General features: G+C 41.8%; 107 protein-coding genes, 1 rRNA gene, 2 pseudogenes and 1 riboswitch. Of the genes and pseudogenes, 55 read left to right on the top strand and 55 right to left on the bottom strand.

Translation table 11 applies throughout. The features are described 5' to 3' along the window. Window positions 1–44 precede the first annotated feature (44 nt). The 4 genes from AC5YCI_RS10735 to ftsY all read right to left on the bottom strand — a co-directional run bounded on the left by AC5YCI_RS10735 (window position 45) and on the right by ftsY (window position 4,539). Window positions 45–1,581, bottom strand: a 16S ribosomal RNA gene (locus tag AC5YCI_RS10735). Window positions 1,582–1,902: 321 nt separating this feature from the next. After that, window positions 1,903–2,526: a DUF2057 family protein gene (locus tag AC5YCI_RS10730; RefSeq protein ID WP_496175512.1), complete on the bottom strand. Its 624-nt coding sequence runs from the start codon at window positions 2,524–2,526 to the stop codon at window positions 1,903–1,905. 64 nt (window positions 2,527–2,590) lie between these two features. Beyond that, a complete protein-coding gene (locus AC5YCI_RS10725; RefSeq protein WP_496129638.1) occupies window positions 2,591–3,184 on the bottom strand; it encodes a nitroreductase family protein in 594 nt (197 codons plus the stop codon). A gap of 260 nt (window positions 3,185–3,444) precedes the next feature. Further along, window positions 3,445–4,539: a signal recognition particle-docking protein FtsY gene (ftsY, locus tag AC5YCI_RS10720; RefSeq protein WP_496129639.1), complete on the bottom strand. Its 1,095-nt coding sequence runs from the start codon at window positions 4,537–4,539 to the stop codon at window positions 3,445–3,447. Between the two features lie 194 nt (window positions 4,540–4,733). Here ftsY and AC5YCI_RS10715 point away from each other — a divergent pair, with 194 nt between their 5' ends. Both AC5YCI_RS10715 and AC5YCI_RS10710 read left to right on the top strand, forming a co-directional pair. After that, window positions 4,734–6,053 carry a M16 family metallopeptidase gene (locus AC5YCI_RS10715; RefSeq protein WP_496129743.1) on the top strand — a complete coding sequence of 440 codons (1,320 nt, stop codon included), beginning with the start codon at window positions 4,734–4,736 and terminating at the stop codon, window positions 6,051–6,053. Window position 6,054: 1 nt separating this feature from the next. Next, complete coding sequence (locus tag AC5YCI_RS10710; RefSeq protein ID WP_496129640.1) at window positions 6,055–7,509, top strand: M16 family metallopeptidase; 1,455 nt, start codon at window positions 6,055–6,057, stop codon at window positions 7,507–7,509. Here AC5YCI_RS10710 and AC5YCI_RS10705 read toward each other — a convergent pair. Both AC5YCI_RS10705 and AC5YCI_RS10700 read right to left on the bottom strand, forming a co-directional pair. Then, on the bottom strand, window positions 7,506–7,817 hold the full coding sequence (locus AC5YCI_RS10705; RefSeq protein WP_496129641.1) for a hypothetical protein: 312 nt from the start codon (window positions 7,815–7,817) through the stop codon (window positions 7,506–7,508). The genes AC5YCI_RS10710 and AC5YCI_RS10705 overlap by 4 nt on opposite strands. Before the next feature lie 55 nt (window positions 7,818–7,872). Continuing rightward, window positions 7,873–8,235, bottom strand: coding sequence for a hypothetical protein (locus AC5YCI_RS10700; RefSeq protein ID WP_496129642.1), 363 nt, complete (start codon window positions 8,233–8,235; stop codon window positions 7,873–7,875). Between the two features lie 225 nt (window positions 8,236–8,460). Here AC5YCI_RS10700 and AC5YCI_RS10695 point away from each other — a divergent pair, with 225 nt between their 5' ends. The 3 genes from AC5YCI_RS10695 to AC5YCI_RS10685 all read left to right on the top strand — a co-directional run bounded on the left by AC5YCI_RS10695 (window position 8,461) and on the right by AC5YCI_RS10685 (window position 9,741). After that, window positions 8,461–8,694 (top strand): hypothetical protein, encoded by a 234-nt coding sequence (locus tag AC5YCI_RS10695; RefSeq protein ID WP_496129643.1) that lies wholly within the window; start codon window positions 8,461–8,463, stop codon window positions 8,692–8,694. A gap of 142 nt (window positions 8,695–8,836) precedes the next feature. Continuing rightward, window positions 8,837–9,202, top strand: a complete 366-nt coding sequence (locus tag AC5YCI_RS10690) for a DUF2750 domain-containing protein (protein ID WP_496129644.1) — start codon at window positions 8,837–8,839, stop codon at window positions 9,200–9,202. 107 nt (window positions 9,203–9,309) lie between these two features. Next, entirely contained in the window at window positions 9,310–9,741 is a 432-nt protein-coding gene (locus AC5YCI_RS10685; protein ID WP_496129645.1) for a CBS domain-containing protein, read from the top strand. 37 nt (window positions 9,742–9,778) lie between these two features. Here the strand turns inward: AC5YCI_RS10685 and trpB are convergent, their stop codons facing one another. The 9 genes from trpB to AC5YCI_RS10640 all read right to left on the bottom strand — a co-directional run bounded on the left by trpB (window position 9,779) and on the right by AC5YCI_RS10640 (window position 17,512). Then, window positions 9,779–10,984: a tryptophan synthase subunit beta gene (gene trpB / locus AC5YCI_RS10680; RefSeq protein WP_496129646.1), complete on the bottom strand. Its 1,206-nt coding sequence runs from the start codon at window positions 10,982–10,984 to the stop codon at window positions 9,779–9,781. Window positions 10,985–11,007: 23 nt separating this feature from the next. Next, entirely contained in the window at window positions 11,008–12,195 is a 1,188-nt protein-coding gene (locus tag AC5YCI_RS10675; protein ID WP_496129647.1) for a vWA domain-containing protein, read from the bottom strand. A 169-nt stretch (window positions 12,196–12,364) separates the two neighbouring features. Next, complete coding sequence (locus tag AC5YCI_RS10670) at window positions 12,365–13,216, bottom strand: AAA family ATPase (protein ID WP_496129648.1); 852 nt, start codon at window positions 13,214–13,216, stop codon at window positions 12,365–12,367. A gap of 20 nt (window positions 13,217–13,236) precedes the next feature. Further along, a complete protein-coding gene (locus tag AC5YCI_RS10665; RefSeq protein ID WP_496129649.1) occupies window positions 13,237–13,605 on the bottom strand; it encodes a hypothetical protein in 369 nt (122 codons plus the stop codon). Window positions 13,606–13,626: 21 nt separating this feature from the next. Beyond that, window positions 13,627–13,929, bottom strand: a complete 303-nt coding sequence (locus tag AC5YCI_RS10660) for a YcgL domain-containing protein (protein ID WP_496129650.1) — start codon at window positions 13,927–13,929, stop codon at window positions 13,627–13,629. A 125-nt stretch (window positions 13,930–14,054) separates the two neighbouring features. Next, window positions 14,055–15,185, bottom strand: coding sequence for a ribonuclease D (locus tag AC5YCI_RS10655; protein WP_496129651.1), 1,131 nt, complete (start codon window positions 15,183–15,185; stop codon window positions 14,055–14,057). A 175-nt stretch (window positions 15,186–15,360) separates the two neighbouring features. After that, window positions 15,361–15,957: a recombination mediator RecR gene (gene recR, locus AC5YCI_RS10650; protein ID WP_496129652.1), complete on the bottom strand. Its 597-nt coding sequence runs from the start codon at window positions 15,955–15,957 to the stop codon at window positions 15,361–15,363. Window positions 15,958–15,969: 12 nt separating this feature from the next. Beyond that, window positions 15,970–16,299 carry a YbaB/EbfC family nucleoid-associated protein gene (locus AC5YCI_RS10645; RefSeq protein WP_496129653.1) on the bottom strand — a complete coding sequence of 110 codons (330 nt, stop codon included), beginning with the start codon at window positions 16,297–16,299 and terminating at the stop codon, window positions 15,970–15,972. A 25-nt stretch (window positions 16,300–16,324) separates the two neighbouring features. Further along, a complete protein-coding gene (locus tag AC5YCI_RS10640; protein WP_496129654.1) occupies window positions 16,325–17,512 on the bottom strand; it encodes an O-succinylhomoserine sulfhydrylase in 1,188 nt (395 codons plus the stop codon). A 133-nt stretch (window positions 17,513–17,645) separates the two neighbouring features. Between AC5YCI_RS10640 and AC5YCI_RS10635 the strand changes: the two genes are divergently transcribed. The 5 genes from AC5YCI_RS10635 (at window position 17,646) to AC5YCI_RS10615 (ending at window position 21,665) form a co-directional block, all read left to right on the top strand. Then, window positions 17,646–18,740 carry an alpha/beta fold hydrolase gene (locus tag AC5YCI_RS10635; RefSeq protein WP_496129655.1) on the top strand — a complete coding sequence of 365 codons (1,095 nt, stop codon included), beginning with the start codon at window positions 17,646–17,648 and terminating at the stop codon, window positions 18,738–18,740. A 14-nt stretch (window positions 18,741–18,754) separates the two neighbouring features. Beyond that, on the top strand, window positions 18,755–19,627 hold the full coding sequence (locus tag AC5YCI_RS10630; protein ID WP_496129656.1) for an NAD(P)-dependent oxidoreductase: 873 nt from the start codon (window positions 18,755–18,757) through the stop codon (window positions 19,625–19,627). Between the two features lie 77 nt (window positions 19,628–19,704). After that, a complete protein-coding gene (locus AC5YCI_RS10625) occupies window positions 19,705–19,974 on the top strand; it encodes a YARHG domain-containing protein (protein WP_496129657.1) in 270 nt (89 codons plus the stop codon). Between the two features lie 25 nt (window positions 19,975–19,999). Next, window positions 20,000–20,413 carry an HIT family protein gene (locus AC5YCI_RS10620; protein ID WP_496129658.1) on the top strand — a complete coding sequence of 138 codons (414 nt, stop codon included), beginning with the start codon at window positions 20,000–20,002 and terminating at the stop codon, window positions 20,411–20,413. A 172-nt stretch (window positions 20,414–20,585) separates the two neighbouring features. Then, window positions 20,586–21,665 (top strand): porin, encoded by a 1,080-nt coding sequence (locus AC5YCI_RS10615; protein WP_496129659.1) that lies wholly within the window; start codon window positions 20,586–20,588, stop codon window positions 21,663–21,665. 60 nt (window positions 21,666–21,725) lie between these two features. Here AC5YCI_RS10615 and AC5YCI_RS10610 read toward each other — a convergent pair whose 3' ends face one another. Both AC5YCI_RS10610 and AC5YCI_RS10605 read right to left on the bottom strand, forming a co-directional pair. After that, window positions 21,726–22,346 (bottom strand): YidB family protein, encoded by a 621-nt coding sequence (locus AC5YCI_RS10610; RefSeq protein ID WP_496129660.1) that lies wholly within the window; start codon window positions 22,344–22,346, stop codon window positions 21,726–21,728. Between the two features lie 90 nt (window positions 22,347–22,436). After that, entirely contained in the window at window positions 22,437–22,901 is a 465-nt protein-coding gene (locus AC5YCI_RS10605; RefSeq protein ID WP_496129661.1) for a DUF6231 family protein, read from the bottom strand. Window positions 22,902–22,936: 35 nt separating this feature from the next. Here AC5YCI_RS10605 and AC5YCI_RS10600 point away from each other — a divergent pair, with 35 nt between their 5' ends. Then, on the top strand, window positions 22,937–23,809 hold the full coding sequence (locus tag AC5YCI_RS10600; RefSeq protein WP_496129662.1) for a DUF2797 domain-containing protein: 873 nt from the start codon (window positions 22,937–22,939) through the stop codon (window positions 23,807–23,809). Between the two features lie 34 nt (window positions 23,810–23,843). Here AC5YCI_RS10600 and AC5YCI_RS10595 read toward each other — a convergent pair whose 3' ends face one another. The 3 genes and pseudogenes from AC5YCI_RS10595 to AC5YCI_RS10585 all read right to left on the bottom strand — a co-directional run. Next, window positions 23,844–25,709 (bottom strand): SurA N-terminal domain-containing protein, encoded by a 1,866-nt coding sequence (locus AC5YCI_RS10595; protein WP_496129663.1) that lies wholly within the window; start codon window positions 25,707–25,709, stop codon window positions 23,844–23,846. Window positions 25,710–25,837: 128 nt separating this feature from the next. Next, on the bottom strand, window positions 25,838–26,110 hold the full coding sequence (locus tag AC5YCI_RS10590) for an HU family DNA-binding protein (protein WP_496129664.1): 273 nt from the start codon (window positions 26,108–26,110) through the stop codon (window positions 25,838–25,840). Window positions 26,111–26,267: 157 nt separating this feature from the next. Then, a pseudogene (locus AC5YCI_RS10585) lies at window positions 26,268–26,645 on the bottom strand (phasin family protein); the annotation flags it as partial. A gap of 234 nt (window positions 26,646–26,879) precedes the next feature. Between AC5YCI_RS10585 and AC5YCI_RS10580 the strand changes: the two are divergent. The 8 genes from AC5YCI_RS10580 (at window position 26,880) to fdx (ending at window position 33,044) form a co-directional block, all read left to right on the top strand. Then, window positions 26,880–27,530, top strand: coding sequence for a hypothetical protein (locus tag AC5YCI_RS10580; protein WP_496129665.1), 651 nt, complete (start codon window positions 26,880–26,882; stop codon window positions 27,528–27,530). A gap of 112 nt (window positions 27,531–27,642) precedes the next feature. Beyond that, a complete protein-coding gene (locus AC5YCI_RS10575; RefSeq protein WP_122901505.1) occupies window positions 27,643–28,116 on the top strand; it encodes an Rrf2 family transcriptional regulator in 474 nt (157 codons plus the stop codon). 1 nt (window position 28,117) lies between these two features. Beyond that, window positions 28,118–29,335, top strand: a complete 1,218-nt coding sequence (locus AC5YCI_RS10570; RefSeq protein WP_496129666.1) for an IscS subfamily cysteine desulfurase — start codon at window positions 28,118–28,120, stop codon at window positions 29,333–29,335. 103 nt (window positions 29,336–29,438) lie between these two features. Continuing rightward, window positions 29,439–29,828, top strand: coding sequence for a Fe-S cluster assembly scaffold IscU (iscU, locus tag AC5YCI_RS10565; protein WP_496129667.1), 390 nt, complete (start codon window positions 29,439–29,441; stop codon window positions 29,826–29,828). 37 nt (window positions 29,829–29,865) lie between these two features. Then, entirely contained in the window at window positions 29,866–30,186 is a 321-nt protein-coding gene (iscA, locus tag AC5YCI_RS10560) for an iron-sulfur cluster assembly protein IscA (protein ID WP_496129668.1), read from the top strand. Window positions 30,187–30,277: 91 nt separating this feature from the next. After that, window positions 30,278–30,793: a Fe-S protein assembly co-chaperone HscB gene (gene hscB, locus AC5YCI_RS10555; RefSeq protein WP_496129669.1), complete on the top strand. Its 516-nt coding sequence runs from the start codon at window positions 30,278–30,280 to the stop codon at window positions 30,791–30,793. A gap of 36 nt (window positions 30,794–30,829) precedes the next feature. Next, window positions 30,830–32,689 (top strand): Fe-S protein assembly chaperone HscA, encoded by a 1,860-nt coding sequence (gene hscA, locus AC5YCI_RS10550; RefSeq protein ID WP_496129670.1) that lies wholly within the window; start codon window positions 30,830–30,832, stop codon window positions 32,687–32,689. A 16-nt stretch (window positions 32,690–32,705) separates the two neighbouring features. Then, window positions 32,706–33,044 (top strand): ISC system 2Fe-2S type ferredoxin, encoded by a 339-nt coding sequence (gene fdx, locus AC5YCI_RS10545; RefSeq protein ID WP_496129671.1) that lies wholly within the window; start codon window positions 32,706–32,708, stop codon window positions 33,042–33,044. Between the two features lie 44 nt (window positions 33,045–33,088). Here fdx and AC5YCI_RS10540 read toward each other — a convergent pair whose 3' ends face one another. Then, window positions 33,089–33,319 (bottom strand): hypothetical protein, encoded by a 231-nt coding sequence (locus AC5YCI_RS10540; RefSeq protein WP_496129672.1) that lies wholly within the window; start codon window positions 33,317–33,319, stop codon window positions 33,089–33,091. Window positions 33,320–33,546: 227 nt separating this feature from the next. On the opposite strand from AC5YCI_RS10540, the gene AC5YCI_RS10535 reads away from it, so the two are divergent. The 5 genes from AC5YCI_RS10535 (at window position 33,547) to AC5YCI_RS10515 (ending at window position 37,090) form a co-directional block, all read left to right on the top strand. Continuing rightward, window positions 33,547–34,044: a CinA family protein gene (locus tag AC5YCI_RS10535; RefSeq protein WP_496129673.1), complete on the top strand. Its 498-nt coding sequence runs from the start codon at window positions 33,547–33,549 to the stop codon at window positions 34,042–34,044. Window positions 34,045–34,078: 34 nt separating this feature from the next. Beyond that, window positions 34,079–34,687, top strand: coding sequence for an aminotransferase (locus AC5YCI_RS10530; RefSeq protein WP_496129674.1), 609 nt, complete (start codon window positions 34,079–34,081; stop codon window positions 34,685–34,687). Window positions 34,688–34,829: 142 nt separating this feature from the next. Next, the gene (locus AC5YCI_RS10525; protein WP_496129675.1) at window positions 34,830–35,489 is read left to right on the top strand and encodes a TetR/AcrR family transcriptional regulator; all 660 of its coding nucleotides are present in this window, start codon (window positions 34,830–34,832) and stop codon (window positions 35,487–35,489) included. 115 nt (window positions 35,490–35,604) lie between these two features. Further along, complete coding sequence (gene argF / locus AC5YCI_RS10520) at window positions 35,605–36,525, top strand: ornithine carbamoyltransferase (RefSeq protein WP_496129676.1); 921 nt, start codon at window positions 35,605–35,607, stop codon at window positions 36,523–36,525. A gap of 97 nt (window positions 36,526–36,622) precedes the next feature. Next, window positions 36,623–37,090 (top strand): hypothetical protein, encoded by a 468-nt coding sequence (locus tag AC5YCI_RS10515; RefSeq protein WP_496129677.1) that lies wholly within the window; start codon window positions 36,623–36,625, stop codon window positions 37,088–37,090. Here AC5YCI_RS10515 and AC5YCI_RS10510 read toward each other — a convergent pair. The 7 genes from AC5YCI_RS10510 to rpiA form a co-directional block, all read right to left on the bottom strand. Continuing rightward, window positions 37,087–37,440 (bottom strand): YnfA family protein, encoded by a 354-nt coding sequence (locus tag AC5YCI_RS10510; protein ID WP_496129678.1) that lies wholly within the window; start codon window positions 37,438–37,440, stop codon window positions 37,087–37,089. The genes AC5YCI_RS10515 and AC5YCI_RS10510 overlap by 4 nt on opposite strands. 66 nt (window positions 37,441–37,506) lie before the next feature. Then, window positions 37,507–39,783 (bottom strand): ATP-dependent Clp protease ATP-binding subunit ClpA, encoded by a 2,277-nt coding sequence (gene clpA, locus AC5YCI_RS10505; RefSeq protein WP_496129679.1) that lies wholly within the window; start codon window positions 39,781–39,783, stop codon window positions 37,507–37,509. A 9-nt stretch (window positions 39,784–39,792) separates the two neighbouring features. Continuing rightward, window positions 39,793–40,206: an ATP-dependent Clp protease adapter ClpS gene (gene clpS, locus AC5YCI_RS10500; RefSeq protein ID WP_496129680.1), complete on the bottom strand. Its 414-nt coding sequence runs from the start codon at window positions 40,204–40,206 to the stop codon at window positions 39,793–39,795. A 17-nt stretch (window positions 40,207–40,223) separates the two neighbouring features. Continuing rightward, window positions 40,224–40,958, bottom strand: coding sequence for a DUF6776 family protein (locus AC5YCI_RS10495; protein ID WP_496129681.1), 735 nt, complete (start codon window positions 40,956–40,958; stop codon window positions 40,224–40,226). A gap of 81 nt (window positions 40,959–41,039) precedes the next feature. Next, window positions 41,040–42,092 (bottom strand): N-acetyl-gamma-glutamyl-phosphate reductase, encoded by a 1,053-nt coding sequence (argC, locus tag AC5YCI_RS10490; RefSeq protein ID WP_496175511.1) that lies wholly within the window; start codon window positions 42,090–42,092, stop codon window positions 41,040–41,042. 202 nt (window positions 42,093–42,294) lie between these two features. Continuing rightward, entirely contained in the window at window positions 42,295–42,948 is a 654-nt protein-coding gene (locus tag AC5YCI_RS10485; protein WP_496129683.1) for a YgjP family zinc-dependent metalloprotease, read from the bottom strand. A 60-nt stretch (window positions 42,949–43,008) separates the two neighbouring features. After that, window positions 43,009–43,680 (bottom strand): ribose-5-phosphate isomerase RpiA, encoded by a 672-nt coding sequence (gene rpiA / locus AC5YCI_RS10480; protein WP_496129684.1) that lies wholly within the window; start codon window positions 43,678–43,680, stop codon window positions 43,009–43,011. A gap of 107 nt (window positions 43,681–43,787) precedes the next feature. Between rpiA and ilvA the strand changes: the two genes are divergently transcribed. Then, a complete protein-coding gene (ilvA, locus tag AC5YCI_RS10475; protein ID WP_496129685.1) occupies window positions 43,788–45,326 on the top strand; it encodes a threonine ammonia-lyase, biosynthetic in 1,539 nt (512 codons plus the stop codon). 34 nt (window positions 45,327–45,360) lie between these two features. On the opposite strand, the gene AC5YCI_RS10470 is transcribed toward ilvA, so the two are convergent. Beyond that, window positions 45,361–45,864 carry a hypothetical protein gene (locus tag AC5YCI_RS10470; protein ID WP_496129686.1) on the bottom strand — a complete coding sequence of 168 codons (504 nt, stop codon included), beginning with the start codon at window positions 45,862–45,864 and terminating at the stop codon, window positions 45,361–45,363. Between the two features lie 129 nt (window positions 45,865–45,993). Here AC5YCI_RS10470 and AC5YCI_RS10465 point away from each other — a divergent pair, with 129 nt between their 5' ends. Together AC5YCI_RS10465 and AC5YCI_RS10460 are read left to right on the top strand one after the other, a co-directional pair. Beyond that, on the top strand, window positions 45,994–46,653 hold the full coding sequence (locus tag AC5YCI_RS10465) for a potassium channel family protein (protein ID WP_496129687.1): 660 nt from the start codon (window positions 45,994–45,996) through the stop codon (window positions 46,651–46,653). Continuing rightward, entirely contained in the window at window positions 46,650–47,993 is a 1,344-nt protein-coding gene (locus AC5YCI_RS10460; protein WP_496129688.1) for a TrkH family potassium uptake protein, read from the top strand. The genes AC5YCI_RS10465 and AC5YCI_RS10460 overlap by 4 nt, the downstream gene beginning before the upstream one ends. Before the next feature lie 30 nt (window positions 47,994–48,023). On the opposite strand, the gene AC5YCI_RS10455 is transcribed toward AC5YCI_RS10460, so the two are convergent. Together AC5YCI_RS10455 and AC5YCI_RS10450 are read right to left on the bottom strand one after the other, a co-directional pair. Then, window positions 48,024–49,169 (bottom strand): phospholipase A, encoded by a 1,146-nt coding sequence (locus AC5YCI_RS10455; RefSeq protein ID WP_496129689.1) that lies wholly within the window; start codon window positions 49,167–49,169, stop codon window positions 48,024–48,026. A 20-nt stretch (window positions 49,170–49,189) separates the two neighbouring features. After that, window positions 49,190–52,129, bottom strand: a complete 2,940-nt coding sequence (locus AC5YCI_RS10450; protein WP_496129690.1) for an insulinase family protein — start codon at window positions 52,127–52,129, stop codon at window positions 49,190–49,192. Window positions 52,130–52,370: 241 nt separating this feature from the next. Here AC5YCI_RS10450 and AC5YCI_RS10445 point away from each other — a divergent pair, with 241 nt between their 5' ends. The 4 genes from AC5YCI_RS10445 (at window position 52,371) to AC5YCI_RS10430 (ending at window position 54,714) form a co-directional block, all read left to right on the top strand. Next, window positions 52,371–53,375 carry an adenosine kinase gene (locus tag AC5YCI_RS10445; protein WP_496129691.1) on the top strand — a complete coding sequence of 335 codons (1,005 nt, stop codon included), beginning with the start codon at window positions 52,371–52,373 and terminating at the stop codon, window positions 53,373–53,375. A gap of 14 nt (window positions 53,376–53,389) precedes the next feature. Then, entirely contained in the window at window positions 53,390–53,701 is a 312-nt protein-coding gene (locus AC5YCI_RS10440) for a Rieske (2Fe-2S) protein (RefSeq protein WP_496129744.1), read from the top strand. Between the two features lie 14 nt (window positions 53,702–53,715). Continuing rightward, a complete protein-coding gene (locus AC5YCI_RS10435) occupies window positions 53,716–54,348 on the top strand; it encodes an OB-fold-containig protein (protein ID WP_496129692.1) in 633 nt (210 codons plus the stop codon). Between the two features lie 84 nt (window positions 54,349–54,432). Next, window positions 54,433–54,714, top strand: a complete 282-nt coding sequence (locus tag AC5YCI_RS10430; protein WP_496129693.1) for a hypothetical protein — start codon at window positions 54,433–54,435, stop codon at window positions 54,712–54,714. Window positions 54,715–54,763: 49 nt separating this feature from the next. Here the strand turns inward: AC5YCI_RS10430 and aroC are convergent, their stop codons facing one another. Next, window positions 54,764–55,849: a chorismate synthase gene (aroC, locus tag AC5YCI_RS10425; RefSeq protein ID WP_496129694.1), complete on the bottom strand. Its 1,086-nt coding sequence runs from the start codon at window positions 55,847–55,849 to the stop codon at window positions 54,764–54,766. Between the two features lie 14 nt (window positions 55,850–55,863). After that, window positions 55,864–56,874: a 50S ribosomal protein L3 N(5)-glutamine methyltransferase gene (gene prmB, locus AC5YCI_RS10420; protein ID WP_496129695.1), complete on the bottom strand. Its 1,011-nt coding sequence runs from the start codon at window positions 56,872–56,874 to the stop codon at window positions 55,864–55,866. 481 nt (window positions 56,875–57,355) lie between these two features. Between prmB and AC5YCI_RS10415 the strand changes: the two genes are divergently transcribed. The 4 genes from AC5YCI_RS10415 to AC5YCI_RS10400 all read left to right on the top strand — a co-directional run bounded on the left by AC5YCI_RS10415 (window position 57,356) and on the right by AC5YCI_RS10400 (window position 60,849). Beyond that, window positions 57,356–58,336, top strand: coding sequence for an aliphatic sulfonate ABC transporter substrate-binding protein (locus AC5YCI_RS10415; RefSeq protein ID WP_496129696.1), 981 nt, complete (start codon window positions 57,356–57,358; stop codon window positions 58,334–58,336). 112 nt (window positions 58,337–58,448) lie between these two features. Beyond that, entirely contained in the window at window positions 58,449–58,751 is a 303-nt protein-coding gene (locus tag AC5YCI_RS10410) for a hypothetical protein (protein WP_496129697.1), read from the top strand. A 187-nt stretch (window positions 58,752–58,938) separates the two neighbouring features. Then, complete coding sequence (locus AC5YCI_RS10405; RefSeq protein WP_496129698.1) at window positions 58,939–60,312, top strand: ABC1 kinase family protein; 1,374 nt, start codon at window positions 58,939–58,941, stop codon at window positions 60,310–60,312. A 51-nt stretch (window positions 60,313–60,363) separates the two neighbouring features. Further along, entirely contained in the window at window positions 60,364–60,849 is a 486-nt protein-coding gene (locus tag AC5YCI_RS10400) for a GNAT family N-acetyltransferase (protein WP_496129699.1), read from the top strand. A 28-nt stretch (window positions 60,850–60,877) separates the two neighbouring features. Here AC5YCI_RS10400 and AC5YCI_RS10395 read toward each other — a convergent pair whose 3' ends face one another. Then, window positions 60,878–63,607: a TonB-dependent receptor plug domain-containing protein gene (locus AC5YCI_RS10395; RefSeq protein ID WP_496129700.1), complete on the bottom strand. Its 2,730-nt coding sequence runs from the start codon at window positions 63,605–63,607 to the stop codon at window positions 60,878–60,880. A gap of 505 nt (window positions 63,608–64,112) precedes the next feature. Next, the gene (gene lpxB, locus AC5YCI_RS10390; protein WP_496129701.1) at window positions 64,113–65,282 is read right to left on the bottom strand and encodes a lipid-A-disaccharide synthase; all 1,170 of its coding nucleotides are present in this window, start codon (window positions 65,280–65,282) and stop codon (window positions 64,113–64,115) included. 405 nt (window positions 65,283–65,687) lie between these two features. Here lpxB and AC5YCI_RS10385 point away from each other — a divergent pair, with 405 nt between their 5' ends. From AC5YCI_RS10385 to AC5YCI_RS10375, 3 genes are all read left to right on the top strand, one after another. Next, window positions 65,688–66,584 carry a sulfite exporter TauE/SafE family protein gene (locus AC5YCI_RS10385; protein WP_496129702.1) on the top strand — a complete coding sequence of 299 codons (897 nt, stop codon included), beginning with the start codon at window positions 65,688–65,690 and terminating at the stop codon, window positions 66,582–66,584. Between the two features lie 127 nt (window positions 66,585–66,711). Next, window positions 66,712–67,803 carry a 3-deoxy-7-phosphoheptulonate synthase gene (locus tag AC5YCI_RS10380; protein WP_496129703.1) on the top strand — a complete coding sequence of 364 codons (1,092 nt, stop codon included), beginning with the start codon at window positions 66,712–66,714 and terminating at the stop codon, window positions 67,801–67,803. A gap of 78 nt (window positions 67,804–67,881) precedes the next feature. Further along, entirely contained in the window at window positions 67,882–68,406 is a 525-nt protein-coding gene (locus AC5YCI_RS10375; protein WP_496129704.1) for a protein tyrosine phosphatase family protein, read from the top strand. Here AC5YCI_RS10375 and ispF read toward each other — a convergent pair. After that, window positions 68,394–68,885, bottom strand: a complete 492-nt coding sequence (gene ispF, locus AC5YCI_RS10370; protein ID WP_496129705.1) for a 2-C-methyl-D-erythritol 2,4-cyclodiphosphate synthase — start codon at window positions 68,883–68,885, stop codon at window positions 68,394–68,396. The genes AC5YCI_RS10375 and ispF overlap by 13 nt on opposite strands. Window positions 68,886–68,985: 100 nt before the next feature. Here ispF and AC5YCI_RS10365 point away from each other — a divergent pair, with 100 nt between their 5' ends. Then, window positions 68,986–69,621: an A1S_1983 family putative colistin resistance protein gene (locus tag AC5YCI_RS10365; protein WP_496129706.1), complete on the top strand. Its 636-nt coding sequence runs from the start codon at window positions 68,986–68,988 to the stop codon at window positions 69,619–69,621. A gap of 20 nt (window positions 69,622–69,641) precedes the next feature. Here the strand turns inward: AC5YCI_RS10365 and AC5YCI_RS10360 are convergent, their stop codons facing one another. Then, complete coding sequence (locus tag AC5YCI_RS10360) at window positions 69,642–70,889, bottom strand: D-amino acid dehydrogenase (RefSeq protein WP_496129707.1); 1,248 nt, start codon at window positions 70,887–70,889, stop codon at window positions 69,642–69,644. A gap of 122 nt (window positions 70,890–71,011) precedes the next feature. Next, window positions 71,012–71,095, bottom strand: a riboswitch (glycine riboswitch). Window positions 71,096–71,215: 120 nt separating this feature from the next. On the opposite strand from AC5YCI_RS10360, the gene AC5YCI_RS10355 reads away from it, so the two are divergent. Continuing rightward, window positions 71,216–71,980 carry a hypothetical protein gene (locus AC5YCI_RS10355; RefSeq protein ID WP_496129708.1) on the top strand — a complete coding sequence of 255 codons (765 nt, stop codon included), beginning with the start codon at window positions 71,216–71,218 and terminating at the stop codon, window positions 71,978–71,980. A gap of 35 nt (window positions 71,981–72,015) precedes the next feature. Here the strand turns inward: AC5YCI_RS10355 and rodA are convergent, their stop codons facing one another. The 6 genes from rodA to pyrG form a co-directional block, all read right to left on the bottom strand. Next, complete coding sequence (gene rodA, locus AC5YCI_RS10350) at window positions 72,016–73,149, bottom strand: rod shape-determining protein RodA (RefSeq protein ID WP_496129709.1); 1,134 nt, start codon at window positions 73,147–73,149, stop codon at window positions 72,016–72,018. 106 nt (window positions 73,150–73,255) lie between these two features. Further along, the gene (gene ispD, locus AC5YCI_RS10345) at window positions 73,256–73,981 is read right to left on the bottom strand and encodes a 2-C-methyl-D-erythritol 4-phosphate cytidylyltransferase (protein ID WP_496129710.1); all 726 of its coding nucleotides are present in this window, start codon (window positions 73,979–73,981) and stop codon (window positions 73,256–73,258) included. Next, window positions 73,938–74,336: a septum formation initiator family protein gene (locus AC5YCI_RS10340; RefSeq protein WP_496129711.1), complete on the bottom strand. Its 399-nt coding sequence runs from the start codon at window positions 74,334–74,336 to the stop codon at window positions 73,938–73,940. The genes ispD and AC5YCI_RS10340 overlap by 44 nt, the downstream gene beginning before the upstream one ends. 13 nt (window positions 74,337–74,349) lie before the next feature. Continuing rightward, the gene (gene eno, locus AC5YCI_RS10335) at window positions 74,350–75,639 is read right to left on the bottom strand and encodes a phosphopyruvate hydratase (protein ID WP_496175510.1); all 1,290 of its coding nucleotides are present in this window, start codon (window positions 75,637–75,639) and stop codon (window positions 74,350–74,352) included. A gap of 64 nt (window positions 75,640–75,703) precedes the next feature. Next, on the bottom strand, window positions 75,704–76,561 hold the full coding sequence (gene kdsA / locus AC5YCI_RS10330; protein ID WP_496129713.1) for a 3-deoxy-8-phosphooctulonate synthase: 858 nt from the start codon (window positions 76,559–76,561) through the stop codon (window positions 75,704–75,706). Between the two features lie 30 nt (window positions 76,562–76,591). Then, the gene (gene pyrG, locus AC5YCI_RS10325) at window positions 76,592–78,232 is read right to left on the bottom strand and encodes a CTP synthase (protein WP_496129714.1); all 1,641 of its coding nucleotides are present in this window, start codon (window positions 78,230–78,232) and stop codon (window positions 76,592–76,594) included. 226 nt (window positions 78,233–78,458) lie between these two features. Between pyrG and AC5YCI_RS10320 the strand changes: the two genes are divergently transcribed. Continuing rightward, on the top strand, window positions 78,459–78,953 hold the full coding sequence (locus tag AC5YCI_RS10320; RefSeq protein ID WP_496129715.1) for an internalin: 495 nt from the start codon (window positions 78,459–78,461) through the stop codon (window positions 78,951–78,953). Here AC5YCI_RS10320 and AC5YCI_RS10315 read toward each other — a convergent pair. Beyond that, complete coding sequence (locus tag AC5YCI_RS10315) at window positions 78,950–80,089, bottom strand: YheT family hydrolase (RefSeq protein WP_496129716.1); 1,140 nt, start codon at window positions 80,087–80,089, stop codon at window positions 78,950–78,952. The genes AC5YCI_RS10320 and AC5YCI_RS10315 overlap by 4 nt on opposite strands. Window positions 80,090–80,408: 319 nt before the next feature. After that, window positions 80,409–82,433 (bottom strand): 2,4-dienoyl-CoA reductase FMN-binding domain-containing protein, encoded by a 2,025-nt coding sequence (locus AC5YCI_RS10310; RefSeq protein ID WP_496129717.1) that lies wholly within the window; start codon window positions 82,431–82,433, stop codon window positions 80,409–80,411. A 122-nt stretch (window positions 82,434–82,555) separates the two neighbouring features. On the opposite strand from AC5YCI_RS10310, the gene AC5YCI_RS10305 reads away from it, so the two are divergent. Together AC5YCI_RS10305 and AC5YCI_RS10300 are read left to right on the top strand one after the other, a co-directional pair. Beyond that, the gene (locus AC5YCI_RS10305; RefSeq protein WP_496129718.1) at window positions 82,556–83,110 is read left to right on the top strand and encodes a PadR family transcriptional regulator; all 555 of its coding nucleotides are present in this window, start codon (window positions 82,556–82,558) and stop codon (window positions 83,108–83,110) included. After that, a complete protein-coding gene (locus tag AC5YCI_RS10300) occupies window positions 83,097–83,987 on the top strand; it encodes an alpha/beta fold hydrolase (RefSeq protein ID WP_496129719.1) in 891 nt (296 codons plus the stop codon). The genes AC5YCI_RS10305 and AC5YCI_RS10300 overlap by 14 nt, the downstream gene beginning before the upstream one ends. On the opposite strand, the gene AC5YCI_RS10295 is transcribed toward AC5YCI_RS10300, so the two are convergent. From AC5YCI_RS10295 to AC5YCI_RS10285, 3 genes are all read right to left on the bottom strand, one after another. Next, a complete protein-coding gene (locus AC5YCI_RS10295; protein ID WP_496175509.1) occupies window positions 83,984–85,231 on the bottom strand; it encodes a CaiB/BaiF CoA transferase family protein in 1,248 nt (415 codons plus the stop codon). The two genes, AC5YCI_RS10300 and AC5YCI_RS10295, sit on opposite strands and share 4 nt — an antisense overlap. A gap of 37 nt (window positions 85,232–85,268) precedes the next feature. Next, window positions 85,269–86,663 (bottom strand): MFS transporter, encoded by a 1,395-nt coding sequence (locus tag AC5YCI_RS10290; protein ID WP_496129721.1) that lies wholly within the window; start codon window positions 86,661–86,663, stop codon window positions 85,269–85,271. Window positions 86,664–86,808: 145 nt separating this feature from the next. After that, the gene (locus tag AC5YCI_RS10285; RefSeq protein ID WP_496129722.1) at window positions 86,809–88,029 is read right to left on the bottom strand and encodes an acyl-CoA dehydrogenase; all 1,221 of its coding nucleotides are present in this window, start codon (window positions 88,027–88,029) and stop codon (window positions 86,809–86,811) included. 182 nt (window positions 88,030–88,211) lie between these two features. Between AC5YCI_RS10285 and AC5YCI_RS10280 the strand changes: the two genes are divergently transcribed. Then, on the top strand, window positions 88,212–89,147 hold the full coding sequence (locus tag AC5YCI_RS10280; RefSeq protein WP_496129723.1) for a LysR substrate-binding domain-containing protein: 936 nt from the start codon (window positions 88,212–88,214) through the stop codon (window positions 89,145–89,147). Beyond that, window positions 89,144–89,854 carry an SIR2 family NAD-dependent protein deacylase gene (locus tag AC5YCI_RS10275; protein ID WP_496129724.1) on the top strand — a complete coding sequence of 237 codons (711 nt, stop codon included), beginning with the start codon at window positions 89,144–89,146 and terminating at the stop codon, window positions 89,852–89,854. Before AC5YCI_RS10280 ends, AC5YCI_RS10275 begins: the two co-directional genes overlap by 4 nt. On the opposite strand, the gene dnaX is transcribed toward AC5YCI_RS10275, so the two are convergent. The 4 genes from dnaX to AC5YCI_RS10255 all read right to left on the bottom strand — a co-directional run bounded on the left by dnaX (window position 89,847) and on the right by AC5YCI_RS10255 (window position 94,732). Beyond that, window positions 89,847–91,820, bottom strand: a complete 1,974-nt coding sequence (gene dnaX, locus AC5YCI_RS10270; RefSeq protein ID WP_496175508.1) for a DNA polymerase III subunit gamma/tau — start codon at window positions 91,818–91,820, stop codon at window positions 89,847–89,849. The two genes, AC5YCI_RS10275 and dnaX, sit on opposite strands and share 8 nt — an antisense overlap. Before the next feature lie 126 nt (window positions 91,821–91,946). Then, entirely contained in the window at window positions 91,947–92,408 is a 462-nt protein-coding gene (locus AC5YCI_RS10265; protein WP_496129726.1) for a copper resistance protein NlpE N-terminal domain-containing protein, read from the bottom strand. 69 nt (window positions 92,409–92,477) lie between these two features. Then, window positions 92,478–93,320, bottom strand: coding sequence for a MaoC family dehydratase (locus tag AC5YCI_RS10260; protein WP_496129727.1), 843 nt, complete (start codon window positions 93,318–93,320; stop codon window positions 92,478–92,480). A 20-nt stretch (window positions 93,321–93,340) separates the two neighbouring features. Then, complete coding sequence (locus AC5YCI_RS10255) at window positions 93,341–94,732, bottom strand: 3-oxoacyl-ACP reductase (RefSeq protein ID WP_496129728.1); 1,392 nt, start codon at window positions 94,730–94,732, stop codon at window positions 93,341–93,343. Window positions 94,733–95,003: 271 nt separating this feature from the next. On the opposite strand from AC5YCI_RS10255, the pseudogene AC5YCI_RS10250 reads away from it, so the two are divergent. After that, window positions 95,004–96,284: pseudogene (locus AC5YCI_RS10250) on the top strand (acetyl-CoA C-acetyltransferase); the annotation flags it as partial. Between the two features lie 29 nt (window positions 96,285–96,313). Here the strand turns inward: AC5YCI_RS10250 and aceI are convergent. After that, window positions 96,314–96,742, bottom strand: coding sequence for a chlorhexidine efflux PACE transporter AceI (gene aceI, locus AC5YCI_RS10245; protein ID WP_496129729.1), 429 nt, complete (start codon window positions 96,740–96,742; stop codon window positions 96,314–96,316). Between the two features lie 93 nt (window positions 96,743–96,835). On the opposite strand from aceI, the gene AC5YCI_RS10240 reads away from it, so the two are divergent. The 4 genes from AC5YCI_RS10240 (at window position 96,836) to AC5YCI_RS10225 (ending at window position 100,759) form a co-directional block, all read left to right on the top strand. Beyond that, a complete protein-coding gene (locus AC5YCI_RS10240; RefSeq protein ID WP_496129730.1) occupies window positions 96,836–97,729 on the top strand; it encodes a LysR family transcriptional regulator in 894 nt (297 codons plus the stop codon). A gap of 87 nt (window positions 97,730–97,816) precedes the next feature. Then, window positions 97,817–98,800, top strand: coding sequence for a transaldolase (gene tal / locus AC5YCI_RS10235; protein WP_496175507.1), 984 nt, complete (start codon window positions 97,817–97,819; stop codon window positions 98,798–98,800). A 74-nt stretch (window positions 98,801–98,874) separates the two neighbouring features. Further along, window positions 98,875–99,525, top strand: a complete 651-nt coding sequence (leuE, locus tag AC5YCI_RS10230) for a leucine efflux protein LeuE (RefSeq protein ID WP_496129732.1) — start codon at window positions 98,875–98,877, stop codon at window positions 99,523–99,525. Window positions 99,526–99,586: 61 nt separating this feature from the next. Then, window positions 99,587–100,759 (top strand): benzoate/H(+) symporter BenE family transporter, encoded by a 1,173-nt coding sequence (locus AC5YCI_RS10225; RefSeq protein ID WP_496175506.1) that lies wholly within the window; start codon window positions 99,587–99,589, stop codon window positions 100,757–100,759. Between the two features lie 9 nt (window positions 100,760–100,768). On the opposite strand, the gene AC5YCI_RS10220 is transcribed toward AC5YCI_RS10225, so the two are convergent. After that, window positions 100,769–101,755 (bottom strand): alpha/beta hydrolase, encoded by a 987-nt coding sequence (locus tag AC5YCI_RS10220; protein ID WP_496175513.1) that lies wholly within the window; start codon window positions 101,753–101,755, stop codon window positions 100,769–100,771. Window positions 101,756–101,980: 225 nt separating this feature from the next. Here AC5YCI_RS10220 and AC5YCI_RS10215 point away from each other — a divergent pair, with 225 nt between their 5' ends. After that, entirely contained in the window at window positions 101,981–102,424 is a 444-nt protein-coding gene (locus tag AC5YCI_RS10215) for a universal stress protein (RefSeq protein WP_496129734.1), read from the top strand. Window positions 102,425–102,433: 9 nt separating this feature from the next. After that, complete coding sequence (locus tag AC5YCI_RS10210; RefSeq protein WP_496129735.1) at window positions 102,434–102,883, top strand: universal stress protein; 450 nt, start codon at window positions 102,434–102,436, stop codon at window positions 102,881–102,883. 20 nt (window positions 102,884–102,903) lie between these two features. Here the strand turns inward: AC5YCI_RS10210 and AC5YCI_RS10205 are convergent, their stop codons facing one another. Continuing rightward, window positions 102,904–104,172, bottom strand: a complete 1,269-nt coding sequence (locus AC5YCI_RS10205; protein ID WP_496129736.1) for a DUF2254 domain-containing protein — start codon at window positions 104,170–104,172, stop codon at window positions 102,904–102,906. Between the two features lie 111 nt (window positions 104,173–104,283). Here AC5YCI_RS10205 and tnpA point away from each other — a divergent pair, with 111 nt between their 5' ends. The 3 genes from tnpA to AC5YCI_RS10190 all read left to right on the top strand — a co-directional run. Next, window positions 104,284–104,667 carry an IS66-like element accessory protein TnpA gene (tnpA, locus tag AC5YCI_RS10200; protein WP_218999213.1) on the top strand — a complete coding sequence of 128 codons (384 nt, stop codon included), beginning with the start codon at window positions 104,284–104,286 and terminating at the stop codon, window positions 104,665–104,667. Continuing rightward, window positions 104,610–104,999, top strand: a complete 390-nt coding sequence (tnpB, locus tag AC5YCI_RS10195) for an IS66 family insertion sequence element accessory protein TnpB (RefSeq protein ID WP_496175162.1) — start codon at window positions 104,610–104,612, stop codon at window positions 104,997–104,999. The genes tnpA and tnpB overlap by 58 nt, the downstream gene beginning before the upstream one ends. A gap of 74 nt (window positions 105,000–105,073) precedes the next feature. Next, a partial coding sequence (locus AC5YCI_RS10190; protein WP_496175161.1) for an IS66 family transposase occupies window positions 105,074–105,354 on the top strand: 281 nt, incomplete at its 3' end.

Genomic DNA, 105,354 nt, shown 5'->3' with positions numbered 1-105,354 from the left:
AAGAACAACTTGTTGTGGATTCTTACCGGTCGCCAATCTTTCGTTAAGGAGGTGATCCAGCCGCAGGTTCCCCTACGGCTACCTTGTTACGACTTCACCCCAGTCATCGGCCACACCGTGGTAAGCGTCCTCCTTACGGTTAGACTACCTACTTCTGGTGCAACAAACTCCCATGGTGTGACGGGCGGTGTGTACAAGGCCCGGGAACGTATTCACCGCGGCATTCTGATCCGCGATTACTAGCGATTCCGACTTCATGGAGTCGAGTTGCAGACTCCAATCCGGACTACGATCGGCTTTTTGAGATTAGCATCCTCTCGCGAGGTAGCAACCCTTTGTACCGACCATTGTAGCACGTGTGTAGCCCTGGTCGTAAGGGCCATGATGACTTGACGTCGTCCCCGCCTTCCTCCAGTTTGTCACTGGCAGTATCCTTAAAGTTCCCACCCGAAGTGCTGGCAAATAAGGAAAAGGGTTGCGCTCGTTGCGGGACTTAACCCAACATCTCACGACACGAGCTGACGACAGCCATGCAGCACCTGTATCAGAGTTCCCGAAGGCACCAATCCATCTCTGGAAAGTTCTCTGTATGTCAAGACCAGGTAAGGTTCTTCGCGTTGCATCGAATTAAACCACATGCTCCACCGCTTGTGCGGGCCCCCGTCAATTCATTTGAGTTTTAGTCTTGCGACCGTACTCCCCAGGCGGTCTACTTATCGCGTTAGCTGCGCCACTAAAGCCTCAAAGGCCCCAACGGCTAGTAGACATCGTTTACGGCATGGACTACCAGGGTATCTAATCCTGTTTGCTCCCCATGCTTTCGTACCTCAGCGTCAGTATTAGGCCAGATGGCTGCCTTCGCCATCGGTATTCCTCCAGATCTCTACGCATTTCACCGCTACACCTGGAATTCTACCATCCTCTCCCATACTCTAGCTTCCCAGTATCGAATGCAATTCCTAAGTTAAGCTCAGGGATTTCACATCCGACTTAAAAAGCCGCCTACGCACGCTTTACGCCCAGTAAATCCGATTAACGCTCGCACCCTCTGTATTACCGCGGCTGCTGGCACAGAGTTAGCCGGTGCTTATTCTGCGAGTAACGTCCACTATCCTAGAGTATTAATCTAAGTAGCCTCCTCCTCGCTTAAAGTGCTTTACAACCAAAAGGCCTTCTTCACACACGCGGCATGGCTGGATCAGGCTTTCGCCCATTGTCCAATATTCCCCACTGCTGCCTCCCGTAGGAGTCTGGGCCGTGTCTCAGTCCCAGTGTGGCGGATCATCCTCTCAGACCCGCTACAGATCGTCGCCTTGGTAGGCCTTTACCCCACCAACTAGCTAATCCGACTTAGGCTCATCCATTAACGCAAGGTCCGAAGATCCCCTGCTTTCCCCCGTAGGGCGTATGCGGTATTAGCAGTCGTTTCCAACTGTTGTCCCCCATTAATGGGCAGATTCCTAAGCATTACTCACCCGTCCGCCGCTGAATCCAGTAGCAAGCTACCTTCATCCGCTCGACTTGCATGTGTTAAGCCTGCCGCCAGCGTTCAATCTGAGCCATGATCAAACTCTTCAGTTTAAAATCAATAGTGCCTATAGGGCACCAATCTTGGCTCATCAATTACTGACAAAAAATTTGCTCAAATAAACTTCGAGAAATTCTTACCAATTATCAATGAAAATATATTCGATTGATCAACCAGTAAAAATCCACACAAGTTGTTCTTCATAATCTCTTAATGATTTTCTTGATTCTTCGTCAGAAGCAAGATCAAAGCAGAAACAATATTATCATTTCGTGTTTAGGCTGACCATTCTATATAAAATATTTTAAATAGCAAGCCCACTTATCAAAAAAATTAAAATAACACTATTAATGGCTAAAAATGACTTTCTAATTTTATTTTGCTTGCTCTGCAATCCAGTTCATAAACTTCTGACGCTCACTTATCGATGCTTGTTGCCATAGTCGGATCAATTGCTGATCAAGAGCATTTATATCTGAATTTTTAACCTGATTTAAAGATTCAGACTGGTTGATTGCAAAAGTATTGCTAACAAAGTTTAAAGATGGCTTTTTCGTGAATTGATCAGCAGCCTTTTGTAAAACTAATTGTTTATTGTCATCATATAATCCTACAACGGGTTGTTGTTTATATTGTTTAGCACTTTCAAAATCCTGAGGTGCATCAATGAGCTTTAAAACATAATTACCATCTTTAAGTTCTGGTGTCACAAAATTGAAGACTTGTGACTTTACAATATCATGTGAGTTGTCCGCATGTTGAAAGAATTCTTGATAGCGTAAGCTTATATCTTGACGACCGCTTGCCAATTGATACTGTTTTTTCTTATTCAATAGACCTTGGTTGAACTCCTGACCATTGACTGCAACTACTTTAATTTCCTCTGGCACAGTAATCGTGACAGCAGCTGAAAGGTAGGTACTACATAGCAAAGCCAAACCGGTCATTAATGTCTTTAATTTCATGATATAAAGCGCCAGAAAAACTAAAGCCTGCATAGTGCAGACTTTAAATGTCAGTTTTATGACAAATTTACTTTAAACAGATTTACATTGAGGCAAATTAATCAAAACGCTTAAAGCGTTGTGTATCTGCTATAAATTCTTTATCAGCTGCTGGTGTTTCAATAGAACCAAATACTAACTGGGCACGTAATTTCCATGTGGTCGGTATAGCAAAGGCATTGGCAACCTGTTGGTCGATAATTGGATTGTAATGTTGTAAAGAGGCGCCAATATTATGTTCTGCTAATGCAGTCCATACGGCAAATTGCGCAATGGCACTTGAATGCTCTGACCAAATTGGGAAATTCTCTGCATACAAAGCAAATTTCTGTTGTAATTCTTCCACTACCTGTTGATCTTCATAAAATAATACTGTGCCAAAGCCTGCGGCAAAAGCTTGGATTTTGGCTTGGGTATTTGGAAATGCCTCTGTAGGTACAATTTGACGCAATGTTTCAAGCACAATATTCCAAAATTTTTGATGAGACTCACCGTATAGCGTGACTACGCGCGAGGTTTGTGAATTAAATGAAGATGGACTTAAACGCACGCTTTCACGAATCAAGGCATCAATTTGGTCGACACTTTGACTCACATGAGTACCAATATGATAAATACTGCGACGTTTTTGCATATGTTGTAAAAATGACATTGTTGTTCTCAGCACAGTTTAAAACAGATCTTTATCCTAAAAGATCCATTTCTCTCTACCTAGAGTTTATTGCGTAACACAACGTTTCAGATTTAGAACATTAAGTGTGAAAACGAGATTTCTGTAAGCGACGTTGCAATTTAAACAAGCTTCAATTGCAAGATGAGTTTTAAATGGTTTCCACTAGGTTGATTTTTAATCGCTACTCTTGAATTAAAAAAGCCCCGCATGGTGCAGAGCTTTTCAATTCAAACCTAATCTTAATTTTTGTCAGTTTCAAATAATGCAGCAACAAATGATTTGGCTGAAAATGGACGTAAATCGTCAATTTTTTCACCCACACCAATGAAACGAATTGGCACATGGGTACGACTAGCAATGTTAAATAACACACCACCTTTTGCAGTTCCGTCTAATTTGGTAATGGTTAAACCTGTCAGACCCACCGCTTCATCAAACATTTCGACTTGGTTAATGGCATTTTGACCAGTACCTGCATCGACCACCAACATAATTTCATGCGGTGCTGTGGCATCAATTTTTTGCATGACACGTTTAACTTTAGTCAATTCTTGCATCAAGTGACCTTTGTTATGCAAACGACCTGCAGTATCAGCAATTAATACATCGACACCCTTAGCGCGTGCACTTTCAAAAGCATCAAAAATCACCGATGCTGAATCAGCACCATGCCCTTGTGCAACCACTTGAATGTTATTACGCTCACCCCAAATTTGTAGCTGCTCAGTGGCTGCCGCACGGAACGTATCCCCTGCTGCTAGCATAACTTTTTTACCTTCACCTTGTAAGCGTTTAGCCAATTTACCAATGGTTGTGGTTTTGCCCACACCATTTACACCCACCACTAAAATCACAAACGGATTTTTGTTGCTATCAATATGCAAAGGCTTAACACGTGGCGCCAATAAGGCCACTAATTCTTCTTGCAACGCTTTGTAAAGTGAATGTGAGTAAATCAAATCACCACGCGCGGTACGCTCAGTTAAATTGGCAATAATGGTTTTTGTTGCCTCTACACCAATATCGGCGACTAACAGTTGTTCTTCGACTTCTTCTAATAATTCATCATCGATCTCTTTACCGCCGATTAAAATATTCACCATACCATCGGCAAGGTTTTTACGGGTTTTGGTTAAACCCTCTTTCATACGGCTAAAGAAACCACCCGATGCTGCAGGTGCTTGTTCTGGAGTCACTTCAGGTGTGGCAACTGCTTGAGCGGGTTGAATGGCCACAATCGGTACATCTACCGCAGGTAAGCTCGGTAGCGTGACATCGTCATCCCCGATATCAGCATCAATCAAAAATTTATTTTGCAGATTTTGCTGTTGCATGCCGAATCCTTAAAAAGCATCGCGTTAAAAAACAAAGAGTCTAACATAGTTTAATTACAGAGAACATTGAGCACATACAACTGCAAACATGACTTGTGTTCAGTTGGCTTTTTTTCAACAATAGCCTAGCAATTTTTATTTAGGTCAACTCCGTGTCCTTTGTCCCATTCTCCTTTGGCACCTTTGTATATGCAATGCTGTGTCTCTATTCAGCAAGTACTCAAGCTGCTCAAGATCATCAAATATTACACACCAAGCTCAGCAATGGCTTAGAAGTGATTATTCAACCTGATCATCGTACCCCTATGGTGATGAGCCAAATTTGGTATAAGGTGGGTAGCAGCGATGAATCAGGCAATACTTTGGGCGTCTCACATGCACTTGAGCATATGATGTTTAAGGGCACCACTAAAGTTCCAAATGACGAATTTACTCGGTTAAGCCGAGTCTATGGCGGTTCAATTAACGCGGCGACTTTTACCAACTATACCAATTATTATCAGCTTTATCCTAAAGCTTATTTTCCCATGGCTTTAGAATTAGAAGCAGATCGTATGCAGAATTTAGTGCTGCGTCAGCAAGATTTCGACACTGAAATTAAAGTGGTCATGGAAGAGCGTCGCCAACGTACAGAAGATAATCCACGTAGTTTGGCTTTTGAACGTTTTAAATGGATTGCTTTGCCGACCAGTCATTATCGTCAGCCGATTATTGGTCACATGAAAACGCTCGAAAATTTAAAGCTACATGACTTAAAGCATTGGTATCAAACTTGGTATACCCCCAATAATGCAATTTTAGTAGTGGTCGGTGATATCGAACCTCAACAGGCCTTACAACAGATTAAAACCTATTTTGGTGCTATTCCTGCTAAAGCTGTACCACAGCGTAATGATGTGCGTGAATTTGATCGATTAGGCTATCGCTATATGCAGATGCAAAGTGATGTGCAAGTTGCAAACTTGTATATGACATGGAATGTAAAATCTTTAAGCACGGCGTCAAATCCACAAGACGCTTATGCTTTATATGTGTTACGCAATATTTTAGACAGCGGTATTTCATCACGTTTACAAAGTCGTTTAGTACGTGAACAAAAAATCTTAACTTCGGTTAGCGTGAGTTACGACTTATATAGCCGTGGTGATAGCTTATTTAGTATCACTGCCCTTCCTGCAACTGGAATCTCATTTGAACAAGCTGAAAACGCCATCCATAAAGAAATTGAGATTTTACAACATGAGCGTGTCAACTCGGCTGAAATGAAGCGCATTAGCCAACGTTTGGCCGCAAATTTAGTTTATAGCCAAGATGATATTACTCAACGTGCCAAAAGTATCGGTAATTTAGCGGTTAATGGTTTAGATTTTCGTTTAAATGAACAACTCCCGCATAAGCTTAAAACCGTTACTGCTGAGGATTTGCAACGTGTTTCTCGTGATTATTTGATTCGAGATAATTTAAGCGTTTTACATTTAGTTTCGAAAAATTTATTAAAAAATAAGGTGTCTTAAGATGAACTGTTTCCAATTATTAGGCACCTTATTTTGCTTAGGCTATTCTTGCATAACCTTGGCTGAGGTTCGTATTTATGAGGATCATGCGATTCGTATAGAGCAATTGCAATCCATTCAAAACCTAACCAGTCTTCAAAATATACGTTTAGTTGAGGATCAACTACCAAAAGTACAGGCTTTAAAGACCCTAATTCCCACATTTTTCGTTGAAAGCCCAAGCCTCGCAATGGTGGATGTACAAATAAACTTTAATGCTGGCAGTGCGCGTGACCATGAAATTATGGCTGGTTTGACTGGACTCGCCCATAGCACGGCGCGACTCATGCACGAAGGTACACCGCAATACAGTGCTGAGCAATTAGCAATAGCCTTTGAGGATCTAGGAGCACAAGTCAGCTTTAGCGTCTCACGCGATGTGTTTACTGTTAAGTTACGTAGCCTCAGTAATCCAGAAACCTTAAATCAGGCGATTGAACTGGTGTTACATGTCATCAATCAAGCCACGTTTGAAAAAGACGGTTTAAGTCGAATGGTAGATAATCATAAGGTTGGTCAAAAGCAGCTACAGGAAAATCCAAGTCGCCTCCTAGGCATCGCGTTTAATCGTGCTCTATATGCTCAGCACCCTTATGCAGAGCCGATTACAGGAACAGTGGGCAGTTTACAAAAAATTAGTCCAACATCTATGCATGCCTTTCGTAACAAGTTCTTAGTGGCCAACAATGCAAATCTTGCGATTACAGGCCAACTAAGCACTCAGCAAGCCACAGCTTTAGCCGATAAAATTGCACGGGCGTTACGGACTGGGCAAAAAGCAGCACCCTTAGCCACTGCCCCTTTGCAATCATCCATTCGCATTCAACATTTACCTTCTTCTTCAACGCAAGCACATGTAATTATGGGACACCTTGCTACGACACGGCATGACCCAGACCGTTTGGCCCTACAGATTGCAAATCGTATGCTAGGCAGTGGCGGGTTTAATTCCATCTTAATGCAAGAACTGCGCGTAAAACGTGGTTATACCTATGGCGCTAGTAGTCAATTTTCGTTTAGTCAAACAACAGGGAGCTTTAGTTTAAGTTATTCAACCCGTGAAGATCAGCTGATGGACAGTATTTTAATTGCATATAAAGTATTGGTTGACTTTGTACGCAAGCCCATTGACCCACAACAACTTGCAGATACCAAAGCAGGTATGTTATTAGCTTTCCCACGCAGCTTGGCCAGTAATGCCGACATCAACAGCCAATTGGCTGCTTTAGGTTTTCATGGTGAATCGAAGGACTATTTACAACACTACCGTCTTGCCTTAGAGAAGATTGACGCCAAACAGGTTCAAGATGCCATACAGCGCTGGATTCATCCCGATCGCTTAACAGTCATGGTTGCCGCACCTAGTTTAGACAAAAAAGCACTGCAACGCGGGTTAGAAGCCAATCTCAAGCCTTAGTCCAGCTGTAGTGCAGGCAATTGATTGGCTTGCCGCTGTTCATCCTGTTGGGCATGCATAATTTTAAGGTATTGCCCATACGAGATGTACTCATAGTCACGTAATACCCTTAAGGCTACAGATTGAGTGTTGGGATATTCTTGTTGGCGCGCTAACTGCTGTAATTGTTGCAGTTGTTGCGCCCCTACAGGATGTTGCAAACTACGATAGGCAATCAGCACAATAGCAAGCACTAAAAACAACACTGCAACATGATAAAATTGTTGCAGTGTAATAGGTAGATGAAATGATTTTGAATACAACGGCATAAATGTCCTCGAATTGCCAAGTAGTGTAAAACGCGGCAATCAGAAGTACAAGCGATTAGCTCACCATATTACGCACCACACCAAAATATAAAATTAAGGCAATAATGGCCAGCACTACAGCGATTGCAAAGACACTCACTCCTCCTTCAGCATCAGCAGGATGCAGCTGGTCTTCATCAGCAATGCGTTCAAGTTCACCATTATAAGTATTATAAAAATCTAAGCGCTGCTCAGGACTCAGCTCACGGGTAAAATCATAGACACGTTTACGCTGGGCTAGGCAAAAATCACCTAAATGAATTTCATGGTGGAAGATCGCCTCTTCCAAATTTAAGCGATGCTGACGAGCTAAAGCAATGATTTGCTCATGGCTAGGTGGCAGATCCATATTAAATCCATCTAAAGTACGAGTGCTCATGCTTTTCTCCTTGTTTTTGTTTATTTATTCATCCATTATATTAATCAATAATAAAAAAGATCATTGTTTAATCATGTAATCTTGAATTATGTGAAAATTACCTCATATAAACATTGACACAAGTAGGTAGTTTGTAATATTAGTTTAATATGTTTAGTTTAAACTAAATTAAAGACTGCCTTAACAGTCTGATAATTTGATCATAATTACAATAAGGAGTTTTCTATGAATCAGCCTATCTCTCAACATGATTTAGAACATGTCTATGCCAATGCGGTCAATACCATTCAATCGCAAATGAATTTCTCTGATGCAGTTAAAGAATTGGAACAAGCAGCACGCGCAGGTCATGGTAAAGCGGCATTATTTTTAGCTGAATTGTATTACCAAGGTTTCCGTGTAGAACGCGACTCTTTAAAAGCACAATATTGGCAAAACATGGCCACCATGCAAGCATGAAAAAACGTCACCTAGGTGGCGTTTTTTTACATCTATTGATTTTATAGACATATTTAATTACGATTTTTCGCAAAGCTTACACTGATCTTTCACATGATCTTTTTACAATAAGCCTATCTCTTTCGTTTAGCTCGATACCTTTATGCACTTACTACAACCTGTGACTCAAGATTTGTTTTTAAAAGTCACCATTTTAAAATCGATGATGTATTGCGGTGTGCTGTGGGGCCTTTATCATCAAGGCTGGGCAATGAGCCAAGATCACGAAGACTTTATTTTTCCATTTTGGTTAAATGCCCAACATGCCGAGCGTTATGCGCAAAAACATTGGCCACAATATAAAGCGCGCAAAATTACCTCAGAAAATTTTAATAGCGCCTTATTGCCGACCCTACAGCGTTTAAATGTACGTCCTACCCTGTATCGTAGTGATCGTCATCGCCTTAAACTGAGTGCTGCGCAAATGCAAAGCTGGTTTTTTCAAGATTTAAGCTTAAAAACGGTGTAAAAATATCACTTAAGCTGTTATATATAAATAAAGACGTTGGATTTTGTGCATGTTTTTGCCCTAACACGTCTTACACTTCACAACAACAATAAGGACCCGAATTTAAGATGACGACAGTTGCTCAAGTACTTGAAAGTAAAGATGATCATGTCTATACCATTGCACCTAACGCCAGCGTACGCAGTGCTATTAAGTTAATGGCAGAAAAGAACATTGGTGCTTTGATCGTGACCGATGAAAATAAGAAAGTGATAGGGATTATTTCAGAGCGCGACTATACCCATAAAGTGGTATTAAAAAATCGTTCATCGCTTACCACCAATGTTGATCAGATTATGACCAGCAATGTTCTTACCGTGACGCTGAACATGAAAGTAGAACAATGCTTACAAATCATGACTGATGGGCATTTACGTCATTTACCTGTGGTCGAAAATGAACAATTATTGGGCATGGTTGCCATTGGCGATTTAGTTAAAGCCGCGATGGAAGATCAACGTGTTTTAATTGAACAGTTGCAGCATTATATTTCAGGTTAAAAAAAGCCGCTCAAATGAGCGGCTTTTTTTAACGCGATTATAAGCCGAGTTTTGCAGCCACATAATCAGCATCTTTATCACCACGACCTGATACCGTGACAACAATTTTAGTCTCTGGACTTAACTTTGGTGCTTCACGCATGGCCCATGCCACGGCGTGGGCACTTTCTAAAGCAGGTACAATTCCTTCTACACGAGATAAAGTCATAAAGGCATCTAAACACTCTTGGTCGGTCGCCGAAGTATACTGCACACGACCTAAATCTTTGAGTAAGCTATGCTGTGGCCCAACGCCTGGATAATCCAAACCCGATGCAATCGAATGCACAGGTAAAGGCTCACCATGTTCATCTTCTAACACATAGCATGCCATTCCATGGATCTGACTAGGTCGACCTAGGGTTAAAGTTGCTGAATGCATCATAGTGTCTAAACCATGACCTGCAGGCTCTACACCCACCAACTTAACCTCAGGATCATTTAAAAATGCACTAAATGAACCTACAGCATTCGATCCACCACCAACACACGCCACGACATAGTCAGGATTAACCCCAAAACGATCTTGGCTTTGAATTTTAATTTCATCTCCAATGATGGCTTGGAAATCACGCACCATTTTAGGAAATGGATGCGGCCCAACTACAGAACCAATCGCATAGATAAAGTTTTTTGGGTCTTTTAAATATTCTTCAAAAGCACTATCTACTGCATCTTTTAAGGTGGCTGTACCGCGGGTTACTGAAATGAGGTGAGCACCTAAAATCTTCATTTTAACGACATTAGGATGTTCTTTTTCAATATCCACCTGCCCCATATGAATTTCACATGGAATCCCGACTAGCGCACAGGCCGTGGCCAAAGCAACGCCGTGTTGACCTGCGCCTGTTTCTGCAATGACTTTGGTTTTACCCATATATTTAGCAAGTAAAGCCTCACCTAAACAATGGTTAATTTTATGCGCACCGGTGTGGTTTAAATCTTCGCGCTTTAAATAGATTTGCGCACCACCAAGCTGTGTAGATAAACGCTTGGCATAAAATAACGGACTAGGACGACCTACATAATGGGCAAATAATTCTTTGAGTTCATGTTGAAAGGCATCACTATGACGGATTTCTTCATAAGCGATATTAATTTCATCCATAGCTGCTTTGAGATCATCTGATATAAATTGACCACCATAGTGACCAAAGAAGCCGTCTTCATCGGGTAAAGCAATGCCGTTGATGTGATGTTGCATAAAAGTTCTCTAAGTAGATTACGCTAGCGAGCTAAGTAACGTGTCATATCTTCAATGCCATTTAAGGTCATTGGATACATATGATCAGCAAAAATGTGTTTGATCAGTCCGATCGTATGGGTGTATTGCCAATATTCCTGTGCCTCAGGGTTGAGCCATGCGGTTTTGTCAAAATGCTGTTGTAAACGCTGTAACCAGACTTGTCCAGCCTCATCGTTCATATATTCTACAGAACCACCAATAGACGTGACCTCATAGGGTGCCATACTGGCATCTCCAACTACAATCACACGGTAGTCCCGTCCATAGGTATTAAATAGGTCGATGGTATTGATTCGGGTTGTAGAACGACGGATATTGTCCTTCCAGACATAATCATATAAACAGTTATGGAAATAAAAATATTCTAAACTCTTAAATTCAGTCTTCGCCGCGCTAAATAATTTTTCACATTGACTAACATGTGCATCCATTGACCCGCCGACATCAAACAGCATTAATACTTTGACCCGATTACGCCGCTCAGGCATCAGCTGTACATCCAACATACCTTGTTTGGCTGTAGCTTGAATAGTGCCATCAATGTCAAGTTCTTCTGCTGCACCTTGGCGAGCAAATTTACGCAAACGACGCAGGGCCATCTGCATTTGGCGACTACCAAGCAATTGATCATCGTCTAGATTACGGTATTGCCGCTTCTCCCACACCTTCACCGCTGAGCGTTTGCGACTTGGGCCACCAATCCGCACCCCCTCAGGATGATCACCATAAGCACCAAAGGGTGATGTCCCCCCTGTACCTATCATTTTATTGCCACCCTGATGTTTTTTATGCTGCTCACGTAAACGCTGTTCCAGCATTTTCATCAACTCCTCTAAAGAGCCAGCTTTTTGTAGTTGCTCACGCTGTTCAGCGGTCAGATTTTTTTCTAATAATTCTAAATCCAGCCAACTTTTAGGGATTTTATGAACTTGCTCGAGCAATTGATCGAGATCAACACTGGCAATGCCTTGAAAATAGTCTTGCATCGCACGGTCAAATTTATCAAAGAAGCGCTCATCTTTGACCATTACAGTACGAGTGAGCTGATAAAATTGTTCTTGATCTGCAAATATTAAACCTGACGCCACGGCGTGATTGATATCAATGAGCTCACGCGTAGAGACAGGAATGCCGTATTTGCGTAAAGTGTAAAACAAGCGCACAAACATAAACCCATCCCATTTAATTAAAACTAAATTTGGGCCACATCCTGATTAGCCCTTTGCTTCATCTTATGACTGCAGCAAGCGATATGCAATATGTTGCAATCTCAGAAGATTTGAACATACTGATAAAATAAAAACCGGATATACCGGCTATTATTTCAAAACATATGGTTTAACGACGTGGCATAAACGCCAAACGTTCAAGCAACTGTACGTCTTGCTCATTTTTCAGCAATGCACCATATAAAGGTGGAATCGCTTTACTTTGATCATGCTTGCTTAACAGATCTGCTGGCATATCATCGGCCATGAGCAGACTTAACCAATCAATGAGTTCAGAAGTAGAAGGCGGTTTTTTTAAGCCTGGCATTTGACGCAGTTTAAAGAATACTTGCAATGCGTCATTCACCAATTGTGCAGAAATTTTGGGGAAATGCACCTCAATGATTTGACGCATGGTCGCTTCATCAGGGAAATCAATATAATGAAAGAAACAACGACGCAAAAAGGCATCTGGCAATTCTTTTTCGTTATTTGAAGTAATAATGACGATTGGACGTTGCTTGGCACAAATGGTTTCACCGGTTTCATACACAAAAAACGACATTTTATCGAGTTCATGTAAAAGGTCATTTGGAAATTCGATGTCAGCTTTATCAATCTCATCAATTAATAATACACAGCGTTCATCACGTTCAAATGCCTGCCACAATTTACCCGGTTTAATATAGTTTTTAATCTCATAAACACGATCATCGCCTAACTGGCTATCACGTAAACGTGACACGGCGTCATATTCATATAAGCCTTGCTGCGCTTTAGTGGTTGATTTAATGTGCCAAGTTAACAATGGCAAACCTAGACTGTGTGCCACTTGTTCTGCCAATAAGGTTTTACCGGTTCCCGGTTCACCTTTAATCAGTAAAGGCTTTTGCAATTGACGTGCCGCTTTAACAGCGAGCTTAAGACTCTCGGTGGCAATATAACTGTCGCTACCATTAAATTGTGTCTGATCCGCGCCCATAGTTCATCCCTGTCTGCTTATTATAATGGAGAATCTTTGTGTTGTTGGGCCTTATTGGCACTATACGTTGACCAACAATAGCCTAAAATCGCACCCACCCCTGTGACCAGCAAAATACTGGCTAAATTAGCCCATACCAAAGGCATATCTTTCGTGAGTACACCAAAGATTAAAGCAAAAATAGCAGGTGCAAGTGCTGCATTGCTGCCTTCTGACACAGTAGGAGTGAGTAAAATGGCAAAACCTAGAATCCAAGTCATGCCACCTAAAAGTTTAGGTAGGCGTTTGGCAATTTCATACCAGCACCATAAGATAATGGCACTTCCGCCTAAATAAACCGTGATCGCAATCAGGTCTTCAGGAATGGCCTCCAAAAATGTCAAATCCATCTCTTCTCTCCTGATTGATGCTTATGCGCCGCGTAAACCTTCTGGTTCCACTGCATTTGGGTTAATTAAACCTTCAGGCGGCATTTGTAAAAAGAAACCTTGCGTTTGAAGTGAGTCCATCACATGCAATACATTGACACGTGCCAATTTGCGTTCTGCGTGTAATTCTAAATCCATAACAAAGCTTGCACGACCAAATGCACCGCGTACTGCTTCAGGTAAGACCAACAGCGGATCAAAGCCTTCAGCTTCATTTTCATTTGGACGAACCACGTATAAATACATTTCGTCTTTTTTGCTCGATTTATAAATAGAACAGTACATATTAGAACTCATAAAACAACTGTGAACAGCATACAATAAAAAAAAGACAGATACCGCAGCTTTTGCTTGATCTGTCTTTTTATAATACTGAAATATTAATGCTTTCAGTCCATAAATGTAAAGTTTTACGCCAAATCACCCGACTGGTAAGCCAGATCTTGGCAAAATGCATCAAGCAATGGCCGGGTAAGAAGCTGATAACGCCAACCCAATAGATATGGGGGCAAACTTGCTTCACTGGATTGAAATAATACATGCTGATGCAGTGCATTCATCCATTTTTTACGCATCAAGACTTCTTTCGGAATACCTGTTTCTGCCACGGCGTTCGCTAAAATCTGCTCAATTTTCTCGCTCAGCTGCTGTGAAGCACGCAGTGGACGCGGTAAACGCTCAGGCCACACATCTGGCTCAGGTAAATCTTTCAATAAGGTCAAAATGGTTTTGCCATATTCACGCACAATATTGGGTCGCACGTCTTTGACAGCGGCCAATAAAAATGGATTACGCGGATTTTTCTCAACCAAATCCATCAAACTAGAATTTTTAAGAATAAAGCTTTTGGGAATATTTAAGGCTTTGGCAAGTTCATCACGCCACATTGCTAAACGCTGCAACTGCATGAGTTGACGGCGAGAATGTCGATAATTACCGACATCCTGATACAGTAAGTCAGGCTGAGTCTGTTGACCAATTTCATAGGTTAAATGACGACAATCTTCTAATACCCACTCCAGCATACCTTTAGCACGTAGCTCAGCCTGAATCTTTTCAGACAATTGCATAATGTACAGCACATCATTGGCAGCATAATTGAGCTGCTCCTGACTTAAAGGACGCGCCAACCAATCCGAACGGGTCTGATCTTTATCAATCTCAATATGAAGTAAATTTTTCAGCGCGTTTTGATAACTCACCTGCAGGCCATAACCTAAAAAAGATAAAGCCACTTGGGTATCAAAGACATTATCGAGATGATTTTGCTGTGCATAATGATAGATCAGATCAATGTCTTCACCACAGGCATGGAAAATATTTTGCTTAGCAGCAAATATTTTCTGCCAAAAGGCGCTTAAATCTAATGTAGTTCCATCGAGTAAATAGACTTGATTGGCAACATTAATTTGAAAAACACCAAGTTTTGGCCATAGGGTGTCCACCTTAATAAATTCGGTATCTAAACCGTAAGTCGAACACTGTCCCATCTGCCCTAAAATTGGCTCCAAGTCTTTTTGCTGTTGAATAAACTGAAACATATCTTAGATTATCATTGGATACCTTTTTAACCCGATTATTTTAGCCTTATCTATATAATTTAGATATAAAAAAATGCTGTAGAGTGTGTTTTATTTCACATTTTATTAAAATTTTCTCGGAGATATACAAAGATAGTTATATTTTTTTTATATAAAAGCAAAAACGCATAAAAAATTATTTCATGCGCATTCGATTATGCACGGCTTGGCTCAAAGTATGACTATCCACGTACTCAAGTTCCCCACCCTGCGGCACACCTTGGGCAATACGTGTCATGGTCAGCGGTAGATGCTTACTGGCTTCTAAAAGGTAGTGTGCGGTAGCTTGTCCTTCCACTGTAGCATTGGTCGCTAAGATCACTTCTTTAATTTCACCTTGGCTCAAGCGCTGCAATAAATAGGGAATCCCGATTTCTTCAGGACCAATGCCATCAAGTGGTGATAAATGTCCACCTAAAACATGGTACTTACCACGAAAACTCCCACTTTGCTCAATCGCCATCACATCCGCGGGTGATTCCACCACACAGAGTACTTCACCATCACGATCATGTGCTGCACAAATATCACAGACATTGTCTTCGGTCAAAGAATGACAAAGACTGCATGCATGCAAACGATTGCCTGCTTCAGTTAAAGCCTGCGCCAGTTGATAGGCACCTTCACGGTTTTTTAACATTAGGTGTAATGCCATGCGCTGGGCCGATTTTGGCCCAACGCTAGGTAGAACACGTAATGCTTGGACCAGTTGATCAAAACGATCACTAAACATTACGTTAATTCCTTAGAACATGCCAGCAAGACCAGGGGGTAAACCCATGCCTTGGTTGGCAGCTTTCATGGTTTCTTCAGAAATGGCTTCCGCTTGACGCGCAGCATCATTCATTGCCGCGGCAATTAAATCTTCAATCATATCGGCATCATCTTGCAATAATTCAGGATCAATTTGGATACGTTTTACCACATGACGGCAAGTCATGGTCACTTTGACTAAACCACCACCTGCTTCGGCATGGACTTCAGTTTGTGCAAGCTGTTCTTTAGCCTTTTTAACATTGGCTTCCATGTCTTTTTGCATGCGCTGTGCTTGCTGCATCAACATATTAATGTTCATAAAAATCTCCGAAAAAACGTAATAATTAGATCAGATCTAATCCGCGAGAAAGATCGCGAATAATATCATTAATATCTTCTAAACCAACAGAAACACGGATCAAACCTTCACGAATACCCGCTGCAGCTTTGGCTTCTGCTGATAATTTGCCATGTGTGGTGGTTGCTGGATGGGTAATGGTTGATTTTGCATCACCCAAGTTACCGGTAATGGAAATAAATTGGGTATTGTCAATGACTTTCCAAGCGCCTTCACGTTCGCCTTTGACTTCAAATGAGACAATACCACCAAAACCTGTTTGTTGTTTAGCTGCTAATTCATGGCCTACATGTGCCGGCAGACCTGCATAGTAGACTTTTTCAACTTTATCATGCGCATCTAAAAATTCTGCTAATTTTTGTGCACTGGCTGAATGTTCACGCATACGTAAACGTAATGTTTCTAAACCTTTTAGGAATACCCATGCATTAAATGGGCTCATAGAAGGACCTGTGGTACGCACATAACCAAACACGTCTTCAAGTAAGGCATGGTTACCCACCACCGCACCACCTAAAGCTCGGCCTTGACCATCTAAGTATTTGGTTGCAGAGTAAACCACTAAATCTGCACCAAATTTCAACGGCTGCTGTAATACCGGCGTACAGAAGCTGTTGTCAATGGCAAGTAAAGCACCATGTGCATGGGCAAGGTCCGCTAAAGCTTGAATATCAGCCACTTCAGCCAGTGGATTAGAAGGTGATTCAACAAATAATAGTTTAGTGGTGGGTTGAATGGCATTTTTCCATGCGTCTAGATCGGTTAAATCTACAAAATCAACACGAACACCAAACTTCGCCACATATTTTTCAAACATTGCTACAGTCGAACCAAACACGGCGCGTGAACAAATCACATGATCGCCTTGTTTTAAATACGACATCGCCACAGCCATAATCGCAGCCATACCTGAACTGGTGGCAACTGCGCGTTCTGCACCTTCTAGAGCGGCAAGACGTTTTTCAAACATTGCCACCGTAGGGTTGGTAAAGCGCGAATAAATGTTACCTGGTTCTTGACCTGAAAATTTGGCCGCAGCTTCTGCAGCATTGGCATACACAAAAGATGAAGTTAGGAAAATTGGCTCGCCGTGTTCACCCTCAAAGCTACGTGTATGACCGGTACGTAGTGCCAAAGTATCTAATTGGTATTCAAGATCGTCGTATTGACTCATTATATTTTCAGTCTATGACTGCCTGTGTGAAGAATTGCCAACATTTTGAGCGCCTAATATCTTCTCGGTCAAGGTAAAATATACAATGATCGTTTAGACTTCGTCCAAATCTACTGCTAAAGATGTGCTATTTATGAGAAAATTAGGGAAAATCAACCTGAAAAATCAAACAGATAAATTGAAAAATCTATCCACACGGGTGTTTCGCAGTACCTCGCTTGTGGTCTCGCAAAGCACGCCCTATCAGGTGATTTTTGAATACGAACACGCCAAAGTACGTCACTATCCTGCGGTAGAACGTAAATTTTTAGAACCTTTGGTGTTTATTCCACCGCTTGCAGTCACTGTTTCCATTTACGACCTATACCCTTATCGCTCTTTAGTGAATTATTTCCAACAGCAAGGCTTTGAAGTGTATTTGCTCGATTGGGGACGTCTTAATTATAGCCATCATCAGCTCAATTTTATGAGCTTTTTAGACAACACCATTCCAGAGTGCTTAAGCCATATTCGTGAACATGCCAACAGTGCAGAGTTATCTTTACATGGTTGGAGTATGGGCGGCTTATTTGCCACACTCTACACGGCGCATAGCCACTCCAAACAGATTAAAAACTTAATTACCCTAGGTGCGCCGATTGATACCTTTCTAACCGGCTGGCATGGTCAACTGCTTAAACACACTCAAAAAGTGTTGCACCGCTATCCACGCGTGGCAGAGGCCCTATACCAAGGCAAACTCCCTAAGAAAATGATTCAAACACCCGGAAAACTCAATGCTTTGGTATTTAAACTACTTGACCCTAAAGGCTGGCTGAATGGTCATAAACGCTTTTTGCAAAATTTAGATGACCCACAAATTGTGCAAGAACATGCCACCATGGGCGCTTATTTAAATGACATGATTGATTACCCTGGTGGAATTAACCAAGATATGATGCTCAATATTTGGCTGCAAAACCCACTCAAAAACGGTCATATTCACTTAAACAATAAACTTATCGATTTAAAAAATATTCACTGCAATCTCTTGGTGGGCGCGGGTTTGCGCGATCAATTGGTCTCCGCCAAAGCGGTTGCGCCTTTATGCGAATTGACAAGCAGCACAGATGTCACGTTTACTCTCATTCCGGGTGGACATATGGGTATTATGTCTAACCAAAATACAGCCAAGGAATTTTGGCCACAGATGGCGGCTTGGCTGACACAACGTTCGACACAGATCTAAAAAAGGGTATTCGCATGATTCAATCCGTTGCATTCATTGGTTTAGGGGCAATGGGCTACCGTATGGCAGCACACTTAGTCAAAAAATTTGATCAGGTGTGGGTGTGGAACCGTAACTTTTCCAAAGCCGAACAACATGCGGCTGAATATGGCTCACAGGCGGTTGAATTAAGCCAAGCTGTACAAGCCGATGTAATTTTTTCATGCCTCCCGACCAGTCAAGATGTGATACACCTGCTAGATAGCGTGAGCTTAAGGTCAGGTTCAATTTGGGTGGACTGTACCAGTGGAGTACCTGACAGCGCGCGCCTGTTGCACCAACGTTTAAAAGCCCAAGGCATCGGTTTTTTAGATGCCCCTGTATCTGGTCAAACTATTGGTGCTGAGAAAGGCACACTAACCGTGATGATTGGCGGTGATAGACAAGACTTTGAGCGGGCCCTACCTGCGATTGAATGTTTTGGTGAACTGATTCAACATGTGGGTGAGTCAGGCGCGGGATTTGCAGTCAAAGCCGTAAACAACATGCTGATGGCCGTAAACCTATGTGCTGCTTTAGAAGGTTTTAGTACCTTAAAAGCGCATGGGGTAGACCTAAACGGCGCTTTAGCTTGTATTAACGCTTCAAGTGGTAAAAGTGGTGTTACCGAAAGTGTACTACCGCAACGGGTGCTTAATCGCGAATTTCCACTCACATTTGCTCTCCCTTTGTTGGCAAAAGACACAGGCATTGCCTTAGACTTAGTGCGTCAGGCTCAGCTTTCAGCGCCCATCACTGCCCAAACACAAAGTCTCGTTCAAGCAGCGAGTAATCAAACCAACAGTTCAAGTGACTTTTCCACTCTGGCTCACCTGTATGAAACTTGGAATAAAATTACAATCGAGTAAGCTTTAGTCATTGTGTTTTAAAGCCAGTGCCCCAATATTAGAGTTATACATCATTTAATTCATGAAGGAATATCAACATGATGAAATTCACCATTGCAGCGATCGCAAGTTTTATGACTCTGTTGGCTGCAACGCATGCCAATGCGAATGAGCAACAATGCCAAAAGCTGCAAGATGATCATGATGTGATTTATGCTTCTAAAGGGTTTTGCTTTAAGGACCCTGCCAAACAAGCACGCTTTGATGGTAAAAACTGTAATTTAAATAAAGAGCCGAAGTTCTCAGAAAAAGAGCAACAACGTCTTGACCAAATTAAGCAAAAACAGAAAGAATTGAACTGTAAATAATTACAGCAATCTTTAAGGAACAATCATGGCTTACGATGATCAAAATATTTTTGCCCGCATTTTACGTGGTGAATTACCTGCAATTAAAGTCTATGAAGATGATCAAGTCTTGGCATTTATGGATATTATGCCCCAAGCAGAAGGTCATACTTTGGTAATTCCAAAGTGCCCTGCTGTCACCTTATTAGACTTAGATCCTGAAGTTGCAGCCTATACCATTCAAATCGTGCAAAAAGTTGCCAAAGCCATCGAAAAAGCCTTAGATGCCAAAGGTATAGTGTTAATGCAACTCTCTGGTGCTTCTGCTGGTCAAACTGTGCCCCATGTGCATTTCCACCTCATTCCAAGTTCAATTCATGAGTTGGGTAAACATGGCGCTGTTATGGGTGATCAAGTTCAAATTCAGGCTTTAGCTGACAAAATTAAAGCAGCACTTTAACTGTAAATAAAAAATGGAGCGTGTCCGCTCCATTTTTTTTGTGCCTATTTTTGTGAATCGTCATCAAATTGCAATCATTTGTTCATCGAATTGTCTTATTTTTTGACAATACTGAGCCCCAATAAAGCGCAGTAAATATTCCTTACTGCTCAGTTCTTTACTGGAGCAAACAATGAACAAAACACTTTGTGCACTGGCAATTGGGGCAACACTTTTTACACCAGCCTTAGCAATGGCAGCTGATATTAAAATTTATGGTCGTGCACACGTTTCTTTAGATTATCTTGACGATGGTAAAGACTATAACGAAGTAGGCTTATCTTCAAATTCATCACGTTTAGGTTTTAAAGTTGAACACAAAGTCAATGAAGATTTAAGTGCCTTTGCTCAGATCGAACAACAAATTAACTTTGCCAGTGGTTCAGAAGACTCTAAAGATTCTGTTGATTTCTCAACACGTGATACCTTTGTTGGCTTAAAAGGTAATTTTGGTCAAGTTAAAGTCGGTCGTTTTGACTCACCATTTAAAGCAGCGCGTAATCCTGTCAACTATTTTGGTGACCAAGTCGGTGATTTACGTAACGTTACCCGTGCTTATAATCACCGTTTTGATGAGCGTAATCCAAACACGATTGAATACCAATCACCAAAATTTGCGGGTGGTTTTACTGCCAAAGCTGCATTGTCTTTACATAATGGCACCATGATTGCTGATGAGACAATCGAAGATAATAACGAAAAATCCAAAGCCTATGACTTAGGCTTAAACTATAAAGCTGAAAAATTTGATTTTGCTGCAGCCTATGAGCATTATGAAGAAGATGTCAGCCAAGGTGAGCGTGATGGTGTACGACTTGCAGCAAGTTATAAACTTACACCAACTTTAAATGTTGGCGGTTTATACCAATTTACTACTCATGACAATGATGTGGGTGTCAATGCTGATGCACATGTATTAGGGGTCGCTGCAGATTATAAATTTGCACCAAAAACTTCATTACGTGGTCAAGTGTTCCACCGTGAAGTGGATAGCGATGATAGCAACTCAACCCTACTTGCTTTAGGTCTAGAACATCGCTTTGACAGCCAGTTACGTATGTATGGCAACGTTGCTGCAGTTATGAACGATGACAACGCTAACTTAACGCCGTGGTCTCAAGCACGTAGTAACAAACCAAGTAAAGATCAAGGTGTGAATGCTGCAGGCGAAACAGCATTAGGTTTATCGGTCGGTATGCGTTACGACTTCTAAGCCTTTAGTCCACTTTATATTAAAAAGACCAGATCATGATCTGGTCTTTTTTATTGCCTGTTAACGTTTTAAGAAACCAGATACCAAGTTAAGCACTTGCTGAATATCATCATTGGCTTCTTGTTTACTGGTCTGCTCACCTTGTGGTGTAAGCGAATCAATAATCTCTGGTAAGACTTGAGAAATTGCCCCATACACATCTTGTTTATCGGTATGTACTTGTTGAGCCACTTGTTCAACGTCTTGGTCATCAAATAGGTTTTGTACCGCCTGTTGATTCACGCTAGCATTGGCACCTTCTCCTGTAGAGACCCAATCGTCGACTTGTGAGGTTAAGCCTTGGCCGCGTAATTTATCCAGAGCACCTTGTAAACCACCTTGTTTTTGAATCCAAGCCAATACCAGAGGTAATACCGCAATTAATAAGGTTTTACCGCCACCAGAAAAGCCAGCATTACTGCGCGGCTGCACTTGGGGTTGCTGTTGCCCACCTAATTGACCGAGCACACTGCCTAAAATACCACCCAAGCCACCTTGTGATTTATTTTGAGTTTGTTGGCCACCGAGCTGACCTAAGACACTGCCTAAAATACCCCCCAAACCGTTTTGTTGGTTGTGTTGCTGATTGCCACCTAAAGCTTGTTTTGCCAGAATCTCGACAATATTACTTAAATTTGTCATATGAATTGCCTAGTTATTGTTAAATTCCTCTCTTTCAGCATACGTATTTTGTTGGTTTTTTCCTTGGGTGCTTTGTTAAAATTTGCAAGCTTACCAACGAAATTTATCCCAATTTTCAGGATTAGCCCAAAATTTAGAGTTAAACCAATCAGGTACATGCTTATAAGTTAAAATATTAAACTGCCATAAAGCAAAATCATGTATATGGGTGGTTTTATCTATGAGCTGGGTAAAACCTAAAGCACGTAATGATTTTTCTTGACTTAAAGCGCTGACCAACACAATACGTTTAGCCATTAAGTCACGCAGTTTGACTAACAATTGTGCTTGTTGCTGTTCGTTGAGTAACTGCATCTCAGGGCTATTTAAAATTACCAATGCCACGTCATAACGTTTTTGAAAAGGCAGATTTAAAAATTCGGATACGTTAAAATATTGCCAATCAAGTTTAGGGGCAATTTGGCTTAAGTCCTGCCCTAAACATAAGGCTGTGGTAATCGGCTGCTCCTTGGATAAATCGTCTAACATTAACGTGATGACACTGTCCTCAGCCATGCGCACATCCTCTTTTTCATTCAGTGAGTATTTATATGGAATATCAAGGCATTTGCCATAAAATGCATGCCGGTCTTCAAGACACTAGTGTAACTGATCAACAAACACACAAGGCAAATGTTGAATATAAATTTATTCTAAATCGCACACAAATTGATCTACCATTTGTATTAGGCCAAGAGCTAGAGCTCGAGTGGAGTGGTCATATTTACTGTGTATCTTGTGGTAGCAAAACACCTAAGTCTTATTCGCAAGGGCATTGCTTTAAATGTTTTAAAACCAAAGCCTCATGCGATATGTGCATTATGAAGCCTGAAACATGTCACTATCATCTAGGTACTTGCCGTGAGGAACAATTTGCGCAAGAGGTTTGTTTCCAGCCACATATTGTGTATTTAGCCAATTCAAGTGCACTGAAAGTGGGTATCACCCGCTTGGGACAAATGCCAACACGTTGGCTCGATCAAGGTGCCACGCAAGCACTGCCAATTATGCAAGTCGGTTCACGTCGTTTATCCGGTCAGTTAGAAGTGATGTTTGCCGCTGAAGTCGCTGATAAAACAGATTGGCGTAAATTGCTAAAAGGTGAGGCACCGAAGCTTGATCTGATTGAGGTTCGTGATCAACTTTTGGATGATTTTGCTCCTCAAATTGAACTGATTCGTGATGAATTTAGTATGAGCCTCGATTTTAACGAAGGTGTTGAAATTTTAGAACAAGAACGCCCGCGTGAGTTTGTTTATCCTGTGACTGCTTATCCTGAAAAAATTAAGTCACATAACTTAGACAAGACCCCAAAGATTCGTGGCAAGCTTCAGGGCATCAAAGGCCAATATTTAATTTTAGATAATGGCGTAATTAATATTCGTAAATATACGGGTTACGAAATTACCATTCGTAGCGAATAAAAAAAACCAGCCCGTCGGCTGGTTTTTTTTATTGTTATTTAATTTTTGCTTTAGATTTAAGATAACGGGTGTAGTCATCTAACTCTTGTTCAGCACGCAATTTTTGATACAAACTCGTAAGCTCTTGCACCGCTTCTGGCGCTAAAGCTTCTGCACTTTTTTGTACCTTAGATACACCCACCACAATTAACTCATTAGGTAAGGTCGCAGTGGTCACTGACCAATGACCATCTTTGGGTGGCAACACACTAAATGCCGCACGTTCTACATCACGTTTTAACAGACCTTGCGAACGCGCAAAGGTGCCTGCATCTACAAAATTGATTTGCTGTTTAGCAAGAACCTGTGCCGCTGGCTGAGTTTTAAATTCATTGAGTGCAGCTTGAATTTTTGCAGTTGCGGCAGCTGCTGCTTTTTTCTCAAGCAAAGTAGCTTTAACTCGTGGTTTAGCTTCAGTCAAGCTTTGTACGCCTGCCGCGTGGTAATTACGTACCTTAACCCAAGCCACATCGCCATTCGCTAGCTGAATGCTACTTGAGGCATTACGATCACCATTTTGTACATCCGTGTTAAATAATTTACCTTTAACACTCGGATCACTGAGTACTGGATGTTGGGTACTTAAAGTCATGCCATTTAAGCTTTGTATTTGTGTACCTTTGACTTCTTGCGACACGACATCTAAAGCATCACTACTAATCACTAATTCATTCAAGGCATTAACACGATCAGAAAAGGCATTGGCCACTTTAGATTTTAAAATTTCTGCTTCTAAACGTGGCTTTTCCTGCGCCAAACTTGGCACATTGACTGCTGCAGCTTGGGCCTGAATAACATGGAAACCGTATTGAGTTTTGACCACATCGACTTGACCTGCTTTGGCTGCGGCAACGGCTTGATCAAAGTCATCACCAAATACGCCTTTGGCATAACCTTCAATCACGCCTCCCTTGCTTTTAGAGTCTGGATCTTCTGAATATTTTTGTGCAGTTGCTGCAAAGCTTGCACCTTTGCTAATTTCAGCTTGTGCTGCTGTCGCGCGTTGTTTCGCTTCAGCTTCAGAACGCCCCTCCAAAGTCACTAAAATATGCTTTACTTGCGGTGCGGCACTTGCTTGCTGGGAAGCTACAAATTTATCGTAAGCCGCTTGTAGTTCATCTGGTGTTACAGTAGCCGCTGTGGTATTGACACTACTCTGTGGTAACACAATATAGTCAACATCTACACTTGCCACCTGCTTAAAACTATTTTTATGCTGATTATAGTAGTCTGTAATCTCTTGATTGGAAACTTGAATAGCTTTTTTATAATCATCAAGCTTAATACTCGCTAGATGCAAGGTACGCTGTTCAGTTTGTAAATTCACAATTTGTTGAATATCAGTTTTACTCACCAAAGCATGCTCTAGAAACGAATTGCTTAGCATCTTTAAAGCATGATCTTGACGTAAGTTAGCAATTAAACTTTGGCTGGTCATACCCACAGAACGTAAGTAATTGGCGTATAGAGTTTCAGAAAATTGGCCATTTTCTTGGAAGCTTGGTTGTTGCGCAATCATTTGTTCAATTTGTGCATCACTTAAAGAAATACCAAGCTTTTGCGCTTGTTGCAGCAATAAAGTACGTGCCACTAAGCTATCTAAGGCTTTATTTTCAATAAAACTCTGATTAAGTAAAGTTTCATCACCGTTTACATAAGATAGATATTGTTCTTTAAACGATTTAGTGAGTGCTTCTAATTCTTTTTTAGAAATTTCATCGCCATTCACCAGTTGTGCTGTGTCTTCAGATTTACCACCGCTAAAATATCCTTCAATACCTACAAGCGCTAAAGGGGTTAAAAACAACACCAGCAAGACTTTACCTAGCCAACCCTTAATAACTTTACGAAAAGCTTCCATAAGTATTCCAATATTTTATTTGCGGGGAATTTTAACCGAAAACCCCTACTGAATGAATCATCACACGGCACAAAAACCGTGATTTCATAAAAAAACGCGCCTGAGCGCGTCTTTTGCAAGAAAAGAGCTTACGCGATTGCGTCCTTTAAGCCTTTACCCGCTTTAAAACCAGGAACTTTGCTTGCTTTAATTTCTAAAGTTTCGCCAGTTTGTGGGTTACGACCTGTACGCGCAGCACGTTCTTTTACCGCAAAAGTACCAAAACCTACTAAAGTTACTGTATCGCCTGCTTTTAGTGCATTTGTAATTGACGCAATTGTTGCATCCAATGCTTTACCTGCATCAGTTTTAGACAGTCCACCATTCTCTGCAATTGCATCGATTAATTCTGATTTATTCATGAAAATTACGTCCTCTTAATCTCTTTATTCAAGATCTAAACTATAACTAAAAACCTGTATAACGCCTTTATAGCAATGCTTTAGTGCAAAACGCAATACTATCTTGCTGCTTTTATTAAAAATAATAAAAATAATAAAAATGCTTTGCGACTAAAGCTTAAGCTTTATTTTGTAATTGCTGCTTGAGTTGTTGGTTTTCTTGTGACAAAGCATCGACTTTATCATGCAACTGTAAAATGAGTTGCTCTAGGTGCTGAATATCTTTATGCGTTGCTAAGCCTACTTTATTGAGTGATTGTTGCACACGCTGATCCCAACCTTTATCAAGTCGCTCAGGTTCATTTGCTGATTTTTCATTATGTTTTAATTTATTCGTTGAAGTTTTTTGCCCTTCATGCGTCTTCGATTCAAGTTCTTCCCCCATCTTGACTAAGTTTTCAAATAACTTCGAACCCTCTTCTTCTGCACGTGAAAATGCACCTAAACCCGCCAACCAAATTTGTTGGGTATATTTACGAAAATCCAGCATATTTTTACGAGGATTAAGTGCTTGATACGGCTTTTCTGATAGTTTATCTTTGCTTAGGCTATTTTGTGTATTTTTATCTTGATGTTGTGTTGGCATACGTTGCCTCCTTGCGGGTTTTGTGTACAGTTTTGACATCAAAAAGTGGATTTATCTTATAATAACAAAGCTAACACTTGAACGTTTTGCAAAACTGTTCTACAAAGCTGTGGCGAATTTCGATTTATTGGGCAAGGATGGTTTATGAGTCAAAGTAATAGTAACAAGAAGCAACAAGCACCCTTGGTATTGGATATGAGCATGGTCGCGCTTGAAACTTTATTTACTTTTGTATTACAGCATGATCGTGTCATTGCCCATCAAGCACAAAAATTTGTCCAACAAAACGTTCGTCTTAAAATCAATAGTTATGTGCCATATTTTGATTTTTATGTTGAATTTAATCAACATGGCATTTTATTTGATACCCAAGCACCAAACCAACCCGTGGATTTAGATATCCGCACTACCCTCATGGATTTGGTCAAAATCTTTGTGATGGGCAATAAACGTAGTATTCGTGCTATGCGTATTGAAGGTGATGTGACTTTAAAAGATGAATTTCGCGATTTAGCTTTAATGTTTAGTTTGCCTAAAGTACTTTGTGATTGGAAACAGTGGTTAAATGAGCCTTTAGAAAGCGGTGATGTACTGTCTTCCAAACATCGTATTAACCCGTTACTTGAAAAAATTGATCAACAACGCGCTAAAATTAACGCTTTGCAAGTTGAAGTTAAACAATATAAAAATCGAGTTCGTCATTTGCAGCACAAGCAAAAACGCTTAAATTTTATATTTTCAAGCCTTATACTGCTTTTAATTGTAATATTGCTGTATACTATATTCTTCGCATAAAGCGTTCATTTTCTACAAAATTACAAGCTATTTCTGCCCAATAAAAAAACTTGACTATTTTAGTCAGGATTCTTAAAATTACCCTATCTAGTCTTAACATGTGTATCGAATCATGCGCTTAACAACTCGCGGTCGCTACGCAGTGACTGCACTCCTTGACTTAGCTTTGCAGCCAACTGAACAAACGATCACGCTTGCTGAAATTGCAGCACGCCAAACGATTTCTGTTGCTTATTTAGAGCAGTTATTTGCGAAGCTCAAGCGTCACGGCCTAGTGTCTAGTGTGCGAGGTGCCAATGGTGGTTACCATTTAGCGCGCAGTGCAGATGATATTACCGTGTTAGAAATCATTGAGGCTGTAAATGAAACCGTGGATGCCACACGCTGTGACCATAAAGGCAACTGCCAAAATGGTGCAATGTGTTTAACTCACGATTTATGGCAGGAACTCTCCCATCACATCGCCGATTATCTTGCAAAAATCTCACTTGCTGACTTAATTGCCCGTGACAACGTACAAACCGTTGCCATTCGCCAAAATTCAGCATCTTTTGATTCAGCCCTTTTATCGGTTACAGGTATTTGACATGAAACGTCCGATTTATCTTGATTACGCAGCAACAACTCCTGTCGACCCTCAAGTTGCAGAACGCATGGTAGAGTGCCTTACGTTTGAAGGTACTTTTGGTAATGCCGCATCTCGCTCACATGCTTATGGCTGGCAAGCAGAAGAAAAAGTAGAATATGCACGTGAACAAGTTGCGAATTTAGTTAAAGCAGATCCACGTGAGATTGTTTGGACTTCTGGTGCAACAGAATCAGATAACTTAGCGCTGAAAGGCGTAGCACAATTCTATGCCTCTAAAGGTAAGCACATTATTACCTCTAAAATTGAACATAAAGCAATTTTAGATACGTGTCGCGAACTTGAATCTGAAGGTTTTGAGATTACTTATATTGAGCCACAACCGCAAACAGGTTTAATTACACCTGAAATGGTTGAAGCTGCGATTCGTCCAGATACCATTTTAGTATCGCTGATGATGGTGAATAACGAAATCGGTACCATTACCGACGTTGCTGCCATTGGTGAAATTACACGTGCTAAGAAAATTTTCTTCCACGTCGATGCTGCACAAGCTGCTGGTAAAGTTGAAATCGACCTTTCTACCATGAAAATCGATTTAATGAGCTTCTCTGCACATAAAATCTATGGTCCTAAAGGTATTGGTGCTTTATTCGTACGTCGTAGCCCACGTGTACGTCTAAAAGGTCAAATGCACGGTGGTGGTCATGAACGCGGTATGCGCTCTGGTACACTCGCAACTCATCAAATTGTGGGTATGGGTGAAGCATTTGAACTTGCAGGTAGAAACCTAGCTGCAGAGCAAGCACGCATTCGTGTATTACGTGACAAATTGTGGAACGGTTTACAAGGTTTAGAACAAGTGTTCTTAAACGGTCACCCAACATATAACGTGGCGAACTACTTAAACGTAAGTTTCAACTTTGTTGAAGGTGAATCATTGATGATGGCGTTAAAAGACGCTGCTGTTTCATCTGGTTCTGCATGTACATCAGCAACACTTGAGCCATCGTATGTATTACGTGCGCTTGGTCTATCTGATGAACTCGCACACAGCTCTATCCGTTTCAGCTTTGGTAAATACACCACTGAAGAAGATATTGATCATGTGTTAAGTATCACCCAAGCTGCTGTTGAGAAGTTACGTGAACTTTCTCCGCTTTGGGATATGTATAAAGAAGGTATTGACCTCTCTAAAGTTGAGTGGACTGAGCACTAATTATACTTTGAGATTGTAGCTTTACTAGTGCAATCTCATTGACTTTAATGTTTTAACCCTCATATTAAATATTAACGCTGACCCCGAGGTTTGGAGAAGCAACATGGCTTATAGCGAAAAAGTGATCGATCATTACGAAAACCCTCGTAATGTTGGTGTATTAGACAAAAATGCTGAAAACGTAGGTACAGGTATGGTGGGTGCACCTGCATGTGGCGACGTGATGCGTTTACAAATCCAAGTCAATGACGAAGGCGTGATTGAAGAAGCACGTTTTAAAACTTACGGTTGTGGTTCTGCAATCGCATCAAGTTCATTGGTAACTGAATGGTTAAAAGGTAAAACTTTAGATCAAGCTCAAGCAATCAAGAATATTGATATTGCTAACGAACTTGCCCTACCTCCAGTAAAAGTACACTGCTCTGTACTTGCTGAAGATGCAATTAAAGCAGCCGTAGAAGATTACCGCAGCAAACGCACTGACAAAGCTTAATTGTTCTGAGTTTTAGATTGAATTTAACGGAGTTTTCATGATCAATTTAACTGAAAGTGCTGCAGCTCATATCAGCAATTACCTAAAAAATCGAGGTAAGGGTGAAGGCATTCGCGTTGGTGTGAAAACTTCAGGCTGTTCAGGCTTAGCCTACGTGCTTGAGTTTGTAGACGAAGTCGATACACACGATCAAATGTTTGAACAATTTGGTGTAAAAGTGTTCGTTGACCCTAAAAGCCTAGTTTATCTTGAAGGTATGCAGATGGACTATGTTAAAGATGGGCTTAACGAAGGCTTCGAATTTAATAATCCAAACAAAAAAGGCGAATGTGGCTGCGGCGAATCTTTTACCGTTTAAGCCTCCACATGTGTCTTGTTTTGCATTAAAACAGTGTCATTTACACTGTTTTAATTGCATTTAACCTCAGTAAAATTAGCCGGAATCTCCCATGAATCATTTTGAGTTGTTCAACCTTCCTGTAGCACTCGATATTGATTTAGCCACTTTAAAAGCCGAATTTTTAAAGTTGCAGCAACAATATCATCCTGATAAAGCCAGCGACAAAGATCAAGCCTTGATCAAATCAAGCGAGATTAATCAGGCCTATAAAGTGTTATCTCAGGTGGATAGCCGCGCGGGATATTTATTAGGCTTAAAGAAACAAGATTATCATCTCGATCAATCGATTAGTGATTTTGAATTTTTACAAGATGCACTCGAAATTCGTGAACAGCTTGATGATGCACGTGCTAGTGAAGAATTACAGTCATTAAAAGTTGAAGTGCAACAGTGGATTGATGGTTTAGTCCGTGAATTTAAAATTGATTATGAGGATGAAGATTGGGGTGAAGCGCGCGATACAGTGCGTAAGCTGCGTTTCTTTGTCAAAGTCATGGCGGATATTGAAAAAGCCGAAGATCGCATCCTAGATGATGAAGACTTTGATTTAGATGATGATTTTTAATTGATATATTTATTTTTAGTTCAAAGGATGTAACGCATGGCGCTCTTGCAAATTGCAGAACCTGGTCAATCAAGTGCACCGCATGAACACCGTATTGCGATTGGCATCGATTTAGGCACTACTCACTCACTCGTGGCAACTGTACTTTCAGGTCAGGCCAAAGTATTGCATGATCAACAAGGTCGAGTTTTACTCCCTTCGATTGCACACTACAATGAACAAAGTGCGCTTTATGGTGATGAAGCCAAAGCTTTTATAACCACAGATCCCAAAAATACGATTGTTTCAGTCAAACGTTTTATGGGACGTTCAAAAGCGGATATTAAATTCCAGCACCCCTATGAATTGATGGGTGAAGACCATCAGATGCCTGCTTTTGTAACAGCGCAAGGGCCTAAAACACCGGTTGAGATTTCAGCTGAAATTTTAAATCAGCTGAAATTGCGTGCTGAAGAGAGCTTAAAAAATCCAATTAATGGTGCGGTGATTACCGTACCTGCTTATTTTGATGAAGCACAGCGTCAAGCGACACGTGATGCAGCGGAACTTGCCGGCTTAAACGTATTACGTTTACTGAACGAACCGACTGCTGCTGCGGTAGCCTATGGTCTAGATCAAGATGCGAACTTAGCCACTGACCGTAACTACGTGATTTACGATTTAGGCGGCGGTACATTTGACGTTTCTATCTTACGTTTCTCTCAAGGCGTATTTGAAGTCTTAGCAACAGGTGGTCATACCGCATTAGGTGGCGATGACCTCGATCGCTTAATCGTGAAATGGGCAAAAAAGCAACTCAGTATTGAAAGCCTAGATGATCATCAATACGCGCAAGTTTTAGTAGCTGCTCGTCAAGCCAAAGAAGCACTTACCAATAAAGACAGTGTTAGTCTTCAGGTTTTAGATCAAGTTTTAACTTTAGATCGCCAAACTTTTGAAGCCATTATTAAAGTGGCTTTAGATAAGACCATTAGCGTATGTAAGCGTGTATTGCGTGATGCTAAACTTGAACTTAGTGATATTCAAAATGTGGTTTTGGTGGGTGGTTCAACACGTTCATATGCAGTGCAAAAAGCCGTCCGTGAAGTTTTTGATCAAGAGCCGCTTTGCACCATTAACCCAGATGAAGTGGTGGCAATTGGTGCATCTATTACAGCAAATCAACTGATTGGCAACAGTACCGATGGTTCATTATTGCTGGATGTTACCCCACTGTCTTTAGGTTTAGAGACCATGGGCGGTTTGGTTGAACGTCTAATTTCACGTAACACTGCAATTCCGGTAGCACGCCGTCAAGAATTTACCACCTATCAAGATGGTCAAACAGCGATGCTGATTCATGTGGTACAAGGCGAACGTGATTTAGTAGAGCATTGTCGTAGCTTAGGTCGCTTTGTATTGCGTGGTATCCCGCCGATGACAGCCGGTCAAGCACGTATTGAAGTCACCTTCCAAGTTGATGCAGATGGTTTACTCAGTGTTTCAGCCAAAGAAACCACTTCTGGCGTCAACGCACATATTGACATCAAACCATCTTATGGTTTATCTGATCAAGATATGGAACGTTTACTGCTGGATGGCTTTAAATTCGCTGAAGTCGATAAAGCATTACGTCATTTAAATGAAACCAAAGTTGAAGCAAAACGTGAGCTTGAAGCTTTAGCACCTGCTCTACAAGCAGATGCACATTTACTTGATCACACACAGCAGAACGCACTTGAAGCCGCAAAAGCACAGCTCGAAGCGACCCTAAATGGCACTGATATTGATGCCATTGAAAAAGCTGTGGCCGCTCTAAAAGTCCATACTGATGCTTTTGCTGCATTACGAATGAACCAACATATTGATGCTGCTTTAAAAGGCACCAAATTAGATGACTGGTCTAACTCAAATTAATTTATAGGTAACGACTATGCCACGTATTAAAGTATTGCCACATGCAACCATTTGCCCAGAAGGCAAAGAATTTGATGTTGAGACCAATGCCAATTTGTGCGAAAGCCTGTTGGAAAATGGTGTCAAAATTGAACATGCATGTGACATGTCATGTGCTTGTACCACCTGTCACGTTGTGGTACGTAAAGGTTTTGACAGCCTAGAAGACATGGACGATGTTGAAGCAGATTTGCTTGATCGTGCCTGGGGCTTAGAACCTGACTCGCGTTTATGCTGTCAGGTGCGTGTTGTGGATCAAGATCTAGAAGTCGAAATTCCAAAATACACCATCAATCATGCTTCTGAAAATCACTAAGCTGCTTGAATAAAAAACCACGCTTAATGCGTGGTTTTTTTTATTTAAATTGCAATGACTTTGACTAAAATATTTTGCGTTACCTCGAGTTCTTCAGCAGTTTGCTTGCGGTTTAGCTCTTTACTTTTCACTTTAAATTGTAAATTTTGATAGCTAATCGTCTCTGGAATTTGATCAAAATATAAAGCATCAGCCTCGAGTTCTTGTTGAAAGAGCGGCGTTCCTAATTGATAGTCACTACTTTTTAATACCACATATTTTACAATCGTTTTCATGTTATAAACCTACTTTCACTAAGCACTTTATTTTTATTTTTAACAGCTTTTTAAGCTAGATGATACTTATTTTTTTGTAGTTTGTCGTTTTTATACCCAACCAAGCTGCAGCTGTATTTGTCTTAGGCAATTTATGATTTTTTAATATTTTTAATTCCTTAAATGACTTATTTAAGACGTATTTTTGTTTTATGCTGATGCCTACTCATACTATTTATTAAAATAAAATGCTAAAAATTTGTTGTGATGATTTAGAACGATACGGCCTAAAAATTGCTTTTATTGAAAGTGCCAGTGCTGGCTATTTAGCAAGTCAATTTGCCTTATATAAGAATACCGGCACCAATATCTTGTTAGGTGGTCTGGTATGTTATGATCCATGGGTCAAAGAAGAAATCTTAAATATTCCTAAAGCCTTCATACAACGTTATAGCGCTGAATCTTTACAGGTCACTGAGGCGATGGCAGCAGCTGGACAACGCTTGTTCCCTTGTGCTGATATTGTAGTTGCCTGCACCGGTCTTTTAAAACCGGGTGGCTCTGCAACTCTGGATAAGCCTGAAGGTACCTTTTTTATTAGCTTAGCCTATCAAGGCGATATGATTAGTCAGCGCTATTATTTTAAACATGCGCCTAGCTTACGTTTAAACGCCTTAATTTCAGCAGTATGTCAACTTTTAATCAACACATTACAACAACATAATCTTGCTACGCCTTCTTCTTAAAATACTCAATTCACAATAACAGAGGATGTTAAAGATGAACATTAGGATTTTATTATTGAGCTTATCGGCTCTGCCGAGTGTAACTTTCGCTACAGTAGGTGGACCACAAACCATTGAGGTACTAGGCTATGATGCAGCAGATCAAAAGGTCTATATTTTACGACATTTTCATGATGGACGCGGACGCCTGCCGCAACTCTCTTATTATCTTCTCGCCAGTCCACAAGCACAGCAACGCATTGACGTTACTTCACTGTATATCCATCCTCAGACCCAAAAAATCGATGTCGACCAAGAGCCAACCCGCTTCAATCAGGCTTTAGCCCAAATTCAAAAACGCTTACAACCTTTACCAAAGATTCCAACCCGCTCATTACAACTCAATGTTATACAACGCCTACAACGCAGTGTTGCGTCCCCTATGGACCCCTCTAGCAATCTCAGGCAGTATCAATATTGTTACCAACTACAAACCGCTACATTGCGTAGCGCTATAGACTACGCCATCAGTTACCAGCCTGATCTTGCCATTAGTCAGAGTTATAAGATTCCTCAACATAATAAAGTGTTGGCTGTAGTCAAGTATCAAGGTATTGCCATTGAAGGCGGCTATAGTGTAGAAGATGCCCTTATTTTAAAATAAATCACATCTCTAGCGCATTGATTTGGACTTTTATTTTAAGCCAATACGGCTAAATCATGGCTTTTGCAGTAATTGATAGATTTTTTTGTTATGATCACTCCTATGCCTTTATCCATGATTTATTTTGGTGTTTTCTACCTCTATGCCTGATTTTGAGCACATTGAACCGTTACGCGACATGCCCCAAACGAAACGTGGGCATGAGCGTTGTCTTGCCCTGTTACTCAGCGCCAATCGTCTATTTTTAGAAAAAGGCTATGATGCAGTGTCTTTAGACGATATTGTCACTCATGCAGGGGGTTCAAAAGCTTCTATTTATAAGTATTTTGGCAATAAAGAAGGCTTGTTTACAGCAATTTGTGATTACCGCTGTGAACAATTTTTTAAAGATATTTGTTTACCCTTTATTCAAGCCGATCAAGATTTAAGAACCTATTTAATTGACACATTGGTTCGTTTTTATTTACACATTATCCAGCCAGAGAATGCCGCCTTTTTACGTTTAATTTTGGAACAAAGTCAACGTAATACTGAACTTGCAATTTATATTCATGAACAAGGCCCAAAGGAACTGCAGCAAAGTTTGGCACATGCTTTACAAGTCGCTCATGATAAGCAGTATATTGTCTGTAAAAACCCGATTTACTCAGCCCAAATGTACTTTGGTATTTTGCGTAATTTGGAATGGCGCGTGCTTTTAGGTCTACCCCTACCCCAGCCTTGCGAAAAAATTGATCAAGAAACACTCGAATACATTCATTATTGTGTTGATATGTTCCTAGACGGTCATCAAAAGGTCTAGTTTTTTTGCAATTTCACCTGCATATAGTATATTAATCGATTCCCTATTTTTGTTTAACCAACCAACAACTAATTGTTGTTTCCTTTGAAACTTAGCAATTATTGTGGAGTAACGAATGGCTCTACGTCACTTTTTAACCCTACGCGACTTATCGACTTTAGAACTGAACCAAATTGTGCAACGCGGTATTGAACTTAAGCGTATGCAACATAATAACCAAGTGTTCCAACCATTTACTGGCAAAGTCATGGGCATGATTTTTGAAAAATCGAGCACACGTACTCGCGTTTCGTTTGAAGCAGGCATGAGTCAATTTGGTGGTAGCGCGATTTTCTTATCTTCACGCGATACGCAATTGGGCCGCGGTGAACCGATTGAAGATTCTGCCCGCGTGATTTCAAGCATGCTGGATATTGTCATGATCCGCACCTTTGGTCATGACATTGTTGAACGCTTTGCCTCGTATTCTAAAGTACCGGTGATTAATGCCTTAACCGATGATCATCACCCATGCCAATTGTTGGCAGACATGCAAACCTTTGTTGAACACCGCGGTTCAATTCAAGGCAAAACAGTGGCTTGGATTGGTGATGGCAATAATATGTGTAACTCATATATTGAAGCTGCACATATGTGGGGCTTTAAACTAAAAATCGCTGCGCCTAAGGGCTATGAACCGCAAGAAAAATTCCTAAGTGAATTTGCGCACTGTGTAGAATTAGTTGATTCAGCTGAAGATGCCGCTGTCAACGCTGATCTGATTGTGACCGACGTTTGGGCGAGCATGGGTCAAGAAGAAGAGCAAAAAATCCGTGAAAAAGCCTTTGCTGATTATCAAGTCAATGAACGCCTTATGGATTTAGCCCATCCTGATTGCTTATTCATGCATTGCTTACCTGCACATCGCGGTGAAGAAATTTCTGAAAATATGCTTGATCACAAAAATGCGGTGGTATGGGATGAAGCAGAGAACCGCTTACATGCACAAAAAGCCTTGGTTGAATTTTTAATTAATGAGAACTTAAAAAAAGATTAATTTTTCTTTAATTAAGTTCACAAAAAGAAGCATCCCTTAGGGGTGCTTTTTTTTATTTTTGCGGCATAATGAAATCAGCCCCATGCTAGGTGATGTTATGCAATTATTAAAAAAAACAGTGCTGTTGAGTTTAAGTCTTGTGCTGTCGGCACCTGTACTTGCAACCGAATTTGATCAATATTTACAACAACAGAAAATCATTGATCACAAGTTTAAAATTAAAAATTCAAAGCAACTTAATGATTTATTAACTGTACTCAGTGCCGAGGACTCTCGCACCCTGCCCTTACAAATTGATCAAAATACTGTAATTGAAAAGCTGCAATTATCCAGCAGTAAAACACAATTGACAGGTTTAATTGTGACACCCGATTTTGAGCAATTTGAGCGTGATTTAGGACGCGCTGAAGTACAGAATTTAATTAAAAAGAATTTAAGTCAAAATTGCGAAATTTTCTTTGAGCATGAGTATCAACGTGCCAATCCTTATCGTGTGGTGTTAAATTTAAGCTCTGCTCAACATCAATATACGGTGGAATTAAAACAAAAAGACTGTGCGTTTTAACGAAGCAAGCCTTGGGGTTGTAAAATAATCACCAAGGCACCGCCTATTACAATCAAGCCACCCAGCACATCCCAACGACTCAGAGCCATACCGTCCACATACTTTAACCACAGCAAAGCCGTAGCAATATAGATACCGCCATAAGCGGCATAGATGCGCCCAGAGGCTGCAGGATGTAAAGTTAATAACCAAACAAAGGCCATTAAAGCCAAAGCTGTTGGCAACCATAACCAGTGGGACTTTTGCTGATTTAAGATTAAATAAGGGAAATAACATCCCAAGATTTCCATCACTGCGGTGATAAAAAACAAGCCCAAAGTACTTAACAGTTTAGTCAGCTGAATGTCCATAAATGCTCAAATATAATGTTCATAAAAAAACCCATGCGTACATGGGTCTTGTATAGGGCCTAGCAATTAAGCAGGTTCAGCTGTTTGGTCTTCAAACACTTCGAGTTTGAGTCCTACTGCTTTGCCATTTTCTTTTTTCACAGACACGGCAACATTCCCACCATGGTCCGCCAGTTCACCAAATAGAATCATTTCAGCTAGTGGCTTTTTCAGATGCTCTTGAATCAGACGCTGCATTGGACGTGCACCCATGAGACGGTCGTAACCATGCTCCACCATCCACTCACGCGCATCTTGATCAACTTCAAGAACTACACGTTTCTCATCTAGCTGAGCTTGCAGTTCAGTTAAGAACTTATCTACCACACTTTCAATCACAGAGGTTGGTAAGGCTTGGAATTGAATTACGCTATCTAAACGGTTACGGAATTCAGGTGAGAATGCCTTTTTCATGGCATCAGTATTGTCTTTGCTATTGTCTTGCTCCACAAAACCAATGCTGGTACGAGAAATACTTTCTGCACCTACGTTGGTGGTCAGTACTAATACCACATTACGGAAATCAGATTTACGACCATTATTGTCGGTTAATGCACCATGATCCATAATTTGTAGCAATAGATTAAAGACATCTGGATGGGCTTTTTCAATTTCATCGAGTAATAACACACAATGCGGATTTTTATGAATCGCATCGGTCAATAAACCACCTTGATCAAAACCTACATAACCTGGAGGTGCACCAATTAAGCGTGATACTGCATGGCGCTCCATATATTCAGACATGTCAAAACGTACTAATTCCACGCCTAACAATTTGGCCAGCTGTTTGGTGACTTCAGTTTTACCCACCCCAGTTGGCCCAGCAAATACAAAACTACCGACAGGTTTATCAGGTGATTTTAGCCCGGCACGCGACAGTTTAATCGCTGAAGCTAAAGCCTCAATCGCTTCATCTTGACCAAACACCACTCGTTTTAAATCGCGCTCTAAATGACCCAAAACGGTTTTATCATCTTTAGACACAGTTTTTGGTGGAATACGTGCAATTTTTGATACGATGTCTTCGATATTTTCCACTGTGATTAAGGTATCGTCTTGTTCTGCTTTTAAGCGACGCTGCGCGCCTGCTTCATCAATAACATCAATGGCTTTATCAGGCAAGAAACGATCATTAATAAATTTAGCCGATAATTCAACCGCAGCAATTAAGGCGCTGTCATCGTATTCGACATTATGGAAATCTTCGAATTTAACTTTTAAGCCACGTAAAATATCGATGGTTTCATTAATCGAAGGTTCATTGACATCGATTTTTTGGAAACGGCGTGATAAAGCATGGTCTTTTTCAAACACTTGGCGGTATTCTTGGAAGGTAGTCGAACCAATGCAACGTAAAGTGCCATTAGAGAGTGCTGGCTTAATTAAATTCGAGGCATCCATGGTACTGCCCATACTTGAGCCTGCACCAATAATCATGTGAATTTCATCAATGAATAATACTGCATCAGGTTTTTTCTTTAACGCATTCAGCAATTGCTTCAAACGCTTTTCAAAGTCACCGCGGTACTTAGTGCCTGCCACCAAAGCGCCAATATCAAGACTGTAAATTTCAGCATTTTCTAGAGGCTTTGGTGCTTTACCATTGACAATAAGCCATGCCAAACCTTCAGCAATTGAGGTTTTACCCACCCCAGGATCACCCACCAACAGCGGGTTATTTTTACGACGACGACATAGGATTTGTGCCGCACGTTCGATTTCTTTTTCACGACCAATTAAAGGATCTGTTTTGCCTTTTTGTGCTTCAAGATTTAGATTTGTGGTATAGAGCTCAAGCGGACCCGAATTGGTAGAACTGCTCGTTTCACCATCTAACTCTTCGGTTTCTTCTTCAGGCTGGGCATCTTCCTTACGCGCTCCATGCGATAAGTACTGGGTGAGCGTTAAGCGATTAATCTGATGACGTTTGAGTAAATAGACCGCAAATGAGTCACGCTCTGAATACATGGCCACCAAAATATCTGCACCTTCTACCGTACGATCACCGCCGCTCGATTGCACATGAAAAATGGCTCGCTGCAAAATACGATCAAAACTTTCGGTTGGATGTGGTGCTTGCTCAGCTTGTTCACCCAATTTAGGGGTGTGCTGTTCAATATATTCTTCTAATTCTTTTCTTAAGACGATAATATCCGCACCACAGGCTTTTAAAGCGGTGACCGCAGAATCATTGTCCAATAAGGCCAATAGCAAATGTTCAACTGTTAGAAACTCGTGGCGCTTTTGTCGAGCCATGCTAACAGCCAAACGTAGTGATACTTCTAATTGACGACTGAGCATGCAACCCCCTTAACTTTTCGGCTCAATTTGACACAATAAAGGATGTCCTTGAGCTCTAGCATAATTATTGACTTGGTTGGCTTTGGTTTCTGCAATGTCTCGCGGATAGACCCCAGCTACACCTTTTCCTTCATAATGTACTGTTAACATTACTTGAGTTGCTTGGTCAAGATTCATTGCAAAGTATTGTTGTAAAATTTCGATTACAAAGTCCATTGGCGTGTAATCATCGTTCATTAACAAGACCATATATAACGGTGGACGCTTCAGTTCAGGTGGTGCAGGTTTAACCGCAACATCGCCCTGTTCATCGTGGTGTGGGACTTCACCTAAACGCGGCTCTAGATGCCAATCAACAAAACCTGATTGTTGAAAAGTACTTTTGATTTGATTTAAACATATAGAACGCTGAGAACTTGGCATATGACTCTGATTCACCATTATTGGGCATTAGCTTCGACTTGTGGGATCTCTGCGACAAAGGCAGAGGCTGATTCAATCGCTTGACCACGCGACCAACTAAAACGCTTAGTTACCGGGGTCGCCCCTGTCAAACGAACTTCAATAAATTGTGGCGTAAATCCTTTGGGCATGGTCCAACGACCCGTTAGACGCTCATAATTTTCAAAACCAAATTGATTATCTTCAAGCGGAACGGTCAGCACTTCTGTACCACGAATTAAACGCAGCTCTACACTGCCAGTTGCACGGCGGTTATTGGGACTCACTTGCACCAAATCAATTTGGTATTCATAAGCATTGTCAGGCAAAGATTTAATGCCTAGATTTTGAATGGTGAGGCTTAGACCACCGCGTTGTTTTAATACCTCGCGATAAATGGCACTCATGCCTTCAGCCTGTTGTTGATTGGCTTTGGCTTGATTGACTGCTGCATACAGGTCATTGGAATTGGTCACAGCCACATCACGCTCTTGAATTGCTGCATTTAAGCTTTTATTGAGTGATTCAAGGCTGGCTTTTTGTTTTTGAACTACGTCTACCAGTTGTTCTGCATCCGCATCAAAACCAGTGACCGTTAAGCCCTGACGATGCCCGATTGAATACGCCAAAAAACCACTACTCAGCATCAAAATGGCTGCACCAATTGCGAGTGGTAAATTACCTTGTAACATCGGTTTTTTTTGTGTTGTTGTATTTGAATCGGTGTCTTGCATTGTCATCTCTTACGTCAATTTAAAGCCAAGCACACACATTTAACGGCAAATTTAAATGTGTGTGAAGTGCTAAAGCGTTTCTTATGGTAATAAGCCAATGCCTTCAAGACCAGCATTTTCGCTAAAACCAAACATTAAGTTCATGTTTTGTACAGCCTGACCTGCTGCACCTTTGACTAAATTATCTTGTGCTACCAAAATAATCAGCTTTTGTGGTTGTGGGCGATAGAGTGCAATACGTAATTGATTCGCACCACGTACTGAACGTGTCTCTGGCGAGCTGCCTGCTGGCATGACATCTACAAACTGCTCATTGGCATAGAATGCTTCATATAAGCTTTGTAAATCAGCCTCTTGGCCTTGTTCTGTCAAATCCACATAAATGGTACTTAGCATACCGCGAATCATCGGGACTAAGTGTGGCACAAACACAATGTGATCAAACACACCCTGTTGACCAGAAATATTTTCTAAGGCTTCAACAATTTCAGGATGATGACGATGACCTGCTACGCCATAGGCTTTAAAGTCATCGGCATTTTCTGAATAAATCATGCCCAGACTGGCTTTACGCCCTGCCCCTGAAACACCCGATTTAGCATCAATAATAATACTTTCTGGTTTTACTAAACCTTGCGCTTTTAATACCGGTGCTAAACCTAGCTGTACTGTGGTCGGGTAGCAACCCGGATTGCCAATCACACTCGCCTTTTTAATTTGGTCACGGTTCAGTTCAGATAAACCATAGACAGAGTCTTTTAAAATGTCTGGACAAGCATGTTCTAAGCCATACCATTTTTCAAATTGTTGTAAGTTTTGTAAACGAAAATCTGCTGCTAAGTCAATCACTTTAGTATTGGCTGCAACTAAGGCCTCAGCATGCTGCATAGCCACACCATGCGGGGTCGCAAAAAATACCACATCACATTGCTTTAATTGTTCTAGATTTAAGTCCGAATAGCATAGATCAGTGTGTCCGCGTAGGCTTGGAAACATATCATCTACACGGCGACCCGCTTCCGTACGTGAGGTAAGAAGTGTTACTTGTACATCCGGATGACGTAACAAAAGACGTAACAATTCAACGCCTGTATACCCTGTACCACCTACAATTCCGACAGTAATCACGTGCACAACCTCAATTTATCTCGTTGGTTTTCATCAAGACTTAGTATGACAGGAAGTTGACACAGACAAAACTATTTCCATGCGCTTTGTTGCTATTTAAAGCAACAGATCAACTGAATAATCAAATCAAATGAATAGGTTTTGTTTTTTTGATGAGGTATAAAGTCTACTTAGGCTAAATATAGCTGATATTTTAACGCGCTAAAATTCAATATAAAACATGAATTTGCTGCTGTTTTAAGCATTGACGATGCTGTAAATGATGGGGATCAAACTGTGCCACTAATTGCCAAAAGTCGCGGCTATGGTTCATATGCACAGTATGGGCTAATTCATGAATACAGACATAACGCACGAGTTGTTGTTCACATAATACCAAAGCACTATTGAGCATAATGTTTTTTGTTGATGAACAACTGCCCCAACGGGTCTTGGCCTGACGAATACTACAGCGTTGATAAGGCAAATGAATTTCTGTACTGATGTGCTGCAAAAATAAAGGCAAATGCTGTTTGGCATAGCTAAAAATAAAAGCTTTTAACGCGACTTGTGGCTGTGCTGCATCTAAAAATAGCTGCGGATGATCAAAAATAAAAGCCTGCTTTTGGCTTTGATAGATAATTTGTATCGGCTGTTCTAAATTAAAAAGTTGTAGTTGCTGAAGAGCAATAAAGGGGCTGACGTGTTGTTTCTGCCATGCTTCAATTAACCATGCTTGCGACTGTGCAAGAAAAGCTTGAATATGTTGCTTACGCGCCAAAATAGGTACGGTTAAGCAAATTTTATCAGGATATACCTTTAGTCTAAAACGCTTGGCGCTCAGCTTAGGTTGAATTTGAATGTCAGGTAGAGCGTTATTCATGACTTCGAATCAGGTTTTCCCAAGCCTACACGTAGACTGCTAGACTTGGGAAATTAGCCATTAACGTGCTGTACGTTCTTCAATACCGTTGTCAGTTGCAACAACCGCAATATCGGCTTTATTAATTGCGAAAATACCGTTACATACCACGCCTGGGATGTCATTGATGGTTTTTTCAAGCTCTAATGCATTTAAGATATTTAAGTTATGTATGTCTAAAATCACGTTACCGTTGTCGGTAACCACGCCTTCACGGTATACAGGGTCACCGCCTAAGCTCACGATTTTACGTGCTACAGCTGAACGTGCCATTGGAATGACTTCAACAGGAAGCGCAAAACCTACACCCAATTGATTGACCCATTTTGAATCATCGACAATACATACAAATTTTTTGGCAATCGATGCCACGATTTTTTCACGTGTTAAGGCAGCACCACCACCTTTAATCATATGTAAGTTCGCGTCAATTTCATCTGCACCATCTATATAGGCATCTAAGCTTGCAACCGAGTTCATGTCGACAACTTCAATACCAAGTTTACGTAGACGTTCTGCAGTTGCTTCTGAGCTTGAAACTGCCGCTTCAAGTTGTAATTCAGGCAACATTTCGATTAAAAAATTGACCGTACTGCCGGTACCTACGCCTAAAATACCGCCTTTTGGTAAATGCTTTAACGCAGCTTGGGCAGCTGCTTTTTTCTTTTCATCTTGGGTAGTATATAGGCTCATCGCTTTACTCGACTAAAATTTGACCTTTGTTGCTGATTTTTCAGCCCAAAAAGACAGGGGTTTGTTACAATAAGCCCCTATTTTAAACTGTTAGATGGAAGATTAACATGCTGTCTCGTTTGGTTCGACAAATTTTACAGGCAACGGTGTATGACGTTGCAATCGAAACCCCACTCGAAGCAGCGCCTCGAATTAGTGAGAAGCTTAATAATAATATTCGCTTTAAACGGGAAGATTTACAGCCGGTATTTTCATTTAAGCTGCGTGGTGCCTATAACCGTATTAGTCAATTAAGCAAAGAGCAGCTCGAGCGTGGTGTGATTACTGCCTCTGCCGGCAACCATGCCCAAGGGGTCGCGTTATCGGGTAAAAAGCTGGGTATTCGCGCCATCATCGTGATGCCAAAAACCACACCGGATATTAAAGTCCAAGCGGTAAAACGTCTAGGCGGTGAAGTGGTCTTACATGGCGACTCGTTTGATGTGGCCAATAAATATGCCATTGCCCGTGCAGCTGAAGAAGGCATGACTTTTATTCCACCCTATGACGATGAGTTGGTCATGGCTGGTCAAGGCACCATTGCCAACGAGATTTTACGTCAATGGCGTGATGTCGAATATGTTTTTGTTGCCGTTGGCGGCGGCGGTTTAATCGCAGGCGTTGCAGCCTATTTAGGCGATGTTGCGCCACACGTAAAAGTCATTCCTGTTGAATATGATGAGTCAGCTTGTTTAAAAGCAGCCCTAGAAGCGGGTGAGCGTGTCATTCTTCCATCTGTAGGTTTATTTGCCGATGGTACTGCTGTTGCACAAATTGGTGAAAAACCGTTTGAAGTGATTCGTCTACAAAAATCAGACAACTCAGGTCCAATCGTGGAGCCTGAAGTGGTCTTGGTCAATACCGATGAAATCTGTGCTGCAGTCAAAGATACCTTTGATGAATGTCGTAGTATTGTTGAACCCTCTGGTGCTATGGCATTGGCGGGTATTAAGAAGTATGTTGAAAAACATAACTTACACGGTAAAAATATGGTGTCGATTGTCTGCGGTGCCAATATGAACTTTGACCGCTTACGTTATATTGCTGAACGTACTGAGCTCGGTGAGCGCCGTGAAGCAATTTTTGCCGTGACCATTCCAGAAGAAAAGGGCTCGTTTTTAACATTCTGCCGTGCCTTACAAGGGCGTAATATTACTGAGTTTAACTACCGTGCCAGTGGTGCCACAGCCGCGCAAGTCTTTGTTGGGATTAGTCTTAAAGGCGGCGAGAAAGAGCGTCAAGACATCTATACGGCGCTAAAGACACAATATGACGTAGATGACTTATCTGATGACGAAATTGCTAAACTGCATATTCGTTATTTAATTGGCGGTCATGCTGATCTTGCCAATGAACGTTTATTCCGTGTGGAATTCCCTGAGCGCCCAGGTGCATTACTGATGTTCCTAGAACGCCTTGGTCCAACACATAACATTACCCTATTCCACTACCGTAACCACGGCGCTGCAGAAGGTCGTGTCTTGGTGGGTCTAGAAGCGACCGACGCACAGCAAAATCCAGATGGTCTCATCGAAACTTTAGAGAGCATCACCTACCCATATGACGAAGTAACCAATAACCTAGGTTATCAGCGCTTCTTAAAATAATGCCTCAAAAAACCGCCTGCATGCAGACGGTTTTTTACTCTAACACCAACAACTCTTTGTCTTCACCAAAGGTCTGGGCATAATTTTTTGTTAAGGCATCAAGCAATTCGGGTTGATGCGGCACAATCATCCAATACGGCTCTGTGTACTCTAGCACCACCACCGCCAAATCATAAGGTTCAATAAACACCTTTAAGGTATTTAAAATGACGTTATCGCCAATTTCGCTATCATAAAGCGCCGCCATAGGTGCTGTTTCTTCTTCTCGATCATCATCGTCATACAATTGATAAACACTTTGTAATTCCTCACGAATCTCGTTCTTAAGCTCGTCTAAATCTAAATTGAGTTGTTGTAAACGATAACATTGATCAAGCTGCCTTAAACTTAAATCATTACCATCAAGTGGTTGTAGATGGATGTGATAACTGTTGAGCCAACTCATAAAATGTTCAAAACGATCTAGTTCTTCAGGTAAAGGTACTTTCTTTAATTCTGGAAAGACCAACTGTAGATTTTCATATAAATTCCGAGCCACGCTACACTCCTTGTCTCGCGATAGATCAAAATTAATTATAAAATGCGTCTCCGATGATTTTTCACTGTGATTGTGTTGTTTGTATGCACTTTAGTGGTAATCACTTAACAAAAGATAAGGAACATTGACATGGCCCAATTTGCAGTCATTGGTTTAGGTGGTTTTGGGGCTGCTGTCGCCGAACAATTGATGCAACTCAATCATGATGTGATTGGCATCGATAATGAAAAAAAGTTAGTGGACAATCTTGCCGAAACGATTACCCATGCGGTGATTGCCGATGCTACAGATGAACATGTTTTGGCCGAGCTGAATATCCAAAATTGCGACGCAGCGGTTGTCGCCATTGGTGAAGATATTGAAGCGAGTATTTTATGTGTCCTACATTTAAAAAATTTAGGTCTAAAAAAGATTTGGGTCAAAGCCAACTCGAAAGCACACCATATGATTCTGACCCATTTGGGCGTAGATAAAATCATTCATCCTGAAGAAGATATGGGAATTCGTGTGGCACAATCCTTAAGCTATCCCATGGTCAGCCGTTATATGGCCTTAGATGATGATCAATACTTAGTCCGGATTGAAATTAAAGCCAATATGAATGGGATACGCTTTTACGAATTGATGCGTCATGCCACCGATATTCGCACGATTTTACATAAACGTAGGGCTAGCATTCAGTACAGCATTGACCCACAGCTGATCTTGCAACAAGGTGATATGTTGGTGATTGCCGGCGAATTGCACAATTTACGTCGCCTCTCGCAACGCTTTGTTGATGAGCTATGAAATATTTACAGTATAACTCGCACCATCAAACCATTAACTTAAGTCCGCCAAGTTTGTTGGCGCTGGGTTTTTGTATGTTTATTGCGCTGGGAACTTTATTACTTAAAGCACCCATCTCTCATCACGGTGATATTTCATGGCTAGATGCCCTCTTCACCGCCACGTCTGCGGTGACAATCACAGGATTGTCCGTGGTCAATATTGGTGACAGCTATACCACATTTGGGCAAAGCATCATTATGCTGTTGCTGCAGCTAGGTGGTTTAGGCTTTATGACCTTTGCGATTTTAGCGGCCTTGAGTCTTGCGCCTAAATTAGGACTAAAGCAACAGATGATGGCGCAAGAAAGTATAGGGTATACCAGTTTAGCCAAAGTGGTGCTGACCATTAAAGCGGTGTTTTTTTATTCCTTATTTTTTGAGTTGGTCGGTACGTGTGTATTAACTGTAGCGTGGATGCAAAACTATGACTTTGCTGAGGCGCTGTTTTATGCTGCGTTTTATAGTGTCTCCGCCTTTAATAATGGTGGCTTTGCCTTATTCCCGGGTGGTCTATTAGGTTTTGATGGACAATATATCATTACGCTCACCATTAGTTTTTTATATATTATTGGCGGCATTGGCTTTTTGGTATTACTTGATATTCAGCAGAAAAAACGCTGGAAGAAACTCTCGCCCAATAGCAAATTGGTGCTACTGACCATTTTGGCCTTAAACCTATTTGGCTTTGTTGTGATTTGGGCTTTAGAGGCACAAAATCCCTATACCATTGCGCACTTAAGCCTAGGTGAACAAGCACTACATGCGTGGTTCCATGCTACAGTGCCGCGTTCATCAGGTTTTAATAGCCTCGATATGGCAGAAATTAATGACACCACTGCCCTGATTACCATGTTACTGATGTTTATTGGTGGCGGCTCTTTAAGTACCGCAGGTGGCATTAAGGTGGGTACCTTTATTATTGTGGTATTAAGTGTGCTTAACTTCTTACGTCGCAGTGATGAGTTACGTGTTTTCAACTATGCCATTTCTGAAAAAGTCATTTTTAAGGCCATGGCCGTGGTATCAATTACTTGCATGCTGATTTTTATGGGTGTACTAGGGTTAATGATTTTTGAACCCAAGCAAAGCTTTTTAAATTTATTGTTTGAAGCCGTTTCAGCGGCTTGCACTGTAGGTTTATCACGCGGAATTACGGGTGAACTGAGCCCTATTAGCTTGGTTATTTTAATGTTGTTGATGTTTGCAGGGCGTTTAGGTCCTTTAACCTTAGCTTATTTAATTGCAACACCCAAGAAAACCCGCGTCAAACATGCCCATACCGATATTCAAATTGGTTAAAAAAAGCCGCGTATTCGCGGCTTTTTTCATCTAGAACCAATTTAGCAACGAAACACCAATACCGGCATAGGTTGCACGATGATTGTAATCAATTAAGCTTTCACCATAGCCATCAAACAATTGGAAATGACCGCGCAGTTTACCGCTAATTGGGAAGGCCCAATCAAATTGCATTGCACCGTGAGAATCTTCGCCACCTTGTAAGCTATGACGCAGCATTAAAGAAAAGTCATGCTCGTTCCAACGGTAAAAAGCCGTTAAATCACCACGACCTACATAATCATCCATATCGGCATTATTATCATCTGAGCTGTCTTCACTAATGCGATACCACGGACGTAGCATTAAAGCAAAGTTATCACGCTCAAAGCCCACATTCAGCATAATGCGGTTCCAACTACGCGATAAAGGATCTGAACGTCCATTAGACTGATGATTAAAGGTTAAACCCAATAAACGTCCACTTAAACCAAAAATCTCGTAATTGGTACGGAAGATTAAACTGGCCTCTGGTTCGTAATTGGTCTCACGAAACGGACGTGATTCATCTTCGTTATAGACTTGCCAACGTGATGATTGAGTGTAGCCTAACCAAAGATCACCGTTATCGCCAATTAAGTTTTCCATGGCCTTGGTTTTAAAGGACAATTGAAACTTCGCCTCGGTGGATTTAAGATTCTGCTCATCACCCACCTTGACTGTGTTGTCTGGATTAGGACTGGTTGGACGCTCATTCTTGTCTGTCGTCGTAAATACAGGCAATAAATACACCGGTTGGTATTCACGCAAGTTCCATGTACCGAGTTTACTATTAGGCGACAGCTCCCAGCGTTGGTCCAGTAAAGATGTGGCTGGGTTAATGTCTGCTGCTTTAACCGGCACCACTTCTTCAGCTTTATTGCGGACCTTTTCTGTTAAGCTAACAGGTGCTGCAGCGAGTGCTTTAGCCGCCTCACGCTCTGACACTAAACTTTCAGTGGGTGTAGCAGGCTTAAATAACTGATCATAACAGCTTAAGCGTTCTGAATTCGAGCTCAGTGCCGCACATGCGTGCGCACTGGCGGGTTGTAGAGTCGCTACATTGGGTTCAGCAGCATATATATGTGTCGCAGTCCCTAGGCTTAGCATTGAAATGCCAAGCCAAATTGGGCTGCGCTCAACAACCTTGAGCGCCATAGGCTTCCCCTTTTATTGTTTTAATTGACTTGATAAATCTTAAAACCAAGTGCCGTCAGTGTTTCACGTTTGGCTACAGGTGCGACCACAGCACGACTCGGTGTTTGCGCTTGTAAATACTGCTTGGCAACGCGTTGTAAGTCATCGAGCTTCACCTGAATTAAACGTTCACGTAACGTTTGACGGAATGATGGATACCGGCCATGTAACAAGGCATAACATGCAGTAATTGCTTCACCTGCTGGTGAACCTGGTTTATCCATACTGGCAATTAAACCTAAAATCGCTTCTTCTAACTGATGTGGTTGTTGCTCAGCAGTTAAGATCCACTCAATTGAGGCATTAAAGTCGGCAAAAGTTTCTGCTAAACGTGGGTCACGGTAGCTATAGAAACGGAATGAGCAGGCATTACCATCGTAGCTCGCGCCGCCGCCATAAGCACCACCTTTTTCACGAATCGCGCTATGTAAGAAGCCATTACGTAAATACGCCGCCAATACCATCAGCGGTGCAGCATCTGGATGTGATACTGGTACCGCAGGGTAAGCTGCAGCACAGAATTGCACATTAGCTTGAATCAGCCAAGCTTGATCCGCGCCGTCATCTGCTGTGGTTTTGAGTTGCTGTAGCGTAATTGGGCTGCGGTCAATGGCCACTTTATCCCAAACATTTTGTACTTCTTCCACCAAACGTTCAGACTGCTGTTCTTCACACACCAGTAAAAACTGTTTAGGCGCTTGTAATAATGTACGATGAATGACTTGTAATTCAGCAATTAAAGCATTGTAGCTATCTTCATCATTTAAGCTAGCCACCAATTGATTTAACCAGTTTAATGCACCTAAACCTGTGTTTTGATAATCACGGTTGGCTAAAGCACTATGCTGACGCGAGGCAATTTGCATCGCATAACTATGTCCAGCATCCGATACACGAGCTTGCCAACGAGTTTTACGTTGTTGTAATAGTTCAACAATACGGTCTTTTTCATCAAAACGTAGTTGCTCGAAGGCCATTTTCAACAGATTGATGGCACTTAAGTTATTCACTAAAGACTTGGTGGTTAAGGTTAACCATGCACTGATTTTACCCGCATCATCAACTTTAGAGCGTAATGAAGCCCCCATACCCAAGCCACCACTGACCGCAGTTTGCAACTGTTGCAGCTCAAGATAATCATATTCACCTGCGCCCACTTCACCCATTAAAATTGAGAGCAAGTTAAAGTACGGTGATTGCACTACAGCCTCAGGAATCTGTACCAACACTTGTTGGTAGTAAATGCCGTTGGTGCCAGCATGATAGAGATTAAGCGGCGTATCTAGACCATTGCTAATAATTTCGCGTAATTGACCTTGGACAATATGTAAATCTGCAGGAATGTCTTCTAAACCTACTTTAGGCAACAGGTTTAAATCATCTGGGGTATCTTGACGGACTTTTAAAGCTTCAGTTTGGGCAATAATTTCGGCTTTTTGCGCTTCAGTTAAGCTTGTACCAAGGGCAGCGAGACGTGCCTTTTCTGCCTCATTTTCTGCTGCGGATTTATTAGCATCTGGCACCAATGTCATTTGTACACGGTGTGGGTTATCAATCAGATGGGTTTGAATTAAGTGAGATAACCACATTGGGTCTTTCAGCTCTTCTTTCACCGCTTTAATTGCACTGTCCACATCCCAAACATCTACAGGATCGGTGTGATGAATGGCACTGCTTAAACCATTTAAAATTAAGCTTAAACCGTATGGCATACCATCGCCATTGATTTCACGTTGGTGCAGTTCAATTTGATGCAAAATCGCATTCACTAGATCTTGATTCACAGGCTGTGCAGCAACTTCGTTTAATACCTTAAACACGCCCTCTTTAAATGCTTGAGCGTGTTCAGGGTTAGAACCTTGAATACCACAATAGAAGGTCATTTCAAAGTTAGAATCATCCACACCCATCAATGGACCTGTGGATTGTGCATAACCACAGGTTTCCAAATAATGACGTAGAGGGGAAGCAGAATCTTCGAGTAAAATACCTTCAACTAAACGCATACCCAAGCGTAATTTAATGTTGCTGGCTTGTGGCAATAACCATGACATCACATGATAGGTTTTATCGCTTAGATCATCTGCATCTAGTGCATAGGTTTCTGTGACTTGAATCGGTGCGGCTAGGCGTGTTTCAGGCGTTGAATGTAGCGTTTGGCCTTTGCCAAATTTGGCTAAAGCCAGAGTTTCAAATTGCTCTTGTAAATCATAAGCCGATTGATTACCAAAGGTCATAAACACCGCATTACTTGGATGGTAATGCGATTTATAAAATTCAAGCAATTCATCATAGCTTAAATCAGGAATGTCTTTAGGATCACCACCTGAGTTGTAATGGTAGGTAGTATGCGGGAATAGATGCTGGGCCAATTGGTGGTAAAGCTGATCGGTTGGCGAACTCATCGCACCTTTCATCTCATTAAATACCACGCCTTTATACACCGGCTCGCCATTTTCGAGCTCAATACGAATGCCTTCTTGGGCAAAATCCAGCGGATTTAAATTGGCTGCAAAAGCGGCATCTAAGTAGACTTCAAGTAAATTTTGGAAATCTTTTTTGTTTTGCGTTGCAAATGGGTACGCGGTCCAGTCTGCAGCGGTAAAAGCGTTCATAAAAGTATTGAGTGAACGACGAATCATTAAAAAGAATGGGTCGCGTACAGGGAATTTTTCTGAACCACACAGCGCCGTGTGTTCTAAAATATGCGCCTCGCCTTTTGAATCCATCGGTTGAGTACGAAAAGCCACCAAAAATACATTTTCATCGTGGTCAGTTGCCAAATGATAATGTACCGCGCCTGTGACGATATGTTGGTATTCAGAGACAAAAATATCTAAGGCTTCGACATGGTGTTGACGTACCAACTGAAACGCAGGATGTACGGTGATGGTTTGAGTTTCAGTGACATCTACAGTCATGTGATCTCCAAATAAAAATTAAAAAAACTGTTCTCATTATAACGACAGTTTTGCTAAAAATTCATGCCAATCCAAAAAGCTGAGTTATTCACTCAAGATTCCGCTCAATTTGCACAAATTTCACTCACTTGCTGTCATTTGAGCCTATTATATTTTAGCCTGAATTTTATTCAGCAAACTGTATCCAAGTTGAACAATCATGTAAAATCTGATTTTTCTTATTGAATGTGAATGAAAAGACATGGCAACTGTTGATCTTTTTGCAATTGGTAATGCGTTAATTGACCAAGAATTTAAAGTTTCTGATGCATTTTTACTTGAACAAAACTTGCAAAAAGGCACCATGCAACTCACCGATGGCGCAACCCAAGCGGCTTTATATGCCAATTTACAAGCCAGCCAAGTCTATAAAGGCCAAGCCTCGGGCGGTTCTGCCGCCAACACTACAGTGGCTTTTGCAGCCCTTGGTGGTTCAGCCTTTTATGCGTGTCGTGTCGGGAATGATGATTTAGGCGCAACTTACTTACAAGGTTTAAGCGATGCGGGGATTCAAACCACCCCTCGCTCTGTCAGCCAAGGGGTCACGGGGACATGTATGGTATTGGTCAGCCCTGACTCTGAACGTACCATGCATACTTGTTTGGGCATTACCGCAGAATTAACCAGCGAGCAAATTGATTTCAGTCCGCTTGAAACTGCCAAATGGTTATATATCGAAGGCTATTTATCCACCAGCGACAGTGCACGTTTAGCGGTTAAACAAGCACGTCAAATTGCCAAAGCCAATGATGTTAAAATTGCTTTAACCTTATCTGACCCTGCCATGGTGCAATATGCACGTCAAGGTTTAGATGAGTTAATCGATGATGGCGTTGATCTTTTATTCTGTAATGAACAAGAAGCTTTAATGTACAGCAACACTGATACTCTAGATGCTGCGCTTGCTGTATTGCGTCAAAAAAGTCAGTACGTTGTCATTACATTAAGCGAAAAAGGCGCTTTAATTGCCACGCAAGACACGCAATTTAAAGTTGCAGGTCGCAAAGTGACTGCCGTAGATGCCAACGGAGCCGGTGATGCTTTTGCGGGTGCATTTCTTTATGCGCTCAATGCAGATTTAGGTTTACAAAGCGCGGCTGAATTGGCTATTTTAATTTCAAGTCAAGTGGTGTCACAATTTGGCCCACGTTTAGACTTAAATGACTATGCAACACTGCTGAATACATTGCAAAAGGACCCTGCATAATGCAAAAAATTTGCATGACCGAAGACGTACCAGAACGTGAAGCGCGCAGCTTTGATTTAGACAATGGGGATAAAATTTTTATTACCCAACGCGACGGCTGTTTCTTCGCTTACCAAAACTTATGTCCACATTTACAAGTGGAACTTGAGTTTTTAGAAAATCAATTTTTAGACCGTGAGCAAGAATATATTGAATGTTCAACCCACGGCGCACTATTTTTAGTCGAAAGTGGTGAATGTGTCTCTGGCCCTTGCCAAGGTCAAGCCTTAGAGAAAGTCGCTATTAGCGTACATTCTGACGGCGGCATTTATATCGCCCAAGATTAATAGGACCTGCCAGCATGCTTGAGCTGTTACAACATTGGCATCTAATGCCCTTTCATTTTAGTGTGTTGTTATTACTAGGCTTAAGCATGGTAGAAACGGTGGGCTTTTATTTAAAAGCCCCACCGAGTCTGTGGTTGAAACGCTGTATTCCTACTAAATTACGCCATGCCGATTTACTCAACGTTAAGTTTTCAAAATTACTGATTGTGGTTTTTTTACTGATGAACTTTAGTTGTGTCGGTTATGTCTTGCAATTTAGTATTTATGCCCAGCAAAATGCCTTTGCTCCTTTTTATTATGTCTTTTTCCCCGCGCTGATTTTAGCCATCTTTTTTACCGCCTTTATGATTCATTGTCTGGATCAAGTCTTACCCCCCAAACATCAACATGTTGAACCTGATTTATTGGGACGACTGGCCACCTTAGTTGCTAAAGCCCGCCCAAGTTTCCCTGCCGAAGCACGGATTCGCGATGAATTTGGTCGCCTACACATTGTTGATGTAGAACCTGAATTTGGCGAATTAGAAGCCAACAGCCAAGTCATTTTAATTCGTATGAAACGTGGGCACTATGTGGCTAAAAAAATCGCCCAATCCCAACCGTTAGTAAATCCCAGTCAACAGATAAAAAAAAATCAAGATATTTGATGTTTTTTTAGACACTTATATCAAGCTGTTACTCTTGTACGCTTTAATTTGATTAGACTGCTGGTTTTTCACAAGGACAATACAATGTTAGGTCAACTCTTAAAAAGCGTAACAGAAGTGGGCGTTAATGAACTTTGGAAACAACATGGTCAGCAAGTACAAGGCTTGGTGGTACAACAGCTATTAAATGTGGCAGAAGATAAAATTTCACAGGACGAAGAGCTGACCAAAACAGTCAAGCAAATTTACCAATTATTACCTGCCAACATCACCGCGCTATTACCTGCCGATTTAATTGTCAACAAAGTCATTGAAAACAAAGCGCTGATTTTAAGCCAAGTGCAACAGCTGCGCAGCAAAGCGTAAACCATAAAAAAATCCAGATACAAAATCTGGATTTTTTTATTTTTAGCGATTAGATCGGTTCAAATGGTTGTACCACATCAGCATTTTGTGCACGGTGACGCAGAAAATGATCCATTAACACAATCGCAAGCATCGCTTCAGCAATCGGTGTCGCACGCACACCTACACATGGATCATGACGACCTTTAGTTAAAACATCAGTATCTTCACGATCAAGGGTAATGGTTTTACCCGGTGTGGTGATTGAAGCAGTTGGTTTTAAAGCAATCGCGACACGAATGTCTTGACCACTTGAAATTCCACCCAAAATACCGCCGGCATGATTAGCTAAGAAACCATCTGTTGTGAGTTCATCACGGGTCTCATGACCAAATTGCTCGGCTACAGCAAAGCCATCGCCAATTTCAACGCCTTTAACCGCGTTAATTGACATCATGGCATGTGCAATATCAGCATCTAAACGATCAAAGACTGGCTCACCCCAACCGACAGGTACATTTTCTGCAATGATTTCGAGTTTTGCGCCACAGCTGGTGCCTTGTTCACGTAAAGATGTCACTAAGGCTTCAAAACGCGGCACTGCATTCACATCACCACAGAAAAATGGGTTATTCGGTACTTCGTTCCAATCGAGTTGCGTGGTTTTTTCAGTGCCAATTTGCGTGACATGACCACGAATTAAGATCCCAAATTTCTCGCTTAAATATTTTTTGGCAATTGCACCAGCTGCCACACGCATCGCTGTTTCGCGCGCGCTTGAGCGACCACCACCACGGTAATCACGGAAACCATACTTATGGGTATAGGTATAATCTGCATGATTTGGACGGAAGGTTTGTGCAATATTGCCATAGTCTTTGGATTTTTGATCGGTGTTACGGATCAATAAACCAATCGACGTCCCTGTGGTTTTACCCTCAAAAACCCCAGAGATAATTTCTACTTGGTCAGGCTCTTTACGCTGAGTGGCAAATTTTGATGTACCCGGCTTACGACGGTCTAAATCATATTGCAAATCAGCTGCTGACAATTCAATCCCCGGTGGCACGCCATCGACAATGGCCATCAGACCAACGCCATGAGATTCACCGCAAGTCGTTACACGGAACAGTTGCCCTATACTATTACCTGCCATGTTCAACGACTCCTTTATGCTTGAACAGATTGAATAAATAAATCACGGAATTGACGGCATTGCGCTGCTGTGAGTGCAAAAATACCTGTGCCGCCTTTTTGGAATTGTAACCAATAGAAATCAACTGTATTGAAGTTTTGACGCATGGCCCATTCAGAGTTGCCCACTTCAATCACAATTAGACCATCTTCAGTTAAATAATCTGCTGCTTGTGCCAGCATTTTACGCACTAAATCTAAACCGTCTTGACCTGCTGCAAGGGCAAGTTCTGGCTCATGATGGAATTCATCTGGTAAATCAGCCATATCTTCTGCATCCACGTATGGCGGATTAGATACGATTAAATCATATTGATTTTCGGCAGGAATTTTGGCAAATAAATCAGATTCAAGTAATGCCACTTGATACTGTTTGTTATGATGTTCTGCATTAATTGATGCTACTTCTAAAGCTTCTTTAGAAATATCAGTGGCATCAACATCAGCATCAGGGAAGGCATAAGCCAAAGCGATGGCAATACAACCTGAACCTGTACACATATCTAAAATACGCTGCGGCGTTTTTGGATTTGGGTTTTCAGGTAAGTTGTTTACCGCTTGACCCATTTGACCATTTTCGCCTAAGCAATATGGTGCAAAACGGTTTTCGATCAATTCTGCAATCGGTGAACGTGGAATCAGTACACGCTCATCAACATAAAATGGCTTACCAAAGAAGTAAGACAAGTTAAGTAGGTAAGATGTTGGCACACGTTCGTTAATACGACGTTCGAGCAGGCTTAAAAATTCAGCTTTTTCACTTGGGAGAAGTTTAGCATCTAAGATTTCGTTGTCTGCATTCCAATCTAAAGACAAGGTTTGTAAAACCAAAGCAGAGCTTTCTGCAAAATAATCTTCTGTACCTTGACCTAAATGCGCATCGTATTGACGTAATGCTGTGACACCAAAACGAATAAAATCACGAATGGTGATTAGTGTTTCAGCGGCTTCCTGTAAATGTTCAGGGCTAATTGTCGGTCGATCCACTTAAGGCGTCTCCAAGGTTAATTTTTTAAAACGCTCTATGATACCTTGTTTTTAGTGCTTTTTCGCCCATCTGTATAGAAAAAATCCTCTAGCGCCTATGGCATCAAAATTCAGCCAAGCCCCCAAAATGCCTTTCGCTTAATCTGATTAGAATTGAATCTGTCGTATGCATTTTGCAACAGCTAAAATTTAGCTAAGTTAGGCTAAAATCTATAAATATTATGGATTCAAGAAGTTAAGCCACTATAGCATTTTCGTTGATGTGCTTATGCAAAAATTCTGCAGTAAAGCTTAAAAAACTACTTTATTTTGAATTTAGATCCACAACAACAGTATAAAACAATGAAAAAAATCATCTTTACATGGCTGTTTTCAGCTCAAGCTAAGAATCAACCATCGAGCTTAAGTGATGCGCGAATGGACATGTGTATTTTTCTTTAAATCCACATGTTCATTTTAAAACGATAAGAGGCATCCCAGCATGAAGGCACCATATTTCGCACTCACATTCATCACAAGCTGTGCTTTAAGCGCATGTACCCAACCTACCAATCAGACTACAAGCCCTCAACAACCTGCTGCGAACGAGTTAAAGCATTTGGTGATTGGTTATCAAAAATCATCTCTAAATTCAATTACGTTAAAATCTGATCCAACACTTTTAAAAACTTATTTCCCGCATACGCAAATTGAATGGAAAGAGTTCCCTGCAGGACCACAACTCTTAGAAGCTTTATCCGTAGGTTCGGTGGATTTTGGTTCAGCGGGCAATACTCCGCCGCTCTTTGCACAATCAGGCAATAAAAATTTAACCTATGTGGCTTATGAAAAATCGCATCCCAAAAGTTTAGGCTTGTTGGTGGATAAACATAGTCCGATTCAAAGCTTGCAAGATTTAAAAGGCAAACGTATTGCCCTGCAACGTGGTTCCAATGCACATGACTTATTGGATAAAATTTTACAAAAAGCTGAGCTGTCATGGTCTGATATTGAACCGATTTGGCTTGCACCTGCCGATGCACGCGCAGCTTTTGATAAAAAAACTGTGGATGCTTGGCTGATCTGGGAACCATTTCAATCTGTAGCCTTACAAGGTGGACATGCACGAGTACTTACCGATGCACAACCTTTTGAACAAGGCTATAGCTTTGTGATTGCCAATCCAGATTTTGTTCAACAACACCCTCAAGCAGTTACTCAATATATTCATGCTTCTAATGCAGCTGCAAAATGGGTGGTTCAACAGCATCAAGATGCAGTGCAACTGTATAGTAAAGCCATTGGTGTCAGTCCTGAAATTGCTGATATAGTTTTGCAAAAGCGTTATCAACCGTCTTTGCTGGCCACCCTGACACCTGATGTGGTTCAAGCCCAACAACATATTGCCGATCGTTTTAGCGCAGAAAAACTCATTCCGCAAAAAATTGAGGTAAGCAAATTTGTCTATAACAGCCTCCCATAACAACATGCATCCAAACTGTAGCAGCCTCTGGGCTGCTTTTTTTATCGGGCTTGATTTTTAAAAGATTGACCGCATATTGATGCTGTTTTTCTTTTTCAGCCAAATTATTTTTATGAGCTATAAGCACAATAACTTAATGGCCATGCGTCAACAGTACTGGCAAGATCAATCCGAGCAGGTTTGTCATGAAAAAGCCGCGCTACAACAGCTCATACATGAGCAAAAGCTATTTGCGCAGCCCAGCCTTGAAGATGCCAAGTACGTGTTCTTTCAACTTCCGAGCCAAATTATTATTCAAGGTTATGCCTTAGGTTTTATCCATCCCAAAGTGCAAAGTTTAATGATTGCCTTTTTAAGCGCCTATAAAGATCAATTGATGCAAAAATTACCTTTTAAAGTGGCTTATCGTTGTTAAGTTAATGCATATACAGCTCTAAGCTTATAATGTCGATTGATGTAAAGCTTAGGCTATTTTTTAGGTGATCTGTTGCCAAAATGTTGTTGCTTGAATGTTTGAACTTTTTTAATACGTTCAGACAGGTTAATATCCAGTACAATCAAATTATTCTGCGAATTATTGCATCTTCAAAGGTTTAATATACATGTCAGATCAGCACGATAAGCTTAAACAACTCAAAACCTCCTCTATGGATCGACGCTTATCGATCGCCAAGGCGTCGTTACTTGCCGGTACGCGTTGGGCTGCATCTAGTGCGACTTCGATGTTTTCAAGCGAAGCGGAAAAAGAAAAAAAGCGCAAGCAAGCCATGAAAGAACAAGCTGAGTATTTGGTGGCCGAAATTGGCAAGCTCAAAGGCTCAATTGTTAAAATTGGCCAAATGATGGCGCTGTATGGCGAACATTTTCTACCCGAAGAAATCACCCAAGCTTTAAATACGCTCAATAACCAAACTGTAGCACTCGATTGGCCTGCCATTAAAAGCCAGTTACGCAGTCAATTGGGCAATAAACTTGATGATTTAACCATTGATCGTGAACCTTTAGGCACGGCGTCTTTGGCTCAAGTGCACCGTGCAGTGCGTAAATCCGATGGTTTAGAGTTGGTGCTTAAAGTGCAATATCCGGGCGTGGCCGATGCTATTGATTCCGATATGAGTCTGTTTAAAAACATGCTTAAGTTGACTCGTATGGTGCCGCAAACCCGCGAATTTGATCAATGGTTTGATGAAGTACGCGAGATGATGCACCGTGAGGTGGATTATGAAATTGAAGCTGCCACCACCCGCCGCTTTAACCAACGCTTAAAACAAGACCCACGTTATATTGTGCCAACCATCATTGATGAGTATTGCACTAACCGCGTGTTGTGTATGACCTTTGAACGTGGTGTCCCCATCAACAGCCCTGTGATGCTGTCTTTACCGCAAGAACGTCGTAATCGTTTAGGTGAAGCCTCGCTTGAAATTGCGGTAAGGGAAATTTTTGAATGGGGCGAGATGCAAACCGACCCGAATTTTGGTAACTATTTGGTACGTTTGGGCAATGGCACAGAGATTCAAGACCAAATTGTGTTGCTAGACTTTGGTGCGATTCGTCAATTTGACCAGCATTTACTCGGCATGGCACGTAACTTAATTAAAGCAGGCTACCATCATGACCCTATTGCTATGGTCAACGCCATGCGCGGCTATGAGTTTTTTGATGCCATTCCTGAGGCGATTAAACCAGATATGGCCAAGGTATTTTTATTGGCTACAGAAGCATTTAGTAGTTTAGACAACAATAAACAAATTCCTGAAGGCGTGATGGATACAGATCATCGCTATGATTGGAAAAAAAGCCAATTGCATAGTCGTGTGATGCAACAAGCCTCTAAATCAATGGCATCGCGTTATTTTAGCGTGCCGCCTAAAGAATTTATGTTTATTAGTCGCAAGTTCATTGGTGCCTATACCTTTATGACCGTGATTGAAGCCAAAACCGATGTGCATAGCATGATTCAAAAATATATTTAACGATTGTGACGCTAAAGAGGTGCCCTGCATCTCTTTTTTTATGGGTTTATTATGTATTTTCTACGTTCGATTCAATCACAAGATGATGCCGCTTTAGCGACAATTATCCGCCAAGTTTCCCAAGAATATGGCTTAGCACCAGACTCTGGTTTTGCTGTCGCTGACCCGATTCTTGATCATTTATCAGAAGTTTATAGCCAGCCCAAAGCCGCGTATTGGGTGGTTAGCAATGATTATGGTGAAGTCTTTGGCGGTGGCGGAATTGCGCCCTTACAAGGCGCGGATCATATTTTAGAAATTCAAAAAATGTATTTTTTAAGCGATATTCGCGGGCAAGGTTTAGCCAAACAAATCTTAACGCAGGCTTTTGAATTTGCGCAAGCTCAAGGAGCAAAGCAAATTTATTTAGAAACAACCGCTTGCCTAAAAGAAGCTGTCAGCTTATATGAGCGTTTAGGTTTTGAATATTTAGATGCACCACTTGGCAACACTGGGCACAGCGCTGCTTGTGAAATTTGGATGGCAAAAACCTTATAAAAAAGCCCGCGATTGCGGGCTTTTTCAATTAAAAGGCGAATTTCAAATTCAGATAATACTGCTGTAAGCGTGGATCACTAAATTTACTTAAATAGGTATTGCTCATGTCTTTTTCTGCTTCACCAAACAGATTTTTGATGCCAAAGCTAATTTCAGGTGAGCCATATTGCGCTAATTTACTGCTATAACGTGCATACACATCATGGTACATCTGTGCATCGACTGTATCTTTGCCTTGTAGCAAAATTGCGGTTTCATTTTTTAGATCGTATTTTCCATAGTATTGCATGGCCCAACCAAAGCCCCATGCATCTGTGGCTTGTAAAAATGCCGCTGCATTAAAACGATGTTTTAATGGCCCTGCATCATCATTATTGGGGTCATTCAAATAGCTTGTTGCTGCTTTGCCGATTTGTTCTTGCTGATTATATTTTTCTGTCCAAGTATAACCAGCATTTAAGTTAAGCTCCCCCAAACGCGTGTTCATTTGATATGACAGTTGCGTATCAATGCCACTGGTTTCTAACCATAAGGCATTAAATGGCGTGGTATTTACAGTTTGTAAATTGCCCGCTGCATCACGGTGAATACGGTTGGCATAGCTCCCATCTTGGGCATTGGCATCTAAAATCGCCTGTGCACTTAAACTGGTAATGTTATTGTTTTTTTGAATGTTAAAGTAATCAATTGTCCAACGTAGACCTGCCAAGGCTTGCGGGGTAATCACTAAACCTGCTCCAAAACTGGTGGCGGTTTCTGGGGTTAAATTTGGATTCCCCCCGCCTGTGGTAAACAGCTCAACTTGCTGATTGCCATTTAAAGGATCAGTGACTGTGGTTTCTGTGGTGGCTAAAGTTTCTTCGGCTAATTGTGCAGCCGTCGGCACAATAAAACCTTTGCTATATGAACCACGCAGCATAATGCTGTCATTGGGTGCTAAACGAAAACCCAATGTGGGTGAAGTTTGGCTAAAATCACCACTGTTTTTAATGCTGTAATTTTCATAACGTGCTGCCAATTGTAGATCAAATAGCTTCAACCATGCTAAATCCTGCTGTGCTGAAATCAATGGAATATTCAATTCGGCATACAGCGACTGGCTATCAACCGCTTTTTGGGTAAAAGGTAAATCAGGATTATTTAAAGATTGGGTTTCAGAACGGCTGCTACTTTGCCAATCCGTGTAACCAAGACCTGTCGCAAGGGTAATGTCGCCAGCATACCAAGTGGCAAGCGGGCCATGCGCGCGTAAGTTCCACTCTTGTAAAGTTTGATCGGTATCGTTTTGCGCAACAGCCCAATAACCTTGATTTAAATCTAAATCAAAACTGGTCACATCGCTTAAAAAGTCAATTTTACCACTGGCAATATCTGCATTAAATTTGTTGGTGCCTTTGGTTGGACGACGTTGGTAACGAATACTTTTATCAGTATTGCTCCAAGCATAATCACCAATCACTCGCCAATCATCTGTCATTTTATATTCAAAACCTGTAGCCACACGTTGCATGGTGGCGTCCATTTCACGGTTACGCAAACTCAAGCCATTGGCATAATTTGGTGAATAGGTAATGAATATATCTTTGCCAAAGGGGTTTTGCGGATTATCTGCCGTGAGTGTTACTGTACCAAAACCATGATAATTACCAGCACTTGCCACATGTTGGCGCTCGTAAGCCGCTTCTACATAGACATTCAGTTGATCGCTAAAATCACGATTAATATTTAAACTATAAGATTCGTTGTCTTGTTCGCCAATTAAAGTGGCAGCACCTGAATCACCGCCAATACCACTCGCAAGCCCTAAGGCATATTGCCCAATAGTTTCTTTAAATGGTTCAATGCCTTCAGCCGAGCCAGTATAGCCTTTGGGTACATACGCATAGCTTGAACCTGCGCCTGCAAAGAGTTCAGAACCATCTTTGCTACGAATATTGGTGAGATGTCCCATCGGTGGATTGACCGCTACACCTTTGCTCATGCCATAAATGGCATCTGGGTTATTCGCAAGTTCAATTTGACGTTGTTTAAGTTTAAAACCACGATCCCGCGCTTTAAGCTGATTGCTCTCTTGTTTTTGTGCCGTCAACATCACTTGAGTACGACCCTCCTCAAGTGCAAAACCTGTGGTGAGGTTTAAAGTGGTCATGGCACTATCAGAATTGACGCTATTGTCATAACGCAGATTAGCTTCTGTCCCCACATAATCACGGCGTAATACCACATTAATAACACCACCAAGAGCATTACTGCCATAGAGTGCTGCCGCGGAACTCGGTAACACTTCAATACGCTCAATAGCAGCCAAAGGAATACCTTTTAAGTTTTGTTGATCACTCGCTTCAGATACACCTCGCCCGCCTACCCCTGCGCCACGGCGCCCATTAATCAGCACCAAAGTATGACTTGCGCCCAAACCACGTAAATTAATTTGACTGCTGTTGCCTGTCCAACCACTGGCAGAATCGTTGGCAACTGCAACGTTCATGCTCAAGCTTTTTTGCAGCAATTCATCAATCGTAGTCGCACCTGATTTAGCAATCTCTTCGCGGTCTATTATTTGTAAAGCCTGTGCATCATCTTCTGTGCGTACCAAGTCCATATTGCCTTGAAAAGCGTGTTGTTCTGCCTGTGCTGTGACAGAAATGGTTTCTAAAATATTGTCTTGAGCCCATGCAGATGCGCTTGGTGCACACATCGCAAACACTATAGAAAGACGTAAAAATTGCTGCGGCGTAATAGAAGCCAAAGACTGCATGCACATCATCCTGATCATGAATTATGATAAAATTTCAGCGCATGATAATCTAATTGATAATTATTTTCATTATCATATGTTTGTGTTTTTCTGATAAATCATATCAATGACACTGATCAAGCGGTTTCTCTACAGTTGTTATAAACAAAAGGATTGCTATTGCTGTTTTTAAATTATTCAGTGTTCAAGTCAAATACAGCCTACTGTTTACTCAGCAATGACCCTCTCTGAAGAACAGAATACGACTTAGCTGACGCAAATTTAGAGCATGGACTGTGCAGAGCAAGATATTGAGTTTCAATCGCACATAAAATCTAAGCCAATTTACCCTAACACATACAGTGATAGGCAAGCAGAGAGAGATCCAAAGAAACATCTCTTGGCTCTCCCCTGCTCAGCTGTATTGTATCTCAGCGACTAAAATGCTTAGGCTATTTAAACATCACTGATGACCACAAAGACCTGCGCTACATTTAAATGCAAGTCTTCTAGTTAAGTGTACTGTTTAGAGTAATGCTAAAATAGCTTGGACTGGATCTTCGCTATTACCCGCTAACAGTTGTTTATGCATGGTAATATGCTGCATCACTTGAATCTGTGCGGTTTCGACCGACATTAATTTTTCAATCTCTTGGCTAAGTTTTTCAGGTGTAGCATCATGCTGAATTAATTCCTGAATGACTTTTTTGCCAGCAATAATATTCGGTAAGGAATAATACGGAATCTTGATTAAGAATTTAATCACATGATAGGTTAGCCAATTGAGCTTATAGAAGGTTACCATCGGACGATGCAATAACATGGCTTCTAATGTTGCGGTACCCGAGGCTAAGGCAATAATATTCGAAGCATTCATGACCTGACGGCCAATTTTAGATTCTTGGCTACTGTTTTCGATCACACGGATTCGATCTTGTACCGTTTGCGGATACGTTGCAACTAAGGCGTTTATCTGTTGCTGACGTGCTGCATTAATCGCTGGAATTAAAAACTGATAATCTGGATGCTTCGACATTAAGATTTGGACAGTATCTAACAGCAAAGGACCTAAGCGTTCAATTTCTCCACGGCGACTACCCGGTAACAGCGCAATATGTTTGGCATTGATATCCAAGCCCAACTCAGCTTTGGCATCTTGCATAGAATTGTTGAGTGGTAATTCACTGGCAAGGGGATGACCCACACATGCCGCTGGCACTTGCCAGCGTTGGAAAAAAGCTTTTTCAAAGGGAAATAAGCACAACACCAAATCAATGCAGGCTTTAATGCCATGCACACGCCCTTGTCGCCATGCCCACACCGAAGGACTGACATATTGTACGGTTTTAATAGGCAGTTGCAGTTGTTTAAGTTTTTTTGACAGACGTAAATTAAAATCCGGTGCATCAATACCAATAAAGACATCTACAGGGTGTTTACGCCAGCGCTCGACGAGACCATCACGTACTGCGAACAGCTTTTTAATATCCTTTAAAACTTCCACAATCCCCATCACCGATAACACGTCCATGGGATACTCACTTTTAAAACCTTCAGCAATCATTTGCGGCCCACCAATGCCCTCAAATTCTGCCTCTATGCCCTGCTCACGAAAACTGCGCATCAGTTTCGCGCCTAAAGTATCCCCAGAGACTTCACCCACTACGATCCCGATTTTAAGTTTTCTATTTTGCAAGTGCTTGTCCTGATCCAATTTTATGAGGAGCGCTATCTTAACATAGACTCTAATTACCAGTTGTGACAAAAGCCGTGTGGCTGATGTTAAAAAATCAACATCAAGCGACTATTAATACAATACATACTCGTACCTTGAACAATACTGAAGCTCAATAGTGTTGAGGCGTATATGCTCTTTAGACGATTCACAACTACTCTTTTGCACTTCACTTAAACCTTTTAAAAACCAACATGATGGTTTAAAAATCATACGCTTAGCGGTGTATAACGAAGCGTAAATGACGCTTAGGCTGTTCTTTATTGTGCTTATCTTTTTTTTGCATAAATAAATCACTAATCAAGACAACGACTTATACATAAAAGTCATAACATATGCGTGTTTTTTGATATCTGGCATATAAGCATGTTTGGTCCACTTGAATTTATTTTAGCAGGCGTCTTGGTTGGTTTTTGCGTCGGGGTGACAGGTGTAGGCGGTGGTTCGTTAATGACCCCGATTTTAATCAGTCTATTTCGCATTGAGCCGCATATCGCTATTGGTACCGATTTGTTATATGCCGCCATTTCTAAATTCTGTGGCTCTTTGGTGCATGCCAAGAAAATGAATATTGTTTGGCCCATTGTATTGTGGTTGGCTGTGGGCAGTATTCCTGCTTCATTTGCAACCCATTGGGTATTAGAAAACTTCTTAAGCCAATCAACATATTATAAAACCGTACTCACCATGGTTCTGGGCTTTATGTTGACCTTAACCGGTTTATCAATTGTATTTCGTGGCACAGTTGAAAAATTCTTTAATAAATTTCGTGCCAAAGAACAGCTGGATATGAACCATGAACAGTCGCGTCAAGATATTGCCGAACAAGCTAAAAACAAACGTGTTTTTATTATTGTCATGGGCATTGTACTAGGGGTCTTTGTCACTTTATCTTCGGTAGGTGCCGGTGCCTTTGGCATCATGGCTTTAATTATTATGTTCCCTAATTTACCCATGATCCGCATTATTGGTTCAGATGTGGTGCATGCTGTGCTCTTGACCTTAGTCGCAGGTCTTGGTCATATGAGCTCTGGAAATGTCGATTTTGCCTTGCTCGGCTGGTTATTATGCGGCTCGATTCCTGCCATTATTGTCGGCACCTTAGTTAGTTCACACATGCCAGAAAAAATTATTCGTAAAATTTTGGGTATTACTTTATTTGCCCTTGGCGTCAACTTTATGGTGAATCCGGTTAAAAGCAAACCTATTCAATCTGCTCAAAACACTGCGATTGTCGTACCAGCAGCCCAGTCAGTTGCTTAAATTTACCGCACGATTCATCACTTTTTTTTGGAAGGCCTATTAGACTTTTTGATAGGAAACCATCAGTTGAATCGTGCTATATTCAAAGCAGGAACTTTTTTATTTGTAGATCAAACCAGTGACGGCAATGAATACACGACAGTCAAATCCAATTACACAATCTGACATTGATGACGTGAATGTAAAAAGCATTCAGCCACTTGTAACCCCTGCTGAACTTAAAGCAGAATTACCTTTGACTGAAAATGCTTATCAAACCGTCCTTAAAGGTCGTGAAACGATTCGCAATATTTTAGATGGTCAAGACAAACGCTTATTTGTGGTGATTGGCCCATGTTCGATTCATGATCCAAAAGCAGCCCATGAATATGCGGATCGTCTCAAAGTGTTAAGTGAACAAGTCAAAGACACACTGTACATTGTGATGCGAGTATATTTTGAAAAACCGCGTACTACAGTGGGCTGGAAAGGTTTGATTAACGATCCAGATATGAATGATTCATTTAACATTGAAAAAGGTTTACGTTTAGGGCGTAAACTATTGCTAGAGTTAAATGAAAAAGGCTTACCATGTGCCACAGAAGCCCTTGATCCAAACTCACCGCAGTATTATCAAGATTTGATTTCATGGTCAGCGATTGGTGCACGTACCACAGAAAGTCAAACTCACCGTGAAATGTCATCTGGTTTATCTTCACCAGTTGGCTTTAAAAACGGTACCGATGGCGGCTTAACTGTGGCCACCAATGCTATGCAATCGGTCAAACACGGTCATAGCTTCTTAGGCCTAAACGAAGCAGGTCAAGTGTCGGTTATTCATACCTCGGGCAACCCATATGCACACGTGGTACTGCGTGGCGGTAATGGCAAACCCAACTATGATGCGGGCTCTGTCGCTGAAGCTGAAGCTGCCTTAGCCAAAGCTAAAGTGAGCAACAAAATTATGATTGATGCTAGCCATGCCAACTCAAACAAAGACCCGTACTTACAACCTTTAGTGTTACGTAACATTACCGAACAAGTGCTTGATGGCAATAAATCCATCGTTGGGATTATGGTCGAGAGTCATTTAAAAGGCGGTCGCCAAGATATTCCAGCCAATTTATGTGATTTAGAATATGGCAAATCAGTCACTGATGGCTGTATCGATTGGGATACCACTGAACAGGTCTTGCTCGAAATGCACCATGCCTTAAAAGATGTTTTAGTAAATCGCTAATACAGACTTGCATAATGCTAGACGCCATCTTAGGATGGCGTTTATCATTGAGAAACAATAAAAAATGAAGGCAGCACGATGAATGAACTTGAAACTCACTTAAGTCAAATTAAGCATTTCCAATTTGTGCACGAGCATTTATTTACTTCAGGACAACCCACTGCTGAACAACTGGCACAGATGAAAGCTTACGGAATCACCACGGTGATTAATTTAGCCTTAAATCATGCCGATCAGGCGATACAACGTGAAGATCAAATCTGTTTAGATTTAGGTTTAAACTACTTACAAATTCCAATTTCTTTAGATACTCCATCGCCTGATCAATGCATCTTGGTACTGGATTTAATCGATCATTTGGTGGGTGAACAGCTGCTTTGGGTGCATTGTGAAAATAATCACCATGTCAGCAGTTTGATGTACGTTTATCGTCAATATTATATGAATATGGACATGCCAAGCGCCCAAGCATTGCTGCATGAGATTTGGGAACCAGATTCAACATGGACCGGTTTGATTCATGCGGTTACTTTACAATTACAAGGTCGTAAAGCAACCCAAGAACTCAATTTATCTTTGATGAAAGCTGATCACTTTGCTTGACGACTAATCAGCACCGTGGCAGTAGATAAAATACCTTCTTGACGACCAGTAAAGCCTAATTTTTCCGTGGTGGTGGCCTTAACGCTAATTTGATTCACGTCTACCTCTAAAACATCAGCAATACTTTGGCGCATGGCTAAATTATGTGGTGCTAATTTTGGACGTTCACATGCCACGGTAATATCGGCATTATTGAGGATATAACCACGATCTAAAATTAGCTGATAGACATGCTGTAATAATACCCGACTGTCTGCACCTTTAAATTTTGGGTCGGTATCCGGGAAATGCTGCCCGATGTCACCCAAAGCCAGCGCTCCTAATAAGGCGTCGCTGAGCGCATGCAACACCACATCACCATCTGAATGGGCTTTTAAACCCTGACTATGGGGAATTTGAATGCCAGCCAAAGTCACAAAATCACCTTCTTCAAAGGCGTGTACGTCAATACCTTGACCAATTCGAATGTGTGGCATCATGCTTGTTCTCCCAAACAAATAAATCTTAGAAATGTTGTATTCATGCTTTTGATTTCGCTATATTAGCAAGCAGCACAATCTCGACAAAGTATAAGCGATCATGTGGCAAAATACTGATAACAATCTTATTAAAACACTGGGCCTTGTAGCTTTAGCCTGTTGCTCAACATTTGCCACGGCAAGCGTGATTGAATGTCAGGACCACCATCGCCCAGGGATTTGTGCAAGCGGCTTACAAGAATCTAGAGAAAAGCTCAACAATCATTATCTGACTGCATTATTGGTTAGTGATGCACCCATTCGTTTACTGCAAGATACCCAAAAATTATGGCTCAAGCGTAGCCAGCAATGTAAACAAACTCGCTGTTATCGCCAGCAAATTGAACAGCGTGTAGATGATTTAAATTTATATATTTCACTCAATCAAACCCTTACCCAACATTATTTAAAATTTGAACAAGGTCAGATTTCGGCACAGCCTGTGCATTTAAAACTGCATCAATTGGGTAAAGACAGTATTAAAATTGAAGGCATTGCCTATCGTAATCCTAATAATCGTGTAGAAACCCAAACGATCAATTTTTTGGCGTATACTACCCCCCAAGAAAAAACCCAAATTATTGATAATGAACATGATTGCAAATATTCTTTTGCCTACTCTAAAGCTATTTTAGTGGTGAAGACTCAGCAACAAGGCTGTGAACGCTTTAGCGGCGTATATAGACTCTACGATTAAAAAAGCCAGTATACACTGGCTTATTCTGTTGGATGTTGACGGGCAATAGCTTGACTGACCATCACCGCTGTAGCGGCAGATAAGGTCCATCCTAAATGGCCATGACCAGTATTATAAAAAATACGCTCGCGTTTCCCACGTCCCACCACAGGCATCATATTAGGCATCATCGGTCGCAGTCCTGCCCAGGGCACTACACTTTCGGTACACACACGAAAGTTACGATTCACCCAATCAATCAGTGGTTGAATACGATCAGCACGAATATCACGGTTATAGCCATTAAATTCTGCTGTACCGGCGACACGTAAGCGATCTACCCCCAAACGTGATGTGACAATTTTAGCACTTTCATCGAGTAAACTGACCCAAGGTGCATGGCTTTGACTATGACTGTCATTTAAATTCACAGTAATAGAATAGCCTTTAACGGGATAAACATTCACGCGATCACCGAGCATACGTGCCAGATGATAGCTGCCCACCCCGCCGCAGACTAAGACTGCATCCACCTGCATTTCCTCAATGACTGCTGCATCAGAGTGCATATTTTCTTGACTGGCGCGATATTCAACCCTTACCCCTGTGGCATGTGGCTGCATCTGGGTGACTTCCTTAGCAAATAGGTAATCTACCCCGTATTTTTTTGTCGCTTGAGCTAATCCCATGGTGAATTTATGGATATCACCTGTGGCATCTCCTGGACAGTAAAATCCGCCGTAATAATTGCCAGTTAAGCTGGGTTCAATAGTTTTTATTTCCTCTAAGGTGACCGCATGACGCTCCAACCCGCCTGTACAGAGTAAATCGTTGACACGCATGGCCACTTGATAGTCGTGTTGAGTATGATAAAAATGTAAAATGCCACGTTTTTCTAGGTTAAAGTCGATTTGTTCTTGTTTAGCAATGGCAAATAAACGCTGCCGTGCCAAGAGTGCCATTTTAACCGTATCACGCGTATTGGCTTCATAGTGTTTGATATTACCTAAAAATTCGATTAACCAAGCATATTTATGTAAATCAAATGAAGGATTTAATAATAAGGGCGCAGTTTTTTGCGACATCCATTTTAAACCTTTTAATACTGTGGCTTTTTGGTTCCATACTTCCGCATTACAGGCGGACAGTTGCCCACCATTGGCAAATGAAGTTTCCATGGCAGGATAGAGATGTTTATCAATGACAGTGACCTGATAACCGAGTTTCACTAACTCATAGGCAGAGGTCACACCGGTGATACCTGCTCCAATGACAAGAATATGGCGCATAACAGGCTCCTTGAAATGTTATTATTATTTTGCATTTCATTTTCTCCCCATCTGTCATGTTTACCTGAGAGCTTTACCCCTTCGGTGAGTTAAGTCGAGCCTAACTTCTCTCCAGAATGTGATAGCAGCTTGTAGTCCTTTTGCCTGAGAGTTTCCTGGGGTGTTGCTCCTTCGGCGGACTGATGTCTCTCTCCTACAAGCTGTAGTAGATCAATCATTATGAGCAATTTTTATACCAAGCCAAGCATAAAATTTGTTCACATTTTGCAGCGTCATATAAAAAATTTTAAATTCAAATGAAATCAATTTTTTTAGGAAAAATACTAATGTTGTTTCAGCACTATAAAACTTTATTTCAACACTATCCTTTAGAGCAACTGCTACACACTGATCTGTTACAGTTAGCACATCAAGCTAAAATCAGCAGTTATTACACTCCCTTTGAGTATATCAATACACAGGCTAAAGTGGTGTTGCTCGGGATTACCCCGGGGCGATTACAATGGCAAAATGCCATACAGGCTGTACAACAAGCGCTTGCTCAAGGTTTAAACGATGATCAAGTTTTGGCATATGCCAAACAGCAAGGTGCCTTTAGTGGTCCAATTCGCCGCAACTTAATTCAAATTTTAGATCATCTTGGTTTACAGCAAAAGTTACAGCTGAACTCAACCGCCGCATTATTTAATGAAGCACAGCATTTAGTAAATATGAGCGCTGTCTTACCGCACGCTATTTTTATCAATTGTCAAAATTATAATGGCACGAGTCCTCATATACTCAAAAATGATTTTTTATATCAACAGCTTGAACAGTACTTTCTGCCACAGTTAAAAGTGTTACCCAATGCTGTTTATATTCCGCTCGGTCAAAGTGTGGCGCATGTACTCTCTCATCTAGCTAACTTAGGCTATTTAAAAAAGCAGCAGATTTTACAGGGTTTTCCTCACCCATCTGGTGCCAATAGTGAGCGGATTCAATATTTTTTAGGGAAAAAAGCCCAAGCTGAACTGTCACGCGCAACAGATCCCATTAAAATTGAACAAGTCAAAGCAAAGTTAATACAACAAATGCAGCAGCTACAAATTTAATACATGAAAAAAGCCTCATATTGAGGCTTTTTGATTTAACGATGGGTGTGTACTGACATCACAATCCCCATACTGGCCATTAAAGAAATTACGGCTGTCCCGCCATAACTCATAAAGGGTAAAGGGTCACCTGTAACGGGCAAAATACCGCTCACCATGCCTGAGTTTAGAAACACAAAGAAGAAGATCGTTAAGCCCACTGTACCGGCATATAACTTACCAAAATTATGAAAACTGTTTAAACCAATGATTAAGCAACGAAAAATAATCGCGGCATATAAGCAAATTAAGGCAAATACCCCGATAAAACCAAACTCTTCAGCAAAGGTTGACATAATAAAGTCAGTATGGTGCTCAGGTAAATAACCTAAATGCGACTGAGTACCCTCTAAGTAACCCTTACCACTTAAGCCACCAGAACCAATGGCAATTTTAGATTGAATAATATTCCAACCTGCCCCTAATGCATCAGACTCAGGATCAAATAAGGTTAAAATTCGTTTCTTTTGATAGTCTTGTAAAAAAAACATCCATAAGGCAGGGGCTGCTACCAGCAATGCACCTATAGCACCGCCAATCAGTTTCCAAGACATACCACTTAAAAACAGCACAAAAATACCCGGAATAATCAAACCAATATTCAGATCGGGTTGTAAGACCACCAAAATAAAAGGCACCAGCAAAATTAGCATAGCAACCACAATATGGCGGAATTTAGGTGGAAATGGACGCAAGGAGAAATACCATGCCATCATTAAAGGCATCGCAAATTTCATAAATTCACTCGGTTGCATACTGCCAATGCCCGGCAAACTAATCCAGCGTTTTGCCCCTAAACGCCGCTCACCAATAAATAGTACCAAAACCAGGAGCACCAACGAAATCAGATAGAAATAAGGACTGACCGCTTGATAAACTTTGGGTGGAATTTGTGCCAAAGTAAACAGTAAAATAAAGCCTATCCCAAAACTAATGGCTTGACGCATTACCATGGCACTATCTTGCGAGGCACTATAGACCACACACAGACCTAAGGCAGAATTGAGCAATAAAAAACACAATAACCAAGGATCAAGGTGCAACTTGGTCCAACGTGAGGAATCACTTTTCATGCTTAAGCCGTCACGAACTCCATGACGTAAAAAGCGATACTGTTGAGAGGGAATCATTGCAAGGGCTTTAACAGAAAAAAGACAAGGCAAAAATTATAAGATTAAAGTGTTAAGGATTAAACACTTTTACTCTGTAGTTTGAGTTTTAAATGATAATTGGCTGTTATTGCTGAGCATTTAAGATCAAACGTGCTAACTCTAAATCATCCGGATAAGTAATTTTTAAATTATCCGCACGGCTCTGTACCACTTCTACACAATGCCCTGCATGTTCTAAGGCGCTGGCCTCATCTGTAATATTGATTTGATCGTGTAGCGCCTGTTCAATGGCTGACTTGAGGAGCGCTAATTGGGCCAATTGTGGGGTTTGTGCTTGCCATAACTGGCTGCGGTCTACGGTTTGTTGAATTTGATCACCTGTTACGACCCGCTTTAAGGTATCACGTACAGGAATGGCCAAAATTGCACTATGCCCTGTTTGACTGGCACGTTCAACTAAGGCCTGTAGTGCAGAAAAACTAACGCAAGGACGTGCCGCATCATGTACCAAAACCCAATCATCAGGCTCAGCAATCTCTGTTAAATATTTTAAGGCATTGAGTACTGAATCAACCCGTTCGTTACCACCTTGACAAAAATGGGCTTTGTGTTTATTCGACAATGCTAAGCTTGCTGCAACATGATCTTGGGCAGAAATCGCCAATACATAACCCTGTAGGGGTAGTTGATTCAAACGCGCAACCGTATGTTCAAGTACAGTCTGCCCTTGAATCATTTGATACTGTTTGAGCTCAGTTTTAGAAAAACGACTTCCCGAGCCTGCTGCCGGAATAACCAACCACAATTTAAGGGGTAATGGGTTGTTCAGGGATTGGGCTGTCTTCTTCATTGGTACGAGGATCTACTTTAGCATTAGGATCAAGATAAATCGGCTTGTACTGGGTACTAATGGTACTCATTTGTACAAAGGTTTCATTGGGTTTAATTAAACCTAAATCGAGGCGTGCATGTTCTTCTATCGCTTCAACGCCATTTTTTAAATCATAAACTTCGGCTGCAAGGACACGATTACGTTCTTTTAGCTCGTCATTATCTTCGACTTGTTGTTGAATCTTTTGCATTAGTTGCAAGTGTTCGTGATGACCACCATCACCTAACCAATACTTATATTGAAACCCTGCGATCAAAATGATCGCAAGGCCCAACAGTACTTTACTCGAGGTCGAGTCGAATACATTTAACATTGACATATGTCGCTTAGTTTAAACCTTTAAACTCAGCTTTACCGCGATATACAGCTTGAGTCAACTCTTCGATACGAAGCAATTGGTTGTATTTTGCTACACGGTCAGAGCGGCAAAGTGAACCAGTCTTAATTTGACCAGCGCCTGTACCTACTGCAAGGTCCGCAATAGTTGAATCTTCAGTTTCGCCTGAACGGTGTGAAATAACAGTAGAGTAACCATTTACTTTTGCAAGGTAGATGGCATCTAAAGTTTCAGTCAACGTACCAATTTGGTTGTATTTAATTAAAATAGAGTTACCAACTTTTTCATTAATACCACGTTGAAGGATTTTAGGATTCGTTACGAACAAATCGTCGCCAACCAATTGGATTTTGTCGCCAAGAATAGACGTTAGGTAAGACCAACCTTCCCAATCCGACTCATCCAAACCGTCTTCAATTGAGATAATTGGGTATTGGTTAACAAGACCTGCAAGGTAGTCAGAGAACTGGTTGCTTGTGAATGCTTTGTTGCCTTCACCTGCAAGAATGTACTGACCATTTTTGTAGAATTCTGAAGATGCACAGTCAAGCGCAAGCATAATGTCAGAACCTGCTTTGTAGCCAGTTTTTTCAATTGCTTCAAGAATAACGGTAATTGCTTCTTCGTTTGAACGTAAGTTTGGCGCAAAACCACCCTCATCACCTACCGCAGTGTTTAAACCTTGTTTCTTTAATACAGATTTTAAAGAATGGAAGATTTCTGCACCAGCACGAAGTGCTTCAGAGAAAGATGTAAAGCCCACTGGCTCAATCATAAACTCTTGAATATCTACGTTGTTGTCCGCATGTGAACCACCGTTTAAGATGTTCATCATAGGTACAGGCATAGTTAAGATGCTGTTGTTACGTAGGTCTGCGATGTATTGGAAAAGAGGAATTTTCTTTTCGTCAGCAGCAGCACGCGCAGCAGCTAAAGACACTGCTAAAGTTGCGTTTGCACCCAATTTTTCTTTGTTTTCAGTACCGTCAAGTGCGATCATCGTATTGTCGATGTCTTTTTGTTCAAATACTGATTTGCCCACTAAAGCATCACGGATTAAAGTGTTTACGTTGTTAACCGCAGTTTGAACACCTTTACCTAAGTAGCGTGCTTTATCGCCGTCACGAAGTTCTAAAGCTTCACGAGAACCAGTTGAAGCACCAGATGGTGCACATGCACGGCCAACAACGCCAGAGGCTAAGATTACGTCTGCTTCGATGGTTGGGTTACCACGAGAGTCCAAAATTTCACGTGCACGAATGTCAACGATTTGGCTCATGAACAATTCCTCAGTTGATTAATAAAAATGATGCGTCAAAAACGACGCATCAAGGTGTAACAATTTAGTGTGTATCTAGCTTTTGGAAACCTTTGACCAAAGTATCCAATTCTTTGAGCTGCGCTAAGAATGGCTCAAGTTGCGACAATCGCAGCGCACATGGGCCATCACATTTGGCTTGTTCAGGATCAGGATGTGCTTCTAAGAACAAACCTGCCAAACCTGTTGCCATACCTGCGCGTGCCAATGTGGTAATTTGCGCACGACGACCACCGGCTGAGTCGCTACGCCCACCTGGAGTTTGCAGCGCATGGGTCACATCAAAAAACACTGGAACATTCATGTCTTTCATGGTGTCAAAGCCCAACATATCGACAACTAAATTGTTGTAACCAAATGCTGAACCACGTTCACACAGAATCAGTTTGTCATTTCCAGCTTCTAAGCACTTATGCAAAATATGACGCATTTCATGTGGTGCTAAGAACTGTGCTTTTTTAATATTGATGATGGCATCCGTTTTGGCCATGGCTTCAACCAAATCAGTTTGACGACTTAAAAATGCCGGCAACTGAATGATATCCGCCACTTCGGCTACAGGCGCCGCTTGATACGGCTCATGCACATCAGTAATGATCGGCACATTGAAATGCTTTTTAATGTCCGCTAACCACTCGATACCTTTTTCAAGACCTGGGCCACGGTAAGAATTCAAACTTGAACGGTTGGCTTTATCAAAACTGGCTTTAAACACATATGGAATATCCAAACGTGTGCAGATTTCAACATAAGTTTCTGCAATTTCAAAAGCCAAGTCTTTAGACTCGAGTACGTTCATGCCGCCGAATAGTACAAATGGCAAATGATTTGCCATTTGTATATCGCCTAAACGTACAATTTCTTGTGGTTTTAATTGTGACATTTAAACATTCCTAGTTATGCAAAACACCAATTACTTGGCTTTTTGGTACTGCTGTTTCGCAGCATCAATGAAGCTTGCAAATAATGGATGACCATCACGTGGTGAGCTGGTAAATTCTGGGTGGAATTGTACCGCAACGAACCAAGGATGTGCAGGAATTTCAACCGTTTCCACCAAGCGTTGAATCGGTGAATAACCTGAAATCTTCATGCCTTTTTCTTCTAAAGCAGGAATAAAACGGTTGTTCATTTCATAACGATGACGGTGACGTTCAATGATTTCTGTTGAACCATAAACTTCCGCTGTTTTTGTGCCCGCAACCAATTCAGATTTTTGAGCACCTAGACGCATAGTACCGCCAAGGTCAGAATCTGCAGAGCGTTGTTGTACTTCACCGCGCTCATCTAACCATTCAGTGATTAAACCAATTAAAGGTGATTTAGTTGAACGGTTAAATTCAGTAGAGGTTGCATCAGAAATACCTGCCACATTACGTGCATATTCAATCACAGCCAGTTGCATACCTAAGCAAATGCCTAAAAATGGCACACCATTTTCACGTGCGAATTTAATCGCTTGCATTTTGCCTTCGGTACCACGTTCACCAAAACCACCTGGCACTAAGATGGCATCAGCATCTTTTAAGACTTCTGCTGCATCTTGGCTTTCTAGCTCTTCAGCATTCACGTAATCGATTTGGACTTTAACGCGGTTTTGAATACCCGCATGCAGTAACGCTTCGTTGACAGATTTATAGGCATCTGGCAGTTCAACGTATTTACCCACCATCGCCACACGTACTGTGTATTCAGGATTCAGTAAAGCTTCTACCACATTATCCCAGTCTGTTAGATCAGCTTCTGGAAGATCGTTGTAGCCAAAACGTTCACAGATTAAATCATCAACGTTTTGTTCATAGAATGTACGTGGAATTTGGTAAATCGTACGCGCATCTTTACATACCACAACAGCACGCGCTTCAACGTTAGTAAATAACGCAATTTTACGTGTCGTATCAGCATCAACATCATGCTCAGTACGGCAGATTAAGATATCTGGCTGAATACCAATCGACAACAACTCTTTCACAGAATGCTGTGTTGGTTTAGTTTTTAATTCTGCTGCTGACTTAATGTATGGGAGTAAGGTTAAGTGCATCAGCATCGTGCGCTTGTGACCAAGTTCAACCATCAGCTGACGTACAGATTCCATGAATGGGAGAGATTCAATGTCACCTACTGTACCGCCGATTTCCACGATCGCAACGTCATAGCCTTCGCCTGCGCGAAGTACACGTTCTTTAATGTTATCAGTGATATGTGGAATAACTTGAACAGTACCGCCAAGGTAATCACCACGACGCTCTTTGTTCAATACATCTTGGTACACGCGGCCAGATGTAAAGTTATTTAACTTGGTCATTTTCGCACGACGTAGGAAACGTTCGTAGTAACCCAAGTCTAAGTCAGTTTCTGCACCATCCTCTGTGACAAAAACTTCACCATGTTGGAATGGGCTCATTGTCCCTGGATCGACATTAATGTATGGATCCATTTTGACCATGGTCACTTTTAAACCACGGGCTTCTAAAAGTGCAGCAACTGAAGCAGCTGAAATACCTTTACCTAGTGATGAAACTACACCACCAGTCACGAAAATAAAATGGGTCATTGGGTTTCTCGTACAATCGAGCCTAAATCGGCCTGCAATGTTGCGCAATTTTACTTTACTCTGCACCAATAAAGCAAAGTCATTGTGCATCAATTCATGGAACAATAAACAATTGGTTATTGTATCAGCAATTGCGATAAAAATTTAGCTTATCTTTTGATGATTTTTCTATTGCTTTTTATGGTTATAATATGTTTGTCCATCTAACGCGTTATTTTGTGCAGTTATGAATAAGAAAATTTTAATCTGTGGTGCAATTGCAACTAGCCTTTTATTAAGTGCATGTGTCAAGAAAGAAACTCCCGCTGAAGAAGAGACGCGTGCCGAAGCACCAACGACTCAACCGAAAGCTGAAGCTAAATTTGAAAACTTAAGCCCAACTGAGCCAGAGCAGCCAGCGCCAGCTGCTGAAGCAGCCAAACCTGCAACTGCGCCACAAAAAGTAGAAGTGATTCGCGAAGAAACACCAAACACCACGACTGAAATCCGTCGTGAAACTCGCCCAGCACCTGCTGAGCCAAAACCACAAGTGACTACGCCTAAAGCTGAAGCGCCTAAAGCTGAGCCAAAACCACAAGTGACTACGCCTAAAGCTGAAGCACCTAAAGCTGAGCCAAAAGCAGAGGTGCCTAAGACTGAGGCGCCACGCAGTACAAATACACAATCACAAGATGATGCAGTTGCAGCAGCGATTGCCGCTGCCACGCCAGCGCTGGATTAAGCTGCTTGTAGATTTAAAAACCCAGCTTGTCTGGGTTTTTTTGTCTGTATGAGACTGGCATAGTGACGGAAATAATCCGCAATCACACAGCTCGCCCAAGAGTTGGTTTTAATTAAACCTTGATAAAAAACACAATGACTGCCCTTGGTTGTTGTCACAATTAAAACATTTGGCATATTGATAAGCACTTGTTTATGTGGCACTAAATTATCGATCCTGCAAATCGGATCGTCTTCAGCGTTAAGTACCACCAAGGGTATTTGGATATCTTGCATCACATAAATAGGATTTACTGCTTTGGCATAGCTTTGGTAATCATGAAACCCAGCCATTTTAAAATAACATTGTTCAAACTCGGCCAAGGTTTTCGCTTGCAATAGCGTTTCTAAATTGGTCCATTGCCAAGTACTACTATAGGGCTGTATAAATGCCTTAACTAATTTTTTGGTCATCAACTTGCTATAAATAGGATGAACACGTGCAAAACCTTGTTCGCTATCATAGCCTGGACTTAAAGCAAAAGCCGCTTTAAATGGTGCTTTCTTGCCCATTTCACCTAAATAGCGCACCAATAAGCCGGTGCCTGCCGATGAGCCCACAGCATATAAATCTGACTGAGAATATACGGTTTGAATATGCTGGATTTGCTCTGCTAAGTCTTCTGTGGAACCCAAAATATTAATTTTTGGCACGGTTAACGGTAATTTGCCATGGCCACGGCGCAAACACAAGGCAATCCGCCAACCGGTATAGTGATGTAAATCCTGTACCAATTCACGCATGGTTTCAGCTGTACCTGTTAAAGTATGCATCAGTACAATAGTCGGAGTAGTTGGACTTAACTGTTGACCATACCAGGCAATGGCTGTAATGCCGCCATCTTGCATGGTCAATTGTTCAACGGCATCATATTCTAGATGAATACGATGGCGTTTAAATAAATCAAAATACAACATTTGCGCATGTGGATTTGCAAGCCACAGCGTTGGACAATATTTTTTTTGTAGAGATTTCAGTTCAGGAACCAATTGGGCAAAGATACCCTGTGGATGATAGGATAAACTGGGTGTAGCCGCACCTGCCCAGTGCTCTATACAAGCGGCCAAGCGATGACTTAATTTTTGTAATCTTAACATCGTATACTCCTTCTTGGCTGGTGTCGTTTTATGTGGGTCTTGTTGTTATCGTCGGCTCCATCTGCCTCAACAATTTTTTCTTTTCGTCTACAATCAGGCTCTGAAAGCTCACAATTAAATTAAGCAGCCTTTCATGACTTATGCTGAATTTATCCATCAAATTCAAGTGCAATCTTGTAGAGCTTAATTTTCTACTGCGCCGCGTGGTGCCGCCCTTGATATGGAGCTTTGCAGAGCATGCATAGTCCTGATTTAAGATAAAAAACCTGAAGGTCAAGCAGCAAGTGCTCAACCTAGTGCTTATCAGTGATGTATATTCTTATAAGCTAGCAGCCAAATAAGCCCCGTCGGCAATCGCACGTTTGGCATCTAATTCTCCTGCAAGTTTCGCGCCACCAATCAAATGCACCTGCTGACCTGCTGCCACTAATTCGTCATATAAAGGGGTATAAGACTCTTGCCCTGCGCAAATGACAATATGATCGACATCTAATAAAATCTGTTGTTCACCTACACTAATATGCAAACCGCTATCATCAATTTTATCGTATTGCACCGCATTCAACATTTGTACATTACGCTGCTTCAAACCGCTACGATGAATCCAGCCAGTGGTTTTACCTAAACCTGAGCCGACGCTACTGGCTTTACGCTGTAATAAGAAGATGTCACGCACTGCAGGCTTTGGCTGTGCCAGCTTTAAACCTCCCTCATATTGGTATTTCGGGTCAATCCCCCACTCATCATAAAACTTTTGTGGATCTAAACTGCTGCTTTCGCCGCTATGGCTTAGATATTCAGCGGTATCAAAACCAATCCCCCCTGCACCAATAATGGCCACACGTTGCCCCACAGCAACGCGCTCTTTTAAAACCTGTAAATAACTGAGTACTTTTTCATGGTCAATACCCGGAATATCGAGTTGCCGTGGTTCAACACCAGTCGCCAGCACGATCTCATCAAATTGATGATCAATCAGCTCTTGGACTTTAACTTGATAACCGAGCACCAATTTAATATTGGGCTGTAATTCTAACTGGCGTTTAAAGTAGCGAATGGTTTCATAAAATTCTTCTTTACCCGGGATGGTTTTGGCAATATTAAATTGTCCACCAATCTGAGCACTCGCTTCAAATAAAGTGACTGTATGACCGCGCTCTGCAGCATTTAAAGCAAAACTTAAACCCGCAGGTCCTGCCCCCACAACCGCAATATTTTTACTGTGTACAGCACTCTCCATGGGCAACTCTGTTTCATGACAGGCACGCGGATTGACCAAGCAGGACGTGAGCTTGCCGCTAAAAATATGATCTAAACAAGCTTGGTTACAACCAATACAGGTATTAATCTCATCACTACGATTTTGCTCTGCTTTGAGCATAAACTCAGCATCAGCCAAAAACGGGCGTGCCATAGAGACCAAATCAGCATGCCCTTGTGCCAGCACCTGCTCAGCCATGGCAGGCGTATTAATCCGATTTGAGGTCACCAGTGGAATCTTGACTGCACTTTTGACTTTTTGCGTGACCCAAGTAAAAGCTGCGCGGGGCACTTTAGTGGCAATGGTGGGAATCCGTGCTTCATGCCAACCAATGCCGGTGTTAATAATAGTAGCGCCTGCAGATTCGATGGCTTTGGCCAATTGCGTCACTTCCGCCAAGGTCGAGCCACCTTCAACCAAATCGAGCATGGATAAACGATAAATAATAATAAAATTTTCACCCACTGCTTGGCGGGTACGACGCACAATTTCCACTGCAAAACGGATGCGATTCATATAACTACCGCCCCACGCATCATCCCGATGATTAGTACGTTTGGTAATAAACTGATTAATTAAATAGCCTTCAGAGCCCATAATTTCCACACCGTCATAACCCGCGTATTGGGCTAATTTCGCACATTCGACAAAATCAGTAATGGTCTGCTCAATTTCCACAGGTGTTAATGCATGTGGAATCACAGGATTAATCGGTGCGGCAATCGCTGAGGGTGCAACGGCTTGGTTTTGATGCGAATAACGTCCGGTATGCAAAATCTGTAAGGCAATTTTACCTCCTGCCGCATGCACTGCTTGAGTGACAATTTTATGCGGCTCTGCTTCTGCAAGTGTACTGAGCTTACTCGCACCTGCGCGGGTTAAACCTGCACTATTGGGTGCAATACCGCCTGTAACAATTAAACCAACACCACCACGCGCGCGTTCAGCATAAAATGCTGCCATACGCTGATGACCATTGGGCGCTTCTTCTAAACCCACATGCATAGAACCCATAATCACGCGGTTTTTTAAGGTCGTAAAGCCTAAATCTAATGGGGTAAATAAGTGCGGATAAACTGTCATAGCGAGCTCCTTGCAGACATTTTTAGTTTTATACAACTCTGCCCTCGTTTATAAACGTGATCGCTTTTTTATGCAACATGTTGCATAATTTTAGACAGCTTTAAAAATGACTGAGGCGTCCAATGTCCCTTGCACATGTATTACTCACCAGTTTATTAGAAAAACCCAGTAGTGGCATTGAATTGGCACGGCGTTTTGACCATTCGATGGGCTATTTTTGGAGTGCGACGCATCAGCAAATTTATCGTGAATTAAAAAATATGCTAGAGCAAGGCTGGATTAGCACCCAAGCCCAGCCCGATCTAAAACAAAAAATTTATCAAGTTGAAGCCCAAGGGCGCGAAGCCTTAGCAGCATGGATGCTTGAGCACAGTGCCCCCGCGCAATTACGTGAAGATTTAATGGTGCGTTTACGTGCCGAAGCACAGCTTAACTCGCAAGCTTTAATGTCTGAGTTACAAAAACATCTCGTTGAGCATCAAAACCGCCTTCAGACCTATCAAGCGATTTTTGCTAAAGATTTTTCCAATGCTGATCCATCTCATCGACAGCAATATATTCATCGTATGATTTTGCAATTGGGTCTAGATTTAGAACAAAGCTGGGTGACTTGGTTAAAGCAACTGATATACGGTTTAGGTCAATATAAACCAGAGGATATCCATGATGCGCCTTAAAATGTCAGATGGCTCGCTCCTCTTTGTACGTGAATTTGGACACGGTCAACCTGTATTGGTGCTGTCAGGACTTGGCATGACCAGCCAGCAATGGTTGCCCTTTGTGTATCCCTTTAGAAAGAATTTTCGTTTTATTATTCCAGATTGGCGTGGTTTTGGTGGCTCGAAACAAGCCAAAATTCCACGCCTAGATGCCATTTCTAGCCATTGGCAAGACTTAAACAGTATTTGCCAACAATTAAAATTGGATGATGTACGCGTCATTGCCTATTCGATGGGTGCTACCACTGCCATGTATGGCATGCAATATGCTGATTTTTCTAGCAAGATCAGCCACTATTTACATATTGACCAAAGCCCGTGTATTAAAAATCGACCTGATTGGCAATACGGTTTATATGGCGCGCAACAAACCCAATATTTGGCCTGTTTAAGCCAGTTAAGAGCGACTTTACAGGATTATACTGCGCTAGAGCATATGCCATACGCACAGCAACAACAGCTTTTTAATGCATGGCAGACGCTACTGGCCTTTCAAGGTTCTCATCGCCTGTTGTTGCAAGGTTTAAAACAGCTCAATCGATTCCCACAACTTGCTGCTTATACTTTAGCGCTTAAAAATTTACAGATGATGGCATGGTATTTAGACAGTTATATTGGGCATGATCTAGATTTGCGCCCCAGTTTGCACACACTGAATTGTCCAATGACATGGCTGAGTGGTCAAAAATCAACGTTGTATCCGATTCTTGGGCAACAGTTATTAGCACAAAAATTAAAAGCGACGCATGTAATCTTGCCTAAATCTGGCCATGCGCCGCTGATCTCTGAACCTTTAGCGTTTTATCAAACGCTAGGTCGGTTTCTTATGCCTTAAGCCACTGTTGCTATTGCTGTGGGCAACGTTTCAATAATGCCAGCATCTTGTAATTGTTGCAGTTGTTTAGGGGTATAAAACTCACTGAGCACTTGCTCGGTGTGTTCACCCAATTGTGGCGGTGCATGACGATATTCAACGGGAGTATCCGATAGTTTCATCGGTGAGCCAATGACCTTAAAATCGGGATTTAAGGCATGTGGCAGATTAACCACCAAACCACGATGTTGAATTTGCGGTTCAGCTAAAGCATCTTCAATGGAGTTAATCACGCCAACAGGCACTTTCACTGCATGAATTTGACTGACCCAATGCGCGGCATTATGCTGTACAAAGTAGTCGCTGAGTAAACCGACCAATTCACCGCGATGTTTAACTCGATCTTGATTGCGCTGAAATTTTGGATTGTCTAAAAGCTCAGGCAAGCCAATCGCAAGGCACAAGTCTTTAAATTGTTTATCATTACCGCAAGCAATAATAAATTCTTTGTCTTTAGCCATAAAAGTTTGGTACGGCACAATATTGGGATGATGATTACCCATGCGCACTGGAGATTTGCCACTGCTTAAATAGTTCATACCTTGATTGGCAAGGCTTGCTACCTGCACATCCAATAACGACATATCAATATATTGCCCACGTCCAGTATGCTGGCGTGCCAATAATGCCGCTTGAATCGCAATGGTCGAATACAAACCAGTTTGTAAATCTACCACTGCCACCCCAACCTTTTGTGCACCTGCACCTGGTAAACCGTCTTTTTCACCAGTAATGCTCATTAAGCCTGACATGCCTTGAATAATAAAGTCATAGCCTGGTTCATCAGCACGCGGGCCATCTTGACCAAATCCGGTAATGGAGCAATAGACTAAATTTGGATTTAATTCACTTAAGCTCGCGTAATCTAAGCCATACTTGGCCAATGAACCCGTTTTGTAGTTTTCAATCACCACATCTGCGGTTTTGGCAATGTCACGAATAATCTCTTGCCCTTGCAGTGAGGCAATGTCCACCGCCACAGAGTATTTATTGCGGTTGGCACATTGATAATAACCCGATTCACGCGTGGCTTGACCTTGGGCATTATTCATCCACGGCGGACCCCACATGCGGGTGTCATCTCCCACACGCGGTCGTTCAATTTTAATCACCTCTGCGCCAAGATCGGCTAAAATTTGCCCACACCACGGCCCTGCCAAAACACGGCTTAAATCCAATACTCGAATGCCTTGTAATGCACCCATGCTTTATTCCTCCAAGGTCAGCTGTAATGACCTGATATTATTTGTTAGCTGTGGCAGCCACGCTTGGGGTTGTTGCTGTTGTTGCTTCTGATTCAGCATCCGTATCCACCTTAACAAGGCTCGATTGCTGTGGGTCATATTGACGTTCACGAATAAACAGCCCCGGAATCACACCTGCAATAAAATAAGCTGTTCCCATCACAATAAACGCCATCCCAAATGAGCTACCTGCTGCAATCATGCCAATGGTGGCTGGCGCAATTGCTGCACCTAAACGGCCCATGTTATATGCGCCACCAATAGCGGTACCACGCACATCCGTTGAGAAGCTTTCAGCCATGTAGGTTGCGTTGACGCCATAAGGAATCCCGTATAAGAAACCAAAGGTAATCAGTAAATAGGCAATGTTATCTGGAGTATTAAAGAAGATAATCACGGGTAAAAAGGCGGCGGTACTTACTGTACCAAATACAAAGGTGACTCGACGACCCAATTTGTCAGCAGCATAACCCGCTAAAATTTTGCCTAAAATCATGGCGGTATATGCACCCACCATATAGCCGGTTAAAGACTTAAAGTTCATATTCAGTTCGGTTTCAAGATACATCGGCATCCAGTTATTGACGCCGTAGTAACCAAACTGTAAGAACGCGGCTGTGCCCATCCACAATAAAAACATTTTACGATGCTGATTGTGCCCAAAAATGCGTTTATAAATACTTTCAGACGGTGCTTTACTGACTTGAGTATTACTTGCGTCTAAGCTTAGGCTATTACCCTGTAATTGTTGGATTTTAGCTTCTTGCCATGCCGCAGGTTCAGGAACCAAACGCATAAAGAACAGTGCAAATGCCGCAGGAATAATGGTCACGTAAAACAGCATACGCCAGCCATGATCTGGAATAATCGCGCCTGCCATTAAGGTTGCCACAATATAGCCGACCGTTTGACCTGTTTGCAGTGTCCCTAACACCGTGGTGCGGTATTTGGTTGGAACATATTCTGCCATTAAAGTATTACAAGCCATATACAATGAGCCTAAACCAAAGGCACCAATAAAACGTAGCACCATGAATTGCTCATAGCTTTGGGTAAAACCTAAAATACAGGTCATGATCGAGAAAAACACCACCGACCATGCAATGGTACGCACCCGACCAAACTTATCACAGGCCCAACCACCCGAAATACCGCCCAGTGCCATACCTGCAAGTGAGGCACTGCCAAGCATCCCCGCTTCAAAGGTCGATAAACCAAATTCTGCTTTTAAACTACTTAAACTAAAGGACAAAAGCATGATATCTACGCCATCGATCACTAAGGATACGAAGGCAAAAATAAACGCCAGTTTCCAGGTATTTTTATTAATTTTATGTGCAGTGCCGAGATTAGACGGCAGTTTTACAGTTGAATCCATATGCTGTTCCCTCATTTTCCCAAATGAGTTATCTTGGTCAGTTTAAGGTCTCCATGACCTCATATAGTTATAGATCACTGCCAAGATTAACTTTTTTATGGTTGCATGAACCTAAGAGCGCGCTAAAAAGCGCGCCCGTTTTTGATGATTATTCAATATTTTAGTTTGAGAATGCGGCAATACCAGTTTGCGCACGACCTAAAATTAAGGCATGTACATCATGGGTACCTTCATAGGTATTTACGACTTCAAGATTGACTAAGTGACGTGCCACGCCAAACTCATCACTAATGCCGTTACCCCCCATCATGTCACGTGCGAGTCGTGCAATATCTAAGGCCTTACCACAGTTATTACGTTTAATCAGTGATGTACCTTCAACCGCAGCAATGCCTTCATCTTTCATACGACCAAAACGTAATGCCGCTTGTAAACCTAAGGCAATTTCAGTTTGCATATCAGCCAGTTTCTTTTGAATCAACTGATTAGCAGCCAATGGACGACCAAATTGTTTACGATCCATGGTGTATTGATGTGCAGTATGCCAGCAGAACTCAGCCGCACCCATCGCACCCCAAGCAATACCGTAACGTGCGCTATTTAGACACGTAAATGGCCCTTTTAAACCACGTACTTCTGGGAAGGCATTTTCTTCAGGCACAAACACGTTATCCATCACAATTTCACCGGTGATTGAGGCACGTAAACCCACTTTGCCATGAATGGCAGGTGCCGATAAACCTTCCCATCCTTTTTCTAAAATAAAGCCGCGAATATCACCCACATTGCCTGCTTCAGACACTTCTTTAGCCCACACCACAAATACATCGGCAATTGGACTGTTGGTGATCCACATTTTTGCGCCACTTAAACGATAACCGCCTTCAACTTTTTTAGCACGCGTAATCATGCTGCCCGGATCGGAACCATGATCTGGCTCAGTTAAACCAAAGCAACCAATATATTCACCTGTGGCAAGTTTTGGTAAATACTTTTGCTTTTGCTCTTCTGAACCAAATTCGTTAATCGGCACCATCACCAATGAACTTTGTACACTGGCCATCGAACGGTAGCCTGAATCGACATACTCAATTTCACGCGCCACTAAGCCATAGCTCACGTAGTTTAAACCTGCACCGCCATACACTTCTGGAATGGTTGGGCCTAATAAACCCAATTCACCCATTTCACGAAAAATTGAAGCATCGGTTTTTTCATGGCGGAATTGCTCTAAAACACGCGGTTGTAAACGATCTTGGCAATAGGCATGTGCCGTATCGCGAATCATACGTTCTTCTTCTGTGAGCTGCTGTTCAATTAAAAATGGATCCTGCCAGTCAAATTGAACTTTAGGTTTTTTGGTATTGAGCATTTGATTCATTGCGTCCTCTGCCTTTTTGATCATGTTTTGATTATTTGAGTTGATCGTAGAGCAAAAGTCCAAGCTGGCGCAAACGATAATTTTGCATACAGATATGCAAAAAGCACATACCTTATACACATTATCCGCTATTATTGCCTAAAAATTAGACCAATATGCATATCTTCACGTGAGAACACACCATGCGCCGCCAAATTCCTCCTTTACAAAGTCTGCTGTGTTTTAGTGCTTCGGCACGTCATTTAAGCTATACCCATGCAGCGCAAGAACTGTTTATGAGCCAAAGCGCAGTATCTAGACAGATTCAACAACTCGAGGAATTTTTAAATTTAAATTTATTCCATCGCACGCGACATGGTGTTGAACTCACCCCTGCGGGGCAGCAGTATTATCAAGCTATTCAACCTTATTTAGAGGGACTCGAACGCGCCACCTTAGATGTGATGTCACACAAAGGTTTAGGTGGCACCCTAAAAATTGGCGTTGTTCCCACCTTTGCCACGCGTTGGTTATTACCAAAATTGCATGAATTTAATCAGTTACATCCTGAAATCACCATTCATTTAGAAACCAGCACCAAACCATTTTTATTTCATGACAATATTTTTGATGCTGCGATTTATGCAGGTACGCCAGAGCAAGTACAGCGCTGGCCGGGAACGCAAAGCCACTTTTTAATGCCTGAAGATGTGATTGCCGTGTGTTCGCCACGTTTAATTCAGCAATATTTCCCCAATTTACCCCCCGATGCCGATAAAAGCTATGATCTAAAGCCCGAGCAACTGCGCCAATTACCCTTATTACAACAAACTACGCGTCCGAGCATTTGGCAAGAATGGCTACAAAGTGCAGGTGTTTCATATCCCAATCCTTATGATGGTCAGCGCCATGAACTGTTTTCCATGCTGGCCGTTGCCGCTACCCATGGCATGGGCGTTGCCCTTATTCCGCAAATGCTATTAGAAAAAGAACTCAGTGATGGCAGCTTAGTCATTGCTTCCAAACATCAACTACAAGGCAGCCGTAGTTATTATGTGATGCATTCTGACAGCGATTTATCGCCTTTATTGGCAAAATTTGTACAATGGTTAAAAACGGTAGTGAGTACAACGGTATGAAAAAATTAGTGGTGTTTTCAGGTGCAGGCATGAGTGCCGAAAGCGGCATTCAAACCTTTCGTGATAGTGATGGCTTATGGGAGCAGCATCGAGTCGAAGATGTAGCAACGCCTGAAGCTTGGGCTAAAAATCCACAACTTGTACAGCGCTTTTATAATGCACGGCGCAAAAATATCTTAGCGGCCAAGCCTAATGCTGCGCATCACATCATTGCCGAATTAGAACAAGATTTTGATGTACAAGTGATCACGCAAAATATTGATGACTTGCATGAACGTGCTGGCAGCAGCAAAGTGCTGCATTTGCATGGCAATATCCGTTTGGCGAAAAGTTCTGACCCCAAAGCGCGTGATGATCAGGAACTCTATCCCATTATTGGTGATGCTTTAGATTTAAACACCGACAAATGTCCTCAAGGCTATCCGCTGCGTCCACACGTAGTGTGGTTTGGCGAGGCGGTACCTGCCTATAGTGAAGCCGAACGCTTAGTACAACAAGCGGATATTTTTGTGGTGATTGGCACCAGCTTACAAGTCTATCCTGTGGCAGGCTTAGTTCATTGCATTTCAGCCACTGCACAAGCCTACTATATTGACCCGCAAGCCAAGCTACAGCATTTACCACAGCAGTATCAAAAAATTGCCTTAACAGCGAGTCAAGGTTTACAGCAACTCCAGCAGTTGCTGCTAAAATCATCACTTATTTAATCTGGACGTTATCCAATGTCGCATCAAACTGACGGATTAAGTCTTTAACTACAGGCTCATTTTGCAGCAGTTCCACAGCGCGCTGCTGTGCCAATTGTTTACGCTGCGCCTGTAAGTGATATGGGGTCGTGGTAGTTAGATCTTGATATTTGACACTAAAGCGGGTTTTTGGCCATGTCGCATGCAATGCTTGCTCTAAATGGCTTTGCAACGATGTCAGCAATTGTTCATATTGCGGTGCAATAACAAATACACTCTGCGCATTAATCTGACCTTGCATGAGGCCATGCTGTGCCAATTCTTGCAGCGCTGGACTTAAATCCGATTCTCTAAACCAATATTCCCATTTTTCCAGTGTCCATTCTCCGCTTAAATCCTGAACAGGCACTTGGAGAATATCTTGTGGCATCTGTGTGCTATGACTTACTACTGCCATTGGTGGAACGAACTCTACAGCTGGCGCTACTGCAAATAAATCATCTACAGCTTGATTATCTGTTGTATCAGCAACTTCAGATAAATCAGCAGGTTCTGCAGCATCTACTGTTAGGTCTTGTATTTGAGCTGCTGCATTGTCTAAAAAGAAGATATCTTCAGGCAAGGTGCTGTCTATGCTGGACGTTTCACCTAAATCAAAATCGAGTAGCTCATTATTGGCAGCAAAGACCACTTGATCGGCATTGAATTCAGGCGTTTCGCTCAATGGCTCTACAGCTTCTACAGCTTCTACAGCTTCTACAGCTTCTACAGCTTCTACAGCTTCTACAGCTTCTACAGCTTCTACAGCTTCTACAGCTTCTACAGCAAGCGTCGCAGGTTCATCGACGGTTGCAAGCGCCGTAGTTGTGTTTGGTGTCTGGCTGAGCAGCACTTCATGTGGCTGCATGGGACGAAATGCCAATAAACGCAAAATACACATTTCAAAGCCTTGCTCTTGGGTCACTGCCCACTGCAAATCGGCACGGCCTTTACAGGCAATTTGATAATATAACTGTAAATCTGGCGCACTGATTAATTTGGAAATCTGTGTAATTTTTTGATTAATTTCGTTGCTATATTTCAGGCTTAAATCAGGTAAATATTGTAATAGTGCCAGTTCATGTAAGGTCGAAATCAACTGATCCAACACCAAAGATACATCTAATGCCTGCTGTCTAAATTGCAATAACAATTGACTAACACGCGCAGGTTTATTTTGATGAATCGCCAGCAATAAATCATAGATAATGGTACGGTCAATTAAGCCGAGCATTTCTTTGACATCTTGATGACGAATTGCCCCTTGACCATAGGCAATCGCTTGATCGGTTAACGACAATGCATCACGCAATGAACCTTGTGCAGATTCAGCAATTTGCCAAATCGCATCTTGGTCAGACTGAATGGTTTCGCGAGTTAAGATATCAGTTAAATGATCGGTAATTTCATCTACCGCAAGTGGTCGCAAGGTAAATTGCAAACAACGTGAAATCACGGTAATCGGTAATTTTTGCGGATCTGTGGTGGCAAATAAGAATTTAACGTGTTCAGGCGGTTCTTCTAAAGTTTTGAGTAAAGCATTAAACGAGTGCGTCGAGAGCATATGCACTTCGTCAATTAAATACACCTTAAAACGTCCTTGCGTTGGTGCATACGGTACGTTATCGAGTAATTCACGCGTGTCTTCAACTTTGGTACGTGATGCTGCATCAATTTCAATCAGGTCAATAAAACGTCCTTCATTGACCGCCACACAGGTTGGACATACTTCACACGGCGTTGAGGTCACACCAGTTTCGCAGTTTAAGCATTTGGCTAAAATACGGGCAATGGTGGTTTTACCTACCCCACGCGTTCCGGTAAATAAATAAGCATGATGCAGACGACCACGTTCTAAAGCGCTGGTTAAAGCACGTGAGACATGGTTTTGACCGACCAATTCATTAAAATTACGCGGACGATATTTACGCGCGAGTACCTGATACATGTATGCTCCTTATTGCAAGCATTAGCATACTGTTTTTTTAGTCATTAGTGAATCAGGCCACGTCATTTGCTCAGCAATCAACGATAAAAAAGGATGATCATTGATCATCCTGATAAGCACTTTAAATCAACTGCTTTGCGTAGCTTGCTCAAGTAAGAAATCATCACTCGCGGCATAGCCATTACCAGTCACATCTTCACGAATTTCTAAAACTTTATGTGCAGTATCAACAATCAATAAATTACGGGTTTTGACATTCAGCAATTCTAGCTCGGTCTGGTCGGCATCACGAAAACGCATCATACCGGTTAAAGTTTCAACTGCATTATGACCACTTAAACTTTCACGCACTAAGGTATAACTCATATCTTGATTTAAAGTTAAATCCACCGCCATCCCTGGGCAGTCAGGACAACGTGAGATACAGCCCAAGCACGGCGTCGTGCCTTGATACGTGCCCACCCACTGTGCCTGTTGTACTTTTTGCTCCATGGCTACGCTTTGCTGCTGTGGGCTACTCGTATCCTGACAACCACCCAACACCACCACACTGGTGGCAAATAAAGGAATAAGAATCGGCTTTTTCATGCTGCATTACCACTTAAAATCACTCTGGCAAAATAGCATATTCACAGAAAAAATCACCCTTTAAATGCGCTATAGCGTACTGACAACCCCCACCAAATGCGGTTTATGATCTTGGGTATTACGCAGTAAAAACTCGATTTTGCCGTTTTCAGCCGTCAATAATTCAACCCGTGAAGGCAAATAAATCGGCAATTTAAAATCAACCCAAGCACGGTAGGCTTCAGGCAAATCTAAACGTGATAACACCTGTGCCTTACTCCACATACCATGGGCAATCGCACGTTTAAAACCAAAGGCTTTGGCAGTGAAACGATGCAAATGAATTAAATTAAAATCCCCTGAATTTAACGCATATTGACGACCCGTATTTTCTGCCACCTGCCATTCATCTTTAAGCAAATAAACTGGCTGAGCTGTGCTTTTCGTTTTTTCTAGCGTACTGCCCTTTTGTTTAGATAAATAACGGCTCACACCACACATCACGATTTGATTAGCCACTTTGACCTCAGTGATAAAATCAAATACGACGCCTTTTTCATGCGCAGATAACTCACCTAAACGACATGACAAGCTAAAATGCTCATCGGCCAAAATGACACGTTTTTGTTCGATTTCGTTGGCCACATGCACCAAACCTAAGGCTTGAAAAGGAAACTCAGGCAAACTCATCATTTGCATCTGTAAGCTTTGTGACAGCACAGCAAAATATAAAGCCGGCACGTGCTGATTCTGGGCAAAACCCGTCAGCGCCTGATATTTGGCCAAATGCTGGCTGTCTAGACGCAAATCATCTACCACATAATGTAATGCGGGTAGCGACTGTGCTTTAGGTTTTTTTTGAATTAAACCCTGAATGATTTTAGGATAGGCCAAATAGGGTTTTGGCAAATGCTGAAAATGACGCGTTAATATATGAATAGTCCTTTAAATTTTTAAGCACCCAGTACGCTTTGTCCACAAACTCGAAGTACATTGCCATTTAAGCCACCCGATGCAGGACTGGCAAAAAATGCAATCGCTTCTGCCACATCTACAGGTAAACCGCCTTGACTCATAGAGTTCATGCGACGCCCTGCTTCACGAATGGCAAAGGGAATGGCTGCAGTCATTTGGGTTTCAATAAAACCTGGTGCTACAGCATTAATGGTGATTCCTTGCGTTAGGGTTGGCGCGCTATATTTCACTACACCAATCACGCCGGCTTTGGAAGTGGCATAGTTACTTTGCCCCATATTACCTGCAATCCCAGAAATAGAAGAGACACAGATAATTCGACCTTGCGCTCGAATCGCATTTTGCGCCAATAAGGCAGTATTAATGCGTTCAATACTGGATAAATTAATATTTAAAACTAAATCCCAAGCCTCAGCTTTCATATTGGCTAAAGTTTTATCACGGGTAATGCCAGCGTTATGCACCACGATATCTAAACCACCCTGCGCTGCTGCCGCTTGAATAATTTCTTCGCTGGCCTGTTCGCTGGTAATATCTACGGTTAAGATTGATCCTTGAATCCGACTCGCCACCCGTTCTAAATCTGCCTGCTGCGCCGCCACATCTAAACAAATTACATGTGCGCCATCACGTGCCAACACTTCTGCAATCGCTGCGCCAATGCCACGACTCGCACCAGTGACTAAAGCGGTTTTACCTGCCAAAGGTTGCTCCCAATCAAGTTGTTGTGCTTGCGCTTTTTGCACTTTTAACACTTGACCCGAGATATAAGCTGAACGCGCTGACAAAACAAACCTTAAACTCGATTCGAGCTGCTCGGCTGCGTCAGGTGCAGCATAAATCAGCTGAGCAGTAATGCCCTTTTTTAATTCTTTGCCCAGTGACTTAACAAAGCCTTCTAAAGCACGTTGAGCAATGGCCTGTGAGACAGTTGTGGCATGCTCAGGATCAATTCCTAGCACCACCACCCGTCCAGATGCCGAAACTTGACGCAGCACTGGATGGAAAAAATCATACAGTTGCTTGAGTTGTTGACTGTTTTGAATCCCTGAAGCATCAAACACCAAGGCTTTAAATTTTGATTCTTTATCACCTGCGTTAAAAGCGCCTAAGTTTAAGCCTGCTGTTGCGGCTTGTTGCTGCAATTGAGGATTATTGCCTGCATAGCTATTGGCATGAATATTATTCAGCACTTGCGCAATAGCGGGTGTCAATGTGCTGTTATTGGCTACCCCTAAAAGTAGAGCCCCTTTTAATACTGGTGTGGCACTGCTAAAGCGCTCCAATACATGTGGATGAGGTAAACCTAAATTTTTAATGACAAATTTACCAATAGGAGAATGGGAAAAATTTTGATATTGATCAGTCATGGTTATTATCTCGCATCAAATATAAGTTGAATTGATCTTTTGTTTATAGAGATATTAAACACTTATCAGGCAAAAGATCTATGTTTTTCACTGCGATGATACGTGAGTTTACAATTTGATGACTTGACCTTGTCACAAAATCCGCTGTCAATCTAGTCAATCCCCTTTGCTTTAGAGTATGTTAAGGTCAAGACTGAACAACAAAAAGCACAGCAATCATAATCATATTGATTTTTGTTATTTGCACCACCCCATTTTAGGACGAGAATTTATGACCCAAAATACTATTCGCCGTGTGGCTATTTTAGGCGGTAATCGCATTCCTTTTGCCCGTTCTAACGGCGCTTATTTTCAAGCCAGCAATATTGACATGCTCACCGCCGCGTTAAATGGTTTGGTCGAGCGTTTTCATTTACAAGGTCAACGTTTAGGTGAAGTGGCGGCCGGTGCAGTGCTCAAACATAGCCGTGACTTTAATATGACCCGCGAGTGTGTCTTAAACACCAAGCTTGCTCCTGAAACGCCAGCTTATGATTTACAGCAAGCGTGTGGCACAGGCTTACAAGCGGCGTTTCAAGTGGCCAATAAAATTGCTTTAGGTCAAATTGATGTCGGCATCGCAGGTGGTGTGGATACCACATCCGATGCGCCTATTGCCTTAGGCGATGGGTTACGTAAAGTCTTATTAGAACTCAACATCGCCAAAACTGCCAAAGCACGCTTACAAGCTTTAGCCAAACTTAATGTCAAAGATTTAATGGATGCCCCGCGTAATGGTGAGCCGCGTACAGGCTTATCTATGGGTGATCATCAAGCTTTAACCACCTTAGAATGGGGCATTTCGCGTGAAGCGCAAGATGAGCTGGCTGCCAGCTCCCATCAAAAAATGCATGCAGCCTATGAAGCAGGCTTTTTTGACGATTTGATGACGCCATTTTTAGGTTTACAACGTGACAATAATTTACGCCCTGATTCTAGCATAGAAAAGTTAGCCAAACTCAAACCTGCTTTTGGTAAAGGCGATGCGCGCACCATGACCGCAGGTAACTCAACACCCCTGACCGATGGCGCGTCTTGTGTGTTATTGGCCTCAGAAGAATGGGCCAAAGCCAATGGGCATGAAATTTTAGCCTATTTAAGCTTTAGCGAAACTGCAGCGGTGGATTTTATTCATAAAAAAGAAGGGCTTTTAATGGCACCGGCCTACGCTGTGCCCCGTATGCTACAGCGTGCCAATTTAAACCTACAAGATTTTGATTTTTATGAAATTCATGAGGCATTTGCTGCACAGGTACTTTCAACCTTAAAAGCCTGGGAAGATCCGAATTTCTGTAAAAATCGCTTAGGTTTGGATGCGCCACTCGGTGCAATTGACCGCACTAAGCTTAATGTCAATGGCTCATCACTCGCTGCCGGTCATCCTTTTGCAGCTACAGGTGGGCGTATTTTAGCCACCGCTGCCAAATTAGTGCATCAAAAAGGTTCAGGGCGTGCCTTAATTTCAATTTGTGCTGCCGGTGGTCAAGGTGTTACCGCCATTATCGAAAAATAAACAGCAATAGCACCCCACGGGGTGCTTTTTTAATGCTTGTATTCAGGGCGATCCCCTAAACGCGCTTCTATATAGTCATAACACCACTGAAAAATAAAGGTATACAGCAAAATACATAAAGTCATGGAAAAATCGAGCACCACCGCTTGCCATAGACCAATGTTAAGTGCATAAGCCACCATCGGAATGGTGGCCAACATCAAACCGCCTTCAAAACCAATCGCATGCAATATTCTAACCTTAATGGTGCGTTGCAACTGATGCTTGGCTTCAAACTGTTCAAACCAATGGTTAAACACCATATTCCATAACATTGATGTTAGCGCCATCGCCACACCTACTCCCCCAGTCACCTCCATCGGCATATCAAAAATAATACTGAGCGCGATGGCAATGATCACCAATAAAATACCTTCATAGCTCACAGCATGAATAATTCGACGCTTAGATAACCACATATTTCCACGCAAATGTTTTAAATTGAAAGCATCATATGTGTTAAATATTGATAAATAAAATCAGATTCTTTCAATTGTATTGATAGGTAGCACATGAATTTAAATCAAGAGCAACTGACAATTTTTAAAGTGGTGATGGAGTATGGTTCTTTTTCCGCTGCGGCACGGCATTTAGGCAAAGTGCCTTCTACGGTGAGTATGGCGATCAGCAATTTAGAACTTGATTTAAATTTAAAGCTATTTGAACGCCTTGGCCGTGAACCTCAACCTACCTTAGCCGCACAAGAATTGTATGCCAAAGCACGCCAATTACTGGCAGATATGCAAGCATGGCAACAACATGCTTTAGCATTGAGTCAAGGCTTAGAAGCAGAGCTAAATATTGTAGTGGTGTCAGAATTACAATATAGCAGTTGGCCAGTCTATGTCGCGCACGTGGCCAAAGCTTTTCCAAGCTTAAAAATTAATATTTTAAATGCCCCACAAGAGGATGCTTTAGGTTTACTCAAAGCACAGCGGGCCCAATTGGCTTTTATGTTTGAGCGTGAACATTTAAACAGTGACGAACAATTTATTGAAGTTGAACAACAAACCTTGGTGGCCGTAGCAGCCAAGCAACATCTATTGGCCCAACAAGCACAGGTGGGCTTAACCGACTTACAACAGCACCGACAAATTGTTGTGGCAAGTCGTGAACGCGATTTAGTTCCGGAATTAAGTTTTTCGAGCCAAGCGTGGCATACTGATCATCATGACTCAGCATGTCGTTTGATTTTACAAGGCTTGGGTTGGGGCGTGTTGCCATTACAAATGCTCAAAGAAAATCCTTATTTGGCCGAGCAGCTGCAGATTTTGGCCCTCCATGACTTTACGCCACAGTTTACCTATTTTATGGACTTAGTTTGGCGACGCGATCAAGCTCTTGGACAAGCTGCACAATTTTTAATCCAATATTTGCAAAATCACAGGAAAAATCAAGTTGAATAAGCCCAATTGCCCTGTTCAGCACTTGGCAATAGGGCTTTATTTGCTATATAACACTACTACAGGGTCATTAAATAAAGAATTACAGCAATGAAAGCAAACGCCTTAACGCAATTAAAACAATTCACTACCATCGTTGCCGATAGCGGCGATTTAAACGCGATTGCACAGTTGCGCCCACTCGATGCCACCACCAATCCATCTTTGATTACCGCTGCAGCAAGGCAAGCTGAAAACCGTGCCCTCATTGAGAGTGCCTTTACTCAAGCACGTGCTGAAGGCTATCAAGATGATGCCTTAATTGAACGCAGTATTGATATTTTAACGGTCAAACTCGGCGTAGAAATTTTAAAACTGATTGATGGCCGCGTCTCTACCGAAGTCGATGCCGCATTGTCTTATGACACCCAAGCCACAATTGCCAAGGCCAAAGAATTATTGGCGCTGTATCGAGATTATGGCATTGCCCAAGAACGTATTTTAATTAAAATTGCCTCCACTTGGGAAGGCATCCAAGCGGCACGGGTTTTGGAAGCTGAAGGGATTCATTGTAATTTGACTTTACTGTTTGGTTTAAGCCAAGCACGTGCCTGTGCCGATGCACAGGTTACTTTGATTTCACCCTTTGTAGGACGAATTTTAGATTGGTACAAAAAAGCTGAAGGAGTTGATGCATATCCCATTAGTCAAGACCCGGGTGTACTCTCTGTTAAACAAATTTACCAATATTACAAACAACATGGCATTAAAACCGAAGTGATGGGCGCGAGTTTCCGCAGTATCGAACAAGTATTAGGCCTTGCGGGTTGTGATTTACTGACCATCGCACCTAATTTATTGCAACAACTCGAACACAGTGAAATCCAAGTCATTCGTCAGCTTTCGCCTGAGCATGCAGCACCGCATCAAAATCATCAAGTGGTGTTGGATGAAGCCACTTTTAAAGCCGAAGTTGAGCGTGATTTGATGGCCAGTCAATTATTGCAAGGTGGTATTGAGGGTTTTATTCAAGCACGCCAGCAACTGCATCAATTATTAGCCACAGCTGTAGCACAGGCAGAAATTTCTGCTTAAACATTAAAGGCTAAGCACACGCTATTGAGCCGATGTTGTTATAATCAGCATCGGCTTTTTCATGGATCTGTCACGTGCTCGGGATTACTGATTTACCCACCTATATCATTGGCACCACGTTAATCGTATTATTACCGGGGCCAAACTCCTTATATGTGATGTCTGTGGCTTCACGTTATGGCATTAAAGTCGGTTATCAAAGCGCGTTTGGCGTGTATATGGGCGATTTAATTTTAATTTTGCTTACCGCTTTGGGGGCGGCCTCTTTATTACACCATTTGCCCTGGTTATTTACCATTTTAAAAATCGTTGGTGCGGTATATTTAAGTTATTTGGGCATTAAATTATTAATGGCCGCCAAACACAGCTGGCAATCTCCGCCCTCAGTACAAGCACAACGTAGCACACAACAACATATTGATCAGCTGAGTCCGTTTCGCACCGCTTTAACCATCAGTATTTTAAATCCAAAAGCCATTTTATTTTACTTGTCCTTTTTTGTGCAATTTGTTGATCCGGCTTACCCTTATCCTGCCTTGACCTTTACTGCTCTGGCGGTGATTTTGCAATGTATTAGCATGTCCTATTTAAGTGTGCTGATTTTCTCTGGAGCAAAATTATCTGGCTATTTTGCCCATCGTTATCGCTTTACTGCGCTGTGTGTTGCCTCCGTGGGAGTTTTGTTTTGCGGTTTTGGATTAAAACTGGCTACATCAACCTTATAAAAGTAGTAAGTGAAAAAAAACAGCGTATGATGCTTAAAACTTAAGCATCTTTATATTCTCTATGCATCATTTACTGCGTGATTTTTCTGTGCCTGCTGCCTTTGCAGGCTTTATTACTTGTTTGGTGGGCATTAGCGTATCGGCTGTATTGGTCATTCAAACTGCACAACTATTAGGTGCTAACCAAGCCCAAATTAGCTCATGGTTTTGGGCTTTATGTTTGGGTATTGGGCTGTCTGGATTATTGTTGTCATGGAAGTTTAAATATCCTGTTGCGACCTCATGGTCAACTGCGGGTCTAGCCATGATTTTGGCCACGGCTTCTGGTTATAGTTTAGCGGAGGCGATCGGTGCCTTTATCGTCTGTGGTGTATTAACTGCTATTTTAGGATTTTCTGGCATTTTTGGCCGTCTTTTGGCTTTTATTCCCAGCACTCTAACCGCTGCCATGCTAGGCGGCGTTTTGCTTAAATTTGGCGTACAACTCTTTAGCAGTTTAAATGACAATCTCGGATTCATTTTAGGGTTACTGGCCATTTATGTCATTAGTAAACGACTGATGCCGCGTTATAGTATTGTCGTAACGGTCTTAGCTGCCATGATGACATGTGCATTGTTTATGCCATTTGATCTTGCTCCACTGCATTGGAGCATCACTAGCCCAGTGTGGATGGCACCTGAGTTTAATCTGGCAGCAATCTTAGGCTTAGCGTTGCCCTTATTGGTGATTAATATGGCATCACAATATTTACCTGGTATTGCCATTATTCAAGCTTATGGCTATCAACCACATGTCAAACATCTGATTGGTTGGACAGGAACCGTGCAAACCCTTTTGGCACCTTTTGGCTGTTTCTCTGTAAATACTGCGGCCATTAGCGCAGCCATTAGCCTTGACGACCAAGCACATCCTGATCCAAAGCGGCGCTATATTGCTGGGATGAGTTCAGGGCTGTGTTATATCATTGTGGGGATTTTTGCTGCCACTTTAACGCAAGCCCTACTGAGCTTTCCAAGCTTACTCATTAGCGCCATTGCAGGTATTGCGCTATTGGGTACCATCAGCCACAACATTACGCTGGCTTTTAGTGAACCTGAGCATCGCGAAGCGGCCCTAATTACCTTTTTAATGAGCGCATCAGGCATACAATTTTTAAATATTGGTGCTGCCTTTTGGGGTTTATTATTAGGTTTAGTGGTCACTACAATTTTAAATCATAAAAAAGCAGCTTAAGCTGCTTTTTTATGGGCTATAGGTGTTGATAAACGCCAAGGTCTTTTTAAATGTAGCTTGGCTAGCATGTTGATTTAAAAAGAATTGATATTCATGTAACAACCATTCTTTTGAATCTGGATAAAATACCGCATCTACCGCAATATTTTTTGCCTCTAGTGCCCTGACAAAAGGTAGCGATTGGCTCTTGGTTAAAAAGTCTTTATTGCCGCCACTGATCAATACAGGCGGATAATCGGCTGTGAGATGCTCAATTGGAGACAATTGTTTTAAAAAATCCCCATCACGGCGCTTTTGCCCGGTATAAGCCTCCACCAATTGATACACGCCCCATTCCACCACGCGTATTTCATCGGGTGCTGTATCCACAAAGGCATTTAAGTCATAAATACCACAGTGCAAAATCAAGCCTTTTACATCACTACGCGGTGTTTTTAGTTTTAGCTGAGCAGCTTGAGCAAAGTCAGAATTGCTGAGCAATGCTGCATAATGACTGGCCAAATTGGCTCCGGCCGAATCGCCGGCCAAATACAACTGCGTTGCATCTACATGTAAACTCACCGCATTTTGGCGGATAAATTCTAAAGCTTGATCAATTTGTTGTAATTGCGTGGGATAAATATAGCGCGGTGCCAATTGGTACTCCACAGCAATCACATTATAACCCGCTGCCGCTAAGCGCTTAAAATATCCACGTGCATGTTGTTTAGAACCAGAAATCCAGCCACCCCCATGAATCCACACAATCGTCGGCTTTGCAGCTTGTGCATAGACATGCTTTGCTTGATACAGATCAAGATGTAAATCCGGCTGAACCTGATAAGCAATATTATGTTTAACCAGTACATCTTGTGGTGCACCACGATCCATTAAACCTTGCTGCATTTTAGTGGTCACATTAAAGGCTTTGGCAATCACTTGACTCGATTGCGGACTTTGACAACCCGCTAGAGTCAAGCCCACTGCTAGCGCCAATGCCTGAGCGTATATTTTCATCATCAATGGAGTAGACTTTTTTAGCTTTTATAGCGCCATTAAAGCATAAAAACACTGCAATATTAAGGGTTTAAAATTTGATTATTTTAGTTGGATTTCTCCAATTTAAAAATAAGCTAATACACTGAATTTACAAATATTTTTAGCTCTTTTATTGTATATATATCCACAATATGCTATGTATAAATTATACCCAATAACGATAAATGTATCAGGAGCAATTCCATGTCTTACCAACATATTTTAGTCCCTGTGGATGGTTCTGAAATTTCTTTTTCTGCTGTCAAACATGCCGCTCAAATTGCTCAAGCTTTTCATGCCAAGCTGACTTTAATTAGCTTAATTGCCGAAGATCCTTTTACAGGCGTAGATTTTTATTATTCTGCGGCCATTATGAAAGAATATTTTATTGAAGCAGAAGCCAATGCAAAAAAAGCCTTAGCTGAGGCACTCAACCTTGCTGCTGACATCGGTGCCAACGCCGAATCTAAAATTGTCAAAGGTGCCGTATCAGCAGAAGGCATTGTGGCCAGTGCCCATGAATTACAAGCTGATTTAATTGTCATGGGCTCACATGGGCGTAAAGGCTTCCAAAAATTCTTCTTAGGTAGCTTTGCTCAAGATGTATTGGCAAGCTCTGAGTTACCTGTACTTGTGATTAAAGCGTAAGAGGCCGTGATGAGCCAATCCTATCAACATATTTTGGTGGCCATGGATGAATCTCCGATCTCTTATGCTGCCGTCGAACAGGCTAAACTTTTAGCGCTGGATTTAAATGCACAAATCACTATTATGAGCGTGATTGCGGTCGACCCTTTTGTGGGTGTGGATTTTTATAAAGTCGCACCTGCCATTACTGACTACTTTATGCAAGCAGAAAGTAATGCCCAAAATCGGCTCAATGAAATTCAAGCCAGCTTAGCAAATGACAATCTTCGTGTTCAGGTTAAATTAATTCGCGGCGTCTCACCATCTGAAGGCATTATTCATGTGGCCGATGAAGTTGGCGCCGATTTAATTATGATGGGCTCACATGGGCGCCAAGGTTTTCAAAAACTCATGCTCGGGAGTGTGGCACACAATGTGCTGACCCAATCTCCCATTCCCGTCTTGATTGTCAAAGCCTAAAGCCAAGATCCCCTGTCTAGTCAGGGGATCTTTTGAAATGCCTCATCAAAACATTGCTGCAAACATTGTTGGTCTAGCTTTAGGCTTAAATGTGCTAAAGCGCGCTCTAGTATTTCTTGAGCTTGAACTGCTGCCGCTTGTTGTAAACCGACTTCGGGTGCATATTGGGCAATTAAAGCCAAACACTTGATTAAGCGCTGATTGATTTCTAAATTATTGACCGAATCACGTGCAATCGGAGCAAAAACACTGTCAATCCATTCCGCTTCATCCAAAGGCACAATACTTAAATGCTCAAATTCTGGCAATTCTTCTTCTAAAGCTTGGGTATCAAGGATCACTCGCGTTAAAGCATTTAAAACGCTAATCGCGGTGGCAGGATCATTAATTGAGGCTGACATAGCACGTTGCCCTACCTCACTCATGACCAATAAACCTAAGCGTGGGTCTTGTTCATAACGACGGTTTTGTTCTAATAGCACACATGCCATCAGCTGTTGTTGCAGCTTATGCATACTGTCCTGATCTAATGGATTAACACGATAGACCTGTAAAATCGTTTGTTGGAGGGCCACAAATTTACCCGGACGTGCGGCAATATGCACATGTAGTTGTTGCTCAGCTGCAATGTGGTTTAGTGTCTGTAAGTCAATATCACAAATATATGCGGTAACTGGACTCAGCACTTCAAAATCAGCTTGCCTTGTGGGTCCTGCATGGATTGCGCCTAAATTGGGCTGGGCCCGATAACGCGCTAAACTGCTGGTTGCTACATCTTCAATACGCTGAATAGCATCCCCTAAAGAACCCAGTTGCGATAAAGTATGTACCCAACGAATCAGAGTAAAGATGATATACATCAGCACTAAAATGGTACTAATAAATAAAATAAAACGCCCTTGTACCCCGTAGTATTCTAAACTCAAAGCAATTTTTGCAATCACAGAATAAATAAACGCGGCAATAAAAGAAGCAATCGCAATACGCGCAGTCCCATCTGCCATAATTAGCAAACGCGCACGTGGTGTGGCACTGTTTGAACTCGATGCCAAGGCCGACACCATAATAGATAAAGAAAATGTGGTGACAGCCAACATACTCGAAGCAATAATATTGAGTAAATCGGATAAGGTATCCACTGAAATATTGGGTACTGCATCACTTGCAAACAAATACACGCCTAATTTGGCAATTAAAGAAAAGACGACTGCAAACACAGCACCAAGGGTTGGATGTACCCATAAGCTTTTGGCAGGATTAGCGAGAATTAATTTAATTTTATGCAACATATCTTGCTCATTTTTATATTAATTTGTAAGCGTCCGCTGAACACACCTTATGAATTCATCCTATAAGCCTTAATTTAGTCCCCACTTAAAAACAAGTGGGGACTAAAATTTATGACTACAAATCACCAGACATCCATCGCATCTCTTGCGAAAAAACGAAGAACATACAGTGCTGAATTTAAACAGCAGATCGTTCAGGCTTGTAAAGCACCGGACGTTTCAATTGCTTCGGTCGCTTTGCAACATGGATTGAATACAAATCTTGTATCCAAATGGATTCGCTTAATTGATGCTAAGCCAGGGAGTGATCGCTCACCACTACCGAATAAACCTGCATTTATTGCCTTATCTTGCTCTGCACCATTAGATCCTACTCCTACTGACATGTTAAAGGTTCAAATTACTTTACCCCACTCAAAAGCAGAAATTGGCTTGAAATGGCAAGTATCAGAAATATCTGCTTTAGCAGAATTACTCAAGGCACTGGCAACATGATCCGCATTGATGAAATCTGGCTTTCTACCCAACCTCTGGATATGCGAGCAGGGATGGATACTGTCATGGCTCAGGTGGTGAGAGCCTTTGGCTACATTAAACCGCATTGTGCTTACCTGTTCTGTAATAAACGTGGCCATCGTATGAAAGTGCTGGTACATGATGGACTGGGCATCTGGCTGTGTGCCAGGCGGCTGGAACAGGGAAAATTCCACTGGGCTCAAGTTCACCAAGGTGAAACCGTGGCCCTCAACCCGGAACAGTTACAGGCATTAATCCAGGGTTTGCCCTGGCAGCGCATTGGACGACAGCAAGTGGTCACAATGCTCTAAACCAAGCTCGGTTATTCTGCTATTCTCCAAACGTTCTATTTCCTCTGCGTCATGACCTCAGGCATACTGCGATCATGAATACGCTGCCTGACTTAAGCCAACTGACCCATGAACAACTGCTGGAATTTACCCAGCAGTTGGCAATGCAGCATCAGTCTCTGGCACAATCAAATCAAGAATTAGAAAAATCAAACCAGCAATTGGATGCCAAAGTTCAGCATCTTTCTATTCTCAATCAAAAATACGAGCATGAACTGGCGCTGTTTAAAAAGCATAAATTCGGCAGTAAAAACGAACATCTCACCGCAAAACAAATCCATCTATGGGACGAAGCGGTCGAAGAAGATATCGCAGC

It is taken from the genome of Acinetobacter sp. CY17, from assembly GCF_059515825.1.
This window is presented reverse-complemented; position numbering and strand designations above follow the sequence as displayed.

Coding starts and splice junctions, on each gene's coding strand:
- AC5YCI_RS10730 (WP_496175512.1), bottom strand. CDS start 2,526: ATGCAGGCTTTAGTTTTTCTGGCGCTTTATATCATGAAATTAAAGACA.
- AC5YCI_RS10725 (WP_496129638.1), bottom strand. CDS start 3,184: ATGTCATTTTTACAACATATGCAAAAACGTCGCAGTATTTATCATATT.
- ftsY (WP_496129639.1), bottom strand. CDS start 4,539: ATGCAACAGCAAAATCTGCAAAATAAATTTTTGATTGATGCTGATATC.
- AC5YCI_RS10715 (WP_496129743.1), top strand. CDS start 4,734: ATGCTGTGTCTCTATTCAGCAAGTACTCAAGCTGCTCAAGATCATCAA.
- AC5YCI_RS10710 (WP_496129640.1), top strand. CDS start 6,055: ATGAACTGTTTCCAATTATTAGGCACCTTATTTTGCTTAGGCTATTCT.
- AC5YCI_RS10705 (WP_496129641.1), bottom strand. CDS start 7,817: ATGCCGTTGTATTCAAAATCATTTCATCTACCTATTACACTGCAACAA.
- AC5YCI_RS10700 (WP_496129642.1), bottom strand. CDS start 8,235: ATGAGCACTCGTACTTTAGATGGATTTAATATGGATCTGCCACCTAGC.
- AC5YCI_RS10695 (WP_496129643.1), top strand. CDS start 8,461: ATGAATCAGCCTATCTCTCAACATGATTTAGAACATGTCTATGCCAAT.
- AC5YCI_RS10690 (WP_496129644.1), top strand. CDS start 8,837: ATGCACTTACTACAACCTGTGACTCAAGATTTGTTTTTAAAAGTCACC.
- AC5YCI_RS10685 (WP_496129645.1), top strand. CDS start 9,310: ATGACGACAGTTGCTCAAGTACTTGAAAGTAAAGATGATCATGTCTAT.
- trpB (WP_496129646.1), bottom strand. CDS start 10,984: ATGCAACATCACATCAACGGCATTGCTTTACCCGATGAAGACGGCTTC.
- AC5YCI_RS10675 (WP_496129647.1), bottom strand. CDS start 12,195: ATGTTTGTGCGCTTGTTTTACACTTTACGCAAATACGGCATTCCTGTC.
- AC5YCI_RS10670 (WP_496129648.1), bottom strand. CDS start 13,216: ATGGGCGCGGATCAGACACAATTTAATGGTAGCGACAGTTATATTGCC.
- AC5YCI_RS10665 (WP_496129649.1), bottom strand. CDS start 13,605: ATGGATTTGACATTTTTGGAGGCCATTCCTGAAGACCTGATTGCGATC.
- AC5YCI_RS10660 (WP_496129650.1), bottom strand. CDS start 13,929: ATGTACTGTTCTATTTATAAATCGAGCAAAAAAGACGAAATGTATTTA.
- AC5YCI_RS10655 (WP_496129651.1), bottom strand. CDS start 15,185: ATGTTTCAGTTTATTCAACAGCAAAAAGACTTGGAGCCAATTTTAGGG.
- recR (WP_496129652.1), bottom strand. CDS start 15,957: ATGTTTAGTGATCGTTTTGATCAACTGGTCCAAGCATTACGTGTTCTA.
- AC5YCI_RS10645 (WP_496129653.1), bottom strand. CDS start 16,299: ATGAACATTAATATGTTGATGCAGCAAGCACAGCGCATGCAAAAAGAC.
- AC5YCI_RS10640 (WP_496129654.1), bottom strand. CDS start 17,512: ATGAGTCAATACGACGATCTTGAATACCAATTAGATACTTTGGCACTA.
- AC5YCI_RS10635 (WP_496129655.1), top strand. CDS start 17,646: ATGAGAAAATTAGGGAAAATCAACCTGAAAAATCAAACAGATAAATTG.
- AC5YCI_RS10630 (WP_496129656.1), top strand. CDS start 18,755: ATGATTCAATCCGTTGCATTCATTGGTTTAGGGGCAATGGGCTACCGT.
- AC5YCI_RS10625 (WP_496129657.1), top strand. CDS start 19,705: ATGATGAAATTCACCATTGCAGCGATCGCAAGTTTTATGACTCTGTTG.
- AC5YCI_RS10620 (WP_496129658.1), top strand. CDS start 20,000: ATGGCTTACGATGATCAAAATATTTTTGCCCGCATTTTACGTGGTGAA.
- AC5YCI_RS10615 (WP_496129659.1), top strand. CDS start 20,586: ATGAACAAAACACTTTGTGCACTGGCAATTGGGGCAACACTTTTTACA.
- AC5YCI_RS10610 (WP_496129660.1), bottom strand. CDS start 22,346: ATGACAAATTTAAGTAATATTGTCGAGATTCTGGCAAAACAAGCTTTA.
- AC5YCI_RS10605 (WP_496129661.1), bottom strand. CDS start 22,901: ATGGCTGAGGACAGTGTCATCACGTTAATGTTAGACGATTTATCCAAG.
- AC5YCI_RS10600 (WP_496129662.1), top strand. CDS start 22,937: ATGGAATATCAAGGCATTTGCCATAAAATGCATGCCGGTCTTCAAGAC.
- AC5YCI_RS10595 (WP_496129663.1), bottom strand. CDS start 25,709: ATGGAAGCTTTTCGTAAAGTTATTAAGGGTTGGCTAGGTAAAGTCTTG.
- AC5YCI_RS10590 (WP_496129664.1), bottom strand. CDS start 26,110: ATGAATAAATCAGAATTAATCGATGCAATTGCAGAGAATGGTGGACTG.
- AC5YCI_RS10580 (WP_496129665.1), top strand. CDS start 26,880: ATGAGTCAAAGTAATAGTAACAAGAAGCAACAAGCACCCTTGGTATTG.
- AC5YCI_RS10575 (WP_122901505.1), top strand. CDS start 27,643: ATGCGCTTAACAACTCGCGGTCGCTACGCAGTGACTGCACTCCTTGAC.
- AC5YCI_RS10570 (WP_496129666.1), top strand. CDS start 28,118: ATGAAACGTCCGATTTATCTTGATTACGCAGCAACAACTCCTGTCGAC.
- iscU (WP_496129667.1), top strand. CDS start 29,439: ATGGCTTATAGCGAAAAAGTGATCGATCATTACGAAAACCCTCGTAAT.
- iscA (WP_496129668.1), top strand. CDS start 29,866: ATGATCAATTTAACTGAAAGTGCTGCAGCTCATATCAGCAATTACCTA.
- hscB (WP_496129669.1), top strand. CDS start 30,278: ATGAATCATTTTGAGTTGTTCAACCTTCCTGTAGCACTCGATATTGAT.
- hscA (WP_496129670.1), top strand. CDS start 30,830: ATGGCGCTCTTGCAAATTGCAGAACCTGGTCAATCAAGTGCACCGCAT.
- fdx (WP_496129671.1), top strand. CDS start 32,706: ATGCCACGTATTAAAGTATTGCCACATGCAACCATTTGCCCAGAAGGC.
- AC5YCI_RS10540 (WP_496129672.1), bottom strand. CDS start 33,319: ATGAAAACGATTGTAAAATATGTGGTATTAAAAAGTAGTGACTATCAA.
- AC5YCI_RS10535 (WP_496129673.1), top strand. CDS start 33,547: ATGCTAAAAATTTGTTGTGATGATTTAGAACGATACGGCCTAAAAATT.
- AC5YCI_RS10530 (WP_496129674.1), top strand. CDS start 34,079: ATGAACATTAGGATTTTATTATTGAGCTTATCGGCTCTGCCGAGTGTA.
- AC5YCI_RS10525 (WP_496129675.1), top strand. CDS start 34,830: ATGCCTGATTTTGAGCACATTGAACCGTTACGCGACATGCCCCAAACG.
- argF (WP_496129676.1), top strand. CDS start 35,605: ATGGCTCTACGTCACTTTTTAACCCTACGCGACTTATCGACTTTAGAA.
- AC5YCI_RS10515 (WP_496129677.1), top strand. CDS start 36,623: ATGCAATTATTAAAAAAAACAGTGCTGTTGAGTTTAAGTCTTGTGCTG.
- AC5YCI_RS10510 (WP_496129678.1), bottom strand. CDS start 37,440: ATGGACATTCAGCTGACTAAACTGTTAAGTACTTTGGGCTTGTTTTTT.
- clpA (WP_496129679.1), bottom strand. CDS start 39,783: ATGCTCAGTCGTCAATTAGAAGTATCACTACGTTTGGCTGTTAGCATG.
- clpS (WP_496129680.1), bottom strand. CDS start 40,206: ATGCCAAGTTCTCAGCGTTCTATATGTTTAAATCAAATCAAAAGTACT.
- AC5YCI_RS10495 (WP_496129681.1), bottom strand. CDS start 40,958: ATGCAAGACACCGATTCAAATACAACAACACAAAAAAAACCGATGTTA.
- AC5YCI_RS10485 (WP_496129683.1), bottom strand. CDS start 42,948: ATGAATAACGCTCTACCTGACATTCAAATTCAACCTAAGCTGAGCGCC.
- rpiA (WP_496129684.1), bottom strand. CDS start 43,680: ATGAGCCTATATACTACCCAAGATGAAAAGAAAAAAGCAGCTGCCCAA.
- ilvA (WP_496129685.1), top strand. CDS start 43,788: ATGCTGTCTCGTTTGGTTCGACAAATTTTACAGGCAACGGTGTATGAC.
- AC5YCI_RS10465 (WP_496129687.1), top strand. CDS start 45,994: ATGGCCCAATTTGCAGTCATTGGTTTAGGTGGTTTTGGGGCTGCTGTC.
- AC5YCI_RS10460 (WP_496129688.1), top strand. CDS start 46,650: ATGAAATATTTACAGTATAACTCGCACCATCAAACCATTAACTTAAGT.
- AC5YCI_RS10455 (WP_496129689.1), bottom strand. CDS start 49,169: ATGGCGCTCAAGGTTGTTGAGCGCAGCCCAATTTGGCTTGGCATTTCA.
- AC5YCI_RS10450 (WP_496129690.1), bottom strand. CDS start 52,129: ATGACTGTAGATGTCACTGAAACTCAAACCATCACCGTACATCCTGCG.
- AC5YCI_RS10445 (WP_496129691.1), top strand. CDS start 52,371: ATGGCAACTGTTGATCTTTTTGCAATTGGTAATGCGTTAATTGACCAA.
- AC5YCI_RS10440 (WP_496129744.1), top strand. CDS start 53,390: ATGACCGAAGACGTACCAGAACGTGAAGCGCGCAGCTTTGATTTAGAC.
- AC5YCI_RS10435 (WP_496129692.1), top strand. CDS start 53,716: ATGCTTGAGCTGTTACAACATTGGCATCTAATGCCCTTTCATTTTAGT.
- AC5YCI_RS10430 (WP_496129693.1), top strand. CDS start 54,433: ATGTTAGGTCAACTCTTAAAAAGCGTAACAGAAGTGGGCGTTAATGAA.
- aroC (WP_496129694.1), bottom strand. CDS start 55,849: ATGGCAGGTAATAGTATAGGGCAACTGTTCCGTGTAACGACTTGCGGT.
- AC5YCI_RS10415 (WP_496129696.1), top strand. CDS start 57,356: ATGAAGGCACCATATTTCGCACTCACATTCATCACAAGCTGTGCTTTA.
- AC5YCI_RS10410 (WP_496129697.1), top strand. CDS start 58,449: ATGAGCTATAAGCACAATAACTTAATGGCCATGCGTCAACAGTACTGG.
- AC5YCI_RS10405 (WP_496129698.1), top strand. CDS start 58,939: ATGTCAGATCAGCACGATAAGCTTAAACAACTCAAAACCTCCTCTATG.
- AC5YCI_RS10400 (WP_496129699.1), top strand. CDS start 60,364: ATGTATTTTCTACGTTCGATTCAATCACAAGATGATGCCGCTTTAGCG.
- AC5YCI_RS10395 (WP_496129700.1), bottom strand. CDS start 63,607: ATGCAGTCTTTGGCTTCTATTACGCCGCAGCAATTTTTACGTCTTTCT.
- AC5YCI_RS10385 (WP_496129702.1), top strand. CDS start 65,688: ATGTTTGGTCCACTTGAATTTATTTTAGCAGGCGTCTTGGTTGGTTTT.
- AC5YCI_RS10380 (WP_496129703.1), top strand. CDS start 66,712: ATGAATACACGACAGTCAAATCCAATTACACAATCTGACATTGATGAC.
- AC5YCI_RS10375 (WP_496129704.1), top strand. CDS start 67,882: ATGAATGAACTTGAAACTCACTTAAGTCAAATTAAGCATTTCCAATTT.
- ispF (WP_496129705.1), bottom strand. CDS start 68,885: ATGATGCCACACATTCGAATTGGTCAAGGTATTGACGTACACGCCTTT.
- AC5YCI_RS10365 (WP_496129706.1), top strand. CDS start 68,986: ATGTGGCAAAATACTGATAACAATCTTATTAAAACACTGGGCCTTGTA.
- AC5YCI_RS10360 (WP_496129707.1), bottom strand. CDS start 70,889: ATGCGCCATATTCTTGTCATTGGAGCAGGTATCACCGGTGTGACCTCT.
- AC5YCI_RS10355 (WP_496129708.1), top strand. CDS start 71,216: ATGTTGTTTCAGCACTATAAAACTTTATTTCAACACTATCCTTTAGAG.
- rodA (WP_496129709.1), bottom strand. CDS start 73,149: ATGATTCCCTCTCAACAGTATCGCTTTTTACGTCATGGAGTTCGTGAC.
- ispD (WP_496129710.1), bottom strand. CDS start 73,981: ATGAAGAAGACAGCCCAATCCCTGAACAACCCATTACCCCTTAAATTG.
- AC5YCI_RS10340 (WP_496129711.1), bottom strand. CDS start 74,336: ATGTTAAATGTATTCGACTCGACCTCGAGTAAAGTACTGTTGGGCCTT.
- eno (WP_496175510.1), bottom strand. CDS start 75,639: ATGAGCCAAATCGTTGACATTCGTGCACGTGAAATTTTGGACTCTCGT.
- kdsA (WP_496129713.1), bottom strand. CDS start 76,561: ATGTCACAATTAAAACCACAAGAAATTGTACGTTTAGGCGATATACAA.
- pyrG (WP_496129714.1), bottom strand. CDS start 78,232: ATGACCCATTTTATTTTCGTGACTGGTGGTGTAGTTTCATCACTAGGT.
- AC5YCI_RS10320 (WP_496129715.1), top strand. CDS start 78,459: ATGAATAAGAAAATTTTAATCTGTGGTGCAATTGCAACTAGCCTTTTA.
- AC5YCI_RS10315 (WP_496129716.1), bottom strand. CDS start 80,089: ATGTTAAGATTACAAAAATTAAGTCATCGCTTGGCCGCTTGTATAGAG.
- AC5YCI_RS10310 (WP_496129717.1), bottom strand. CDS start 82,433: ATGACAGTTTATCCGCACTTATTTACCCCATTAGATTTAGGCTTTACG.
- AC5YCI_RS10305 (WP_496129718.1), top strand. CDS start 82,556: ATGTCCCTTGCACATGTATTACTCACCAGTTTATTAGAAAAACCCAGT.
- AC5YCI_RS10300 (WP_496129719.1), top strand. CDS start 83,097: ATGATGCGCCTTAAAATGTCAGATGGCTCGCTCCTCTTTGTACGTGAA.
- AC5YCI_RS10295 (WP_496175509.1), bottom strand. CDS start 85,231: ATGGGTGCATTACAAGGCATTCGAGTATTGGATTTAAGCCGTGTTTTG.
- AC5YCI_RS10290 (WP_496129721.1), bottom strand. CDS start 86,663: ATGAGGGAACAGCATATGGATTCAACTGTAAAACTGCCGTCTAATCTC.
- AC5YCI_RS10285 (WP_496129722.1), bottom strand. CDS start 88,029: ATGAATCAAATGCTCAATACCAAAAAACCTAAAGTTCAATTTGACTGG.
- AC5YCI_RS10280 (WP_496129723.1), top strand. CDS start 88,212: ATGCGCCGCCAAATTCCTCCTTTACAAAGTCTGCTGTGTTTTAGTGCT.
- AC5YCI_RS10275 (WP_496129724.1), top strand. CDS start 89,144: ATGAAAAAATTAGTGGTGTTTTCAGGTGCAGGCATGAGTGCCGAAAGC.
- dnaX (WP_496175508.1), bottom strand. CDS start 91,820: ATGTATCAGGTACTCGCGCGTAAATATCGTCCGCGTAATTTTAATGAA.
- AC5YCI_RS10265 (WP_496129726.1), bottom strand. CDS start 92,408: ATGAAAAAGCCGATTCTTATTCCTTTATTTGCCACCAGTGTGGTGGTG.
- AC5YCI_RS10255 (WP_496129728.1), bottom strand. CDS start 94,732: ATGACTGATCAATATCAAAATTTTTCCCATTCTCCTATTGGTAAATTT.
- aceI (WP_496129729.1), bottom strand. CDS start 96,742: ATGTGGTTATCTAAGCGTCGAATTATTCATGCTGTGAGCTATGAAGGT.
- AC5YCI_RS10240 (WP_496129730.1), top strand. CDS start 96,836: ATGAATTTAAATCAAGAGCAACTGACAATTTTTAAAGTGGTGATGGAG.
- tal (WP_496175507.1), top strand. CDS start 97,817: ATGAAAGCAAACGCCTTAACGCAATTAAAACAATTCACTACCATCGTT.
- AC5YCI_RS10225 (WP_496175506.1), top strand. CDS start 99,587: ATGCATCATTTACTGCGTGATTTTTCTGTGCCTGCTGCCTTTGCAGGC.
- AC5YCI_RS10220 (WP_496175513.1), bottom strand. CDS start 101,755: ATGAAAATATACGCTCAGGCATTGGCGCTAGCAGTGGGCTTGACTCTA.
- AC5YCI_RS10215 (WP_496129734.1), top strand. CDS start 101,981: ATGTCTTACCAACATATTTTAGTCCCTGTGGATGGTTCTGAAATTTCT.
- AC5YCI_RS10210 (WP_496129735.1), top strand. CDS start 102,434: ATGAGCCAATCCTATCAACATATTTTGGTGGCCATGGATGAATCTCCG.
- AC5YCI_RS10205 (WP_496129736.1), bottom strand. CDS start 104,172: ATGTTGCATAAAATTAAATTAATTCTCGCTAATCCTGCCAAAAGCTTA.
- tnpA (WP_218999213.1), top strand. CDS start 104,284: ATGACTACAAATCACCAGACATCCATCGCATCTCTTGCGAAAAAACGA.
- tnpB (WP_496175162.1), top strand. CDS start 104,610: ATGGCAAGTATCAGAAATATCTGCTTTAGCAGAATTACTCAAGGCACT.